Source organism: Scytonema sp. PRP1, assembly GCF_036697665.2.
In the GTDB taxonomy this organism is placed as follows: Bacteria; Cyanobacteriota; Cyanobacteriia; order Cyanobacteriales; family Nostocaceae; genus Kalymmatonema; species Kalymmatonema gypsitolerans.
This window is the reverse complement of record NZ_JBAHYJ020000030.1, coordinates 1-115,343: the sequence shown is the minus strand read 5'-3', so window position 1 is coordinate 115,343 and position 115,343 is coordinate 1. Positions and strand designations below refer to the sequence as shown.

Genomic DNA, 115,343 nt, shown 5'->3' with positions numbered 1-115,343 from the left:
TATTAAATTAAAATAAAGATTAATTAAACTTTCTGCATACATAGAGAGATTGGGCGAATCACCTACTGAATCTGCCTAAAACCTCTTGAAGCGAAAACACCAACAAACTATGAACTCTAGAACTAAACAACGCATCGCCTTAATTTCAGTACATGGCGATCCGGCCGTTGAAATCGGGAAAGAAGAAGCTGGAGGACAAAATGTATACGTGCGCCAAGTTGGAGAAGCACTAGCTAAACTTGGGTGGCAAGTTGAAATGTTTACCCGCAAAGTGAGTGCGGAACAAGAAACAATAGTTCAACACAGCCCAAACTGTCGAACCATCCGGTTAGAAGCTGGTGCGGTTGAATTTGTGCCACGAGACAATTTGTTTGGATACTTGCCAGAATTTATAGATAATTTCCTTAAATTCCAGCAAGAAAATGGCTTTGTATATCCTTTGGTTCATACAAATTACTGGCTTTCTAGCTGGGTAGGAATGCAGTTGAAGGAAATCCAAGGGAGCAAGCAGGTTCACACGTACCACTCCTTAGGAGCAGTTAAGTACAACACGATTAATACGATTCCTCTGATTGCTACTACCCGGCTAGCAGTGGAAAAACAGGTGTTGGAGACAGCTGAACGAATTGTGGCGACAAGTCCGCAGGAACAAGAACATATGCGATCGCTTGTTTCCACAAAAGGAAGTATCGACATTATTCCTTGCGGTACTGATATTGGGCAGTTTGGTTGTGTAGACAGACAAACTGCAAGAGCTGAGTTGGGAATCGACCCAGAAGCAAAACTCGTGTTGTATGTAGGACGTTTTGATCCACGCAAAGGTATAGAAACACTCGTGCGTGCTGTGGCAGAGTCGAAATTGCGATCTGAAAAACTCCAGTTAATTATTGGGGGTGGTAGTCGTCCAGGTCACAGCGACGGAATGGAACGCTCGCGCATTGAAAATATTGTCGCCGAATTAGGGATGAGCGACTTTACAACCTTCCCTGGTCGTTTGAGTCAGCAAATTCTGCCATATTACTACGCAGCTGCTGATGTTAGTGTTGTTCCCAGTCATTACGAACCTTTTGGGCTGGTAGCAATTGAAGCGATGGCAAGTCACACACCAGTTGTAGCAAGTGATGTCGGCGGACTTCAGTTTACAGTCGTCCCTGAAGAAACTGGTTTATTGGCACCACCACAAGATGTTGGTGCTTTCTCTGCTGCGATCGACCGAATTCTCGCTAATCCCCAATGGCGAGACCAGTTAGGTCAAGCTGCTAGAAAGCGGGTTGAAACAAAGTTTAGTTGGGAAGGAGTCGCATCTGAGCTAGCTGAACTTTACACCCAATTGTTACAACAGAAAGTTGAAGAAATACCACAAGAAACCCACAAAGAAGCGATATTGGCGAGTTAACAGTACCGACTTACTGGACATAAGTCGTGAATAGTCAAGACTCTATAGGTTAAACCTAACTCTGAGTGGTTATAACTTTTGACTATATCCCGATTGTCCATTATGCATGACCGACAAACAACTCACTCAATACGGTTGAAAATCTTAACATAGAGGATTTCATAGAAGACTTCGTAAAGAAGTCTTTTTATTTGTTGAGAATTTTTATTTGAGAAAAATTTATGTTTTACAACTTAAAACAGATTGTCTGTGTCTGTTTTCGAGAATGTGCCCAAAAAACAAGGAAATTTTATATTTAGTCAAATTTTCTGTAAAATACAGTGCTTTTTCTCGCCATTGTACGAACTCATGTCTTAACCTCTAAAGATAGAAGTGATATCAGGTTCGGTTGATTGCTTATCATTCCTGAAGAACCCCACCCCTTTATCCCCTCCCCGCCAGCGGGGAGGGGAGCCTAAGCGCAGCTTTGGCGGGGTGAGGTGCAGTCAACGTGGAAATCATAACTAATTAGCCGAACATGATATGATTGCTTGCTTCACTACTTAAGTTACAACCAAAGCCAACCGAAACAGGAATCAGTAGTTTGATGAATCTACACTTGTTTATTTCATACAGCAGCAATATTGGCGTCAGTCGTCAGAAGTAGAATTTGCTCGATATCTGGCTGTTGAGTTGAAAAAGTGTACCTCAATAAAGATGCAAACTGTTGTATGTGTTGGAGTAATATTTTTGATTTATTAGGTGCAATCTATTAAATTTAGTAGCAATTTGGGTGTGCAATCAGTTTCGCTGCGCCCGAAAGCAACACAGAGATGTTAAGAAATCAGCCATTCAAAGGGAAAACTATGCTTCGTGTACGCAAGTCTATCAATTACAGCAAGTCACTGATTATTTTGGGGTTAGCTACGCTGGGTTTATTTGTAGCACCTCATTCTGCCAAAGCCTTGACACTCGTCAATCAAACAGGTTTTACTGACACAGACTTTGAAAACCTGATAAATCAGGGTCAATTTAACGAATTGTTTGTTGCCGAAGGTCGCATTGGCGATTTGAGTGGTACTGCAACTTATGAACTCAGTATAAATGACGATGTTAAGAAAGGTGCTAATCCCCTAGAACAACAGCAGTATGCTTGGGAGAATAATAAGCCGGTAGACTTCAGCTTGGAATACACAGGAAGTACCGTTAACTATACAGTTGATGGCAAGCTCCTCAGCAGCAACGCTTTTAATGGTCCGGTGAATGACATTTTCATCCGTACCTTTGCCTCGAATAACAGTGCTGTATCTCTGACTAACTTGGCGTTTAACGGTGAAGGAATTGGAGATTTGGGTTCTTCTTCTCTAGGTATTGGCTCAGACGTAGATTATCTGCGAATTCGTGAAATCAGCGATCCATTCGTGATCACTGGTAAAACATCGTTGTTCTGGGCTGCAACCCCACCAAGAAATTCTCAATTGGCATACCAAATTAAGGTTGGCGGCAGTTCCTCAAGCACAAGCGTACCTGAACCAGGAACAGTTGGTGCAATCTTCTTGGCGACAGTGGCAGGTATAGGTTATGGCAGAAGAAAAAAAGTCAAAGTAGCTAGCTAATATAGCGCTTCTCGTTTGGATGAAGTAATTATTTATCTGTGTCCATCTGTACGGCAGTTGCTATCTCCTGCGGAGACGCTGCTTTGAACAACGGGGGGAACCCCAACGCCAGTCACCTGCACTGGCTTCTCCGTCTGAGCGTGCTGGCTCCGCAACGCACGCAAGAGTCCATCTGTGGTTCTTATTTCTTGATGTATTGCACTCAACACAAAGTAACTAGCTAATAGGCTCAAAAACTAGTCAAAAAAGCAGCGGTCAGCATGATATTTGAAAAAATCAGTACAGCTGACCGCTTTTTGCTTGCCCCACTTTATGCTGAATTAGAGAAAATGGAATTATACTGACAATCGATACTCAAACAACAACGGCCAATCGTCGTGCAAACATTTGACTTCACAACGCTTAGCGCTGTTTGTAGCGACATCCGCGCTCACTGGCTACCATCACGCATAGAACAAGTTTATCAGCGCAATAGCTACACCATTGCCATAGCACTCCGCACTCTCAAACCACGGGGTTGGCTGGAAATTTCTTGGCATCCCCAAACAGCTCGCCTTCATATCGGCGATCCACCACCAAGAACACCAGATACTTTTACCTTTAGCCAACAACTACTGCACCAATTAGGTGGTTTGGCGTTGGTGGGGCTGGAGACAATAGCTCCTTGGGAACGTGTCGTTGATTTGCAATTTGCCGGTCGTCCGGGAGAAAGCGCTTTGTATCACCTGTACGTTGAAATCATGGGCAAGTACAGCAACGTTATTCTCACCGATGCCAATAACAGCATTATCACCGTTGCCCATCAAGTCAGCCAACAAAAATCCAGCGTCCGCCCGATTCTTACAGGACAGCCTTATGAAACACCACCGAGTCTGACTGCTGCTATACCTAGTTTGGGCGAATCTCAAGAACGTTGGCAAGAACGAGTCAGCTTAGTCCCAGGAGCTATCAAACGTCAGTTGCTCAAAACATATCGCGGTGTCTCACCTTCACTGATACAGTCAATGCTGCTGGTATCAGACATAGATCCAGAAAGTTCAACAGACACTTTAAAACCTGATGACTGGCAACGGCTGTTTCACCATTGGCAAGAATGGCTGCTGATGTTGGAAACCCAGAAGTTTGAACCTGGTTGGACAAAAGAAGGATACACTGTACTTGGTTGGGGTGCGATCGAGAGCGCGAAAAATATCCAAGAGTTACTCAACCGTTACTACACTGACCAGAGCAATCAACAAACATTTTCCCAACTGCGCCATCAGTTGAGCCAGAAACTGAATAATATTCTGGAAAAATTACGACTGAAAGCTGCTAATTTTGAGCAACGCTTGCAGCAGTCTGAGAACGCGGATGAGTATCGACAAAAAGCTGATTTGTTGATGGCGCATCTGCATGAGTGGCAAGTGGGAATGAAGGAAATTATTCTGGCTGATTTTGAAACTGGTAAACCGACAAAAATCGCTTTAGAGCCAGATAAAAATGCTGTGCAAAATGCTCAAAGTCTTTATAAACAGCATCAAAAACTCAAACGTGCTCGGACTGCTGTAGAACCGTTATTGGCTGAAGTCAAGGCTGAAATTGAGTATTTAGAGCAAGTGGAAGCGGCGATTTCTCAGATAGAGAATTACACAACAGCAGAAGATTTACAAGCTCTAGAAGAAATCCGCGAGGAACTTATTGGGCAGCGGTATTTAGAAGACTCAGGATACCGTCGTCGCAGTTCAACTGAAGCCGCTAGCACTAACTTTTATCGTTACCGCACCCCCAGTGGTTTTGAAGTCTTAATTGGTCGCAACAATCGCCAAAATGACCAATTAACCTTTCGTGTAGCCAACGATTACGATTTATGGTTCCACGCTCAAGAAATTCCTGGAAGCCATGTGCTGCTTCGTCTAGAACCAGGTACTCCTCCAGAAGAAGCCGATTTGCAATATACTGCTAACTTAGCAGCATACTATAGTCGTGGTCGTCAGAGTGAGCAAGTGCCAGTGGTTTACACTCAGCCAAAACACGTCTACAAACCCAAAGGAGCCAAACCAGGAATTGCTATTTACAAGCAGGAGCGGATTATTTGGGGACAACCGCAGTTAGTTGAAATAACTAAAAAGTAAAAAGTAAAAAGTAAAAAGTAAAAATTAATTAGTTTTACTTTTTCTTGCCAGATGCTTGAATTCTTCTTAAAGATAGAGGCTATTTTCCTTCCTCAACATCTTTTTTTGATAAATATCCATAAAAAGTCTGTGCTGGCTGTTACAATATTGTTAAGAAAAGTTTCTCGTTACGTTTTGAGAACGTGCTACTTGGGTTTGACCCTCTTGAGAAGACAACGCAAAGAAAAATTTTAATAGACCAGCTGTGGTAGGCTGGTCTTTTTGTACTAATTAGAAACTGAGTTTAGAAACTCAGTGTAGTTCTGACCGCACCAATTACAACATCATCGTTGTCATTATTATGATCCGGCGCTGTTAGCCAGATGACTCCAGGAGTAATGGTGATATTGTCAGTGACTTTGTATTGGTAGAACGCCTCAACGTGATAGGAAGTGTCTCTGTCTCTAGAAATTTCATTAATGCTAGAACCTGTGACCTTAGGCTCCATACCAAAGATGATGCCTGCTAAGTTGCCTTCTTTACCAAGATCACGCAATCCAAGAGTCACAGCCCAGTTCCATATTTCTAACTCTCCACGGTCAACTCTTCCTCCTTCGGTGGATAAGTTGCGAGCGTTAGTGTATCCAACCCAACCCCCTAAAACAAATTTCTCACTCAAACCAAGGGATGCTTGTATACCGTAGGAATTGCTAGCAAATGGTACAGTCACCGGGTCAGGCTCTCCAGTCACATCAGGCGGAGCAGCAAGCTCAGAGCCAAGGAAGGATATAGGATTTGCCCGTAGGCTACCAGTACGCAATTCTTGATTATAGGCGTTGATGTAGGTCAAGCCAATAGTAAAGCGATCGCTCGGTTTAATGGTTAGCTGTGCCATAGCACCGTATGGACCATTGAACAATCCATTCTTAGAAGACGGGTCATTGGGTGAATTCGCCAAATACCCCAGACTGAGTGAAACTGCATCACCAAACTGTTGAGTAACTCCCAACCCCGCACCATCCATGTTGTAATAAATTGGGTTGCGCGTGCCAAAGCTGGACAAAGCACCAAACGCGCCGTCCCCATCAAAGATATTTACTGTATCGGTAATGTCGTCCGCTGCACCCGCATTGGCAAGAGCGATCACTTCTGTACTTTTGGTCAGGGGAAATTTGTAGTACAGCGCATCGATCACAGCATCTGTAGTACCGTCTTCATCGGCAAAGAACAGATTGCCCTCCGATGTACCAATGTCAGGACCAAGAATATTATTAGCCTGGATTCTGGTGAAAAGTTCATCTTCTCCGGTGAAGCTGGTTACAAACTCCACACGCGCCCGCACCCCAAATGTTGTATTGTTGTCCTTGACATCTACATCGTTGACTCTATCGCCTCCTAAAACATCGGTGATTGCAGCGACAACTTGCCCTTGTAGTTTTGTCGTAGTAGAAAATTGATTTGCCTCTAGTTCTGCTGATTTTGCTTCCAAAACATCTACACGACCTCGTAGTGTCGCGAGTTCTGCTGTAAATTCCTCTTGCAGTCTTTGTAATGTGACTAAATCTTGTTTCGTAACCAAATCTGCTGTAGCGGTGGCAATAAGTTCGTTAACCCGGTTGAGACACGCATTTAAACCAGCAGCAAACTCATACCGTGTCATCGCCCGATTACCCCGATAAGTCCCATTCGGGTATCCTGCAATACAACCGTACCGCTCCACCAGGGATTGCAGTGCTTGAAATGCCCAATCTGTGGGTTGTACATCCGATAGCTGAGACACCGAAGTGACTTGTGCCATTGTTTTGTTTTGAGGGATTTTCTCAGCTTCTTTGTCCAAATTGCTAAGTGTTTCCCCTGCAATTGCGCTAGCACTCATCACTAACATTGTGCCGAAAACCGCTGGACTTACCAGCAGGGATTTCCAGAGTTTTGTCATTTTTTCCTCACACCCATTCTCAATGAACACCCACACTGTGCTTTGTCAAAGCTTATTGTTATTAGAAGGTAGTCTCATTAATTTATCAATAATCAGCAAATTGTTTAATCATAAATTTCAAAAAATATCAATAAACGTATGTGCGAATCAAGGTAGCACTCTTAGAGGACAAACCCTAAGAACTGAGTGTAGATAAATCCATTCAGTCAAGCAAGTGTGCAGACAGCAGAACTTTTGCTTGCTGAAAAATTTTTGTTGCTACTAACACTCAATCGCAGACCTTTTACCTGAGAATGAGAATAATTATACTATTAAGATGTAAAATTAAGTCTCATTGTCAACAGAAATTTCAACCAAGGCAAAGCAAACAGCTTCCAGCAAGGAGAGAAAACAGTGCTCTGGACTAATGAAGGACGTAGAACAAAAAGACACAGAAGCGGTATCATACCTTTGATTGCTCTGCTTATGTTATCACTGAGTGCTGGCTGTACTGAATCTAACACCAATCAGGCAATAGTTCCTGAACAGTCACCGCAGGCACGAGAAGCTGCGTCCACTCCATCACCGCAGCCAGGAAAAATCAAAGTGGTGACGACATTTTTACCGATGTATTTGTTTACCAAAGCCGTAGCTGGGAATACAGCAGATGTGGAAATTTTAGTGCCACCGGGAACAGAAGTACATGAGTACCAATCTACACCAGAGAATGTAAAGGCGATCGCCACGGCAAATGTGTTGGTAAAAAATGGCTTGGGTTTGGAAGAATTTTTAGAAAACACAGTTAAAAATGCCCAAAATCCCAAATTGTCTGAAATTGATGCCAGTAAAGGTATTCAACCATTAAATGAAATTTCACCTGTTGAGAAAACTAATAAAAAAGAGGAAGAACACGACCACGAACACGCTAAGGGAAACCCGCATGTTTGGTTAGACCCAGTGTTAGCAAAACAACAAGTTGCTAATATTAGAGATGGTTTGATTGCTGCTGACCCTGGGAATAAAGCGACCTATGAATCAAATACAGCAGCATACATTAAGCAACTGGAAAGCTTAGATAGCGATTTTAAGCAAACTTTGCAGAAGACTCCCAATTGTACCTTTATCACCTTTCATGATGCCTTTCCATACTTAGCTAAACAATATAACCTCAAGCAAGTCGCAGTCGTGGAAATTCCAGAAGACCAACTTGCCCCAACAGATGTGCAAAATGCTATTAATGCAGTGAAAAAGTATAAAGTAAAAGCTTTATTTAGTGAATCAGGAGTAGATAACAAATTGTTAACAAGCCTTTCTAAGGACTTGAATTTAACTTTGCGTTCCCTGGATTCTTTAGAAACTGGCGAGAAAGATCCGCAGCATTATTTCCAAGCAATGCGAAATAATTTGCAAACCTTAGAATCAGCGTGCAAATAATTTTTTAATTTGTCATTTGCACTTTATAGGAAGGATCCTTCGGGTATCTCCTGCGGAGAGGCTGCGCCAACGCCAGTCGCCCTGACAGAAGGAAACACTCCTTGGCTGCGCTGGCTGACAAATGACAGGTGAATAATGACTCATGACCAATGACCGATGAAGAATGATTAATAACTTTCCTACGTTAAAAGTAGAGGGATTGACTGTCTATCAAGGCAGCTACCTAGCTGTTCGTGATGTTTCGTTTGAATTATTTTCAGGAACAAATACAGCCATAGTTGGTCCTAATGGTGCGGGTAAAAGTACCCTGGTGCAAGCAGTTTTAGATTTGATTCCACGAAGTGCTGGCACAATTGAAATATTAGGTCGCCCAATAACACGCCTGGAGAATTTACGTCACCAGTTGGGCTACATGCCACAAAATTTTATCTTTGACCGCAGCTTTCCCATTTCTGTAAGTGAATTGGTAGGGTTGGGATGGGTTTATTCATCTCCTTCTAATTCTGTAACAAGCGGAGGTGAGACAAGAAAAAGTTTTCTTTTGCAGGTTTGAGGGGATGGCGCAGAGCGCCCGCTGAGTCCTCCGGACACGCTACGCGAACGCGAACGAGTCGGCAAAAATCAGCAGCAATCGCTGAAGCTTTGCGGCGAACCGATGCTTACCATCTACGAAATCAGGCAATTGGAACTCTCAGTGGTGGTCAACTTAAGCGGGTATTGCTAGCATACTGTTTGGTCATGCCTCGGAAACTTTTGGTGTTAGATGAGGCGTTTGCTGGAGTAGATGTGCAAGGTGCAGCAGATTTTTATACCTTGCTGAATGAACTTAAGCAGGAAGAAGGATGGACAGTGTTGCAGGTTTGCCATGATATTGATATGGTGAGCCGTTATTGCGATCGCGTCATTTGCTTGAATCAAACCATCGTTTGCACTGGGGCTCCAGAAGTTGCCCTTTCGCCGCAAAATCTTTTAGCGACTTACGGTCCTGCCTTTAGTCGCTATCAACATAATCATTAACGCGGGTTATGAAAAAGAAAGAAGAAAGAACAATTTCTTCATTCTTACTCTTAATTTTTCATTCTTCACTTTTATTCATCTAGGTGTTCGGCAACAGCCTGATAAAGATGCAAAACATGGCTGTCGTGGAGGCGATAGAAGACATTACGACCTTGCTTGCGGTAACTGACCAAACGCATCGCCCGTAAGTTTCTTAGTTGGTGGGAGACAGCAGATTCACTCATATTCAGTGCTGCTGCCAAATCACTAACACAAAGTTCTTGTTCCGCTAACAGTGAGAGAATTCGTAGACGATTAGCATCTCCTAAAAAGCTGAAAAATTCCGCCATCCGCTGGGCTTTTTCACTGCTGAGAATCTCATGTGACAGAGGTTCAAGATTATCGTTCTCTATCTGGCGTATTTGATTATATGTATTAATTTCTTTTTGGGGAAGAGAATTGGTGAGATGAACTGACATAATTATTATTTGTTAGTAAAAAACAAATCTTATACACTCAAAATACTTTCAAATTTTGTCAAAAAAATAACATATGTTTTTATTTGATCATTGCCAAATAGCTTGGCTTGCTGTCACTAATGTCAATGACCTGGTGAACTTGTTACAGTTTCCCTTTATGCAACGTGCTATTGCAGGTGCTGTTTTGATGGGAACACTTGGTGGTTTACTAGGCAGTTTTGTCACCTTGCGCCAGTTGTCTTTTTTTAGCCATGCTGTTGGTCATGCTGCTTTAGTGGGTGTGGCGTTAGGTGTGCTGCTACAGTTAAATCCCACCTGGATGCTGCTACCATTTACACTCATTTTTGGGTTGGTTGTCCTCTACTTTATAGAGAAAACTGATTTAGGTAGCGACAGCGTTCTAAGCATTGTCTTGTCAGGTGCCTTAGCAGTAGGTGTGATTCTTAGCAGCTTAATTAAAGGATATCGCGGCAACCTAATGGGCGTGCTATTTGGCGATATTCTCGCTATTGACATGACAGATTTGATTTTGACCCTGCTTGTGCTTGTTGGAGGCAGCCTATTCTTATTATCAACCCTTAGGCAGCAAATTTTGTTAACACTTAACCCTGCTGTGGCAAAGGTTCAAGGCATTCCAGTTCAGTTGTATCGGTATGGGTTTGTGGTACTGCTGTCATTAGCTGTTGCTGTGGCAATTAAAGCTGTTGGCGTTTTACTCGTCAACGCCTTTTTAGTTATTCCCGCCTCTTGTGCCAAACTGATGAGTCACCACTTTAACCGCTTCCTGCTGTTGTCGGTGATTGTCGGTTCCATAAGTAGCTTTGCTGGCATCATCGTATCGGGTCTTTTGAACTTTGCCTCTGGCCCTAGTATTGTTCTTGTTCAGTTTGTGGTATTTTTGACAGTTTTCGGCTGGGTGAAGTTGAGGACAAAAGCTGCATAATTTTTTTTCTGTTAGGACTTGCCAAATGATTATGAGTTTGCTAAATTAAGTAATCGTGGCAAAGAAAAAAAACCACGCCGGGATAGCTCAGTTGGTAGAGCAGAGGACTGAAAATCCTCGTGTCACCAGTTCAAATCTGGTTCCTGGCATTTAGATAACAAAGTAAAGATAAAGTCGCTCTGTCTAAGGGTTGTATATCTTGTCAGAAGGATTAATTGACAGTAATCCGTTTGGTGCGATGAAAATTCAAGTACCAAAGGGTGCAATAGAGGAACAGGATATCAGTCCCTTTAGTAAAGAAGAGAGAGATTTAATCATCAGTACTTTTGAGTGCGATCGCACTTTATAACAGCGATTGCCCTCCGCGCATTGCAATCATGCAATCGCAATTACCTAAGCCAAGTTGCTAGTTATTGATTCAGGCGATTGCCCAAGGGCCACCGCGCTGGGCGCAATCGCTTTGTGCAATAAAATCCCCTCCAGCAAGAAAAACGGAGGCGAATATGCCTTTAGGAAATAATTACGGTCTATGCTATTACTCCTACTCCCTTCCCGGTACAAGATTACTTATCTTTTCCTTGGCGTTCTTGGCGACGCCAGTCGCCTACGGAGGGAAACCCTCCTGCAGCGCTGGCTCGTCTTGGCGGTTCGTTAATAGGTAATCTTCGAGCGTGACAGGAGTAGTTGTCTGTTACCTCAGCAGCTAATAGATATCTCCGCAAATTCATCTGAAACCGCTTGTAATAGATGGACTGAAATCTAATTTCTGGAGAGGTCTAATATGCAGCAAGGTTGCTTTCACAGACAATTATTGGTATGCGACACTACCTAAAGCAATTGACAAGCGATCGCAAAATTCTCCAATGTCAATCCTAAATGCCTTAAATTTTAGGTGATAAAAATTCCCTAACCACAGCTATTTATTCTGTAAGCAAGATATCTACCAGAGGAATCATAATGTTATGTGTAGCGTTGTGAGCATTTACTACCTATGGCAAAAGCAATCTGGAATGGCGCTGTGTTAGCCGAAAGCGATAACACAGTAGTTGTGGAAAACAATCATTACTTTCCCCCTGACTCAGTTAACAAGCAGTACTTCAAGGAAAGCGACACTCACACAACTTGTCCTTGGAAAGGTCTCGCCAGTTACTACACTATTGAAGTAGATGGACAAGCTAACAAGGACGCTGCTTGGTACTATCCTGATGCAAAGGAGAAGGCAAAGCAGATTGAAGGCTATGTCGCCTTCTGGAGAGGTGTAAAGGTCGAAGCGTAGTAAAAGTTTGATCATTCAAAATACCTCACCCCTAACCTCTGTCCCAAGTTGGGAGAGGAGTTAGGGGTGAGGGCTTTTGTAGAATTTGTAGTAAAGACCAACTATAGTGGTTAAACTTTCTTAACGTTTGATAACTTTGACTTAACTTTTCTCTACTCCTTAGCAATAACAATATCGTTGGACTTGATCACTGCGTAAGCTTCTGTACCCTCAGACAAACCTAGTTCGTCTGCTGACACTCGGGTAATGATTGAGGTTAGTTCAACTTTATGAACAATCTCCAGCGTGATTTCAGTATTAACGGCTCCTGTAACAACTCGTTTGACGATTCCCTTAAGAATATTACGAGAGCTAACTTTGAGTCGTTTCTTCGGACTAAAAACTTCTATCTCAGGAGTTCTACTCTCCTCTGTTTCATACTGTTGAGTTGGTCGTGATGGCGGTTGAGGAGACTGGTTGTTTAGGCTACGCACGAGTTCCCGCAAAATTTCTGTTTTGGTGCGCTGAGACTGCTTTGAGATGTGTTCCAGAATTTTTCGCTCCTCCTCAGAGGTTTGAAAAGTGATCCATCCTTGTTCTTTTCTTGGCATAATTATACCAATTTAGTTGGTAATTAAGAGCTTTTCCTGGTACGATCCTACCAAGCGTCAATCCTTAAAAAATAAAAGTCTGTTGAGCCGTTTTCCAATCAAAAGAAGATGACTTCTTACTTTCCTTGGTACAGCATTTGTCAGTTAGCCTTTGGTAGTTAGCTTGGCATTGTTTGATCTGTTCCCAGTTGTAGCACAAGTGACATCCTCGCACACAATAATCTTTGATTATCATATAAAAATAAAAATATCAAGACAATAGCAAGTTGCTATTAAAGGTAGTACTCCCCCAGTCTCCGGAGTTCCTTAAGCAATGGTGTGCGAGTCTTAGTCAGCTTCGCCAAACAGGTCTTATTACCCAACCTACTTTATGTAGTTATCCTGGTTGTTGGAAGTAGGGAAGGCGTTTTAGAAAGAAACGCCTTGAGAATATACCGATGAGCGTCCATGTGATAATAGGCGCAACCATGTGTTAAAACACGTCTTCTTCATCGGGGGTTTCATCTATCCCCATTTCCCACGGTATACCCTTCTCAGATGGAGGACAAAAACGGATTTTGGCAGTATTAGAAAATAGCTTTAAGCTATCAACCATTTGGGGAATAGCTTTCGCTATATGCGAGTAACTGTCTATGTCATAGCTGATAATAACGAGTATCAAAGTACCAGCGTTTATTTGGAAATACCAGTGACAACTAGACAACAAAGCCCGAGTTATGGAATTGCAAGCCTTGAAAAACTGTTTGCCGATAGCCTCTTCTAGTTGTCTTAGTAGTAACCCATCAAGTAGTGTTGCCTTTGGAGGCAAATCATCTGGAGAAAGAGGAGGAAGAAAATGTTTACTCATGGCACAAAACCTTTCTATCGACCGGATAGCTTATACATAAATTTGCACGGCTTGATGAGAACACGCCAAATTCTCTATATTTTTTTCCAAATTAAAATAAAAAAATTAATATAATGCGGGCATAAATTGCATAAACGTTCGAGTGGAGGTCAAAACAATTCAAAATTCAAAAATCAAACATAATACCCCATGACCGCATCCACGGGCTTGAAGCAAGGATGCTGCGCTTTTTTCTTGTTTTCCATGTCGCGCATCCTCCTGTCTTGTATCCCAACTGTCAATTCAAAATTTTTTCTTAAATTTTAAACTAAGAATATCGCGAATTTTGAATTCAAAAAAGTCCTTGACTGTTGAGTGTTAATACTTAAGGCTCAACAGCCCAATCCTTGATGTTGCATTCATTAAAAAGAAGCACCCCCTAATACCGTTTCACTTTAAGGTTGATACAATTAGACAGATCAAGAGCCGGGGAGCTCAAGAGCCGGGGAGAAAAAATTTGTATCACCAATTTCGTGAAATGGTATAAGAGTCCCCCGCAAGCTTCGGAAAGTAATAAAAATCTTGTTCCCTCCCTGTTTACGGGGAGGGTTAGGGTGGGGTTCTAGGGACTTATGCAATCTTGTTTAATGTACAAGTTTATTTGTATAACAACTTAATACCAATTCATAATAAAATTTGTACAAATTTCATGAGTTACGAGTATAAAACTCATAACTCATAACTCATCACTTTCAACATTATCCTTTGGAGGCTTCTGCTAAAGGAAAAATGATTTCATCCAAAGTTTTCAGTAATTCTTGCTCGTTGTAAGGTTTGGAAAAGTAAGCTCTCGCACCCAATTGTATTGCCAGTTGACGATGTTTATCGCTACTACGAGAGGTGAGCATAGCAATCGGTAAATCTTTAAAATCATTATTTGATTTGATACGACCTAAAAAGCCGTATCCATCAACACGAGGCATTTCAATATCACAAATGACAGCTTGAACTCTCAAACCATTTTGAAGTTTATCTAGCGCATCTTGACCATCTTTAGCTTGTTCGACTTGATACCCTCCTTTTTCTAAAGTTAAAGCTAAGAAGCGCCGGACATTAATTGAGTCGTCTACAATCAAAATTGTGCCTTTCTGATTCATTGACACGACTGTGTCGTCAGCTGGCGTCAGGAAAACGTTCTTTAACCTTGCTGATGGTAGTTGATTGGTTCTAGGCGTGCGCTCATTGGTAGTAATCCAATAAAGTAACTCGTTGGCATTCACCAGTGGTACGACCCGACCATCACCTAAAATCGTACAGTTGCTAAAACCACTAGGCAAAGGTATGTTTCCTTCAACTCGGCGGATAGCAACTTCTTGTTCACCCCAACAACGGTCTACCTGTACCGCCATGACTTGATTGCCTTGGTTGATTATGATTACGCTTGTAGCATTGATTGCGGGGGGCTTTCTTGGTTCGGGTTATCGTAGCGGGGGCAATTAAACTCCAAATGCCGACCGAGGCGAACCAGCGGTAGCATCGTTCCTTGCCAATTCAGGACTTCGCTGGTAGCCATTGGGAACACTTGTTCGTTATCAAGCAAGAATATTTCCGAAACCACATCTGTGGGAAATGCGAGAAGCATTCGATTGCTTTCTATCAGAAGGACTCTTGCAACTGAGAGTGTAAATGGTACTGACAGCGTATAAGTCGTACCCTTTCCGGCTACGGTATCGACTTTGACATCTCCCCGCACTTGTTTCAAGTTGCTACGAACCACATCCATACCGACACCGCGACCGGATAATGCTGTCACTTGGTCAGAGGTGGTAAATCCTGGTTCAAAAATCAGCGATAGCAATTCTTCATTGGTAGCTTGGGCTATCAGAGTTGGTTCTAACCCCATAGCTATAGCACGGGCGCGGATTTTGTCTAACGCAATTCCGCGTCCATCATCTTTGAGGGTAATAATCGTGCGATTACCTTGATGCGTGGCTTTAATTTCAATCAATCCTTGCTCTGGCTTACCGCAGGCTTGGCGTGTTGCTGGGTCTTCAATTCCGTGGTCGAAGGCATTTCGCAACATATGCATCAAAGGCTCATTTAAAGCCTCCAAAATGCTACGTTCAACTAAGATACCAGCACCCTCAATTTTCAGTTGCACATTTTTGCCGTACTCTACAGACAGGTCGCGCAAAGCCCTTGGAAAGCGGTCAACAATATCGGACAGTGGACGCATCCGTACTTGAGTCAGCTTTCTTTGCAACTGCTTGGATGTTTTGGTGAGTTTGCGGGCAAATTGGTCAGTATCGTCAATACTCAGTTGAATGTCAGTGGTAACTTCTTGCACCTGAACGATAGTTTCCATGACTTCCTGAGAGAGCAAGTTTAATTCGTTATAGCTATCCATTTCTAACGAATCAAACCTGCCTTGTGTCTGGTTGCCATCGTCAAATGCTATAATATGTTCCACTTTGTCGCTCGGTGGCAACGCTAGCAATGGAACACCGGTTGGCTGTACGCCATTAGTTGCTATTCTGTCGTAAGCTGTCCGTAATTGCTGATTTTCTCGATCCAGACTTTGCACTCGCTGGTTCAAATTGCGAATAAGTTTGCGTAACCTCTCAAGTTGCAAATTTAATCCGTTTCGCTGAATAATGAGTTCCCCAAACAAATCATTAATTTGCTCGAGTTGCTTACTAGGAACTCGGACTGTATTTTCCTGAGGTTCGCTCTTATTGCTACCAACAGTTTGTTCGACTTTACGTTCAACAAATTTGTAATTTGTTGTCGGAATTTCTTTCTCAACGACTGTTTCTGGTTGCACTTCAACTTCAGCGTTACTCTCCTCAGCAAAAGCTGCCTCTAAAGCTTCAAAGTCAGCGGCAATGATTTCACGATCCAGCCAAGTTTCTTCAGTTTCTTCTGGTAGCAGAATTTCTGGTGCAACTTCTGTTTCTGGATCTAGCGTGGGTGCTGCTTGTGCTTCGGACAGTTGTATTGGAGTATATGCTGCGGCTTCATGTGCCAAATCCTCGAGTTCGATCGCTGTTGGTAATCTATCGACTTGATGTGTGATCACCAAAGCCTGCGATCGCCGCCATGCTTCCAATGCAGCACGGGCAATTGTTTCTATCTGCGAGGGATCACCAGCTTCCAAGTGGTTTGCCACTGATTCGCAAAGTTGGGTAAAAGCTGGCAACTGCAGCATTTCACCCAAACCACCCAACTCAGCTGCCATAATCGCAACTTCTTCTTTCAAACAAGGCTGCGCACTATCTGCCAACACAGATTCTAGGCGTTGCAAACACCCTTCTACCTCTGTTTCAAACAGCAAAGGGATGATGTCTTGCCCATCTTCTGGAGACAGCATACTAGCTGCATCTTCAGGGGATGGATCGCCCAAACGCGCATGGAGTTCTTCAAAAACGGGATAACAGAAAGTCGATAACCACTCTTCGTCTACACTATTGCCTTCTGATAGCAATTCCACTATCTGACGTAGCCAATCGACTCCAGATAGCAATAAACTTTGCAATTCTGTATCAATTTCTAAAGAATTTTTTCTAGTTTTTAATACTTTAAACGAATCTTCTAAACGGTGAGCCAAATCACTTAGGGCGCGAAACCCCATCATCCCTGCGCCACCTTTAATTGAGTGGGCAGCTCGCAGTGCGGCGTTGATTTTTTCTAGAGAGATGCGATTGTTAGTGTTAAGTTCCAGCAATACCCCTTCCAGGGTATTGAGGTAATCAGTCGCTTCCTCCAGAAACTGCATCTGGATTTCTAATTCTTTGTCGTGTGACATAATCTTTGCTATCAGTCAGTCATGAGTCATTAGTCATTAGTCATTAGTCATTGGTCATTGGTCACCGAGAATGACAAAGAACAAACGATCAAGAACTAATTCACCTTGAATGTACCGACAGTCGCTTGCAATTGCTGCGAAATCTCCACAGTTTGTTGCAAAGACTCGGAAACCTTCTTAGAAGAATCGCTGGTGCGCTGCGAGGAAGCAGCAATGTCTTTCATTAAAGAACTGACTGTTTGCGATGTTTGAGCCTGCGATGCTGTGGCGATTGAAATCGACTGCACCAACAAGTCAATTTGGCGCGAAATCTCTAAAATCTGACCAAGATTTTGCTTGGCGTCTTCCACAATCCGCGTTCCTTCCACAACCTGAGTGGTTCCTAGTTCCATAGCTTGCACAACTTCTGTTGTTTCGCGTTGGATGTTTTCCACAATTTGTTCAATTTCTTTCGTCGCCGCCGCACTTCGGGCTGCGAGTTCCCCGACTTCCTCCGCGACGACAGCAAAACCTTGACCTTCCTCACCTGCACGCGCAGCTTCAATTCCAGCGTTGATGGCGAGTAAGTTGGTTTGCATAGAAATTTGATTAATCAATGCCACGACACGCGAAATTTGTTGCGTCGATTCTCCTAAACGCTTGACTTTCTTGGCGGTTTCGCCGACAGTTTCTCGCAAATGCAAAATATTTTGCACTGTCATATCCATTGCCATGCCACTTTTTTTAGCAGTTTGGGCGGCGGTATTGGCAACTGAGGCTGCTTGCTGGGCGCTGACGGCGACTTGTTGGATTGATTTCGCCATGTCGTCAACTGCATCAAGAGTGCTGGTGATTTCTGCAGCTTGAGCCAGTGCTGATTCTGTGAGTTCACGGATCGCGCCTTCGTTGGAACCTATAGCCTCATTCACAGAAGTTGCAGTTTCCTTAACTTGAGTGACGATATCGCGCAAACTTTCAATAATCGAGTTGAAAAAGTCAGCTACTGTGCCAATTTCTCCCGCAGTCACTTCTGCACGCACTGTTAAGTCACCAGCTGCTGCGCCTTCTACCTCAGAAAGGAGTTCCAAAAGTTGCATTTGTAGGGCTTCTTTCTGTTGGCGTTCGTCTTGTGAGACTTTTTCAGCGATCGCCCTTGCTTTTTCGACCTCTTCAAGAAGCTGTGCTTGTTCTAGGGCATACCCGACTTGAATGGCGAGTTGTCTAAATAAATCTATTTCAGGTTGTTGCCAATTGCGAGGACTGTCACAATGATGAGCAATCATCAGCCCCACCAGTTCCCCATCGATAATAATTGGTGCTACCAAATTTGCTTTGACGGCAAATTTCTCCAACATTTTGATGTAACAACCTGCATTGCTGAGATTCGGATCTTCATAGATGTTGGATATTGCCCGTACTCGACCATCTTTATAACTTTCTACATGGCGTTCTCGAAAACAGGGATCATCGATTTGCACTCCTAACATCCTTGGTAGCCCAGCCGTAACTGATTCAGCAACGACATTTCCATCCAAGGTTTCGGGATTGAAATTATAAATGACAACCCTGTCTGTTTTCATCGCCTGACGAACTTCTCTAACGGCTGTTTTATAGATGTCTTCGACTTTCAGGCTTCTACGAGTTTGCAGGGTAATATCTGCGAGTAACTTTGCCCTTTGCGTGTCCAGTTCTTGTTGTTGAACTAGGGTTTGGAGTTGCGACGCCATTTGGTTGATGTTGGCACTCAAAACACCAAACTCGTCTTCTGAGTACACCTCCAGACGAGTATCGAGTTCTCCCTTGCCAAGTTTTGCTACTGCTGCTGTCGCTTTTGCAATTGGTTCTGTGGTACGTTTCGCTAACCATACTGCAATCAAAGCCACAATTAATGCTGTTAATCCTGCACCGAAGGCGACTGTTAGCAACACTTGTCTTCGAGGTTCAAATGCGATCGCTGTATCTGTAGCCAGAATCGATTGCCAGTTTAAAGAAGGTAATCCTTCTGGGGCTATGGATGTGTAGCTGACAAGTTGCTCTTGTTTTTCAGTTTGATTAACACTAATAAAGGTATCGTCTTTTGTTTTTGCTTGCTGTTGAGCTAAACCAGGAAAATCTCGTCTCGCATTTCTACCTATATGTTTTCTGTCCGTCGCCAAGAAAAATTTTCCCGACCCATCAATCAAATAGTATTTATGCCCTGATTCTGTATAATTCTTGAGTACCTGGTCTAGACTTTTTGCGGGCATCCTAGCTCTAACTATTGCAAGCGTCTCTCCGGCGTTGTTTTTGACAGGCGCTGCAATATGAATGCTATGAGTTCCTGTATTACTTATTACCTCTGGTTGACTGATGTAAGGGCGATCGCCCTGCTTAACTTTTTGAAAATAATTACTATTGCTTTGATTAGAAATTGCATCTCCTTGGGATTGGGCTACGACATCGCCGTTTAAGTTGAGTACTGCAATGCTGTCATATACTTTATAAGTATCAACAAACTTATTGAGCAATGCCTGCTTTTCCTTTTGAGAAGAAGCGTCACTTTGCGAATTTCTGATAATTGGTAGACTAGATATGACTTGAATATCGTTGTACCGTTCTATCATGAAACGGTTTACTTTGTCTGCCAGACCTTTGGCTTCGGCTTGTTGAAGTTGGGAAACTTTATTGGTTAAGGAATTACTAGCAACTAAGTACGCAAGTATTCCAATTGTTAAAACTGGAAGTGTCCCCAGAGCGATCGCGACTAATGTGGCTTTGGTACTTAACTTGAGTCGCTTCAAAGTTCTAGATGCACGATTCGCCTGATTATTAGGAACAGTGTCAGTACTCGCCTCGTCAGGCAGTTTTACGACATTATTTGTGAATTCAGATAGAGATGATCCATTTTGCTCATCAATACTTTTAGCAGGATCAGTTTTATTAAACATAAAGGCATTCTCCTGAGGTGGTGAATGAAAACACGAAAAATAAGTTTTTCTTTGGAGTACACCCTAATCACTGCGGAGAATAGAAGACTGCACAATCGCTTGTGCATCTAATACAAGCAATATTTCTTTTCGTTGAACAACGCAACCGCGTAGATAGGGGACTAAACTGGATGCGACTTGTCCCACAGGAGAGCGAATATCCTCAGGCATAAACTTAGTCGTACCTTGTATCTCTTGTACAACTAAGCCTAGAAGTATTGAATCCACCCGAATAATGATAACGTTATACTGGCGTTGCCTACTATCTAGATATTCAAGATTCAACATCTTTGGCAAATCGACTGCCCAAACGATACGGCTCCGCCAGTTCATCAACCCCAGGATACAACCGGGCATATTGGGCATGGATGATATAGTCTCAACAGGCACAACAACAGCTTCTTGCGTGTGCCTCATTGGTAAGGTGGCAGATGTGTGTCTATTGAGTTGAAACTTGAGATAACCATCCCCCAAGCTATTTTGATTTTGTTTTAAAGACGTCAGTTTTGAACTATTCATTCGATTCAAATCACCACTGATTTAATAGCTCGTAGGAGCTGATCGCGGGTGTAAGGCTTGGTAACATATGCATCAGCGCCTTGTCTCATTGCCCACAAGCGATCAATCTCCTGGTTTTTAGAACTGCAAATCACTATCGGCACTTTTTGAGTCGCCGGATTTCTCTTGAGAGAACGACATAGCTCAAAACCGCTCATTCCTGGCATAACCACATCAGTTACAATCACATCTGGGTTTTGTGATTGTGCTTTTTCTAAAGCTTCCTTTGCCCCAGTTGCTTGAATAACGTTATAACCACTTTCTTCGAGATAATGGCTCATCAGTTGCAATTCACTGGGAGAATCTTCAACAATCAGAATTGTGCCAACCAAAGTAATACTCACCCCTGCATCTCCTATATAACCAAATGTACTTTATTCAACTGCGTTCTTTGTTCTTTTCTTCTTTCCCTCAATTTCCAATATGTTTAAACACCATTTTCAACAAGTCCGATTGGGAAAAAGGCTTGGTCAAATAGCCTGAGGCTCTAACCATTTTTGCCTTTGCCCTATCTATAAATCCTGTTCTGCCAGTGACCATAATAATCGGGATATTCTTAAAAGCTGAATGTCTCCGTAGCAAAGAACATAGCTCATACCCATCTAAATTGGGCATTTCTACGTCTAGTAAAATAACATCTGGCTTGCTGCGGAGAATTTGCATCAAAGCTTTTACCGGATCGTTGATCATCACAACTGAAAATGTGCTTTCATCCAAAAAGTGTTTGATAGAATTCAACACTGTTGGACTGTCATCTATGCAGGCAACTGTATATGTGTTTTTACTAACGCTTTGCTGGAGACCTTTGTTACTGTTAAGATGAGAGGTATCAAAATTATTCGGTCTTGGCAATTGTTCGCCTAATTTGACTTGAGAATTCTGCTGCGTTGACGAAACCTTGGTGGTTGGCATAAATTGGGGGTAACTTGCGGATCAACCGTTGATTCGGTCTGTTGCCGATTCCGTAACTGCTTTTGACAATGTTCTACAAGTAATCGCAAGTCCAAACGACAGAATTTTGGTAGTTCATCTAAGGGAGTTTCACTCTTAAATTCATAACTTCCTTGTTTGATTGCAAGAAATGACTCCAGCACTTCTTTAGCTAATTCATCTATAACGACTGCTGCTTGCGCAGGCGTAATGTATTCTTCATTCACTAACCAGCAAATAGCTTGATAATCTAGTTGTGGTATTGACTGATTCTCTCGGTTTTGCTCAAATATCAGTCTTACCTGCATAAGAACTGTACTGTTGAGTGTCTGTGTTTCCTGACTTAAGCGCCCTAAGACATTCTCAAGCCGTTCAAACATTTTATCCGAAGAGGCATAAACTAGTTTACCGTCCTCTAGATAGATTGACCAAGAAACCTGCTCTGTAAATACTTGTAAGCAGCCTGTAGCACGCCGACTGGTTAATTGTGCTAGTAGAGATAGCGGGTGTAGTTTCTGGAAAAACTTGTAGCTACCTATAGGAGTTGTGCTCATTTTGCTTTTACTTAGGCTAAATTCTTGCTAGTGTGAGCTAAATTTCTGTAAAGCTTTTCCACAAGTCCTATGAAACTCATCAGAGCTTTTGTTGCAAAAAATACAAAAGTCTAACTTTAAGGTTTGAGGTAAAAGCCAGCGGTAGCACCCTTCTCTTCAGACGAAAAATCTCAGTTAATTCGTTAATTCAAGTTCAATTTACTAACTCATACTGAGATTAGCAGACATCTTTACACGACAAGTCAAAAAAATGTAAAGACTAGATGAAGCCACTTACCTTAGAGTAAACCTTGTATGATGGCAACCGAGACAATACTGCTTTGACAGGCAAGTTCAACCCTGCTATTTTCAGTACTCGTACTTCAGTATAATACGGTTTTTGGGCTCGGGGAAATCTAAGGTAAAGTTTGCTAGAACATCAGTATTATTACTTGTCGATTATGTAAAGTTAACATAAAAACTTCCTGATGACAGAATAGTTCCACTGTCTGTTATATACCTTACAAGCTAAATCTGCCAGTTATGTTATTAATGCAATCTTTGAAAGTTAGAAAGTTCAGGTTTATACCAAATAAATTTTAACATTATTAATGGCAATAGAATTTCGACTGCCGTTGCATTTATATACATACTGTATCAATTGTCTTCTTAGTAACTTGTCTTTATTGAGATCATCCTGCAGGAAAAATCGATATTACTGAAAGTAGTGCCTTTTAAAATCATGTCCGGATGAACACTTGTAAAAAACGAAAAACCTCACCCGCCTTCCCAACCCTCTCCTTTGTAAGGAGAGGGTTGGGGTGAGGTAAAGCAGGAATTATAAGTAATTAAGCGGATATAATATAAGACAGGCTTATACAAGGAACACATCACACTAATCAGGATTGCTCCAGTTAATTTACTACTTAATAATTAAGTCGATTATGATTCTATGCCAACAGTACAAAAAGGCAACTACAAGCTATTACATTTTCAATTTATCAAAAATTATAGTTAGTTTATTTCTACAAAAAAAACGTTATATTTGTCTGTCTCACTTGGTAAATTCAAAAAAAGATGAATTGTTCTTAGCTGGTAGCCTATACGTTTCTCAGTTTTTTATACAAATTCGCTTTCTATGACGGAAAAGATTAGTAAATGTTCTGAAAAACCTACTCAAACGTACTTAAAACAGTGATAACTGAATCCAGGCTGGTTTAACGTTTACCAGTTTGCAAGAAAAGACTCCATATGCAAACTCTGGTGTCTCTTCATATGATATATAAAAGTGCGGATGAAAGGACTTGAACCTTCACACCTTGCGGTACTAGAACCTAAATCTAGCGCGTCTGCCAATTCCGCCACATCCGCATCAGTTTCTTATCGTACCATAATAAAGTTATTTCTTGCAATATCTAACGGTTAGTTCTTAGTGGTCAGTTGTTTGAGTACCTACTAACCACCAACCCCAAACCGATACCAGTTTTGACTAAGGTACAGCAACACGAGGCAAGCGGTGCTTGAACCCGCAGAGAATTTCCCAAGAAATTGTATTTAATTGATTTGCCCAATCTTCAGCAGAGATTTGTTCTTTTCCCTCTGTTCCAAGTAAGGTGACGACTTCACCTTCTCGTACATCTGGTAATGCACTCACATCTAACATCAACTGATCCATTGTAATTGCGCCAATCTGTGGTACCCGTTGACCGCGAATTAACACTTGCATTTTATTGGAAAGATTGCGAGGAACTCCATCTGCGTAACCAATTCCTACCACGGCAAGGCGGAGTTCATGCTTTGCAATAAATTGATGACCGTAGCTGACGCCAGTTCCAGGGGCGATGGTTTTTACTTGCGTGACTCGCGCTTTTACTTGCAGAACTGGTCTCAGGTCAATGCATGAACGCAAATGATCTGCTGGGTAGAGTCCGTATACAGCTAAACCTACACGCGCCATATCATAGTGTAATGCTTTGTCGGTAAGTGTAGCGGCTGAATTTGCCAAGTGCAGACAAGGCGGTTCTATACCAATTGTCCTAAGTTGGGCAATTGCTTGCTCAAACCGTTGTTGCTGTTGTTTCATGATTGTGGAATCGGGACTATCTGCCGTTGCCAAGTGAGAATATATACTAGCAATGGCAAGATGAGGTAAGCGTTGCACAAGCTGAACGAACTCAGCCGCTTCCTGAAAATTAGTTCCTAACCTGGACATCCCCGTATCTAATTTGATGTGTACAGGTACGTCCATCTTGTTATTGATAGTTAAGAGCGTGTCAGAAAATACGAGGGCTTGCTTGGGGCTTGTAATTGTTGGCTGAAGTTTCCATTGGGCGATCGCCTGAATTTGCTCGATCGTCTGGCTTGCACCTAAAATCAAAATTGGAGCTTTTATTCCGGCTTCTCGCAATTGGATTGCTTCTGGAACTGTAGCGACTCCCAGCCAACTTGCTCCTGATTCTAACACTGTTTGGGCAACTGTAACTGCTCCATGTCCATAGGCATCTGCTTTGACCACCGCCATCAGTTGAGTGCGCGGTGACAGTATCTTTAAAAGCTGCTTGACATTGTACGACAATGCTGATAAATCAATTTCTACCCAAGCACGTTGGGATAACCAAGCGTAGGTGTCACACTGCCCATTAAAGCTGACACGGTCAGTTTGCTCTTGGCTCAACATCTTGACTTACTCCTATCACACCACTCTTTTTCCTTCTAGGTCATCTAAATTATTCGCATGGCTAGAAGCCTAATCTTGATTAATCTGGAAGTTTACATTTCATTCTAAAATCGGCACAAGATGATTAGGAAGGAGTGGAGACCAAAACAGCAGGAGAGAATAACTCATGAAGTGTTGAGTCTTAAGTTTTGACTCTTTCTATTTCTAACTATTGCAAGATGTATAATTTTTTTTCATCACCAAAGATGAATGTAATTGTGTTAATATATGTAAAATTAATAGCTTGAGCGCTAATCAATGGGGAAGGTTTTAGTTCTAAACGCCTCTTACGAACCGCTCAATATCACGAGCTGGCGGCGAGCTGTGGTCTTACTGATCAAAGGCAAAGCTGAGCGAGTAGAGTTCAATAATAAGCAACTCTACTCGGACTTTCCGCTTCCGACTGTTATTAGGTTGCGCCACTACGTGCGCGTTCCCTATAAAGAGATTCCTCTGACTCGTCGGAATCTTTTGCATCGTGATGGTCACACTTGCCAGTATTGCGGTTACACAGGAGATGATTTAACTTTGGATCATGTGTTTCCGCGATCGCGTGGTGGGGGCGATACTTGGGAAAACATCGTTACAGCCTGTGTCCGCTGTAATGTGAAGAAGGGAAATCGCACGCCTAGTGAAGCTCACATGATGTTGCGTCATCCTCCACGCCGACCTTACAGCAGTTTATACTTTGAGGTCAGCAAACATCTCAAGAGTGGTATGCATCAAGAGTGGCAAAAATATGTTATTGGACTCTGACAATTTCAGCGTTGTTTGAAAAAGCCTCGCAGTTGTCAGTTTTTTGCGTTCTTGCCTTTGCTTGGTGATTTTCGCTGGTCTACGGCTTACCTAGGACTTAATTGGAAGCTGATAGAACCGGAGAAAATGCATACCCGCTTGGAGCAACTTCGCTAATATAGCACAAATCAACGCCAAAACAAGCAGGGTGCATTTAAATCTGCCAAAAAAATCCGGGGTCAATGCTAAAGGGGTTTTCCTTACCAGTCATTGATCATAGATTCTTGACAAAAAATAGACTGGCAGATATAGAGCCAAGATCTGAAATTTTTGCGAAGATCATAAAGTGTGGCTGAAGTAGTGAATGACAAGCAGGTAGTCTTTCTGAACAAAAAAGGAGCCTCACACTTATAAAAACGTTTCGTATGCACTTTAATTCTTCCCTTACTCAGATTGAGAGTTTGCCGTTGATAGGTGACCCAGTTCCAGACGATGCAGAAATAGACAAAGATTCAGTTGAAGTTCCACTCACTAAGCAGTCAGGCACAGGATTGGCTGGTGAACCGGGCAATTCTCTGAGTCAGCGTAACAATTCATTGGTAAATCACAAATCAGAAGAGCTGCGCAATACGTTTCTTGCACACAGACAAGAACGCCAGTTGTTAATTCTTCAAGATTTTCCTGACCCTGATGCCTTATCCTCTGCTTGGGCTTACCAGTTAATTGCTCAGCAATACGATATAAAATGTGACATCGTTTACGCTGGTGCATTGAGTCACCAAGAAAATATTGCATTAGTAAAGCTGACTGGCTTACCCGTCCAGCGTTGGACACTACAAACACTGAAAAGCAAGGACTTATCATCCTACCAAGGTTTCGTACTGATTGATAACCAAGGAACCACTTCTCAGTTATTACCTGTAGTGCAACAGGCAAAAATACCATTAGTGGCGGTGATCGACCACCACAGTTTACAAACTGACCTGAAATCGGAATTTTTTGATGTCCGTCCCTTTGTACGGGCGACAGCAACGATTTTTACCCCAATACCTACAAGCGGGGTTACTCACTCTAGATAGCAGTATAAATCAACACGTCAAATGCGCGACTGCCTTGATGCACGGCTTGCGATCGGATACTAATAGACTGATGCAAGCACAGGAAGAAGACTTTATGGCAGCAGCGTATCTGAGCAGATTTTATGATGCCCAGTTGCTGAACGCGGTACTGCAAGCGAATCGTTCTAAGCGAGTCATGGACGTTATAGAGCGATCGCTCAAAAACCGCATCGTGCAAAATAACTTTTCGATTGCTGGTGTAGGTTACTTACGCTATGACGACCGCGATGCCATCCCCAAGCGGCAGATTTTCTAAGTGACAGAAGAAAACGTTCACACTGCTGTGGTGTACGACATTGTTCACGATGAAGATGAAGAACTAGAAGTGGTCATTGGTTCTTTAAGAACCACCAAACTCACCCTTGACCCGGATGAGTTCATCAAAGAAGCCTTTTTTGGACAAAATAGCCAAGGACACTTTTCGGTGGTGGAAGAACAAAGCGCAGGTGGATTTGAAATTCCAATGGGTTTCTTCTGGGGGTAATGAAAATTCTGGTTATGCGAAAATGAAATGGGAAGTTTTCGATTCTCAGATTAAGCAGAAGCTGCTGAGATTGGTGAATCCGAGAGATAACCCGATACAGCCGGAGTAGAGAAGAACAACACAAGGGGGACAAGGGGGGACAAGGGGGACAAGGGAGATAAGGGAGATAAGGGAGATAAGAGGGAAAATAACTTTGACTTCCGGACTCTTAGTTAGAACTCAGGACTTAGGACTCAAATTGTGGAACTTTATTTAATTCGTCATGGTATTGCTGAAGAAAGGCGACCAGATATCAAAGATGAAGAGCGATCGCTCACGAAAGAAGGGCGGCAAAAAACAGAGAAAGTTGCCCAACGACTGAAAAAGTTGGGTTTGAATTTCGATTTGATTGCCACAAGTCCTTTGGTTCGCGCTCGGCAAACAGCAGAAATCCTCATAGCTGCTGGATTGAGTTCTAAACTAGAGGAATGTACCTACCTTGCTCCTGATGGTCGTATTGATAGTTGGGTTGTAGACTGGTTGGAAGCAAGAAATTATTCACCCCAAACCCAACTTGCCCTAGTAGGACATGAACCAGATTTGAGTGCTTGGGCAGAAATTCTCCTATGGGGACAAGCGAAAGCAACGTTAGTCCTGAAAAAAGCGGGTATGATTGGGGTAAAACTACCAGAAAAAGGCTCTCCTCTGGGTCGTAGTCAGATGTATTGGTTGACACCACCCAAGTACTTGCTTTAACAGTAGTGTAACGTTTTTGAAAGAATTTCAAAGGAAACGGTTACTGTTATGGCAACAAGAATTTCTGGTAAGTTAGCCTGAAAAAATCTTTCACAAAAAAGCAGATGGTGTTGCCATGATGGTGTGCGAATTCAAGCCTGGATTGGATGGCATCCCCGCCGCCCAATCCAGTATTAGCAATGTTGACGGGCAAAAGGGAATACTAGAATATCGTGGCATCCAAATTGAGGAATTGGCTTCAAAAAGTACATTTCTGGAAACTGCTTATCTTCTCATTTGGGGTGAGTTGCCCACAGCGGAAGAACTGGCAGCATTTGAGTATGAAGTTTGTGAACACAGGCGGATAAAATATCGCATCAGCGATATGATGAAATGCTTTCCCGAAAGCGGTCACCCAATGGATGCTTTGCAAGCCTCTGCGGCTGCGTTGGGTTTGTTTTATTCGCGCCGTGACTTGGATAACCCTATTTACATTCGGGATGCAGTTGTTCGCCTGATAGCAAAGATTCCGACAATGGTGGCGGCGTTCCAGTTGATGCGAAATGGTAACGATGCAGTACGTCCCCGTGATGACTTGGACTATTCCGCCAACTTTCTGTACATGCTCAATGAGAAAGAACCTGATGCACTGGCGGCGCGGATTTTTGATATCTGCTTGATACTTCATGCTGAACATACGATGAACGCCTCCACCTTCAGTGCCAGGGTAACGGCGTCTACACTAACTGACCCATACGCAGTGGTAGCGAGTGCTGTGGGAACGTTAGGAGGACCGCTGCATGGTGGAGCCAACGAAGAAGTGATTCAGATGTTGGAAGAAATTGGCTCTGTGGAAAATGTGCGTCCTTACATTGAGGACTGTCTGGAACGCAAATCCAAAATTATGGGCTTTGGACATCGTGTTTACAAAGTGAAAGACCCACGCGCTACAATTTTGCAGGACTTAGCGGAACAACTGTTTGCCAAATTTGGGCATGACAAGTACTATGACATTGCCCTAGAAATGGAAAGGGTAGTGGAGGAAAAACTGGGTCACAAAGGAATTTATCCTAATGTTGACTTTTACTCGGGTTTGGTGTATAGAAAATTGGGAATTCCTACAGACTTGTTTACACCAATATTTGCGATCGCCCGTGTTGCCGGTTGGTTAGCACATTGGAAAGAACAGCTCGAAGAAAACCGAATTTTCCGTCCTACCCAGGTTTACGACGGTAAGCATGCCGTTCCTTACATTCCCATCGAGCAGCGTTAGAGGGATAGGGGATTAGGGATTAGGGATAGGGGATTAGGGATAGGGGATAGGGAATTTCCCAGTCCCCAATTGCTAGTGCCCAGGAACCGATTGGCACTGGAACGCGAAGAAATTCAAGGGATAGGGAATTTCCCAGTCCCCAATCGCCAGTCCCAGTCCCCAATCGCCAGTCCCAGTCCCTTTATTAGGGAATTCTAATCCTTACTATAGGTAGAAATTCTCGTCTAGCTAAAGGGGCAAAAACCATGCAACGATATACTAGGCATGGGAATTGCAAAAAATCTTAAATTTTGTCCCGTGCCGTCATGGCTCGGGTTTCCACACTTCCCCCAAGGTTTTATGAGCAAATTTACAGTTATTAACAAGCGTGGATAGTTGTAAATGACAATGTTCTGATGACTTGAAGAGCAAAAGCACATGAATTCAGGAATTGATCTGCAAGGAACTTTTATTGAATCCCTTAGGGATTTAGGATTGAGCGCTGGCATAGCCAAAGCGATTTGGATGCCACTGCCAATGATTTTGATGATTATTGGTGCCACTGTGGGCGTGCTGACCTGTGTTTGGTTAGAACGGAAGATCTCGGCAGCAGCACAGCAGCGGATTGGTCCTGAATATATTGGTCCTTTGGGTTTGCTGGCTCCTGTGGCGGATGGTCTCAAGCTCGTTTTTAAAGAAGATGTGGTGCCAGCTCAGTCTGATCGGTGGCTGTTTACCCTTGGTCCAATCATCGTGACGATTCCAGTATTTCTGTCATATTTGATTGTGCCCTTTGGGCAGAATCTGGTGATTACAGATGTTGGGATGGGGGTCTTCTTGTGGATTGCCTTGTCTAGCGTTGCACCGATTGGCTTGTTGATGGCTGGTTACGCATCTAACAACAAATACTCTCTCTTAGGAGGGTTGCGGGCAGCAGCACAGTCGATTAGCTATGAAATTCCTTTGGCACTAGCGGTGCTGGCGATCGCCTTGATGTCGAATAGCCTCAGCACGGTTGACATTGTCAATCAGCAATCTGGCTACGGCATTATTGGCTGGAACGTATGGCGTCAACCAGTCGGTTTCATTATCTTTTGGATAGCCGCCCTTGCTGAATGCGAACGATTGCCCTTCGACTTGCCCGAAGCTGAAGAGGAACTGGTTGCTGGTTATCAGACAGAGTACTCTGGCATGAAATTCGCTCTGTTCTACCTGAGTTCCTACGTTAACCTAGTACTTTCTGCCCTGCTGGTATCAGTTTTATACCTAGGCGGTTGGGATTTTCCAATTCCCATTAACTTGATAGCTGGTTGGTTGGGAGTCAGCGAAATAAATCCTGTTTTGCAGATTGTCACCGCCGGTTTGGGAATCACCATGACCGTACTCAAAGCATACTTCCTCGTCTTTCTGGCAATCCTGTTGCGTTGGACAGTGCCACGGGTTCGGATTGACCAATTGCTAGATTTAGGATGGAAGTTCTTACTGCCTGTTGGTTTGGTTAACTTGCTACTCACTGCAGCCCTGAAACTTGCGTTTCCCGTTGCCTTCGGAGGGTAATAGGGGCTGGGGACTGGGCAATGGGGACTAGGGACTGGGGACCACTCCTTCGGGGAAGTCAAAATTCAAAATTCAAAATTCAAAAAAAGAATTTTACTTTTGACTTTTGACTTTTGACTTTTGAATTGTTTGGTCCCCAATCCCGAATCACCTATTACATAAAAAGAGAGAGAGACACGAAAAAAAAATGTTAAAGTTCCTCAAACAAGTTGGTGATTACGCCAAAGAAGCGGTGCAAGCTGGTCGTTACATTGGTCAGGGATTATCTGTTACCTTCGACCATATGCAGCGGCGTCCAGTCACCGTGCAGTATCCTTACGAGAAACTGATTCCTAGTGAGCGGTTTCGCGGTAGGATTCACTTTGAGTTTGATAAGTGCATTGCCTGCGAAGTTTGTGTTCGGGTTTGTCCGATCAACCTGCCTGTAGTGGATTGGGAATTCGACAAGGCAAGCAAAAAGAAAAAGCTCAATCACTATAGCATCGACTTTGGAGTTTGTATCTTCTGCGGTAACTGCGTGGAATACTGCCCAACTAACTGTTTATCGATGACAGAAGATTACGAGCTTTCCACCTACGATCGCCATGAATTGAACTATGACAGCGTGGCGCTTGGTCGTTTGCCTTATAAGGTCACTAACGATCCAATGGTCACACCGTTGCGCGAACTCGTTTACCTACCCAAAGGCGTCATGGATCCCCACGGCGTACCTGGTGATGCACCTCGCGCGGGTGCGCGTCCAGAAGACCTTGTGGAACAGGAAAAGTAAATGGTAGTAGTTAGTGGTGAGTTGTTAGTAGAAAACAAGAGCGACTCACCACTAAATGCCAATAATTAACAAATGTACAGACGCGTTATGGCGCGAATGTACAGACGCTTCAAACAGCGCGTCTCTACAATTAACAAATGACTGAGGATAAAAAACAGTGAATCTAGCGGAAGGAGTACAGGTTGTTTCTTTTGCCATACTGGCAGTGATGTTGATTGCAACAGCGCTGGGTGTGGTACTGTTTGACAACGTCGTCTATTCTGCCTTTACGCTGGCAGGCGTATTTGCTAGCATTTCTGGGCTGTACCTGTTGCTAAATGCTGACTTTGTAGCAGCAGCGCAATTGCTCATTTATGTTGGTGCAGTGAACGTATTAATTTTGTTTGCCATTATGTTGGTAAACAAGCGGCAAGCTTTTACGCCCTTCCCCACCGCTTGGGTACGCAAAGCACTCACGGGTGTAGTCAGTCTGGGATTGTTTGCTCTTTTGAGTACGATGGTGTTAACAACTCCTTGGTCACTGTCTACTGCTACGCCTCCAGGCAACACGATTGTTTTAATTGGTCAACATTTCTTCAGTGACTTTTTACTGCCTTTTGAACTAGCTTCGGTTTTGCTGTTGATGGCGATGGTGGGCGCGATCATTTTGGCACGTCGCGAGTATCTGCCTGAACAGGTCATTTCTGGAGAAAAACAGCAAGTTTTGACCTTACCAGAACGCCCCAGAGAACTGGTATCAATCGGTGAATCGAGCCGCAATATTCAGTAAACAGTTATCAGTAAACAGCGCAAAATGATAATTGGTAACTGATAACTGATAACTAATAACTGATAACTGACAAGGGGGACAGCAAGATTCATGCCAATTCAGTACTTTTTATTACTTGCAGCAGCTTTATTTTGCATCGGCATCTATGGCTTAATTACCAGCCGCAATGCCGTAAGAGTGCTGATGTCGATTGAGTTGCTGCTCAATGCCGTTAATCTGAATTTAATGGCGTTTTCTAACTTTCTCGACTCAACAGAAATTAAGGGTCAGGTATTCACCGTATTCGTGATCACCGTAGCAGCAGCTGAGGCGGCGGTAGGTTTGGCGATCGTACTTGCCATCTATCGCAACCGCGATACTGTTGATATGGAGCAGTTTAATCTCCTGAAGTGGTAATTCTGTGGATCTCAAGCAAGTCATTATTGCTTACAAAGCACGAGATTCCCAAAGTAAACGCTGGGCAGAAATCTGTGCTAAGCAACTAGAACATCGCCAATGCCACGTTTTGATGGGACCAAGTGGACCAAAAGATAACCCATATCCGGTCTTTTTGGCTTCAGCAGGACAACCCATTGATCTCGCTTTGGTACTTGGCGGTGATGGTACTGTTTTAACTGGAGCAAGACACCTAGCCCCAGCTGGCATCCCAATACTAGCAGTGAACGTGGGAGGTCATCTGGGGTTTTTAACTGAGTCTGTAGAAGAGTTTCAAGATACTGAACGAGTTTGGGATCGGCTGTTTGAAGACCGTTATGCTATTCAGCGGCGGATGATGTTGCAAGCCGCAGTGTTCGAGGGAAGTAGCACAAATTTGGAACCAGTTTCTGAACGTTACCTCGCTTTAAATGAAATGTCTGTCAGACCCGCTTCTGCTGACCGCATGATTACCTCAGTCCTAGAAATGGAAATTGATGGTGAGGTGGTCGATCAATATCAGGGAGACGGGTTGATTATTTCTACTCCCACTGGTTCCACAGGTTACACCGTGTCTGCAAATGGTCCGATAATACATGATGGTATGGAAGCGATTACCATCACTCCCATTTGTCCGATGAGTCTTTCGAGTCGTCCCTTGGTCTTACCCCCTGGTTCTGTTGTCAGTATTTGGCCTTTGGGGGATTACGATTTGAGTACCAAGTTGTGGATGGATGGGGTCTTGGCGACTTCCATTTGGCCCGGACACCGTGTTGATGTGCGGATGGCAGATTGTCGGGCTAAGTTTATTGTTTTACGAGAAAACAACTCGTATTATCAGACGCTGCGAGAGAAGTTGCTGTGGGCAGGAACAAGGATTCGCTACAGTAGTGCCAGTCATGCTAATTGAATCATAGATCCGCATGACCCCACCACGCCAGTCGCCTGCGGAGGGAAACCCTCCTGCAGCGCTGGCTCCCTAACCCCTCCCCGCAAGCGAGGAGGGGATAGAAACAGAACATGCGTGTCAACAATCACGCTCAAACACTCAATTTCCGCGTCGTTTTAGATCCCCGAACAGAGTTAAAAAGGGGGCTAAAATTTTATTTCCCCCCTTAAAAAGGGGGGATTAAGGGGGGATCGAAAATCTAGATGGTATAGCAGGGGACTAGGGACTAGGGACTGGGGACTGGGTGAAAAGCCTTTTTGTGTCTAGGTTTTATCATCTGTTGATGTCCTAACCACCTTGGCTGTTGCTATACATCAAAAATGTTCAAACGCTTGTCAATAATGACTTTTGGCTTAAGTTGACACCAATGCAAACAGAAGCGCTACACGTCGGCACAAACTGCATCTGCTTCTACCTCTATCAACATCGCCGGATTTATTAGGGATTTGACTTCCACCATTGTTGTAGCAGGCGGATTTTCACCAAAAAATTCTTGATGCGCCTGTCCAAATTCAGCCCAACGGCTAATATCTGTAACAAACATCCGAGTCCGCACCACACAGCTTGTGTCTGCGCCTAAGTCTTGCAAAGCCTTGTGGATAATTTCAAAACACCGTTTTGCTTGCGCGTAGGCATCGCCAGGAGCAAACACTCCTCCCGCTTCATCAACTGGTGCTGTACCAGAAACATAAATTTGGTTTCCGGCTCTTACGGCTCGACAATAACCTACTTTTGATTCCCAGGAAGCACCGGAAAAAGTTCGCATGACTGGCATGATACTATCCTAAAGCTAAACCAGAAGAAATTTTACCTGTAATAGCTTCTCAATCTACATTCGTACTTCGGGTTTGGAAGCAAGATAAGTAGTACGATCGCTTTTAATCTCTGAGCCTCCGTAGCAAGCTCGCTATCTAATTGTGTTGTATAGTTGCTCACCCGTAATTTCACTAGCAAAGTACAAAGACACAAAGAGACACACTATCAAGCCTTGCTAAATATTTTTGTGTCAGAATTAACGCAAGCGCTGGTTGTTGTCAACAATGGCTTTGAATACTGGGCAAAAGTTGAAGGGTGGCAAGTACACTATCGAGACTGACTTAGGGCGGGGACGCTTTGGCATTACCTACCTGGCTAGGGATAGAAATGGCAATGGTCATGTAATCAAAACTCTCAACGAGCAGGTGCTAAATGATCCCTCAGAGTTCGAGAGGTGGCAGCGCAATTTTGCCGAAGAAGCCTTCAAACTAGCTATGTGTAAACATCCCCACATAGTTGAGGTTGAGGAGCCTTTTCAAGAGGCAGGGCTGTGGTGCATTGCGATGGAGTACATTGAGGGGACGAATCTAGCTCACCGCGCCCAAGCTAAATTGCCAGAGGCAGAGGCGCTGCGCTATATCCAGCAAATAGGCGAGGCGTTGAGCGTAGTTCACAGTAATAATTTAGTGCATCGGGATGTTAGACCAGAAAATATTATGGTGCGAACCGCTAAATCAGAAGCGGTGTTGATTGATTTTGGGCTAGCACGGGAATTTGACCACGATCTAACTATGACCCGTGCTGGTGATGCCGCTGAGGGTTTTGCCCCACCTGAATTGTACTTACGCAACGGCAAACGAGGAGCGTTTACGGATGTTTATTCTCTGGCGGCGACGCTGTATGTTCTCTTGACGGGACAATTGCCTACAAGTGCTAAAGAGCGCAAGTTTGCCAATGCTGGTTTAGTTCCACCTAAGGAAATGAATCCTCAGATTAGCGATCGCACCAATCGAGCCATTCTTGCAGGAATGGAGCTAGAAGCCAAAGACCGCCCTCAGACGGTGCGGGAATGGCTGGATTTATTAGGATTGACAATTATTGCTCCTAGCCAACCGCCACTTCCAGTTGCAAAGATGTGGAAATGGGATGCAATGACTTTTTGGACGGCATTGGCAGCGTTAGCAGGACTGTTGGCTGCAATCATGGCTTTGATAACTTACTTGAAACCTCCCTCTCCGCCTTCTTCCAATCCAACACCAGCCGCTACGCCACAAGTACCAACAAAACCAACAAAACGGTAGCTCTTTCTTTATAAAAGCAGGGTCATACCATAAAATCAGTTATTTAAACAAATTTGGTTATGGAATGGGTAGAAGGTAAGCGGTTGCAAGGAGGTCAGTACATAATTGAAAAGGTTCTAGGAAGGGGCGGCTTTGGCATTACCTATCTAGCCAGAACTAGCAGCAGGCAGTTGGTTGCTATCAAAACCGTGAACAAAATGGTGCAAGATAGCATTGACTTTGCCAGATGCCAAAAAGAATTTGAAAATGAGGCGCGAAGGCTCCAGCAATGTAAGCATCCCCATATTGTATCGGTTCACGACTTATTCCTAGAGGGGCTGTTGTGGTGCATGGTGATGGAGTACATCTCTGGGGAAACTTTAGCAAGTTACGTTGACAAGCAGGGTGTTTTGTCGGAAGCCGATGCATTACATTACATTAGGCAGATTGGTGAAGCGCTGATTGAGGTTCACAAGAATGGCTTGTTGCATCGGGATGTGAAACCACGCAACATTATGCTGCGCTCTAATAGCTCTGAAGCTGTCTTAATCGATTTCGGCGCTGCACGGGAGTTTACCCATAACCACACACAAACTCATACAGAAGTGGTATCTCAGGGCTTTGCGCCCTATGAGCAGCATTTCAAACGCCATAAACGGGGAAAATATTCGGATGTTTATGCTACAGCGGCAACGCTGTATTTTATGGTAACTAAAAAAGTGCCTCCAAATGCCTTAGAAAGAAAAGAAGGCGAGCGATTAGTACCACCAAAGCAGCTTAATCGGCGGATCAGCAATCGCGTAAATGAGGCAATTCTCCAAGGGATGTCACTTGAGGCAAGCGATCGCCCTCAGTCAATGCAGGAGTGGCTGAAGTTGTTAGAACCGCCTAGCGAACCCGATACCCGAAGCACAAGAATTATCCCTTGGAAGTCGCTAATAACAGTATTCATTCCCTACGTAGTAATAGGCTTGCTCTTAGCCTATAACTCTGCCCCCCTTTGGGTTTTGGCTGTGAGTGGATATGTGGCTATGGGTGTGGCTGTGGCTGGGGCTGTGAGTGGATATGTGGCTATGGGTGTGGCTGTGGCTGTGGCTATGGGTGGGGCTGTGGCTGTGGCTATGGCTGTGGCTATGGGTGGGGCTGTGGCTAACGCTGTGGTTACCGCTGTGGCTGGGGCTGTGGTTGGGGCTAGTAGGGATTTGGCTGAGGCTAGGAAGAGGTTACTAAAGTCCTTCAGCCGATTTCACACCTTTCTAATTTTGGCTGCAACTTTTGAGTTAGGTTTGGGGGTGGGGTGGTTGGGGTGGTTGGTGTATCTGATGATATTTCCAAAACGTTGAGCCTGCATTAGTTGCAGGCTGACAATCCCCAAAGAAAGCACGGACAAACTCAAAAGGATTGCGTATGGCACACTTGTTTTGGTCAACTGGGGTAGAATGCGATCGCGCTTTTGTGTGACACTCAGCATTAATGCGATTGATCGCCCTAGCCTGTGTTTTAAAATCAAGCATGAGAAACCAAAGCGAGGAAATTTGCCGCGCTGACGATCGCGATATCCTGATAACTGCCTAAGGATAGCAGATGGCGATAGCGAAGCGCTGCGGCGAAGCGCCGATCGCACTTATTTTGGTCAAATGGAGTAAACTGCGACGGCGCTCTTAAATTAAATAAAGATAAGATGTTCTTCGCCAAAGTACTAAATCAGGTTACTGTCAAACTACGCTTGGCGATTGTCAGCAAAGCTCTTCCAGTTCGTTCATCTAACTGGGTGATTTTAACAACTTATTTAGAAACCAAATTATGCGCCATATCAAACTCGCTCCAAATTGGTTGCGGTTTCTAATTGTCGTGGTGTTGGTGCTAGGTGTCTTTTTTCGCTTCTTCAACGTTGACGGCAAAGTTTATGGACACGATGAAACTTACACTTCATTGCGGATTTCTGGTTATACAACGACAGAAGTCAGGCGGCAAATCTTTAATGGTCGTGTCGTTAATAAGGAAGCTTTTGCTAAGTTCCAGCGTATTAATCCTGATAAAAATTTAGGTGATACAGTTAAATCTTTAGCAATAGAAGACCCTCACCATCCACCGCTTTATTACGTTATAGCACGATTGTGGGCGCAAATCTTTGGCACTTCGGTAACAGCTATCAGAAGTTTGTCTGTCATTATTAGCTTGTTAGTATTTCCCTGCTTTTATTGGCTGTGTCGAGAATTATTTAACGTGCCGTTCTCAGTACCATTTGTGGCGATCGCACTTATAGCAATTTCCCCCATTCATCTCATCTACGCCCAACAAGCACGGGAATATATTCTTTGGATCGTCACGATATTACTTTCCAGCGCTTCTTTGCTGCGAGCTTTGCGACTAGAATCAGAACAGCGATTACCAGATCGCACCTTGGCATGGGGAATTTATACACTCACTTTAGCACTCAGTCTTTATACATCTTTGTTAAGTGGATTCGTAGCGGTTGCTCATGGAATTTATGTCATGGCAACTACAGAATTTCGCTGGACTAAAAAAGTCGAAATTTACACATTAGCATCACTTACAGGTTTTTTAGCCTTTACTCCGTGGATTTTAGTGATTCTTACCAACCTGTTGCAATTTCATCGTAAAACAGCAGGAACAACAGGAAAATTATCACCATTGGCTTTAATTCAATCTTGGCTAATTAACTTAAGCCGTATTTTTTTTGATTTAAACTTTGGCTTAGAAAATCCCCTCAGCTATCCAATTTCCTATATTTTTTTAATCTTACTGGGATACTCACTTTATATTCTTTGTCGTACAACCCACCCAAAAATATGGTTATTTATCGTGTTATTAATTACTGTACCAGCAATACCTTTAATGCTGCCAGATTTTATTTTTGGAGGGACGCGCTCAACAGCAGAGCAGTATTTAATACCTTCTTTTTTAGGTATTCAACTAGCAGTCACTTATCTGTTCGCTTATCAGCTATATGATGGGATTATTTTACTCCGGAGAATTTGGCAGACGGTATTAGTGGTGGTGATTATGGGTGGTGTAGTTTCTTGTGCAGTGAGTTCCCAAGCAGAAACTTGGTCAAGTAAGGGTGTTAGTTCTGGAAACCCACAAGTTGCCACAATCGTCAATCAGGCTTCTCGCCCACTGTTGATTAGTGATTCTTTTGGCATTAATTATGGAAATGTATTTTCTCTTAGTTACCTTGTCGAGCCAAAAGTGCGGTTTTTGTTGGTGAAGGACAAAAATATTCCCACAATTCCCAAAGGTTTCACGGATGTTTTTTTACTGAACCCTTCAAGTACTTTACGTAAAGGAATTGAAAAGAAGTATAAGTTTAAAATCAATAGAGCTTACGGTGACAAATATTACTCACTATGGAAAGTAGCCAAACTTTCATTCAGTAAAAAATATGCCTAAAAAATTTGATAGTGGTGTGTTTCATTACATTAACACACCCTACGTATTTAAAATTTTATTTATAAATCTAGTTTTCATGGTAACATAATCCTTCAAATCCATATTTATCAATAATAAACCTCTTGTAAAAGTCAAGAACATAAAAATGAAACTACAGATAAACCTTGCCCTCGAGCGAAGCGTAGACGCTCTCTGGACGGCATCCCGCAGGGTAGGGACAGATGGACGCAGATAATTCATCTGTGTTTATCTGTGGTGTGGTTCTAAATACTAAATATAGACTTTGGTAAGAGATATCGTGAACTACAGCTAAGGGATTTCCAAGAAATAAATTATCCATCTTGTGGGGGAGCCAGCGCGAATGACGGCTTTCCGGACAGAGGCGACTGGCGTTGGGCGTCCCCGCCCGCCCAGTTTATAGGACGGGCTGTCCGGCCCATCCCACAAGAAAAAGTTGGATATTTTTTTATTTATTTGGAAGTCCCTAAATATGAGATATAGCGCTTCTGGTTTAGATGAAGTAATTATTTATCTGTGTCCGTCTGTGTCCATCTGTGGTTCTCCTAACTTGATGTATTGCACTCAACTCCCGAACCGCTATAGACTTATATCTTTCGAGTCTGGTTACTAGATTAACTTGATTTCTGATTATGTAATTTTAAAAAACTTTTGGAGAACCTTTTGATGAAGTATTCGATACTCACTTCAAGATGGTTACGGTTTATCATTATCTTCCTATTGGTGGTGAGTGGATTCTTTCACTTCTTTAATCTTGATAAAAAAGTTTACTGGCACGATGAAGTCTATACATCGATGCGAGCAGCAGGCTTCACACGTGACGAAATAGACCAAGAACTTTTTCAAAATCGCATAGTTCCAGCACCACAGTTACAGAAATATCAGCAGATAAAACCAGGGAGTACTCCAGCAGACACAATCAAATCTCTAGCAATAGAAGATCCACAGCATCCACCTTTGTACTTTTTGATAGCAAGGTTCTGGATGCAAGCTTTCGGCAGTTCTCTGGCTGCATCGCGTGCTTTGCCAGTGTTATTTAGCTTGTTGGCATTGCCCTTGATGTATGGTTTGGCACAAGAACTTTTTGCCTCACGTATAGTAGCAACACTAGCAACAGCGTTATTAGCTATATCTCCCTTTGATATCCTGTTTGCTCAAACAGCAAGGCAGTATAGTTTGTTAACTGCTGCTGTGATTGGCAGTAGTTTTTTGCTACTTCGGGCTTTACGTTTACCAACATGGCAAAATTGGGCGTTGTTTACCTTGGCAAACACGATAGGTTGGTATACTCATCCCTTTTTTGGTTTAACAGTAGTTGGTGAGGGAGTCTATGTCCTGCTGTTACTAATTACAGGAAAAAAGCAAGAAGCACCAAAAGCTTTGCAAGCAGTTATCAAATTTTTTCTGGCAGTTTTCTGTTCGCTTCTGTTGTATCTTCCCTGGATAATTGTACTGTTTACTAATTACCAACGTGCATCTGCCACAACAGATTGGACTAGAGTCAATGTGGAATTCATCTACCTTGTAAAGTTGTGGATTCTCAGCTTTAGTTCCCTGTTTTTAGACTTAGACTTTGGCTTTGACAGTGTCTGGACTTATCTGCTGCGATTGACAGTTATCCTAGTTATAGGAATCGCAATATATACATTATGCCGTCGCACGAGTCGAGGAACCTGGCTATTTATCCTGACTTCAATTTTTGTGCCTTTTTTCATGTTGGTGTTACCAGACTTGCTGTTAGGAGGAAAACGTTCTGCAGTTAGCCGCTACCTGATATCCTGCTACCCAGGAATACAACTAGCTGTTGCTTACTTATTGGCAACTAAAATTCTGGATGGACGCCGAGTCTGGCGCGGTGTTATGATGCTGCTTATGAGTGGAGCGATCGCATCCTGCACAGTCAGCGCTTTCTCCGATTCTTGGTGGAACAGAGATTTAAGTTACTTCAATGCTGAAGTTGTTCGGCGCATAAATGCCACTTCATCTGCAATAGTCATTAGTGAAATTGGTGATGACTATACAAACACAGGCGATTTGATTTCCATGAGTTACCTGCTGCATGACGATGTCTCACTGTTGCTGCTGAGTCAACCTCCGCAATTAGAAAATGTCAAATCTTTATTACCAGATAGCATAGAACCTTTTGTGTTTCGACCCTCTAAAAAATTTGTTGAAAGTCTGAAGCCAGAACAAGGACAGCTTGTCCAAGTCTTTCCAGAGGCGAGACTTTGGCAGATTAAGAAGCAATACAGTTCAGTTAAGGATTGATCCTCCCTAGCCCTCCTTAAAAAGCAGGGAACTAAGCCCCCTTTTTAAGGGGGTTGGGGGATCTTAACAAAACTAAACACCACTAACTGAACCGTATTGGATTAAGAAGTGATATAGCAATCTTAAACTATTCGTGAACAACAAGATTCCCGACTTCTTCAAGAAGTCGGGAATCTGAAACCATCCTCAAATCTGTGGACGTGTTTAAACCTGAGAAACAGCAACTGCACTCACATCTACCTTTCTATTAAAGAGAATTCGCGGCTTCAGCAAAATTCTGAATATCAACAATAACGAACTAAATTCTCCTGGTGTCTTGTTGCGCTTCCACTGTCCCGGACGACAAAATAACATTTCCACAAGACGACGATGTTGATTCAAACTGACTGATTCAAACTTCACTCGCACTGTCGGAAATTGATCTTTAAAACCAGTACGGACAATGTTTGCCTCAAGCTGTAAATTCTCCTCTACAATTTCTAGTTTAATAGGCGTATTTTTTGATAAATGAGTAGGAGGGTTCTGCGTAACAGCAACTTCAGCACCTACCTCAGAAATCATTGTAGTTACTCCCCAAAAACTTTGCTTGCCAATACTTAAGCGCACCACTCGCCGCAAGTCAAACCATTCATAAACATCTGGTTTAGGAGCATCCAGAAAAATCAGCATAGCTATGCCAATCATAATCAAATTATAGGCACTCCATAACCAACCTAGGCTGATACCTTTAATTTGTAGAGCAGCTTCTGAAGAGACTGTGGAAGACCATGCACCTTTGTCGATGCACATTCCCACATTCTCCCATAAACTCAAGGCATTAGCGATGAACAAAATTATCAGAGGTAAGGCAAGGTTCCAGTTGAAAGAAAATCGGTTACTTGCTGTTCCTTTCGGTGTCACCTTAAACCCTTTATAAAAAGGATTTACCATGACTTGTATGACAGTCAATGCTGTAGGAACACACAGCAAGATAGAATAAATATCAGATAAAAAAGCTGAGCGTGATTGGTAATTTAACCAAGCAAATACAGTGAAATTTACGAGGTAGTAAGGCAGGAAGAAATACAACAACTCTGCTACGTTTGACCGAACAGGAATCACGCCTAAAAATGAATAAGCTAAAGGCATGAGGAGAAAAGAAACACGGGAAATAGCGCCAAACCAATGCAGCAATCCTTCTAAATGAGCCAATCTTTGAATTAGGCTTAGTCCAGGAATTGTTAAAGGATTGGATTTGATAAAAAATGCTTGAAGTGTGCCTTGTCCCCATCGTAATCTTTGAGTTGCATAAGCAGCAATATTGTCTGCTGCTAAACCAGCGCTGAGTTTTTCATTAAGATAAATCAAACGATAACCTTTGGCAGACAACCGAATTCCAGTAAAGTAATCCTCACTCAGAGACTCGGTAACAAAACCTCCTGCTGATAAGAGTGCGCTGCGTCGAACAACGAAGGAAGTCCCACAACAAACCATACTGCCTGCCGCATCTTTAATAGCTTGAGTTTGGCGATAAAACACTTCTTCGTCTGGGGTAAGAATATTTTCTAAGCCAAGGTTACGTGCTACGGGATCAGCATTGTAAAAGCTTTGGGGTGTTTGTACAAGTGCTACTTTTTCATCTTGAAAGAAACCAACTGTACGACTTAGAAAGTTTTTAGTAGGAACAAAATCAGCATCGAAAACAACAATGAATTCTCCATGAGTTTTGGCAATAGCATGATTTAAATTTCCTGCTTTGGCATGACTGTTGTCTGGTCGCGTTACATACTCACATCCCAACTCAAAAGCCAATTTTTTGATTTCTGGACGCCTTGTATCATCGAGAAGAAAAATTCTCTTATTGGCATATTCTAAGGCTTGGCAACCGATAATTGTGCGTCTGAGAATAAAAGCAGGTTCATTGTATGTTGGTATCAAGATATCAACAGATGGAACGAAATCACCATTGATAACAGCAACGGATTTCTCATCTGCTTCGCGGCGACGGTCTTTGATATTTAACATCAAAAATAGCTGGATAGTGCCACCGAAGAGCATTAACATTTCCAGCAAGAATAAACTTAGACTAAAAACGCCATTGAGGGGATTGACAAGATTTAAGGTAGAGAGCGATCGCCACAAAATATACCTTAAAGTTAGGATAATTAAAATTCCGACAACGAGCCGTTGTGACCAAACACGAGGCTGAGGAGAGACTTTCATAACCAGTAACACAGTTAGCAACAGTGCTACCGTGGGTGCTAGTAAATATTTTCCCCTCACCATTGGCACTTCTAGCCAGATTGGTGGGTTTTCTTGGAACAGATGAATCTGAGCAAAAATTCCACTAATTGTGTCTTCACCAGCAAACCATGCACCTACAATAATGCTGAATAAAAAAACGATGCTCAATAGAAACAGTGTTGCTTTTCGTAATTGAAGCCAAGATCTAGAACGGAGTTTCTTGACCAAACGCCGTTGGCGAAGACGGCTTACATTTTTTTTCAACTGTGTAATGGTCATTTTTATACTCCTTTAAAACCACACCTAGCATTCATGATTTTTCATTCTTGCCTGTATTGCCTAAGGCTTGACAGTTGCATGGTTTATCAAAAACAACATTCAACAATGGAAAGTTAGCGAAGTTTACAAGTTTACACAACTACTTATATCAAATTGTTAAGATTTGGTAAATAGTGTTTCGCCTTTAGAATTAAGGTTAAACGCAAATTGTGCTTGGAAGATGAAAATCGGATTAAAAATTTGCGTTGGCACAGCGCCAGTTTTTAAGAAATTCTCAGCCTAAATTCATTTAGCTTCACCGAAAGACGGTTTAAATTGTCCTTAGGGATTTCCAAATAAAAAAGTATCCAAAAATCTCTTGTGGAACAGGCGTCTCGCCCGTTCAGATCGAGGGCGGGCGGGGACGCCCACCCCACAAGATGGATAATTTATTTCTTGGAAATCCCTTAAAGATGGATGTGAGGATTCCAAACCGATGAAGTTGAAGTATTTGGCACTGCCTGGTATTGTCGCTATGTTGACCTTACGCTGTCCCACAGATGTAACATCGGCAGTATGCGGTATAAAAGAGAAAGATTACGTAAGTATTGCTTGCTTACAAAAAACCAGAGGTACTCAACGTTATGTCATACCTCAAAATGTGAAACTGGCAGATTTTAAGTCTGTAGAGATTTTTAAGTCTGTAGCGATATGGTGTCGTGCGTTCAATGCTACGTTTGGCTACGCAAAGTTGAGTCTTTGATGATAATTTTTTCGGTTTTGTATTTCTGTAAAAACGCAGAAATTCTTTGAGTCAAACCAGGTTTGTGCAAACAGGTGTTTTATGGAACTTGCAGATTTTCTTGGTCTTATCCATCCAGCGATCGCAGTCTTTTTTGTCTTTCCCCTGATTGGAATGGTGGTTAATTTTGCTTGGTCTACACGCCAGCGTCGCCTGCAAACCTTAGATTCTGGAAAAAGTAAAATTCCCGCCGTTGTGGGGGTAGAACACAGGCGATTAGGAAATTGGCTAACGGGTGCAGTTGTCGGATTGGCTTTAGTAGGGTTATCCTACCCAATTGGCAAAAATATTATCAAAAATCAATTGTGGAATAAAGAGATTTTCCAAGTCATTTTTATTCTTTTGATGTTTGCTGCCACTATTGCCTCTTTAGTATTACTTTATCGAGCTAAGGAGGCACTGTGGCGGGGAGTTTTTGCCACTTTAACGGGTGCAGGTTTAGTGATTCTCGGCTGTCAGGATGGAGTATTTCGCCGCACAAATGAGTGGTATTGGTCGCATTATTACTTTGGCATTGCCGCAGCCTTGCTGATGGTTTTTTCCCTAGCAATTGTTCCTGATATTTATAAAGATAGGTCGAATCGCTGGCGCATCGTCCACACAATTTTAAATAGCATTGCCTTGTTACTATTTATCGGACAAGGAATGACCGGAACGAGAGATTTACTAGAAATTCCTCTGAGTTGGCAGGAACCTTACATTTATCAGTGTGATTTTGTTAAGAAAGCTTGTCCTACACCAAATCCTCAACCTAAATAAAGAGTTATGAGTTACGAGTGCTGAGTAATGAGTAAAAAATTTTCTTCACTCTTCACTCTTCACTCTTCACTCTTCACTCTTCACTGTTCCCAGGTGGGTGCATTGGTAGTCTCACCGTAATGGTTGTTCCCACTCCCTCTTTACTTTTTATTCGGATCTCACCTCCATGAAGATCCACGCATTTTCTTAGAATTACAAGCCCTAATACACATAAATTTGTTAAATAAATTTTATGAATTTTTCTACAGTGAAGGTTCGTACTGACGTGGTCCTTTAGTACCCAACTTCCCCGCGCGACTGCTCCGCCACACAACCGCCACACCACCTTACAACCACACCGGACAACAAAAGCCCCACAAGAAACGCGTGTTGTGGGGCATGACTACAAAAGGGGTTTGGGCAAGTGTGTGGATCAGGGAACCCCGCCCAAGGATAACGGGGTACGTGCTATCTCTTGTTCGTTAGGGGTAGCTTAACTGGTTTATGCATTTTTATTGTGGTGGCTACGGCTGCGGTTAGGTGGTGGTTAGTGATTGAGGGGCTACAGCGCATGAATGCAAGCCCTCAAGCCTGCTTGCGCCTTTTGAGTACAGAAAATTTACATACAGCAAAAATATCTGGAGAATGATCCGGAACACCGGGACTGGTGTTTGTAGTTAAAAGTGTTCCCAAAAAAGAGAACAAAAAACCAGACACAACTGCATAAGATAGTCAAACCGACCCTAAGAAATACATAGAAACAGGTTCAAACCTAACAAACAAAAACCAAATTTGAAATTTTCCATGAAGAGGTAAGTAATTATGACTAGCTTTACTCAAATCCGGACACAAAACAACCTACTCCACCCGATTCGTCAATGGTTGGACTCGATAGAAATTCATAACCCCAAATTAGCTCATTCCTTGTGCAAGCTGATCCCCGCACAGTGTCCTTTCGAGCGTGATATTACAATGTTTGGTCGCAAGCTATTTCACATTCCACCTATGTGTAAGTTAAATCCTTTGTATGAAGAAGTGGTGAGTCTGCGTTTCAGAGCTTTGTGTTATCTTGCTGACGAATGCGGTGAAGACGTCACAGCTTATTGCTAGTAGTTAAGTGTAGTAGTGATATCATACTGCAATCATAGGCAGCAATTATAGGTAATGGCACGCTCAGCGTAGTACCTTTCATAAAATTTGATTTTATCAAAAGCATTCCACCATGAACTTGCACAATCCGTTTCATAAGCACAAGTTCTAACCCAGTTCCAGAAGATTTTGTAGAGTAAAAGGGCTGGGTTAGCTTGGGTCAAAGGAGTATTTACTCGTCCATCCCGGACAACTCATGACACACTACTGGATTTTAAGCTGTTGTGCCTTTAATTTGCACAATTTGGGCGGGCAGGATGCCCACCCCACAAGAATTTCATTGAAATATGGTATGCAAATTAGACGATTTTCAGCTTAAAACAAGCTTGGGGTTACGGCTTTATAAGCGACTCCAATATTATTAAGGTTTAGATTAAGATTTAGATTCGCTACTTACACCTCAAACTAGAGGCGAATCATTAAATCACCCATCTGGTATTCAATCACTCATTTAGTTACCGCTACACTTAAAAACCGTAGACAACTTCAGGAGTGCGATGAGTTATCTCGAGACAGCGGCGCAGTTTTACAGTGAAGTCGCCCAAACACCCCAAGTAGGACTTTGTTGTGTGCAAAGCACACCCCTGCAATTACCAGGGTTGAACATTCCGTGTAAGATGCAGGAAATGAATTATGGTTGCGGTACCACCGTTCACCCCACCGAACTTGGAAATCAACCCACAGTGCTGTACGTTGGAGTTGGTGGTGGATTAGAAGCTTTGCAATTTGCCTACTTTTCTCGACGTCCCGGTGCTGTGATTGCTGTTGACCCAGTGCTTGAAATGCGTCAAGCCGCTGCACGTAACTTGGAAATTGCTGCCAAAGAAAACCCTTGGTTTGATACCAGCTTTGTAGAAATTCGGGAAGGCGATGCTTTTAACTTACCTGTTCCTGATGATTCTGTTGATATCGTGGCGCAAAATTGCCTTTTCAATATCTTTGAACCAGAAGATTTAACTCGTGCTTTGCAAGAAGCTTATCGGGTGTTAAAACCAGGGGAAGATTGCAGATGAGTGATCCAATTGCGACTCGTCCCATTCCAGAACATCTGCGAAAAGATGAGCAGTTGCGAGCAATGTGTTTATCAGGCGCACTCACTTATGAAGAGTATATTCAGCGTATCATAAGTGCAGGATTTGGTCAAGTAGAAATTCGCGATCGCCGTCCTTACCGTTTGCTCGATTCCCAGACTTACAACTTAGAAGAAAATCTACTTTTAGAAAGTCTAGATTCTGTGGCTTTCAAAGTTCCAATTCCTGAAGATGGTGCTTGTGTATTCACAGGAAAAACAGCCATTTATGCTGGGTCTGAACCATTTTTTGATGATGAAGCAGGTCATTTTCTTCCCCGTGGAATTCCAGCATCAGTGTGTGATAAAACGGCTGCAAAACTTGCAGATTCCATGCCAGATAAAATCATGATCACTGATTCAACCTGGCACTACAACGGCGGCGGTTGTTGTTAACCTTGTAGCGTGCGTTACACTGCGTTAAATCAGATGTTGCACCCAACAAGAGCCAGAGGCTCTAACAGGATGTTTGAGAAGTATCAAATATTTTACTTGATCCCCCCTGCCCCCTTAAAAAAGGGGGGTAAAAGTCCCTTTCAAGGGTAGGTTTTTTGAAATCTCGAAGATAGTTGAGAATTTTCTCAACTATTTAACGTGGTTTGGTCGTTTCAGGATTTTTAAATTGGCTGAAATAGTCAAAAAATGACCAAATACAAAATACCTACCTTTGTAAGGGTAAAAGTCCCCCTTCTTAAGGGGGATTTAGGGGAGCATCGATAAATTTTGGTACAATACGGCACTTTCCAAACATCCTCTAATATCTCGTTACCAGGTTGAACCTGGTAACGAGGGTTTGGAGGCTTCGCCTCCTCCAATGTGTGCTAAACAGACCTTATAATTTGCATTTTCACAAGTTAGATAATGATTCAAACAGCGCTCACGCCTTTCCAACAAAAACTTGCGTCTCCTTTAACAAAAAAAGGAATCACTGTTTTACAAATTAATTTAGGTAAGCGCTGTAACCTTGCGTGTAGCCATTGCCATGTAGAAGCGGGACCAAAACGCACAGAAGAACTTTCTCCAGAAATTTGCCAACAATTGATTGAGATAATTCAGAGATTCCCAGAAATTAAGATTGTTGATTTGACTGGCGGCGCACCTGAAATGAATTATGGTTTCAAGCCATTGGTAGAAGCAGCAAGAGCAAATGATAAACAGGTGATTGTGCGGTCTAATTTGACCATCTTTTTTGAAGAAGGATTTGGCGACTTACCAGAATACTTCGCTAAACACAAGGTTCGGGTTGTTGCTTCTCTGCCGTGCTATTTAGAAGATAATGTAGATAAAATGCGTGGTACAGGCGTATATGATGGTTCCATCAAAGCGCTGCAATGGCTGAATCAACTGGGTTATGGCAAAGAGCCAGATTTAATTGTGGATTTAGTCTATAATCCACAATTGCCTACAACTGAGAAATTTTCCCAAACGCCAGACCAAATTAAGCTGGAAAGAGATTACAAACAGTACTTGAAAGAAAGTTTTGATATTAGTTTTAACAACCTCTTCACCATCACCAACATACCAGTTGGAAGAACAAAACTGTATTTAGAAAGGAAAAAATTGTATGCTCCTTATTTGCAGTTTTTAGAGTCTCATTTCAATACGGGAACAGTTGAACATTTGATGTGTCGGGATGAGATTTCAATTGATTATCTGGGTAATGTGTATGACTGCGACTTCAACCAAATGATGAATTTACCTGCGAAAACTCGCGGCGGGGAAAACATCACTGTTGCCAAATTGCTGGAAGCTGATCGTTTGGACTTGATAGGTGAGGTACAAACAGCAGCTTATTGTTATGGTTGTACGGCTGGTAGTGGTTCCAGTTGTGGTGGCGCTTTGGTGTGAAGTCCTAGAACATCAATTCAGTAATCTTTGGAAGAACCTCTCCCCTAACCCCTCCCCTACGAGGGGAGGGGAATTTGGCTCCCCCTTCCCTTATAGGGAAGGGGGCTGGGGGGTTAGGTTTATGATTAGTGAATCGATGTTCTAGTATAATTGCTTAGGAAAGGCGTTCACCAACTCACTTGTGCTCGTTCACAATAATGTCGTTACCAAAACTGTTACCGGCGCTTTACTAACGCTCGTATAGGTTTATGATGAATCAAAGTTAAGTCTCCTCACACCACACCTATAACCGTGGACTCAATTGAGCTTCCACGGTTTTTTATTTTTTCATCAAATGTCAACAGATACTAGCAAGCCTAGGGAACTTACGCAAAGGCGCTAGTCTGCTATACGAGAGGAAGCGCGTGAATACGCCCAAAAAATTTTTGTTACCAAAATTGTTACGAGCGTGTTTATACTGGTTAGTTACCGTTATGATGATATTTAGTTAAGCTCCTCACACCACATCAATAGCCGTGAAACTTTTTGTTTCACGGCTTTTATTTTTGGAACTGATGCAGGGGCGCAGTACAGGTGGCAAGGGGTGCGATATCGGTGAAGAGGGGTAAACAATGCGATCGCACACTTTCATTTGCCACTGACAATTGTGCCTCTGCTCAAAAGCAAATATTGCCTTGATTAACTTTTCCTTGAAGTCTTTGCTTAACTGCTACGGTAAATTTTAGGTCAGATGCTAATTCATCCAGATTTAGATATATCTTTCTTTGTCTGCGGGTTATAAGCTTATCAATAGTTTGTTCTTTTACTCTTGTACCCTGAAAAGCAGCAATTAGTGAAGCTTTGTCCGCTGTATTGATATTGACAGCAGGTGACTGTAACTGTGATGTTGAACCTTCTTCTGCAGATTTGGTAACTTTATCAGCTTGGATAAATTGAATATTTTTAAGCTCTAGCTTTCTTTGCAAAAGAGATGGGCATGAAGGAGCAATCATAAAAGCTATATCAGGTGGGTTCCCATTAGAGCGGGATGGATTAAATTTAACATCGTTTAACCATTCCTCAAACGTTTGTAAGTGTTCGCTCAAAAGCTCATAGTTCTTAGCTTCGCCAAAGGCTCTTGCTACAGAAATACCGTTGTGTAACAATTCCACATAGGAGTCAAACGCATGACCTTCAAGCACGGTTGTAGTTGAAACTGCTGACAACTTATATGCAGCCTGTTTCAAATATTTTCCCCACAGTTGTTTACATTCCGCTTCTACTAACTCGCGGGCATTTCCTTCAAAGACTTGCTCGGGGGCTTCCTTAAAATACTTTTCATGTATTTCCAGCACTTCGGTAGCATATTCCCGGCAAAACTCCCTCAATGTATTAGTAGGGTTTAATCGTATATTTTGAATTTCTTGCCATGCTTGGTCAAAATATTTATATCCCTTATAAGCTCCTTGAATCCGTTCCTCAATTTTTGCTCTTATCAGGTCGAACTCATTGCTATAACCCTTGTTTAAATTGATAACTAATTCCCCTACAAGGCTCTCTATTACAGAATCCCCAGCAATAAAACTTCCTACATTCCCTGATGTCCCAACTAAATATATTAACAAGCGAATTTTTGATTTAAATTGTTGAAATGCCCTTCTAATCAGTTGTTTAAAAAGTAGCCTTGTTTCCTGGATTTCGTTAGGAAATTTTTCTAGAGCATCTAACTCATCTGTAAGATAAACAAAACTAAACTTTGGATCAACGTCAGATACTTCAGAAATAACATAAAAGAAAAACTCTTCAAACCCATCTACACCTTTGGTGATATAATTTTTAAACTTACTACGAAATGGCATCAATTTAGTTGCTGCTTTCAGTTGAGCAACATCAGTATTTTCTAAAAAATCGCTCAAAATGCGTTCAGAAACATTTCTAATCAAAGCTAAATTTGGATTGTGTAGTAGCTCCCAGAATGTATCGGCTAGGATATGGCAGTAAAGTTTGTCGATAAAGCTCTGACTACCACTTCCCATCGGTATGTCAGAAAGTTGGAACTGAACGACTATAGAATGATTCTGATAAGTGGGCTGAGTTTTGGTTAACTCATGCAAGTAAGTCAGTAAGGAAGTCTTACCACTACCAACCAGAGCAGCAACAAATCTAAATGTGAAGTAGCCATCATCAAAGGTATGTCTTAGATCATCTTCAAGCATCTGGGTTATATTGGATATCTGTCGTCCAGACAGACTTCGAGCAGTAGACCCTTCGCCATCTGATCCTGGATATCTAACAACTCGCTCAATTCTAATATCGTCAATGAATCCAGCGCCTGACCTTACTTGTTGAAGAAAGTCTTTGATAAACCTTTTCTTTCCTGCATCTTCTGGCATAAATTATTCTACCCACTGAATCAATTCCTCGTCTTTTTCGGTAACGGCAAATATTTGACCAGTTGATTTAAGCTGAGCAAAATATTTATCCCATAGTGATTTAGAGATAGAGTTATGTTCCATAAACTTTTTACAAATTTCTACACTCCGAATAGCAACAACTCCACGCAATTCTTGTTGCTTTCTTTCTGCAAAATATAGTTTCTTAAACTTTTCTACGAATGTTTCAAAGTCCATGTCTTCAACAGGCGAAGAAACATAGTCTTTGTCAGCTGTCAATTTCAGGCAATGTAGAACAGTGTTTAGAACTTTAGGTCCTTTCTGAGATTCAAATTTGTAATCAGTAGTTTGCAAATTAGCAACTAGGGCTTTCATCCCCTGCTCTGTCACAGACAATCGACCTTTTTGGGGAGATTATCGCAAATCATGTTTGTGTAAAAAGTCATATATAACATTCGCATTGTTCTTAAGTTCTTTGGGTAAGCTGCCCCTTAAATCACTTTTAGTCACTGTACCCTCTGGTGAGTAGGCAACAGCATAAAGCAAGTAAAGCATTTGCTCCGTAGCGAGCTTGGTCATAAATTCCTCTTTGATAAATTTACTTGTACTCCTACTTTTGTAACTATACATTACAAAATTTATGTAACAATTAATACTTAAAAACTAGTAAATTTGTTACATAACTTTAGCTTACTGGTGGTACGCAGCACAAAAGTATTTCTGTTGAAGATACAGATAACCTTACCAAAAGCAATATCCTTTTACTACCAGCAATGCGAACGCTTGTTACTTCCATAATCTCTCTAGAAGTGCGTAAGAATCGCCTTTATCATGCAATACCGTTCAGTTAAGGGTTTTTTATGATAGTGTATCCCTTCCCTTGATGAGACGCTTTGCGACTTTGGGCGGGCACGAAGTGTCCACCCTTGTACACCTGTAGAGACGTTCCATACAACGTCTCTACCGCAAAGGTTATCGTTTTTGCAAATTCTCTTATCGGCAAGCGTATTGCTTTATCATGTAACATCACAGTGATGCCTCTTTCCTCTCTTCGTTGGTGTTCTTGGCGTCTTGGCGTCTTGGCGGTTCAAAAAAAGCAGGGGGACAGTGCTTTACGCGATCGCCCTCTTGTTTACGGTAAAGTTTAAATGCAATTACCAAGCTGAATTCACACCAGGAGGAAGTCATGAAAGCAGTCTTAATGACAGCAGCAGGTAGTCCCGAAGTTCTGCAAGTGCAGGATGTGCAAAGCCCTGGCGTTCCTCTAGGAGAAACTGAACTTTTGGTACAGCTACGCGCAGCAGGCATTAATCCGATTGACACCAAACTTCGTCAACGTGGCACTTTCTACCCCGACAAAATGCCCGCGATTTTTAGGATGTGATGGTGCAGGTGTTGTCGAGGCGGTGGGTGCAGCCGTACAGCAATTTCGCGTAGGTGATGAAGTGTATTTTTGTCACGGTGGCTTAGGCGCACACCAAGGCAATTATGCTGAATATACCACTATTGACGAGCGGTTTGTTGCCCGTAAACCTGCGTCTGTATCCTTTGCAGAAGCAGCAGCAGCGCCTTTAGTCTTAATTACCGCTTGGGAAGCTTTATACGAACGGGGACGCTTGGAACCTGCGGAACGAGTTCTCATTCATGCAGGTGCTGGTGGCGTCGGTCATGTAGCAATTCAACTGGCGAAGCTCAAAGGTGCTGATGTCTGCACAACCGTCAGTACTCGGGAGAAAGCGGAGTTCGTCCAAAAACTGGGTGCTGACCATGTCATCTATTATAAAGAAACAGACTTTGTGCAAGCAGCACTCGATTGGACTGGTGGGGAAGGTGTAGACTTAGCTTTTGACACCGTAGGCGGAGAGACTTTTCATAAAACTTTCCCAGCAGTGCGAGTCTATGGCGACATAGTGACGATATTGGAACCAGACGCTAACACCATTTGGAAAGCTGCTAGATTGCGTAATCTCCGCATTGGCTTGGAATTAATGCTGACACCAATGTTGCAAGGAATTGTGGAAGCGCAACAGCATCACGCAGAAATTTTAGAACAGTGTGCTAAGTGGATTGATGCAGGGAAGTTGAAAATTCAAGTTAGCGAGACATTCCCACTAGAAGAAGCAGCGAAAGCTCATCATTTGCTTGGAACTGGGTCAGTGACGGGTAAAATTGTTCTGCTAATGGGAGATAAGTGATACGAAAACTATTTTGGTAAATTATGACCCCACCCCTTACCCCTCCTCCGCAGTCGCCTCAACGGGGGGAACCCCCGCACGGCGCTGCTCTCCGCAAGCGAGGAGGGGAAAAAATACCTCCCCCTCTCTGCAAGCGAGGAGGGAAAAAAATACCTCTCCCTCTATGGTTGCACACAGAGGAAAAAATACCTCCCCCTCTCTGCTTGCGGAGAGGGGGTTGGGGGGTGAGGTTTTTTCATCTTGGGTAGGGTGCTTAAAACAAGCTGGTTTATTGATTATCTTATGTGCGCTGTTCTTTTTTTCACAACCCCTAGCCGCATGGGGCGCACCTGCACAAATAGAACGTACTCCTTTAACTCTAGAATTATTACAAGAGCGACTCCATACGCCCATCCTTCGTGAAGGCAATGTCGTAGTAGATTTGCGAGAGATGGTGATAGATTTACAACCGGAAAATGCGAGCTTTCGCGATGCTTTCTATCAAATTCTGGGAAAAGAACTGCAAAAAGCAGGCTCAAAACCTTTAGGTTTAGACTTGAGTTATTCTCTCATTCAAGGAAATTTTTTTGGCAGCGATTTGGGTTTGAGAACACCTCTGTATGCTCAAGCGATCGCCCCTATTTTCACCTCAACTGAACAAGAACAACTGGAACGTCTACGCCAGGTTTGCTTGCAGTCACTTGCTGTAGCATTACCTAGTTCTAAAGACTGTAAATCGCTTTTAGCAAAGTCAACTACATCCACCGAAATTAGTGTTTTCCGTGGTTCGTTGACGCTGGTAGAAACTCGCTTCAATGGGACTGTGCAGTTTTCCAATACGTTTTTTCTTCAGCCTGTGGATGCTCAAGGTGCTATTTTTACTCAACAGGCAAATTGGACTGAAACAAGATTCAGCCGTGCAAGCAGCTTTGCCAGTGCGACTTTTAAGAAAGAAAGCCAGTTTCTAGGCAGTATCTTCTTTGATAAAGCTAATTTTAAACAAACGCAATTTCAGGAAAGCACATATTTCCAAGACAGCACTTTTGGAGATACAGCCAATTTCACTCAAGCAATTTTTAAGAAGTTGGCTAAATTTACTCGCGTGCAGTGGCAAGGAAATGCTGATTTCTCTAATGTACATTTTTCCGAGCAAGCACAGTTTACTAAAGGTATTTTCAATCAGTTTCTCTTCCTTACAGAAGCGACATTTGAGCAAGCTGTAACTTTGCGGGAAGCACAGTTTAACCAACTTGTGAATCTGCAAAGCGCTAGCATTGTCAATTCTGCAGATTTTAGCGATGCTGGATTTGCAAAGGACGCTTATTTGAATGTCTCTGGTCTAATTTTTAACTCTAACCAAGCAAAAATTTTAGGCAATCCAGGTCAAATTGGTAAAATGCTTGTGGTGTCTGGGTTCCAAGGCAATCAAAGCGTTTTGCGGAATTTAGGGCAAAATTTCCGTCTGTTGCAGCAAATTGGCGATGCGAATCAGTTGGAGTACACAAAGCAGCGGCTGCGACTGCAGGATTTAAGCCGTCATCTGGTTGGTACGAATTTGAATAGTGCTTCTCAAGAAGGTTTGGTAAAGCTGGGTTTTTCGGTAATTCAAGCAGAAGCGATCGCCCGTCGCCGTCTTCAACAATTATTTCGCAATAAAACTGAGCTACTTACTTTACCGTATATAGATTATGAAACATACACCCAACTAAGCTCGCACTTATTTGTCAGCGAACCCCTCTCACCATTTGGGTGGTTATTGCAAGCATGGAATTGGTTGGCATTGAGTTTACTGCTTCTGCTTTCTGGCTATGGGACGAATTTTTGCTTAGTGATTGGTGTGGGGTTGATTGCGATCGCCTTCTTCGGTTTGCTGTTTTGGCTTGTTGATCGTTTCCGTCGCCTGCTTCCAGTACCAATTATTCCCACAGCATACGAAACCACTTGGATGCTGACGAGTTTTAGCCTGTTAACACTGTTTGGCTTATTTGCTATTTTTCGGACAGGAGAACAGCCTTGGCTAACACTAGCGTGTCTTTTCGTTATTATCTTCCCGTTGGCGATCGCATTATTATTCCGACTTTACCAACAAGGGCGCTATCACAACTTGATGGACGTTTCCTACTTCACGGAAGATGGGACTTTGCGGCAGTTACGATTACTTATTGGGCGTTTGCCAGTGATACCCAGGTATCAAATGTTTCGTGAGCGATATTTGCCTCTGTTGTGGAACAGCGGCTGGAACTGGCTCAATTATTACGACTTTAGCCTCAACAACCTATTAAGATTAGGCTTTAATGACATTCGCTTACGAGACGAACACCTTCCTGGTATCATCACCACACTTGCCTGGTATCAGTGGATTTTGGGTATACTTTACATCACGCTACTTTTGTGGACTCTCTCTCGCACAATTCCCGGATTAAACTTGCTGATTTATCTGAAGTAATACTTTGTTGAGTAAATTGTTGTCGAGTTTTGATACTAGCGCTAACGTTAAAGATATTAACCCACGCTATTAACATTTTTATCAGATTTTATAACTTTATCAATGCTTGAGTCCTGCCCATTTTTAACCGCTGACGAGCAGCCTATTTCTCTTGAGCAAGCCTTAAGATACCTTGAGTCTGCTGGAAAACTTGAGTCTGTTCTTTGGGCGATTATGCGTCAGCACGTCTTAGAAAAGGAACTACAAGCCTTAGACGATACTGATATTAATTCTGATTTAATCGAACAAGTCGTGATTGATTTTCGATTAAATAATCAACTTACTGACTCTGCAAGTTTCCAAGAATGGCTAGCTCAAGAAGGTTTAGATTACCCTACTTTTCGCAGCCAAATAGCTTCTAGTCTCAAATTGGAAAAACTGAAAACTCAAGTTAGTGAGCAAAATATACAGGAATATTTTATTGAACGCAAGATATTTTTGGATCGGGTAGTGCTGTCGCGCCTAGTCGTAGAAGAACAAGCACTTGCTGAAGAGTTAAAAAGTCAAATTATCGAAGATGGGGCAATATTTGAGCAACTAGTCCAGGAATATTCTATAGCAGATGACCAGATTTTTAATGGCATGATGGGAGCAATTAGTAAAGGTACATTGCCAGATGCACTTAGGGCTGCTATTAATTTAGCAAATCCTGGAGACTTGATAGGACCAGTGGAAGTTGAGGGGCTGTGGTATTTAATTCGCGTTGAAAAATTCCTAGATGCTTCGTTAGAAGAACAGTTAAAACAAGAACTAGAAGATGAGCTTTTTGAGCAATGGTTAGAAGAGAAAATTCAAAATATTAATGTCAAGCTTCAGGTGAATTTTTAGTGATAAATCATGAACTTACGCTGGGAAGAGTTGCCTTTTTGCTTGCTAACTCCTGAGCAGCAAATCCAGTTGAGAAATCAAGCAGAAAGTCGTCGTTATCAGACTGGAAATATAATTTGGTCTACAGATGAACCCGGAAGCCAATTTTTAATTACCTCGGGAAATGTCCGTCTTAGAGAAGAGGGAAACCCTAAGTCATCAACTTTAAAAGCAGGAGATTCGTTTGGGGATTTACTAGAGCTTTCTGGACATTTTAAAGCTGTGGCATCTAGCAAAGATGTGGAGGTGGTACGCTGGAATGCAGGACTGTGGCAGCAAGCTTCTTCTTTAGAATTAAAGAGCTTTTGGCAGCAAGAGCGATCGCGCTATCAACCAATAGAGGCTAGTCTCCCGCAACCAGTATCAGGTTATCCATTTATCTTAAGTCCCAACACGGCGGCTGCTTGCTTAACAATGGCAGCTCAATATCTACAAAATCCCATCCAGTTGGAGTTTGTACAGCGTCAACTCCGGGGACAAAACCCCCATAATGTGATGGAAGCTGCTGAAAAACTCGGACTGCAACTGCGACAGCTACAAGTGACTTGGAATGATTTGCGCTCATTATCCTTTCCTGCTTTGCTGTGGCAGCATGACTGGATTGTTGTGTATGGCATGAGGGGTAATCGCTTAATTATCGCCAATCCCACCAACCTCAATCAAACTTGCGAAAGCGTTCCCCAAAAGATGCTTGAGGAAAATTGGAATGGGCAACTTTGGCAAGTCGAACCAATTCAAAAGCAGGAGAAATTCAACCTCAGTTGGTTTGTCCCTGCGATTTGGCGCTACCGCAAGTTACTGGGAGAAGTCTTGTTACTTTCTTTTGCGCTGCAATTGTTGGGGTTAGCAACGCCAATTATCACTCAGTTTATCATCGACAGAGCATTGGTGTACGGCAACCGTGGCACTCTGGATGTGATGGCGATCGCTCTCCTTATTGTTGCTCTTTTTGAGGCAATTTTGGGCATTTTACGGCTATTCATCTTTACCCATACTGCCAACCGTCTCGATTTGAGTTTATCCTCTCAGTTGTTTCGTCAACTGATGCGCCTACCCTTAACTTATTTTGAATCACGGCGGGTAGGTGATACCGTTGCCAGGGCGCAGGAATTAGAAAATATTCGTCAGTTTATGACAGGTACAGCCTTAACTGTCATTTTGGACAGTATTTTCTCAGTGGTGTATCTGGCATTAATGTTTTCTTACAGTATTACCCTCACATGGGTGGCTTTGGCTGTGATTCCTCTATTTGCTGCTTTAACTTTAGTGGTAACGCCGATACTACGCCGTTGGCTGAATGAAACTTTTGATCGCGGTGCTGATAGTCAATCTTTTTTAGTAGAGACAGTCACGGGAATTCATGCTGTAAAAGCCCATGCTGCTGAACGCAAATCCCGCCGACGTTGGGAAGGCTTGTTTGCCCGTTACATCCGCACCAGTTTTAAAGCTTCTACCACTTCTAATATAGGTAGTAACATCGGTGACTTTTTGACGAATTTTTCCTACTTAATTATTCTTTGGTTTGGAGCCGGACTCGTCATCGAACAAAAGCTGACAATTGGTGCATTAGTTGCTTTTCAAATGTTAGCTTCTAGGGTGACAGATCCACTGCTGCGGTTAGTGCAGCTTTGGCAGGAATTCCAGCAAGTTTTGCTATCTGTGGATCGGCTGGGGGATATTCTTAATTTTGCCCCAGAAGCTGAACCCGGTTCTGGTGTCGTTTTACCACCGTTAAAGGGTAATGTACATTTTGATAAAGTGTTTTTTCGCTATCAAGAAGACCAAGAAGAACCTGTTTTGAAAGGTATTTCTTTCACTGTGCAACCAGGAATGTTTGTGGGAATTGTGGGACGCAGCGGTTCTGGTAAAAGTACCCTTTCTAAACTTTTGCAACGACTTTACCAACCACAATCCGGCTCAATCTTGATTGATGATTTTGATATAAAAACTGCTGATATTGGCTCTTTGCGCCAACAAATTAGCGTCGTCCTCCAAGAAGATTTCCTCTTCGACGGTACCATTTCCGAAAACATCACCTTCGGCGATGTAGATATTACAGCAGAACAAGTAAAACAAGCAGCACGACTAGCGGTTGCTCATGATTTTATCAACAAACTGCCCCACGGCTACGAAACAAAAATTGGCGAGCGGGGAACCTCCCTATCTGGCGGACAAAGGCAACGCATTGCTCTATCGCGTTTATTCCTTTCCCAAGCCCCGATTTTAATCTTAGACGAAGCGACAAGTGGCTTAGATAGTGAGACAGAACAAAAAGTATTGCAGAACTTGCAGGAAGTAAAGGGGGAGCGTACGGTATTTATGATTGCTCATAGATTTGGAGCGTTGAAACGAGCAGACTTGATTTTAGTATTAGAAAAAGGAGAGATTGTGGAACGAGGCAATCATGAGGAGTTGCTGGAGAAAAGAGGCGTGTACTTTGCTTTGTATCAACGGCAGATTGCTAGTGTGTAAATGATTAAGATTGGTAAGAATTTATTGACACAGTTAAGGTTCAAAGAAGGAACTAGAGGTCAAAATTCTATATTTTCACGGTTGTTTTCAGCCCTTTTTGGCTGTAAAGAGAGAGGTTAAAATTTACAGCTAGGGGTTTACTCAATTTCTAGCTCTTGCAAAAGCTAGAAGCCAACAAAAGTCAAAACTTAAGATTGGAGTTTGATAGCTATGCTTCCAGAAGAAGACAGGCAGGCACTTAAAAACAACGGCTATAAAATTTCTCCCAAGGGGGTAATTTCACCAATTGCTCACCCTCTCCAGACTCATAATCGAAAATCTTCTAGCAGTGCAGCGCAACTCGGACGGCAGCAGGAGCGGGATTCGCTCAACAATTCTCGCCCGATTCAACCCAAGCCTACGCCGACCCCCACAGCTTCAAATAATCGGCGTTACGGTTCAGCCGATGCTGCCGAACGTTGGACTTCAGGCGCAAGTCCTAAACCCAAGCCTATGCCAAATCTACGTGGGATGTCCCCTGATGCTGCCGAACGTTGGACTTCAGGCGCAAGTCCTAAACCCAAGCCTACGCCAAATCTACGTGGGATGTCCCCTGATGCTGCCGAACGTTGGACTTCAGGCGCAAGTCCTAAACCCAAGCCTACGCCAAATCTACGTGGAATGTCCCCTGATGCTGCCGAACGTTGGAGCAAAAGCTCAACTCCTCAACCCAAGCCTACGCCAAATCTACGTGGGATGTCCCCTGATGCTGCCGAACGTTGGAATGGTGGCTCAGCGATCGCTCCTTTGGGACAGCAGCCCGCGAAAGACCCTCCTCTTCCTCCTCCCCCAGCTTCTGAGCCGCCAAAGCCAGAGCCTGAAAAGAGTTGGTGGAATAAGGCGAGGGATTTTGTCAAGGAAAAGACAACTGACGCATGGGATAAAACAAAGAGCGCAGGTACCTTCGTCAAAGACCATGCTGAAGATTTTGGTCACGGGGCTTTAGATGCAGCAGGTTTTATTCCACTGGCGGGTGCAGCATTTGATGGTGTTCATGCAGCTTGGTACTTAGCCAAAGGAGATAAGGTAAACGCTGCTCTCTCAGCTGCCTCTGCTATTCCATTTGCTGGTGATGCTTTTGCAGCAGGTAAGCTTGCCACTAAAGGCGTGATTGCTGCTAAAGGTTTAAAGAGCGTTAGCGAAGCTAAAAATCTTGCTAATGTTACTGAAGAGGTTCTCAATACTGCCAAGGTTGGAGGTAGAGGTCCTAGGATTAAGAAAAACAAGGGTGTTGGTAACTTGACTGAGGATTTGTGGAATGGACACTTGAATGCAGAAGTAAAAGCAGGCAACCTTGAGGTACACATCCCTCAGACAACCCTAAAAAATCCTACTACAAATAAAACTATGCAATTGAATGGTAAGAGGCGTGTGTTAGACAACTATGTTAAGGAAACAAGTAGTGGACAAGGAATTGCTCTAGAGATTAAAGCAACACCTAGAGCAGCCCAAAGTGCTAAGGCAAAAGCTCAATCGAGCCGAACTCAAGCTGGTATAAATAGAGGCGCAGTTGCTGGTAATAAGGAGGATGGTTATCACAAAGTTGACGCTCAAGTCACCAAGGTAGGGCTACCCATCTTAGGATCTGGAGGCAACACTGGTCCCCATCTCCTAGACCCACCGTTAGATTTGCCCCATCTCCTATAAAAGTTAACCTCAAGGGTGTCAACACCGTCAAATCAGGGAGCTAAAGTAGCAGGAAAAGAGAGGAAACTAGCTCACCGGAAGCTATAGCAACCTTATCAATTTTTTATTCCCATTGATAGGAAAAACTAACTTTGTAAGCCAGCGTCAAAAATCTCTTGTACGGTTAAATTCAATTCAGGAAATGTTGGTGAAACAATACGTTCCCCTTTCCTAAACTGGCTAACTTGGTATTCGCCTTCCACTAGTTGATAAATTGAAATAGTTGGTTGTTTCGGGTTACCGATAAACCGCCTTCCACCCAAGCCAAGATAATCGACAATCCAATATTCGGGAATACCAATTTCCTCATAATCGCCAGCTTTATCAAGATAATCATCGCGCCAATTAGTACTCACAACTTCTATTACTAATGGAATTGATTCACCGTAACTAACTGTTGATTGATTTTTCCATCTCGGTTCTGTTGCTAAATTAGGACGGTTTAACAACAGTACATCTGGCGAGTAACCTGTTTCACTTTCAGGTGGTTTGACTAACACTGTTTTGGGGATACCGTATGGCAAATTAAGGCGAGTATATTCTAAAGTAAATTTCTCAACCAAAAATGCGATAATCTCTTCATGGTCGCCTAATGGTTGTGATATTTCAACAATTGTCCCATTATGGAGTTCATACCGACCGTTGTCTGGTTTCCAATTTGCAAATTCTTCAAAGCTTACTAGTTTGGGTAAAGCTTGAGTCATATATACCTCAGATAACTCTTCTTCAGAACCCCGACTTCTTAGAGAAGTCGGGGTTCTTATTTCGACGATTCACTTAACAGAAAACACCTCATCAAACTTCCGCGTCACTGGCTCAATTAACAAGCTCAAAATCGTCTTCTGCCGCATTACAATTTCCCCAGTAGCCTGCATCCCAGGAGTTAACGGCTTATCTTGACCCCGCGCCTTAATTATGAATTTATGCAGTTTAATCCTAGTCGGATAAACCTCTTTGCCCGAATTCTTATCTTTCACAACTGCGTAGGGACTAACAGAAACAACAGTGCCTTCAATCACACCATATTCTTGATAAGGAAAAGCTTCTATCTTCACCTTTGCATTCATCTGTTCATCAACAAATCCCCGATATTGATTTGGCAAATCAACTTCTAGCAAAGGTTGTTTCCCTTCTGGTAAAATTGACAATAACTCCTCACCAGGTTGCACTATACCTTGACTTGGGTTTACTTTAATGTTATACACTCTGCCAGTAATTGGAGCTGTAATAGTTTGATTCTGCCGCTGATTTTTAGCTTGAGCTAGTTGCCTTTCAACTGTCTGCAATTCTTCGCGGCGCTTGCTTAGTTCAGAAAGGGGTCCAGTTTTATAATTTTGCTTGAGTTGCTGGATATTTTGCTCTTTGGCAGCAATACTTTTTTCTAAGTCTCTGACTTTGTCTTGAGCATATAGATAATCTTGTCGCGGGATAGCACCAACTAGACTACGCAATCTATTGACATCCCGTTGAGCGGCTTTGAGATTAAGTCGCAAACCGGAAAGTTCAATTTCTGCCTGCTTAATGCTTGCTTTCTGGCTTTCTTCTGCTGCTTTGCTACGAGTCTGGATGTCTTGCTTAATCAATTGGGCTTGATTGTTTAGCCTTTGAATATCAGCTTGGGAGGATTCTGAGTCAAGTGCTACTAGAATGTCACCCTTTTGTACGGGCTGACCTTCTTTGATCCTTGTTTCGTTGATATATTTAATTTTGCCACTACTAGGCGATCGCACTGGCTGCACGTCTTGCTCACCGGGAATCAACTTACCCGGAGCCACAGCCACTTCATCAACTTTACTCAAACCAGCCCAGGCGATCGCCCCAAATACTGCCAAACTTAAAGTTACCCCCACCAATCTTGTATAAAGCGGGGGTAGCTCTTGCACTGCTTTACCTAATTCATAATCTAAATAAGCGTCTGGATTAGCAAATTGCTCTTTTGTTTGCCGAGCTTGAGCTGGAGACGAAGCTAAGGGCAGCTTCATAGTTTTGGCAGTTTATTGTACAGTTCTCGCAGATTTATCTATACTATCACTTTGCTAATAAGTGTAAGATGGATAGCCTCATTAGACCTCTCCAAAAAACAATGTAGAGACGTGACGCCAGAGCCGGCACGAGGGAGACCCTCCTGCATAGCGCTGGCTCGCTATGGCACGTCTCTACAAAGGTTGTAGACTTGCTACTAAACTTTAGCTTGCAAAGACTTGAGCAATTCAGTATTCACACCAGACTCACGCGTTAACGCAATCTTGCCAGTGCGAGCTATTTCTCTGAGACCAAATTTTTGCAGCACTTGTACAATTGCCACCATTTTACCTGGATCTCCCACAACTTCCAGAGTCAGAGAATCTTCTGCCACGTCCACAACTCTGGCGCGGAAAATTTGAGAAATTTCGACAATTTCTGAACGGGTACTGCTGGTTGCATTCACCTTGAGTAACATCAATTCTCGCTCTACGCAAGGAGTTTCCGTCACGTCCTGCACTTTCAAAACGTTGATCAGCTTGTATAATTGCTTAGTGAGTTGTTCAATAACGCGGTCATCACCAGGGACAACCATTGTAATCCGAGAAATTCCTGGTTGCTCAGCAGGACCAACCGCAAGGCTTTCGATGTTGAAGCCGCGACGGGCAAATAAGCTAGAAATACGGGAAAGAACTCCCGCTTCATCTTCTACAAGCACTGATAAGGTATGTTTCATCGTCGCCAACACAGGCTAGAGGGAGGAAGTTATGAATAACAGAGATAAGCTAATGTATTTTTAACTTGTATGCAAACGGGCGGGCAAGATGCCTACCCCACAAGACATCTGTCTAAATGCAATATGCAAATTAAATGTTTGTTAGCTTATGGTAGCCGTGCTACACGTACTGTTGCACAAGATTGCAATTTAACCCCTTATTGTAGCCGATCTGGTAATTGGAATCGAAATAAGTCGTCTTGGGTATTACAGTTAAAAAGCATTTCTGGATCTGGCAAAGGTAATGCTTGCACGCGATGTTGCTTCAGCCACTCCTGAAATGACTGCCCCCCTTGGTTGATATACTGCATCAAACTTGGTAAACAGCGACGGCGGTAGAAACCACACAGCGGTTCCCATCCTTTAGTATGATGAACTAGAGCAGCGATCGCCTCATCTTCCACACTATCCAGCGCCGCCGCCCATTCTTGCAACACCTCAATGCGCAACTTTGGTAAATCGCAAGCAAGCAGCAACACCCAATCTGTTTGCACATACGCCAGTGTTTGGGCAAATCCAATAACTGGTCCGTGCGGTAATGATTCGCCGCTCGTTTCGTCAGACAAAGGCAGTTCGCGGATAAACTGAACTGTGGGTGATAGCAAGTGTTGATAACGTTCTTGCCAGGGAGTGACTACATAAACAGTATCAGCACAACTTGCCGCAATTTGACAAACCAACTGCAACAGCGGTACGCCTTGAATGGGAATCAATGCTTTATCCCTTCCCATGCGAGAACTCTTTCCGCCTGCTAAGACTATGGCAGTTAAGTGATTAGTCATGAGTCATAAGTTTAATGAACCTCACCCTGCCCTGTCGGCATTCCTCTCCTTACTAAGGAGAGGGAAAATATGTTAGCGCAGAAAAATTTTGAGTAGTGTAGGGTGGGCACTGCCAGTCAGATCCTGCCTATTATATTCGGGTTTTAGTGGCAGTGCCCAGCTAGGTGTGTTTCTGGTAACTGATAACTGGTAACTGTGAATTGAAAATCCTCTAAATTATATCAGGATCAATGTTTAATTCTCGCAATTTAGCAGCTAATCTTTCAGCTTTACTAAGTGCTAATTCTTTTTGTTGACGTTCAAATTCAGCTTCTTGTTTTGCTAATTCTTTTTGTTGACGTTCAGACTCAGCCTCTTCTTCTGGTGTTGGAACTAACTGTCCTGATAGTGTGAAAAATCGCAATAAACCTTGATGAATTCCTAGATATAAATCTAGTTGCTGACTCCACAAAAACCCTTGATTATTTGCTTCTAAAGGTTCATACTTGCCATCTACTAAATGAAAACCAACAAATTCTAATGTATATGGATCGAACCAAAAGTAATCAGGGGTACGGAAGGTGTTTTGATAAAGTTTTTTCTTAAGTTCTTTATCTGTATTAGCAGTTGATTCTGAAAGAATTTCGAGAATAAAATTAGGATATTTACCTTCTTCTTCCCACACTACCCAACTTTTGCGGGTTTTGCGTTCTGTGTCTAGCACGACGAAAAAATCTGGTCCCCGGAAGTCTTCTGATCTGCGTTTGCTGAGACTGTAATAAATAGTAAGATTGCCAGCAGCGTAAAAATCAGTCCTATCTCGCCACAACCATTCCAAGCATTTGAAAAGTAGGATTATTTGCCGTAAATGTAGTTCAGTTTCCAAGGGAGGTTCGTCACTGTATAAATCACTTGGGGGGAAGGATAACATCTTCTGGGATGTCTTGAGGAAAGTCTATTTCTTTGGCGAGGGACATGGGTTGTATGGTATCAGGTATTTATGGGTTTATTTTAACGTTGTCATGATGGGGTGTTTTTAATTGCCGTTGCCCCAATTTTGTGGAATCAGTAAAAATAAAATTTTTGTAGGGTGTGTTAGGCGCACCCTTTCGATATGATTTGTTACGAAAACATAACGGAAGCGCCTAACGCACCGCCATATAACATGGTGCGCCCTTGCTAAAGCCGTAACGCACCCTACTTAAAATTTACTGTCAATTGTTATCGCCCCAATTTTGTCGAATCAATTGTGTTAAATGGTTACGAACTAGCCTTTCAAACTCACCCTTGTTTTTGTAGTTCCAAGATAAGCCTTCTTGCGGAAATTTCTTCTTGAAAGCAAGAACTTTGCCCCACTGCTGTGTTTCTTCCTCAGATTGAGGTGTATGAGCTTTCTTACAAAAGTAGAACATAATCTGAGGACTACTATTCTTTTTCCAAGAATCATAAGCACATTGGAATTCATGTTCTGTGCCAGATTGACGATCTTTGGTTGGTGTCCCAAATCGCTTCCAAAAAATTCCTATCAGGATGTCACAATTTGCAATATCTAATATAGGGTCAATCAAACCTTGTGGTCCCTCTGGATGAAATCCTGGGTAAGTATCTGTCTCCCACCGGGAGAGTTCTAGGATTAAACGCTTGTCTGCGGCAATACCACGATTTAATTCATCAATTATAGTGGGTAGAATATCTCTTTCAGGCTTCACCGAAAGACGGCATGTTGCCCCATCTCTTCGGTGAGTGGGGAGGAATTGCCGCCTTGCCGCCTTAGTCATTAGTCATTGGTCAATAGTCATTAGTAAAAAAAAGCACGGCTCCCAAAGTGAAAAATGTACTAATGACTGACGACTAAGGACTAGTCACCACCAACGCCCAAATTCCGTGTAGTGAATATCATTTGTGTTTGGGGGTTGTTGCGTCCAAGGACATCTGTGAAGGTGTAGACTTGCCACCACTTGTCGTAAGCTTGGCAAACTGAGTTGAGATAGCCACTCCAATCGACCATGTTGAGCTTGAGGTAAGGAGGGTGTTATTTTAGCTGTGAGAGACTTTCCTCTATCTTAATCTCGGTAATTTGCTCGTGGGTGAGAATTGACAACTTGGCGTTGAGTGTTTATATGTCGTTGGCGAGTATTGGAATCTCATCATTGAGTTTCAGAAGCTTGTTGTCGAGTATCAGTTTTCTGTAGTGTGGCGCATTGCCTACTATAGCGGTTCTCAATTGGAAAGAACATAGTTCTTGATTCTTGTGGGATGGGCATCTTGCCCGTCCTATATCCGGGGGGACTAGAAGTCATTGGTTTCAACAATCACGTTCAAACGTTTATCCCACGTTGATTTACCCCACCCCTTACCCCTCCCCGCAAGCGGGGAGGGGAGGTTTTGGCGCAAGACAAAACCGGGGTGGGGTGAAGCGACAATCGCGGCCAAATATAAGGGCATGAGGCAACAACAAACGCAGCAACGCACCAATCAATGCGATGCGTTACGGCAAGTTCTCACTTTCTCAAAGTTTCAAATCCTTACATAGCCGTAACACATCCTACTTATACAATCATCCCCTGAGCTGACTCTGCTGCACTTGCTGCAACAACTGCTCTAAATTCGCAGCTGCTGGAAGACACTTCAACGCTTGGCAAACTAAGCCAACACTTCCCTGTGGTAATTTAGCTACTGCAACCAAGCCAGTACTAGGTAGATACTTTGGGATGAGAGACTGTATCTGCTCTGTGGTGGTGCGGATTAAGGTACAGTTACGATACCAATCCAATGCTATAAACAAGCTGGGACAAGCTTGGGGAGCGCGGCTCATCACACTTCTAAATGCTTTTAACCCTTGCTCGGCTAAATCTAAGTAATCAAGATTGTCGGTTAAAAGAGCGATACGGACAAGGTTGGCGATCGCAACTCCATTAGCCGAAGGTGTGGCATTATCTGCATAGCTTCGCTCTCGCACAATTAAATCTTGACTTGCGTCAATAGATGTGTTATAATATCCACCTAGTTCGACGCTCCAAAGATGTTCGTGGAATTCCTCAAGGATTGCGATCGCTCTTTCGAGCCACAAGGAAGATGAGTTGTCAGTCAGTGAAACTTGGTGTAAATCCAGTAGCGCTTTAATAAAAAAAGCGTAATCTTCAGACTGAGCGAGTACTGTAGCTTCACCTTCGTAATTCAATCGATGGAACCGCCCATCGACAAACTGATGATCCAAGATAAAGTTCGCTGCTTTTGCTGCTAGTTCCAGATACTCTGGTTGTTGAAAGACTCCATACGCCCTTGCTAAACCGGAAATCATCAAGCTATTCCAGGCGACAATCATCTTTGTATCTGTCACCGCCGGAATGCGTCCTTTCCAGTTTTCCGTTTTCGCTTCCTGGTTGTTGCGGGCGGGAAAGTCTCTACTGACTCAGGTGCTGCACCGTAGCGAACAGCAAACAGTTTTGCGAGTGCGCTTTCCAAGGTTGCACTCAGTTGTCCTGGACTACGCCTTTGCAACACATTCTTACCTTCAAAGTTACCATTAGGTGTAACTGTAAACTGCTGTTGCAATTCTGTTAGTTCTTCAGAAGTGAGCAGTTGCTGCAATTCGCTGTAACTCCAGACGTAAAACGCGCCTTCCTCTGGTTCTGCTTCTGTGGGAGTGGTGAAACTATCTGCATCTTGGGCTGCATAGAAGTAGCCAGTTGGCGCAGTCATTTCTCGCTTCAGCCATTCGACTGTTTTGGCGATCGCCCGTTCAAAAGCTGGCTCTTGGACTCCTGCGTTCCACAAATTAGCCAGATACTCTACAATCTGACCGTTGTCGTAGAGCATCTTTTCAAAGTGCGGTACTGTCCAAGTGTGGTCTACAGTGTAGCGGTGAAAGCCACCTGCCACATGATCATAAATCCCGCCCAGTGCGAGATCTAGTCCCCGCTGGGTACAAACTTGCTTGCCATCATACCGCGATTCAAAATCAAACCTGGTTCCCCTTAATGCAAGTTCTGCGTAAGGAATCATCGGGAAGCTGTTACCGGTTTGATTGGGTGTGATGATACCTGTAGAAGTTTCCCAACCTTTGTGCAACAATTCTCTATCTTGAGATTCTGTGACTCCATCGGGTTGCAACACTGCGGAGGTGAGGAGTGACTCAAGAATGACTGCTTTGCGATCGCGTAAATCTTCTTTTTCTGTATCGTAGTAGTGACGAATTGCTTGTAGGACTTGCAAAAAGCCAGGACGACCGTAGCGTGGTTCAACTGGGAAGTAGGTACCAGCGTAGAATGGTACTAAATCATCTGGGGTGAGAAAAACGTTTAAAGGCCAACCCCCTTGACCGCTCATCATTTGCAAAGCTTGCATATAAATGCTATCAAGGTCTGGTCTTTCTTCCCTATCTACTTTTATAGGAAGAAAGTTGGCGTTCATGTACTGGGCAATAGCCGCATCGGAAAAAGCCTCTCCTTCCATAACAGTACACCAGTGGCAACTGGAGTAGCCAATGGAAAGAAATATTGGTTTATTCTGTGCCTTTGCCGTTGCGAGTGCTTCGTCACACCAAGACCACCAATCAATAGGGTTTTCGGCGTGTTTGCGGAGGTAGAGACTTTGAGCTTGAGCCAGACGATTAGTCATGATAAGATGCCTGTGGACAGACTTCTTTGCCCAGTCTAGCTTGTTATGGAGATATTGACTTCATAGCCTTTCAGAGAAGAAACTACTCAGAACCCAGAACTCCGAAATCACAAGGTTAAGCACATTCTTCCTTGCATGAACTAAGAGGTATGTTGCGCTCATCTTGGTCTCAAGAAAGCGGATTCCTCCTTTGGAGACGGGGAAAGTCTTTCCTTATTAAATCCCTGCTCCTTGTATCTGTGGAGATATTCTGACTACTATGTTCTGTGTTCTTCTTAAAACTCTATGCTTTGGTGAATCGCATAAACATGCTGATGATTCCCAAACCCTATCGCTTTGGTGAAATAATATTATTCAACTGAATTGAGCACTGCTCTTGCAATTGGAGCTGACATTGCACCTGAAGTTGGTGTTGCCTCTGTCTTGATTGTCGTTGGGCTAAGACCTGCTATCAGGTGGAGTAAGAAGGTGATGATGGCGGCTTGCACAAGTTTTTCGGTCATGGCAACTTCCTCTAACTTTAGGTGGGTGACATCTTGAGTACAATTTGTTAATTCGATTGCTCCCTGTATTATTTATCTACCCAACGAAGCGTTTCTATTCCGGAAAAGACCTAGTAAAAATGCTGACAAATTTACACAAACGTAACAAGACGCAAGTTTTCTGACAAAAGTAGTCAAGTTCAATAGAAATAACTAGTACCGCTTTGGCGAATTCACGCCTTCAAAAACCCTTGTGTTATATAGCTTTTGACATTGTGTGAGATGGTATGTTTATTTCCGGCATAACCTACTACACAGGTATAAACAGACAAAAAAGTAGAATTTCTGAGCATAAAAGCCTTCAGTTCGCAGTTACTTCAAATGCTGCTAACTTCTTGCACGAATTTTTTTTCCAAGATTGGGTTCGGGCTTCAGGAAAACAATCAGCCGTTGCAATCGATAAAATGTATGTAAATTAGTTACAAACAGTCTGCATGATTCCTATCGTTATTGAACAATCAGGTCGTGGCGAACGCGCTTTTGATATTTACTCACGGCTGTTGCGTGAGCGCATCCTTTTTTTGGGACAGCCGATTGATAACAACGTAGCTAACTTGATTGTTGCCCAGCTGCTGTTCTTGGATGCAGAAGACTCGGAGAAAGACATTTATATGTACATAAACTCTCCTGGTGGTTCGGTAACAGCAGGTATGGGGATATTCGACACTATGAGGCACATCCGCCCAAACATCTGTACAATATGTACCGGTTTGGCAGCAAGTATGGGTGCTTTCCTCCTCACTGCTGGTACCAAGGGTAAGCGGATGAGTTTACCCCATTCTCGGATTATGATTCACCAACCATTGGGTGGCGCTCAAGGACAAGCGACTGATATCGAAATTCAGGCACGGGAAATCCTTTACCATAAGCAGCAGCTCAATCAATATTTAGCCGAGAACACTGGTCAGCCATATGAAAAAATTGCTGAGGATACAGAAAGAGACTTCTTTATGTCGCCTGAGGAAGCAAAGGATTATGGCTTAATCGACCTAGTGATTGACCGTCACGCTGCTGGTAGCCGTCCAATGGCTGTGGTGTAGTCAGTTATCAGTGAACAGTTATCAGTTATCAATTATTCATTCTTGACTGATGACTGTTCACTGTTTCAAAATCCTGCTAATGGATCTAGGGGTGTAGGTTGAGATTCTAAGTATCTCAGGAAATCGTGCAATTCGTCGTCACTCAGTAAATGACGCGATCGCTTGCCATAGGTTTTTATCAGATAATCTCGCCCCTGGTCTGTTGTCCAACCTAGACGCTGCATTTCGACCCCGATTTTAGCGATATCATCCGACTGATCAACAGGTTCGCTCTTCTTCTTTTTCTTTGTTGTTGCTGTTTGGGTTCCGAGATCTTCTAGTGAACTGCTGTAACTGCGTGACCCAAAAGGTGTCACATTACTTGGAGAAATCTCAGGTATCGTGTTATTTTCTTGGTTACCAGAGATCATTCCCAAGTTTTCCAATGGGGTGTCGAATTGGGTTTCCTGCTTGTCATGAGTAGGAAAGCGTTCAATAAACTCTTGGTTTTTACTATCGTTTATCCCGATGACAGATGAAACTGCTGGGGGGGTTGGAGTGACTTCTGTTTGAGGAAAACTGTTGACAGGGGAATATGTATCGTTGACTTGGTTTATTGTCAAAGTAGGGGTTGGCTTTACCTGGTTAGCAGGTTCTCCTGAAACAACTACTGACTCCTGTGGCGAACTGGTGATTCCTAAAACTACCAGCGCCCGATTTCTAGCTTGGTCTTCTGCTTCTTCGAGTGTTTCTGCTGCAGCCATTCCAGTGGCGCGGGTAACACCATCAATTTGTACGCTTGCCCGAACAATATATTTACCGTGATAAATTTGCACTAATTCAGAAATCAGATTGCCTTCGGGATATTTGCTCCGAAATTGAGCCAACATAATACTGCCACCAATCGAAAGTCTGTTGAATAAAGGGTTTGCTGCTAAGAAGTGTGTCCAAGCTTGGACTCGTTGTTGGGTTATGTACAACATACTCTCACTTCATGAGTGCCAACGAAGAATGCTTGAACAATTAGCAGTTACCAATGACCAGTTATCAGTTTCATCCGCCTGTTCACTGATCACTGATGATCCTTCGGATTCGCCAGTCGCCTAGGTCGGGAGACCCTCCAAAGGGCGCTGGCTCACTGATGACTGATTTAATCCGTGTCCTGATTGTAGCACGAGGTTTTTCGGGCAAATTTTTGGCTACTGCTTGTTGACCAAAGGTGATTTCGTTGTCCTTGCTATACTAATTACCTAATTAGTAATGTAGAACTATTTTCTGTAAGTGCGCTCTGTATCTACAATAATGAAGGAATGGTTCTTCCTCACAGCTTGTTTGCTGCTGATCTAATTGTTTCCGATCCTACATATGGGTCAATTAGATTTGTCGGCAGTTTCTCCTAGTTAAAAATCAGAGTGACATGGCGTAAAAGTACCTTAAAACCAGACAATCGAACACCTGCGATTTCCCTAAAGAGTGCTTTTGGGCAGCGTGGAGACTTCTCCAACGTACGTAACTCAAACACCCGTTGCGTAATTACCGAGGGGGCAAAATCTCAAACGGGCGTACTTTGAAAGATTGTCTAAGAGAAGGAACTTGAACGTATTGACGCTCTGAGATGTTCGTGCAGTGCCCAAAGATTGTTGGGCAATTCGTTTCCCGAAGAGTGTCTGTAGTCGTGAGGGTACACAGCACAGAACCAGATTCAAAAAAAAATGATGTTTTGACCAAAGGCCGGTTCACTGCATGGAATTTTCAATCGCTACACTTCTGGCAAATTTCACTGATGATAAATTAGTGGCTCGTAAACTTTTGGAAAAGAAACTTGGTTGCGAAGATGAAGCCAGTTTACAAAAGCTTCATATCGCTTTGGAAATACTGGAAAGAATCGGAGTTTTAGTCAAAGAACGTGGCAAGTATCGTCGAGTCACAGAAGAAGGGCTGATTGAAGCAAAACTCCGTTGTTCCAGTAAAGGCTTTTGCTTTGCAATTCAAGATGTGGAAGGAGCTGAAGATATTTATATCCGGGAAAGCCATCTGAGTAATGCTTGGAATGGCGATCGCGTTTTAGTTAGAGTTCTTAAAGAAGGTAGTCGTCGCCGCTCCCCAGAAGGAGAAGTTAAGTTAATCTTAGAACGCTCGAATCACACCTTACTAGCGCGGATTAAGCAAGTAGAAAGTGGATATCGTGCCGTTCCCTTAGACGATAGGCTACTGTTTGAACTCAAAGTGCAAGCAGAAGGCATTAAGTTGGAACAAGCAGTTGACCACCTCGCTCATGTGGAAATTTTGCGTTACCCATTAGCACAATATCCACCATTGGGTCGGGTTGTGCAAATCCTTGGGAGCGACGCAGAAGCGGCGGCGGATATAGATTTAGTCACCTGCAAGCACGACCTTTCGCGGACTTTTCCAGAAGCCGTACAAGAAGCAGCCTCAAAATTGCCCAAAAAGCTACTCAAGGCAGATTTCAAAAATCGGCTGGATTTGCGGCACTTATTAACGTTGGCAATTATTGGCAACAACAATGACTCGAAGGTAATAGAAAATGCTTTCACCTTAGAGAAAACAAGCGCGGGAAATTGGCGGTTAGGTTTTCATATTGCTGATATTTGTCACCTGATTCAACCAGACGAAGCCCTTGATCGAGAAGCACTCAAGCGCGGGCGCTCAGTGTATCTGGGAGAATTGGTGTTGTCGATGTTACCAGAGGTAGTTGCAGAACGCTGTGGTTTATTGCCCGGAAGCGATCGCTTGGCTCTATCTTTTTTAATAACAGTTGATTCAAACTCGGGAGAAGTCCTGGAGTGGGAAATTCAACCCAGCGTCGTCAAAGTAGATGTCGCACTGAGCGAACAACAAACAGAGGCAATTCTGAGCAACCAATCTACCGAAAACTCAGCGCAAATTGTAGAGATAGTCCAACAACTCACTAGTTTACAGCAGTTGTTAAGACAGGTACGCTTGGGTCGTGGCTGCTTGCAGTTAAATCTGCCACCAAACCAAAATCCATACTATGATGAGGGCGCTTTGGGGTGTGTGATAACCAATGATTTACCTGTACACTCGCTGTTAACTGAGTTTGTGCTACTGGTTAACCAACTTACGGCGACCCATTTGAATGCCCTGGGTATCCCTGCCATTTGGCGAATCCAAGGCGCACCCGATACCGAAGATGTTCAAGAGATGCTGAAATTAGCAATCAATCTCGGCATTGAACTGACCCTAGAGCCGGAAATAGATATTCAACCCCTAGATTATCAACAATTGACCAGAGTTTTTGCAGAATCAGCATCCGAACAAGTCCTTACCTACTTGTTGCAAGACACACTCAAGCCAGCTACGTACAGTATAACCAAAGGATCTCACTTTGGCTTGGCATTACCAGAATATACGCAATTTACAGCCCCGTTGCGGCGTTATCCGGATTTGCTGATGCAAAGGGTATTTTATACGTTACTTGAACACGGACGCGATCGCCGCAATACCCGTGTCAAAGAACGTGTCAACCTGCGCCACTCCTCCAGCCACGGTGAAATTAACTGGAACGTCCTGCCGCCTGAATTGCAACAAGAACTTCAAAGCGATTTAATGAGAGTGATTGTCCAGCTCAACGATAGAGAAAAAGAAGTTCAAGAAGCAGAAGCCGACTTGGCAGGATTGCAAAGAGCCTCACTGATGAAACAGCGTATTGGCGAAGTTTTCACTGGTGTGATCACAGGAGTCCAATCCTACGGGTTCTTTGTAGAAATCGAAGTTCCACCAGCCGAGTCAAACACAGTTGGCAATCCTCGCGTACCACTGCGGGTAGAAGGACTGGTACACGTCAGTTCTCTCAAAGACGATTGGTATGAGTATCGCGCCAGACAACAAGCATTGTTTGGTCGCAAAAACCGCGCTTCCTATAGACTAGGCGATCGCGTCGCTGTGCAAGTTAAGAGTGTTGATTATTACCGCCAGCAAATCGATTTAGTCACTGTTGGTAGCGATGGCGCTGTTTTTGGTAAGGATATCAGCATTCCCAATCGCGATGACTCAGACTTGTACTTAGCACACGACGAGGATATGGAACCGGATGACTTAGAACAGTATGCTGAGGATGAATGAAGCAATTAGAAACTGGGGATTGAGGAAAGAGGATACACCAGACACCCCAGACGCGGGGACGCGGGGAAATTTCCTCTCTCCGCGTCCCCGCACCTCCCCACGCTAGTTGCCACGCTTGAGGAAGCGGCTTCTGTCCCTCGTCTTCCTCGCAATTTTTCATCTCCAATTCCTGGTAATTTCCACATATAATAGCGTGCCCGATAACACAAAACCGCTCATTTTAGGCGTATCAGGTGCCTCTGGTCTGATTTACGCCGTTCGCGCTCTCAAATTTCTGCTAGAAGCCAACTATGAAATTGAATTGGTTGCTTCCAAGTCAACTTACATGGTTTGGCAATCTGAGCAGAATATTCGTATGCCAGTAGAGCCCACTCAACAAGAGCAATTTTGGCGACAGCAAGCAGTCGTTGAAGAAGCGGGTAAGCTACGCTGTCATCCTTGGAGTGATGTCGGGGCAAATATTGCCAGTGGTTCCTTTCGCACCTTAGGGATGATTGTTATTCCATGCAGTATGAGTACTGTAGCCAAGTTAGCAGCTGGTTTAAGTTCCGACTTACTGGAACGTGCGGCGGATGTCCAGCTCAAAGAAGGGCGAAAGCTGGTTGTGGTTCCCCGTGAAACTCCCTTTAGCTTGATTCACCTTCGCAACTTAACCACGCTAGCCGAAGCCGGAGTCAGAGTTGTTCCCGCCATTACCGCTTGGTATCACAATCCCAAAACCATTGAGGACTTAGTTGATTTTGTGGTAGCCCGTGCGTTGGATCAACTCGATATTGATTGTATACCAATTCAAAGATGGCAAGGTCGTCAAGATTAGTCACAATAGGGGAGATGGGGAAATGAGGAGCAGGGGAGTTCAAGAGCCGGGGAGAATAATTTTTGACTAATGACTAATAACTAATAACTAATGACTAACAACTAATGACTAATGACTAATGACTAACAACTAATGACTAACAACTATGGCTGTATTTCGGTTAATTTTGTTAGTGGCAGTGTTGGGAGGACTAACGCTTTTGCTAGCCCAGAACTGGTCTCCTGAACTCCCGCTTGTATTTTTGGGGATGAAATCCAAACCAATTCCACTGGCGATTTGGATTTTGTTCAGTACTGCTGCTGGTGGTTTGACAACTGTATTCGTCACAAGCTTATTCAATTTGTCTAATTATTTTGCAGGACAACGTCGAACCCCGCTTAGGGAGCGTGCAAGTACAAGGCGTACAAGTCAAAGCCAAACTCGTAGGGAAGAACCAACCCCCCCTCCTTCTGGCTCATCATCAGGTAGCAAAACTGAGTCAACGCGAAGCAGTGATACTTCTGATGATGACTGGGAAACAAATAGCAGCACAGATGATTGGGACTTTGAAGAAAAAGAAGAAGCGCCTATACCTAATCCTCAAAATACACAAGTCAGAGACTCTAACACTTACGAACGTCAACAAGAACCCAAAAGCAGCTCTAAATCTGATTCAGTTTACTCCTACAGGTACCGCGAACCGAAAAATTCTGGAGTGGGGAAAACTGAATCCGTTTACGATGCTGACTATCGAGTGATTATCCCCCCTTATCAACCACCGACGACTAGTCAACCCGAAACCAATCAAGCTGAAAATGATGATTGGGGGTTTCTGGATGACGATTTTGAGGATGAGGATAAGCGCCCTCGTCGTTGAGTGTTTTCGACTAAATTCCACAACGTTCACGGGACTCCTGCTTGACTTTTCCAGTCATGGCAGCTTCCTGCAAGTTCATGAAAGCATTTAAGTCCTCCATATCATACCGGGTTGTCAGCAACACTCGCAGTTGATTTTCTGCTTCAACAGTTAAATAGCCAGTTGCTAAAGCTTTTTGCACAACATCTCGAATCCGAGTCATGGTTGAAACCTCAAACGACCACACTTAGAGCACACTTATATTTATTTAATCGGGCTGTTTTAGATAAAATATGCATTGGCTTTGTGCCTCAACCGCTGAGTTGGCAAAGCTTTTTTGCACCTTTCCTGATAACGAGTCATCTTTTACACCTTGAACGAAAACACTGGCTTGTTGACTACAGCTTACTGGAACTCATTACTGGGGCACCAACATAGTGCTGGTAGAAACACAGTGTTGTCTAATAGATAGAATTGCCCCAGCAAATAGTAAGTTACGCTTGTTTATATTGACCGACATCGTCAGGATAAAGTTTCAATCAAGTTTTATTAAGTTTCTGTTAAGCCTAAAGATACCTAACCCAGAACAGATAAATCACCTAACAAATGTTATGAAATTCGTTAGAAATTCATAGTGTATTTAATTTGACTTCATATAAAAATAGGTATGATATTGCCTTGGGTTATTCTAAATAAATAATGGTAATGACGGCATCTGATTCAAATAAGGTAGAAGAGGAATTTACAGAAGCTAAAAATAATTGGGAGCTAGAAAAATTATACGTTGATTTAAGTTCTGCAAAAGGAAAAGGCCTCACACCTGTTGAAAAAAAATTCCTGCGAGGTTTACTTTGCGGGTTTAGTCCAGCGGAAATTGCCAATCTAGTTTATCAAAGTCGTAGTAGCAGTACGGTCAGAGTCTATCTTTCTAATGGATTGTATAAATATATAGAAGAAATGTTGAGTAACCAAGCAGGATACTCAATTAAAGTGAAAAATTGGAGTCGGGTAACTCATTTACTAGAAAAAGCAGGTTATAAAAAAGTTTTGCTGGAAATAGAGCCAATCAGCAACCAAATCAACCAAATAAAAACAAATAATATCAAACAGACCGATTTTACTGCTATGAAATCAGTCAAAACGCAAGATTGGGGTGAAGCCGTTGATGTTAGTATTTTCCAGGGAAGGACGACAGAATTAGCTCAGACAACAGAATGGATTGTCCAAGAACACTGTCGGCTTGTTGTCCTTTTAGGTATGGGAGGAATTGGCAAAACCGCTTTGTCAGTCAAGCTAGCAGAACAAATCAAGGATAAGTTTGAGTATGTGATTTGGCGAGCGCTACACCTTGCTCCTCCTCCAAATATCTTCTTGAATGAACTCATAAAAATTTTGTCACCTACACAACAGACAAAAGATTTAGAAGTTGTAGGTGGTAGTATATCGCAACTCATTGATTGTTTACGTTCTTCACGTTGTCTCATTGTATTAGATAATTTTGATGCAATTTTAAGCAGCGAATATACTAGCGAGTCAGACATATATCCTACCTCTAGTGCTTCTCACTCAAACATCAACAATTCTTCTGTATTTTATCTCCCTCAAATTCGTTATCGTCCAGGATATGAAGGTTATGGAGAATTGATTAGACGAGTGGGCGACTCTCAACATCAAAGCTGCTTAGTTTTAACGAGTCGGGAAAAACCTCCCGAAATTCCTGCTTTGCAAGGAGAAAAGCTACCTGTTCGTTGTTTAAAAATAACTGGTTTAAGTAATGCCGAAAGCATGGAGATTCTTAAACTTAAAGGGCTTCCTTGTTTACCAGAAGAATGCAAAATATTAATAGATTTCTATGCAGGTAATCCCTTATTTCTTAAATTAATTGCTACCGCTATTCAAGAATTATTTGGAGGCAATATTTATGAATTTTTAGAGCAAGGTACCAGGGTTTTTGGCGACATTCGAGCGATTTTAGACCAACAGTTTAGTCGATTATCTAGCTTAGAAAAGCTAATTATGTACTGGTTGTCTCTAAATCAAGATTTGGGTTCAATGCGTAAATTGCAGACAGAGATTATACCACGAGTGCCGCAAAGATTAATATTAGAGGCAATAGAATTATTGCAAAGGCGCTCTCTGATGGAGCGGCAAGCATCTCGCTTTCGTCAAATCCCTGTCTTGATAGAGTACGTTGCAGAACGATTAATTGAGGATAATTTTAAATTAATGCAAGAAAAACCAAGCTCATTAGTGATGAGCTATTCAATTTTTGAAGCACAAATGAAAAATTACATTAGAGATATACGTTTAGGCACCGAGATTTGAAGTAAATTGGTTATTGGTTCGTAGTGGTGCTTAAGCCTTACTACAAGACTAATGACTCATAACTAATGACTAATGACTAATGACTTGTTAAAAGGAGTCAACCTGTACTTAATTGGCATGATGGGCGTTGGCAAGACGACTGTAGGGCGCTTGTTAGCACAACATTTGGGCTACGGGTTCGTTGATACTGATACCGTAATTGAGAAAGCTGCGGGTGATAAACCGATAACCCAACTGTTTAGTGAACAAGGGGAAGCAGCGTTTCGCCAGTTGGAAAGTCAGGTACTGTCACAAGTGTGTGCTTTCACCAAACTTGTCATTGCAACGGGTGGGGGTATTATCGTACGGCGAGAAAACTGGAGTTACCTGCACCACGGCTTGATTGTCTGGCTGGATGTACCCGTGGAAATACTGTACAGCCGACTAGCAGAGGATACGACAAGACCACTGCTGCAAGATACTGATCTTGAAGCCAAGCTGCGATCGCTCCTCGATGTGCGACAACCTCTTTATGCACAAGCGGATCTGCGAATCACTATTAGTGAAGGAGAAACACCAGAACAAGTTGCCACACGGATTATTGACGAGATTCCCAGCGTCCTGAAACCAAAAGTTTCTCATCCTGAACTTTCTTAACAAAAGATTAACAATTAAGAGTAAAAACTAAAAATTTCCAGTTTGTACGTGGAAGAAATTTGCACTACCGAGAAGATTTTATGAGTTTTTAGTTCCTTAAAGGGATTATTAATATAGATATCCACTTTTTTGCCCTAAGGTTAAGTCCTAAGTGGCATTTGTTACATAATACACTTTTTCTTTCCCGTAATTGTCATTGATCCAGACGAAAACACAAGATATCTATCAATAGCTCCTCATGATGGTCAGCGAAACTGAGTACATAAGGCAAGATGCCGCCAGCCGCGTACAAGTGCTAAGCGAAGCACTACCGTACATTCAACAATTTACTGGTCGAACCATTGTTGTCAAATACGGTGGTGCGGCAATGAAAGATAGCAATCTCAAAGATAAAGTCATCCGCGACATCGTATTTTTATCATGCGTCGGCTTACGACCAATTGTGGTGCATGGCGGTGGACCGGAAATTAATAGTTGGTTGGATAAACTGGGAATTGAACCGCAATTTAAAAATGGTTTACGAGTGACTGATGCCCCCACAATGGATGTGGTGGAAATGGTGTTAGTTGGTCGAGTCAATAAAGAAATAGTCGCCTTGATTAACCAAGCCGGTGGTTCAGCAGTGGGACTTTGCGGCATAGATGGTAACTTAATTACAGCTCGTCCTCAAGGTGAAGAAGGCATCGGCTTTGTGGGGGAAGTTAGCAGTGTTGATATCAAAATTTTGGAGACACTCGTCAACAATGGCTACATTCCCGTAGTTTCCAGCGTTGCAGCAGACGAGTCAGGACAATCATACAACATTAACGCCGACACCGTAGCTGGAGAAATAGCAGCAGCAATCGGAGCAGAAAAATTGATTTTGCTGACTGACACCAGGGGAATTCTCAAAGACTACAAAGACCCTTCTACCCTGATTCCCAGAGTAGACATTCAAGAAGCCCGCGAATTGATTACGACAGGTATAGTCAGTGGTGGGATGATCCCCAAGGTGAATTGTTGCGTGCGATCGCTTGCTCAAGGAGTTCGTGCAGCTCATATCGTCGATGGTCGCATCCCGCATGCACTGCTGTTGGAAATCTTTACTGATATTGGTATCGGTACAATGCTCGTTGGCTCGCAGTTTACACTCTAGTAGGGGAAGTGGAGGAGTGGAGGAAGTAAGGGGAGATAGGGAAGCAAATACCTCCTCATCCCCTTCATCCCCCTCATCTCCCTCATCTCCCCTTTACCGATTGTCAAAGGTTTTGTATTATGCACGGAACCCGGTCTTTTTGTTGGGTTAAATCGTGTGCCAGCAGCTAGGAAGCAGATGAAGAAGGGTTTTGCCCCTTCTTTAATTACACTGTGGCAGAGCAGGGCTGCCCCAAGCTTGGGGAATAACTTTTTCTAGACGAGATTTTTCAAAACGACTGATAGCAAACAAATCCTTTGACTGACCTGCAAACATCTCAGTTGGAGTACCAAATGCAATTGCTGCCAAATATCCGGAAGACGCAACTATTTTCTTTACCCTGGAATCATAGTTACCGTAAGGATAAGTAAAATAAATAATAGGACGATTTAATTTAGCCTCAAGTATCTTCTTAGATTCTACAACTTCTTTATAAAGCTGTTTATTTGATATTTTTGTGAGGGCAGGATGAGTTTTACTGTGGGAAGATATTGTAATTAGTGGGTCACTAGCCATGATTCTTAATTGTTCCCAAGTAACATGAGTACGACCAGCATTAACTCCTACACCGCTCGTATGAATAGCAAAAACAGCCGGATAATTGTATTTTTTCAACAGAGGATAAGCATATTCATAGTGTCCACCATAACCATCATCAAAAGTCAGCAAGATAGGTTTTTCTGGTAATGGGCTTCCTGTCCGCAAGTGAGCAATCAGCCGATTTAAACTAATAGGAGTCATCTGATTCGATTTAATTAGTTCAAAATGTTTCTTTAACTCTTGGGGTGTTAAATCATAAATTACTTCCTTTTTTAAGATAATATCGTGATACATAATGACAGGAACTCTAGCTTTAAAAGCAGCTTGGTGTATTGTTGGTACTCGCTCGGCGGGCAAAGATAACACTTTGTCATCCGCAACCGTCTTAAATAATATTTCGGATCTAGATAATACTTGATTGCTTGTAGGCTCCAGTTCCCTACCTATATTTTTATATTTGCTACATAGAAGTTGATTATTAGACTGTTTTAGGGAAACTATTATAGGAATTGATGTATTTAAATAAAAACTTTGCAATTCAGTTGCAATCACCCTGTATGAACCAAAAATCCAAAAACAAGCTGTGGATAAAAACGCAATTTTTATGAAATGAAACTTTCTTTTATTTTTTGGCAGCATTTTTTCTTCTCTTAGTCAGAATCCTTTGTTACTCACACCCCCAATTAGATGCGTTTGCCCTGAGCTAAACCCCTAATACTAGCAAAGGGTGCAAAGGTCTGGTGTGGTGTGGTGTTTAGAAGCGCAACTAACGATCATCAATTACGGAAATTGTTTCCCGAATTCATCCCCTGCAATAACTGTTGTCTGGAACGTGTACTTATTATTTCTCTGATAGCGCTTATCCTACTTGAGAAAAGCGAGAACTTAAATAGGTGGCAATACTAAAGTACGACTAAAGAGTAGTCGCAGTAATATGCCTCAGAAACTGGTTTGACGGGCCGAATTGAATTTGGTAATTGCTTCAGACTTCAATAAGCGGAAGTAGATATTTTGTTATATCGCCCCTTGACTTTACTACTCAAGTAAAAAATTCCAAAAATATTGCTACTAATGGTAGCGGCTGTTGGCAAAATAAAGACAGTGCTGATTTTTGTGCAAACCGTGAGTTCAGAAAGTCTAGAAATTGCCAAAGCTAAATACCAAACTGGGAAAGTTGCCTTTGAAAACGGGCAGTACCGAGAAGCTGTTGAAGAACTGGAAAAGGCAAGTGCCCTCTTGGCTCGTAATTCTCGCCTTGGTGGGGAGGTACAAATTTGGTTGGTCACAGCTTATGAAGCAGCAGGGCGCACAGAAGATGCTCTTGCCCTGTGTGAACAACTCAAGCGCCATCCCCATCTAGAAGTTAGTAAGCAAGCAAGGGAGGTGCATTACATCCTTAAAGCACCCAGGTTGAACCGACCAAAGGAATGGATGACCGAAATTCCTGATTTAGGCGCAGTACCTGATAATGAAGCTAAAATTCGTTTGAGTGCAAATAATCCCAAATCTTCAGGGCGGCAGATGCCTCCTGAGCCGGAATTTGTTGACCTCAACCAGGTAAATACCAGAGATAATCGATTTATTTGGATGGCATTGATTGTCATTGGTTTAACGGTGGCTAGCTTGGTTTGGTTTAGTTTTTAAACCGCACCGCTGAAGACGCAGGTAAGGAAAAAACAGAGATGAGTTGACTTTTATGGGGTTTTATAGTAATGATTTTATCGGGTTTGTTAAATTCTGTGCTTGGGAAATTTAATCGCGTTTTTCCAATCCGAAATCCTATTTTGTGGGTTGTGCTGTTAACGTCTCTGCTGCTATCTGGTTGTGTCAACTATAATGTAGGCGTTAATTTTGGCAATGCGAATGGCGGCGAGTTTGTCCAGCACATTAAGTTGGAAGAAAAACTCACCAGTTTTAGTGGCGATTCTGTATATGAATGGTTGAATAGTATCGAACGTCGCGCCCGTAAATTGGAAGGCAAAACACGACGGCTTTCTCAACAAGAACTTATTGTTTCGATTCCCTTCAGTAGCGGTCGAGAATTACAAACGAAGTTTAACGAATTTTTCCACCCTAATGGCAATCAAACATCTAAGCCCGTCGAGAGTGAATCTAACTCAGAACTGCCGAGAATTGATTCTAACTTACTGGTGTTTCAGAATAATTTCTTACTTTTAGTGCGGAATCGATTGATTTATGACTTGGATTTGCGATCGCTCGCTCTGATTTCCAGCAATGGAAATGTTTTGGCTAATCCTGGTTCAATTCTCGATTTAGACTTTAGCTTGAACACTGCTTGGGGCGCACGGAGTATGGAAAATACCGAAAATGCCATCCTTCCAGAAAAGAATGGACATCAGTTGATATGGAAGCTCAAGCCGGGAGAGTTAAATCATATAGAAGTGGTTTTCTGCCTCCCTAGTCCTTTGGGTATCGGTACTTTGTTGATTATTCTGTTTGTCTGGGCTGGGTTTTACCTGAGATACACTTTTATGCCTGATCCCAGGGTTCAGTTTGCTCCACAACCAGCAGTCACAGAACAGTCCTGAGTTCTAAGTCAATACGGTTCAGTTAACGATTTTTTGTGGAGATTTCATGCGTGTAGAGACGTGCCATGGCACGTCTCTACAAGGGTTATGGGTTATTGTTGAAGAAATTTTCTTATCTGAAGCGTATTGAGTTCTAAGTAGGGATTGCCCAGAAGACGCAGAGAGTTTTTCAACTCTTACTCGCCGCGTCCTCCTTGTCTCCCTTATCTCCCAATACGGTTCGGATAAGCCTTTTTTTTCTCCCTGCATCCCCTGCACCCCTTGCTCCCCTTACTTACCCTCAACAGATTATTTTCCCTAACCGAACCGTATTGCCTTAGGGACTTCCAAATAAAAAAATATCCAACTTTTTCTTGTGGGATGGACCGGACAGCCCGTCCTATAAATTGGGCGGGCGGGGAGCCCAACGCCCTTCGGGTTCGCCAGTTCCCTACGGCGGGAGACCCGCCTTCAGGACTGGACTCACCAGTCGCCTGCTGTCGGGAAACCCTACCAAGAGCGCTGGCTCCCCCACAAGATGGATAATTTATTTCTTGGAAATCCCTTATCTCCTACTCCTCCTGCCTCAAAAATTTCCTTATCGCACCCGTACATTAAGCTGTTGATCCCAACGCAGTGGTTTATTTGCTTTTTGCAGAGGAGATTCTGGGATTTGACCCACCGACACACCATATTTCCAGTCGGGTGGACAGATAGCAATATAGCGTGCATAACCTCCTAAGCCACCTTTAAACTTAGGATAACCAATTGCCACCAGTGCGCCTGTTTCTGGTACTTGATCTAAATTCGCGACACCTTCTGCTTGGGCATATCCGTTGTTCAATAGCCAAGCTTCTCCTTCCAAAGTTGGGGTGCTATCCGTATCAAGAGGTTCGTGTCCGTGGAAGAGAATCTGGCGCTGCAAGTGCAAAAACTGGAGGGCTTGCAGCGATACCCCAGGAAACTTTTTTCTTTTAGCGAGTTCGGGGTTGGGCCATTCCTTAGACCAGTCTGAGCGGACAAACACAACTGAGCCTTCAGGAATCCTACCATGCCGACTTTCCCAATCCTGAATATCTTGAACAGTGAGGTGATAGTTGGGATCACGAGCGACTTTGTCTTGGATCGGAATCACCACCAAGGGACGAACAGCAAAGGTTGCAGGTAACTCATCAATAGCTGGATAGTCAGGGTTCCAGTGAGCAGGTGGATCTAACTGAGTTCCAAGCTGATCAGTAGACAAGTCGTAATGAGTTGTTTCAAAGCCATCCTTTTGGTAGGTGTATGGCTTCCCCGTCTTTGGGTTGACGCTGGGTTCAAACTTGGACGGACCAAACCCTGACCAGACAGGAATTGAAGGAGCGATGGTATGCGTGAGGTCAACGTATTTAGCTTTTTTGAGTGACTGTTGATAAATCTGCCATAAGGGAGGGACAGGGCGCGGCTGTGCTGCGTTGATGGACAGGCAAACAACAACGCTCAAAAAGGTGACTAAACACAAAAGTGCGAGTTTTTTCATTTCCTATTGACTAGGGGGACAAACGCACAATTTTCCAACTACCATCGTCTAAGCGAGTGTAAAGCAAGCGATCGTGCAGGCGGTTGGAACGCCCTTGCCAAAATTCGATTTCTGTCGGGATCACTCGCAAGCCGCCCCAGTGCGGCGGTCGCTGAACATCTTGATTTTGATATTTAATTTGGAGTTCCTGCATCCGTTGCTCAAGCACTTCTCGGCTTTCTATCACCTCGCTTTGATTAGAAGCCCACGCACCCAGGCGACTGTTTAGAGGACGGCTATAAAAATACTCATCAGACTCGCTTTCTGAAACTTTTTCGACACGTCCACAAATGCGGACTTGGCGTTCTAGTTCCGCCCACCAAAAAACTAGGGATGCTTGGGGATTTTGTGCTAACTCTTGTCCTTTTTGACTGTTATAGTTGGTGTAGAATACAAAGCCCCGCTCGTCGAAACCTTTGAGCAGCACCATTCTTGCCCTTGGCTTACCATCGGGTGTGACCGTGGCAATAGTCATGGCATTCGGTTCAGGAAGTTGGGCGGATAATGCCTGGTCGAACCATTGTTTAAACTGTATAAAAGGATTGGGGTTAACATCCGAGACGCTAAGACCCTGCAAGGTGTAGTCTTTGCGAAGGTCGGCTATAGTTTTGTCCATTGTCGTTTGCTTCCTTGTTATCAAGTACATCTATGGGTGTCTTTGTTAAAAATATTTATTTATTATGGTGTCATCAGCCCCAACCAAGTTGTACTTCATGCGTCAAGGCGCTTCTAAAAGAGATAACATAAGATGCACCGTTCAGCGTCAGTTCAACGTCTGTTAATATACGGTCTGGGCGGTCCGATTATCGCTCTCAATCTCTGGTTGCTGTATCTGCTTTTTCGCTTATTCCTGCACCCAATCACTATTGTGAGCATTGCAGCAATTCTGGCTTTTTTACTCAACTACCCAGTGAAGTTCTTTGAACGTGTTACCTTGACGCGTCCTCGGGCAGTTATCATCGTTTTGCTAGTGACTCTGACGCTTTTGGTCATTCTTGGCGTGACGCTAGTGCCAATAGTGATTGACCAAACGATACAACTTTTGAATAAAATTCCGGATTGGCTAGCCACCAGTCAAGCAAATTTGGAACATATTGAAGCTTTAGCTCAGAAGCGGCGTTTACCCTTAGATTTGAGGGTGGTGAGCAATCAAATCAATGCCAACATTCAAAGTTTGGTGCAACAGCTGGCTTCTGCTGCTGTGGGATTTGCAGGGACGGTGCTGTCAGGCGTACTTGATGTGATATTAGTGGTTGTGCTGGCATTTTATATGCTTTTGTATGGCGATCGCGTATGGTCTGGCATATTCAACCTCCTCCCACCTTATATTCGATTCCCCTTGAGCACCTCTTTGCGTCTCAATTTCCACTACTTTTTCCTCAGCCAGATTTTGCTGGCGTTGTTCATGGTGGTCAGCCTTACGCCTGTTTTCTTAATTCTTAAGGTACCTTTTGCCCTGTTATTTGCCATACTCATAGGCATATCCCAACTTATTCCCTTCATTGGGGCAACTCTAGGTATTGGTTTGGTGACTTTTTTGATTTTGCTGCAAAATTGGTGGTTGGCAACTCAAGTAGCTGTCGCTGCCATTATCATCCAGCAAATCAAAGATAACCTCTTAGGTCCCAAGTTACTTGGCGATTTTATTGGCGTTAATCCCATCTGGATTTTTGTGGCTATTCTCATGGGATTCGAGATTGCTGGTTTATTAGGAACACTGGTTGCTGTCCCGATTGCAGGTACTATAAAGGGTACCTTCGATGCTATCAAAAGCGGTAATACCGCAAACAATGTCACTTAGTAGAAGTATGCTTGAATGATTGAGCAAAAAATTAATATATAAACATTATTTATATAACTATTTCTAAATTTTTATTTGTATAAAATATTATCTAACACTATACAAAATAGATTTCTTTTTATACCATTTTATCCTAGATGTGCAACTTGATTGTTTTCAAATTCCTGAAATCAAAAGTTGCATAATCCCGAAATACCATTCACAATGGTATGAGTTATGATTTTCAGGGAAGCATTGGGCAAAAACAATTACCTAGTATTTAGTTTCCAATGAGACAAGTCAACTTTGTAATAATTTTTATCTTTTGTTTAGCACTGGCTTTATTTAGCCTTGAAAATACCCAACCTGGAACAATCAATGTCGTTCCAGACTTGCAAGTGCAAGCACCAATTGCAGTTGAGTTGGTTTTGGCAAGCGGTATAGGAGCGGTTTTTGCTTGGTTATATAGTATTTGGACACATTGGCAGAGACTGCTAGTTTCAGGTCAACAAGTGCGACAGAAAAATGTCCAAATTAAGGAACTAGAAAACAAGGTTGAACAGTACCAAGCAGAAGTTCAATCATTGAAACTTGCTCTTCCACCAGCAAATGATTCCTTAGCAAAAGAAGCACAAGCTATTACCCAATAAAGGAAGTTGTTAGTGGTTAGGTGGTAGTTGTTAGTGGAACAACTAACAATCAACAACTAACCAATAACAACGCTCCAAATGCACAGACGCGCTCTCATAAAAGCGTCTCTAAGAATTCCCAATCCAAAATCCAAAGAATTAATGGATGCTTCCGAGCTATTAGAAAAAATTACACTCCTTATTCATCAGGCGGAGCTTGGGGAAATAGACCCTTGGGATGTCAAGGTGATTGAGGTGATTGACCGTTATTTAGAACTAATGGCACCGGAGGCAACCACGAGGGGTTATGAAGCCGACTTATCTCAATCAGGGCAGGCTTTTTTGTCGGCATCCAAGCTTGTGTTATTTAAAGCAAACACTTTGATGCAATTGCAATTATCAGCAGAACAAGAAGCTGTGGAAGATGATGCATTGCCAGAGAGTGAAGACGGGGTGAACTCTCATGCTCAACGCTTACCATTAGAGCGGCACTTGCGTCGTCGTCTAGCAGCAATGCCACCACCAAAGCGTCGCGTGACTCTGCAAGAACTGATTGAGCAATTGCAAGTCATGGCGCAACAATTGAAACTGGTAGAAAAAGTTAATAAACCTGCCCGTCCTAGACGCCAACCTAGTTTGCAAAGTATGCGTGCTGCATTAGAGTTGGCTCACCAGGAAAATCTTACAGAGGTGGCAATTGAGCTGGAGCAGGTGTTGCAAAGTGTCGCAACAGATCTGAGTTTACAGAAAAATTGGCTGAATCTGGAACAGCTAGTCGAGTTGTGGACTCAGACAAAGCAACCAGAACAGAATAGTACACACACATCAAGGCACAGCCATCTAGTTGTTAGCGTTTTCTGGGCGCTCCTACTGCTTTGTGCTCAATCAAAGGTAGAGCTATTTCAAGAGGAGTTTTACCAAGACATCAAAATTAGGTTACTTACAGATTCAGCCAACAACAACAAATCCATAGATAGTCCTATGAATCAAGAGTGTATAACATAGGAATCTTCATGATTTTCAGACTTTGGCTTCAGTAAACTCGAAATTCCGATTAAATTGAAGACATAACCAATCAAAAGATGTAGACGCCCTCTGGGTAGCTTCCCACAGGGTTAGGGGCGCAGCCGTTAGGTACGGTAGGATAAAAGATGATGCAAAGCATAAAGTATTAAAGCTAAAGTACCAAAATTTCATACTTTACGCTTCCTATTTTATACTTTCTTCATAAGTTGTCCTTCACATATTACACTGGCTATGCCTATGGTTGCACCAAGTCCTCTTAATTTCTGTTATCCGTGCTTTTAGGGATGACTTAGAGCGGAAATAAACTGATGATGAAGTACCAATTGATAACAGTAAACTGGCTTGTGGTTGAGGAATAAAGACATATGAAGGCGATGATTCTCGCGGCTGGTAAAGGTACTCGCGTACGTCCGATTACCTACACAACGCCCAAACCGATGATGCCCATCCTGCAAAAGCCAGTAATGGAATTTTTACTAGAGCTTTTACGCCAGCATGGGTTTGACCAAATTATGGTTAATGTTAGCCATTTAGCAGAGGAAATTGAAAGTTATTTCCGTGATGGTCAACGGTTTGGCGTGCAGATTGCCTATTCTTTTGAAGGTCGCATTGTTGATGGTACCCTCGTGGGAGAAGCCGTTGGCTCTGCGGGAGGAATGCGGAAAATCCAAGACTTTTATCCGTTTTTTGACGATACCTTTGTGGTATTGTGCGGTGATGCCTTGATTGACCTAGATTTGACGGCAGCTGTGAAGTGGCATAAATCTAAAGGATCTATAGCCACTATTATCATGAAATCTGTTCCCCTAGAAGAAGTTCCGAGCTATGGTGTAGTCGTCACTGACGAAGATGGTCGCGTGAAAGCTTTTCAAGAAAAACCCAAAGTCGAGGAAGCTTTAAGCACCAATATCAACACAGGTATTTATATTTTTGAACCAGAAGTTTTTAATTACATCCCCTCTGGGGTAGAGTATGACATTGGTGGTCAGCTGTTCCCCAAACTGGTGGAAATTGGTGCGCCCTTCTACGCTATCCCAATGGACTTTGAATGGGTGGATATTGGTAAAGTCCCAGACTACTGGCGGGCTATTCGCGGTGTCCTTTCAGGGGAAATTAAAAATGTGCAAATCCCAGGTCAACAAGTCGCGCCTGGTATCTACACTGGCATGAACGTTGCCGTCAATTGGGACAAAGTCGATATCACAGGTCCAGTCTACATCGGTGGCATGACCAAGATTGAAGACGGAGCCAAAATCGTTGGTCCCACGATGATAGGTCCAAATTGTTGGGTATGTAGTGGCGCAACTGTAGAAAACAGCGTGATTTTTGAATGGTCACGACTGGGTCCGGGAGTACGACTTGTTGACAAGTTAGTATTTGGTCGTCACTGCGTAGACAAGACAGGAGCAACAATAGATGTCCAAGCCGCGGCTTTAGACTGGCTGATTACTGATGCTCGTCAAGATCCACCGTCCCATACCCCAGCTGAACGACAAGCGATAGCCGAATTGCTAGGAACAAACGCTAGTTAGTCAAAAGTCATTAGTCATTAGTGAGTCCAGTCCTGCAGGCGGGTCTCCCGCCGTAGGGAACTGGCGTGCCTCCTTCGGAGGAGCTTCGCTAACACCGAAGGTGTGCCGAAGGCATACCCGTAAGGGTGATTAATTAATGACTAATGACCAATCACTTTTAACTATTCTTTTAACTATTAAGGTAAGTGTAGCGCCGCAAACTCTGCTCGTAGGTTTGCATCAGTCTTTGAGATTCCGCTAACGTAATGCGATTTTCTGCTAAAGCATTTTCGCAGCGCTGGCGGATACTTTCCACCATGTCCTCAGAGTCATACTGCACATAGCTCACCACTTCGCTCATAGTATCGCCTTTGACGACATGTTCAATTTGGTAGCCTTTTGGCGTCAATTGGATGTGAACTGCGTTGGTGTCACCAAAAAGGTTGTGCAAATTGCCCATGATTTCTTGGTAAGCTCCATTCAGGAACATCCCTAGATAATAGGGTTCTCCTGGTTTTAAGGTGTGCAGTTCCAAAACTGATTTTACATCCCGCAGGTCGATAAATCGGTCGATTTTACCATCACTATCGCACGTTAAATCTGCCAAAATCCCTCGCCGTGTTGGTTCTTCTCCCAAACGGTGGATTGGCATGATGGGGAAGAGTTGGTCAATAGCCCAACAATCAGGTGCGGATTGAAAGACAGAAAGATTGACGTAGTAGATGGAAGCCATGATTTTTTCTAGGTCTTCCAGCTCGTCGGGTACGTATTCCTGCTTTCTGGTGATCTCAACAATTTTTTGACAACAAGCCCAGTAAAGCCTTTCCGCTTTAGCGCGTTCTGTGAGACTTAAAATCCCTAAGTTAAAGCGACTGATCGCTTCTTCTTTGAATTGAGTCGCATCGTGGTAGAACTCTTGGTAATTCTCTTGGTTGATACATTGGTAAGTTTCCCACAGATAAGTAATAATTGGGGATTCTGCCTCTTGTGGCAGTTCTGGCGCCTCCAGAGGGACACTGCTGGTACTAAGTACATCAAAAATCAACACCGACTGATGGGAGGCGATCGCCCGTCCGCTTTCGCTTATCAGTGTTGGTACGGTCATATTACGCTCTGCACAGGTATCTTTTAACTCTGCCACGATGTCGTTGGCATAGTTCTGCATATTGTAGTTTTTCGAGGCGTAGAAGTTGGTTTGCGAACCGTCATAATCTACGCCCAAGCCGCCACCAACATCGAGATACTTCATGTTTGCCCCCAACGCCGCTAACTCGACATAGATACGACTAGCTTCTTGGATGGCATCTTTTATCACATTGATAGCAGAGATTTGCGAGCCGATGTGGAAGTGTAACAGCTGTAACGAACCCAAAAGATTAGCTTCGCGTAACTTGTCAACTGCCTCAATAATTTCGGGAATGGTCAGACCAAACTTCGCGCGATCGCCTGTTGAGGTTCCCCAGCGTCCCATGCCTTGAGTACTGAGTTTCGCTCTCACACCGACAATTGGATCAATCCCCAATTGTTGGCTGACTTCGATCACCAAATCAACTTCTTCAATTTGTTCTAAAACGATCACCGGCGTTTGCCCGAGTCTTTGTGCCAGCATCGCCGTTTCAATGTATTCTCGGTCTTTGTAGCCGTTGCAAATGAGCATTGCTCCTGGTGTATCTAGCAATGCGAGGGCAATCATTAATTCTGGCTTGGAACCGGCTTCTAAGCCAAATTGATGGGGTTTGCCGAACCGTACCAAGTCCTCAATTAAGTGCCGCTGCTGATTGCATTTGACAGGAAAGACACCACGGTACGTGCCAGGGTAGTTGTAGCGGGCGATCGCTTTGGCAAAACAAGCGTTTAACCGCTCAATCCTGTCTTCTAAAATATCCGAGAAACGAATTAACATGGGTAGCCCCAAGTTACGCTGCTTCAGGGCGTTGACAAGTTCATACAAATCCAAAGAACCACCGCGATCGCCCTTAGGAGAAACAGTGATATGACCGGCAGCGTTAATCGAAAAGTAAGGTTGTCCCCAACCTTCGATCCGGTAAAGTTCTTCGCTATCCTCTATTTTCCACAGGCGCGACATATCTGGAGACGACGCTGGTGGCAGCAGCTTTTTTTGTTTGTGATTTTTCAATTCAGTTTTGTGTCCGTTAGACGGCGGTTTCACCACCTCTTCTGATGCATCTGTTGACTCAGCACGCATTTCTTCCTGACCTCTATGTTACACCCACGAAATAACAATTTAGCGCATTCATCTTTCAGCGCATATGCATTTTAGAGATACTTTCTTTTGATATTCTCAGATTGGTCATTTGTGATTGCTCATTTGTCATTGACTCTTGACAAACGACAAAAGACACTTGACAAAGGACAAAGTTGTTAAATTTGAGGAGATAGCTTTGGAACGCACATTCTTAGCAATTAAGCCTGATGGCGTGCAGCGTGGATTGGTTGGTGAAATTATCCGTCGCTATGAAGAAAAAGGCTTTACCCTCGTTGGTTTGAAATTTCTGAAAGTCACTCGGGAATTGGCTGAACAGCACTATGATGTTCACCGGGAAAGACCTTTTTTTAGTGGGCTGGTAGAGTTTATCACTTCTGGTCCTGTGGTAGCGATGGTTTGGGAAGGCGAAGGCGTTGTCGCCGCCGCCAGAAAAATCATTGGTGCAACGAACCCGCTTTCCGCAGAACCAGGCACAATTCGAGGCGATTTTGGCATCAATATTGGTCGTAACCTGATCCATGGTTCCGATGCTATCGAAACAGCGCAACGGGAAGTTGCGCTGTGGTTTAAGGAAGAAGAATTGGTTTCTTGGCAACCAACCTTAACACCTTGGTTACACGAGTAACTTAGGCATTCGGTAGTTCCAAATGTAGAGACGCGACGCCAGTCGCCTGCGGAGGGAAACCCTCCTGCAGCGCTGGCTCGCCATGGCGCGTCTCTACAACGGTTCCACTAACAATTTCTACTCCCTACTGCCTTCTACAAGTTCAGTCTTTTCTGGTTCTTCTATGATTTTTTCGCTTTCAGTGCGCTTGGAAAATCCCCATGCCAGAATGAGGGCGATCGCCGTAATCATGAACCATTGTGGCGGTACCAAAGAATCGTTCACCACTTTAAGGAGCAAGCGCAAGCCCACTAATGCCACAGTGATATAGCCTGCGTCTTCCAAGTAGACATATTCATCTAACCATTGGATAAACAAACCCGCCATAAAGCGCAGGGTGACAACACCAATAGTCGTACCCGTAATCACCAGCCACGTTTCATTAGAAACGGCTATTGCAGTGGTGACGCTATCGAGAGAAAATGCTAAATCCGTGAAAGCAAGAACAGGTATGGCTTGCAACACTGAGGTAAAACGAGGACCGTGGTGTTGATTGTCTTCGCCTTCTTCGGAAGTAAAATGTTGGAATACGAGCCACAGTAGGTAAGCTGCACCTAGTAACTCAAACTGCCAGAACTGTTGCACCCAGGTAGCTGTCAGAAGTAAGGTGATTCGCAAAACGTAAGCAACTACCAAACCAATGTTGAGTGCCTCACGTTCGAGCTTTTTGTCTTCCAGTCCTTGAGCGATCGCAGCGAGGGCGATCGCGTTGTCAGCCGACAGCACCGCCTCTAGAAAAATCAGGATGAGCAGGACTATGGAGGTTTCAATGCTGAAGTGAAAGTGAAGATAATCAAAAATTTGGTCTAGCATTCCAGGTTTCTCAAGCTGCAAAACTTAAAAATGAACAGTATTAGCGAATTTATTATAGAAGGCGCAATAAAAAGCTACTTTTATAAAGCTTAACCTGTCAGGGCTAATTTCTGAAGACTGGCAACCTGACCCTGTGACCCACTAATGCGAGATAACAGTCAAGCTGCAAGTAGGGTGCCTTATGTTACACTAAGGCGCTATGATGCCAAGATTTTCTTTACAGCTTTGTGTGAGTTTTTCATACTCTAAATCAGCAACGCGAAGGGTTGAACTTCTCCAGCGTAGCTGCAAAACCACCACCCAAGGTAAAAAAATATGCGTTCAAAGCCAGAAATAACGCAGGAGAGGCAAGAAGCTGCGGAAGCAGAACTGCGGGAAAAGCAAAAGCCGGTTGACTACGACACAAAAGAATATCCCATCGAAATTCTGGTTCAGAAGTACATGGATGGAATAGAGGAGGATGCGAATGAACTGTTTATACCAGATTACCAACGGGAAATGGCTTGGGATGAAGACAGGCAATCGAAATTTATTGAGTCTGTACTTTTAGGCTTGCCGATACCCTACATTTTTGTTGCTGATGTCTGTGGTGATGAACATGATGAAGCACGTTTAGAAATTATAGACGGTTCACAACGCATTCGTACTTTAGCAAAATTCCTGAGCAATGAACTGACTCTAGATAAGTTAGAGAAATTAAAAAAGCTTAACGGCTTTACCTTTGAGGACTTACCACTAGCCCGTCAGAGACGCTTCAAACGAAGCACACTTCGTATGATTCAACTGAGTGAAGAAGCAGATGAAGAAGTGCGAAGGGATTTGTTTGAAAGAATTAATACAGGTAGCGTTGAACTTAACGAGATGGAAAAGCGCAGAGGAATCTTGCGTGGACCATTCCTAGATCTGATTGAGGAATTATCGAAAAATCCTAAATTCCGTCATTTATGCTTCTTTTCTAAGGAGGCTATTAATAGCCGTGACCCTCAAGAATATGTTTTGCGTTTCTTTGCATTTTTGAATAACTATCAAAATTATGGGCGTGAGGTGAATCCATTTCTCAATCAATCTCTAGAAAAATATAACAAAGATCAAACTCTGAATCAAGAAAATATGCGAATGGAATTTCAAGTGATGATAAATTTTGTGGAAAAATATTTTCCAAATGGATTTCGACAAGGGAAAAAACTGGATAGAACTACCACTCGTATTAAATTTGAATCTCTTGCTGCGGGTACTGCTCTAGCATTAAGAGAAAAAAAGGATTTAAAACCACAATCAACAGAATGGATAAATTCCGAAGAGTTTAGAAAATACACAAGTTCTGACGCTAGTAGCTCCAGAAATAAAGTAATTAGGCGTATAGAATATGTGCGCGAACAACTACTAGGCAAATCATGAATACTGTACTCTTAGACTTTAAAACTCGTGTCGAAGAAGTGGACTGTTACTTCATTTTTTTAGAAAACTTAATTAAAGAAAAAACAAAGTTATCTTTCCTCAATAGTAATGGTGAATACCAATTAAAAAGCCTTGAGCCAGAGTTAGTAAAAACTCTTAAAGCCAATGGTTTTTTGTTGCTTTATAACTTAGTTGAATCTACTATGCGAAACGGTATTGAAGCAATATACGATGAATTTCGTAGTACAGGAGTTTGTTTCGATAAAATAAAACCTAACATCAAAATAACTATACTTCAAAATTTGCAAAATTGTTTTAAAAATTCTTCTGCTAAAAATATTCATTCCAAAATAACTCAAATCTCTATCGACATAATCACAGCTACATTTGAACGGGAAAAAATTTTTTCAGGTAATGTTGATGCTAAGGTGATTAGAGACATAGCAGATAAATATGGTTTTTCACATTGTACTGACTGCTCTAAAACTAAGAACGGGCAAAACCTTTTAGTGGTGAGAGAAACCAGAAATGATTTAGCACATGGAATTAAGTCATTTGAGGAAGTAGGACGGGACAAGACTATAGACGAACTCTTAGAAATTAAGGAAGAGGTTATAGAGTATTTACGCCAAATTTTACAAAACATCCAAGAATATCTAGATAATAAAGAATATCTAGATTGATTAAATTAATTTTAATCATCTTGAAAATTCTCTAACTGACAAATCGCTTTCATAACCTGCAACAACCGAATTGATTCCTCAGTATCAATCAGACTCAGTTCTGGCATGATCTGATAAGTTGGGGGACTACCTTGTCTCAAATGCACAAACAGATAACTACGTCCATTCGTCACTAGCCCCCACACAGATGATTGCTGCTCTAAACTCTTAAAAGCGTAAGTGAGCAATTGTGGTAAACCCTCAAATACATCTACCGCACTGTTTTTCGTCTCAATCACTAAAATCCAAAAAGGTGGCGCAGTGGTCGCTTGAGCGTTGTTGACTGCTAAAATATCCATGCGTCCTCTAATGCTTGTCTCCTCATCTTCAATGGCGATCGCTATCACATCCTCCATCGTCAGGAGAATAGGCACATCATATAAGCCAGCCGTCCGCATCAAGGGTGCAAGCGTCAAAAATTTAACCAACCCTTCAGAAATTTTACCTGCCGCGAGATAATGCCAGAAGTCATTCCTAATTTTCAATAAATCCTCTTGTTCAAATTCAATTAGAGAGTTTAAAGTTAGGAAGTCTGTGAATGAACCAATAGGCTCTTCTTGCAGTTTCAGCAGGCGATGAACGTCGTTGAGGGATAAGCTGCTGGGTTCTACAGTGATTGGCATGGCTACTGGCAGTGTTTTTGGGTACTACCTACATCTTGCAATATGAAAATCAAAAATAGGTTTCTCAACGCCCACTCCTTAGGGCTATGTATAAATTAACTTTGTAATACTGGCGCATCTTAACGAAAATCAAAACACTTTCTGGTAAATCTGCGTACACAATAGTGTTCAGTCACATCGCCAATTGCACAAACAATCATGTCCCAACCCACGATAGAATCAATCCTTCAAGAAAAGCGTCTATTCCACCCCAGCGAAGAATTCTCTCAAAAAGCCCAGATCAAAAGTTTTGAAGAATACCAGCGCCTCTACGACAAAGCTAAAGCTGATCCCCAAAAATTCTGGGCGGAATTGGCAGAACAAGAGTTGCACTGGTTCCAGAAATGGGACACAATTCTGGATTGGCAACCGCCGTTTGTTAAGTGGTTTGTCAATGGCAAAATTAATATTTCTTACAACTGTCTTGACAGACATCTCACCACTTGGCGCAAGAATAAAGCTGCCATTATTTGGGAAGGAGAACCAGGCGACTCGCGCACCCTCACCTACGCCCAACTGCATCGCGAAGTTTGTCAGTTTGCTAATGTGCTGAAGCAACTGGGTGTGAAAAAGGGCGATCGCGTCGGCATTTATATGCCAATGATTCCGGAAGCGGCGATCGCCATGCTAGCATGTGCGAGAATTGGCGCACCCCACAGTGTTGTTTTTGGTGGTTTTAGTGCGGAAGCTTTGCGAGATAGACTGATCGATGCTCAAGCAAAACTCGTAGTTACCGCTGATGGTGGTTGGCGTAAGGATGCAATTGTACCTCTCAAGGAGCAAGTAGACAAAGCTTTAGCCAATGGCGCTGTTCCCTCACTAGAAAATGTTGTGGTTGTCAAGCGTACCGGACAAGATACGAATATGACTTCGGGACGCGACCAATGGTGGCATGATTTACAAAAAGGTGTCTCTGCAGATTGTCCCGCTGAACCGATGGACAGCGAAGATATGCTGTTCATCCTCTACACTTCCGGTAGCACTGGCAAACCGAAAGGCGTTGTACATACAACTGGTGGTTATAACTTATATACCCACATGACCACCAAATGGATTTTTGACTTACAAGAAACAGATGTATATTGGTGTACTGCTGACGTAGGCTGGATTACGGGTCATAGCTACATCGTCTACGGTCCCCTTTCCAACGGTGCAACAACGGTGATGTACGAAGGTGCGCCTCGTCCCTCTAACCCTGGCTGTACCTGGGACATTATCGAGAAACTCGGCGTTACCGTATTTTATACCGCACCTACTGCCATTCGTGCCTTTATCAAGATGGGCGAACACCTACCCAACGCACGAAACCTGTCTTCCCTACGCTTGCTGGGAACGGTGGGTGAACCAATTAACCCAGAAGCTTGGATGTGGTATCAGAAAGTGATTGGAGGCGATCGCTGTCCAATTGTCGATACCTGGTGGCAAACGGAAACTGGCGGTATCATGATTACACCCCTTCCCGGGGCAATTCCGACCAAACCAGGTTCCGCGACTCGTCCCTTCCCTGGCATCTTAGCCGATGTCGTGGATTTAGAAGGCAACCCTGTAGGCGACAACGAAGGCGGTTACTTAGTCGTACGGCATCCTTGGCCCGGTATGCTGCGAACAGTATACGGCGATCCAGAACGCTTCCGTCGAACTTACTGGGAACACATCCCCCCGAAAGATGGGCAGTATGTCTACTTTGCCGGAGATGGCGCAAGACGCGATGAAGACGGTTACTTCTGGGTAATGGGACGCGTTGATGATGTCATAAATGTATCAGGGCATAGACTGGGAACAATGGAAATTGAATCAGCTTTAGTTTCTCACCCCACCGTAGCTGAAGCCGCCGTGGTAGGCAAACCTGATGAACTCAAAGGCGAAGAGATAGTTGCTTTTGTAACTTTAGAAGGTGGTAATAACCCCAGTGAAGAACTGAGTAAAGAACTGAAAAAACACGTTGTGCAGGAAATTGGGGCGATCGCCCGTCCGGGAGAAATTCGCTTTACGGATGCGTTGCCCAAAACTCGTTCTGGTAAGATTATGCGGCGCTTGCTGCGGAATCTTGCTGCGGGGCAAGAAGTTTCTGGCGATACCTCCACCCTAGAAGATAGAGGTGTGTTGGATAAGCTGCGCGAAGGTGCTTAAGCAATAGATTTCTGGCAAAGATCCTTAAAACCCCCCTCACTCCCCCCGCAAGCGCAGGGAGGATTTAGTTCCCTCCTCGCTACCTCGACCCTAGAAGATAGAGGTGTGTTGGATAAGCTGCGCGAAGGTGCTTAAGCAATAGATTTCTGGCAAAGATCCTTAAAACCCCCCTCAGTCCCGCCGCAAGCGGAGGGATGATTTAGTTCCCTCCTCGCTTGCGGGGAGGGTTAGGGTGGGGTGCTAGATATTCGTGCAAGATATCTATCGACTCAACAACTTCCTTCGCAGATTGTCCAACGCCGTACACGCACTCACATGACGAATTAAAGAACGACCCCGCGCAGCACCAAAACGATATTCAAAACTTTCCACTTCCCCATTTGGTCCAGCTAAGCCAATGTAAACTAAACCCACAGGCTTAGTCTCTGTACCACCATTTGGTCCAGCGATACCAGTGATACTCACTCCCCAACTCGTCGAAAGACGCGATCGCACTCCCACAGCCATTTGTTCTGCCACAATAGAACTGACCGCCCCGTGCTTTGCCAAGTCTTCTGAGTTCACCCCCAAAAGCCTTTCTTTTACCGAGTTGTCGTAAGAAATCACCCCACCCCAAAAGTAATCAGAACTCCCAGAAATATCCGTCAACATTTGCCCTAGTCCACCACCCGTGCAAGATTCTGCCACAGAAAGGGTTTCCCCAGCACTCCGCAACAATTCACCCACAACTGAGGCAAGGGTGTCATCATCGGCACCATAATAATCTAATCCAGCAATTTCTTTAATTTGTTTCTCAACAGGTGCAATCAAATCCTGTGCTTGTTCTTCGGAAGCAGCTTTCGCAGAAACTCGTAACTTGACTTCCCCTCTACTCGAATAAGGTGCGACTGTTGGGTTGGGTAAGTTGAGATAAGAAGCAACCTTTTCCGCCAAAGCAGATTCCGCAACACCCCAAAACTTTAACATCCGACTGTAAATAATTTCTTTTCCCCAACCTTGACTTTTAAGATAGGGAACCGCAGTTTCTTCCCACATTCGGTGCATTTCACTTGGTACACCAGGAAAGGTAAAAATCGTTAATCCCGGACGGGGTTGCCAAATAATACCGGGTGCTGTTCCTGTGGGGTTTGGTAAAATTTCTGCGCCTTGGGTATCAAAGCTTGTTTCCGGTTGCTGGGGCTCATAACCCGACTGCGCTGGGTGTATTTCTTGGTAATATCTTCAATAATATCTGGACGTTCTACCAAAGCAGCGCCAAAAAAATCAGCGATCGTTTCACAGGTCAAATCATCGGGTGTGGGACCAAGACCTCCTGTGAAAATTAAAATTTGCGCTCTTTTACTCGCAATTTCTATAACCTGTTTTAACCTTCCTGGATTATCTCCGACTACAGTTTGATAGTAGTGGGGAATCCCCAGCTTGGCTAACTGCTGCGCCAAATACTGGGCATTGCTGTTAAGAATATCTCCTAACAGCAGTTCAGTACCAACACAAATAATTTCTGCACTCATAAAATAGGATATTGTTAGTTGTTAGTTGTTGGTCGTCAAAATATATCACTAACTACTACAGCAATCCTAAATAGGTTATCAACCTTGCTAATTTATCTCTTGGCGTTCTTGGTGTCTTGGCGGTTTATATAATCTTCACGACCTATTTGGTATTGCTGTAACTACTAACCACTCACCATTAACCACCTAGGATTGCCGCGAGTGTTTCCAAACTTTCCAGCCAGTGTAGCTTAGCAAAGAAGTGGCAGCACAAGCATAAGCAATACCACTGGGTATACCAGCTATAGCCAATGCTAAACTCCCAACCCATAGAGTTAAAGAGTAAATGAACAAAACGGTTAATCTGTGAGACAAACCGGCTCGTAGCAGTCTATGGTGCAGATGGCTCTTATCTGCAACAAAAGGCGATTTGCCACGGCGCAGTCGTGCCAAAATCACTGCTGACATATCTACAATTGGTACTGCCAGAATGAGGAAAGGCAATAACACCGCAGTGACAGCAGCAGTTTTGACTAAACCAACGACACCAACTGCTGCGAGGGTGAACCCCATAAAATAAGACCCGCCATCTCCCATAAAGATTTGCGCGGGGTTAAAATTATAACGCAGAAATCCTAGTGAAGCACCAGCAAGCGCTGCGGCAATTAGGGCTGCTGCGGGCTGCTGCATAAACAACGCCGCAACTAGCATCACCACAGCCGCAATTCCAGACACGCCAGCAGCTAAGCCGTCTAAACCGTCAATCCAGTTAATTGCATTCACCATTCCTACCAACCACACAACTGTGATCGGCAAACTCCACCAACCAAGTTGAATTATTCCGCCTGTGGGAATGCTTAAGAAATCTATACTGACACCTACTTTCCAAGCAAGTGCTGCAATAATAATTTGCATAACAAGGCGTGTTATGGCAGACAAGTTTAACAAATCGTCTGCTAAGCCGATGAGAAAAAAGCCAATACCTCCTAAGGTGATTCCCCAAATTTGCCATTCTTTTTCTGGCGGCAAAATTCCAAATCCGCCTAACCACCAAACAATGAGCAGGGAGATGAGAGTACCTGTAAAGATAGAAACTCCTCCCAGGCGCACCATCGGGCGCTGATGAACTTTTCGGTCATTAGGTTTATCTAGGCGTCCACTTTTGATGCCAATATTTCTTACATCAGGCGTAGTCCAAAGAACGACTACGGCGGCAAAGAGGAAGGCAATCAGATGATATATCTGAGGAGGCATCTGTATATTCAATAAGTTAGGTTAGAAGACAAAAATCTGCCGAGGACTTGTCTACCTATATTTACTACAATTGAGATTTTAATCAGCAGGGGATTTTTACATTTTGGATTTTAAATCTAAGATTGCTGACTGGAAACCTGAAAAAATTATGAGTTAGGAATTATTAATTAATAACTCCTAACCCATAACTACTAACTATAATTTCACGCTAACACTGGTACCGGAATCTCTATGTGAGGGTACAAGGGGAAGCGATCGCACAACGCTTTGACCCGTCGCCGACAATCTTGGGTAATGTCTGCTGAATCTGGATTTAACAGGCGATCGGCAATAATATTGCCAATTTCCGTAAATTCTTCCACTCCCAAACCCCGCGTTGTCATGGCTGGGGAACCCAACCTTAAACCGCTCGTCACAAATGGTGACTCTGGATCGAAGGGAACTGTGTTCTTGTTGGCGGTGATATTGACACCACTCACCAACTGATCTGCTTGCTTACCTGTCAAGCTGATAGACCGCAGATCAACTAGCATTAAATGGTTCTCAGTGCCATTTGACACTAGCTTTAAGCCTCGGTTTTGGAGTTGGGTAGCCAAAGCGCGGGCATTTTCAATCACTTGGGCAGAATAGACTTTAAACTCTGGCTTTAGGGCTTCGCCAAAAGCGACTGCTTTACCAGCGATGACGTGTTCCAAAGGTCCACCTTGATTACCAGGGAAAACTGATTTATCCAGTTTTTTACCTAGTTCCGGGTCGCGGGTCAAGATTAAGCCACCCCGAGGACCGCGTAGAGTTTTGTGTGTCGTTGTGGTCACAACATCACAATAGGGAATAGGGTTGGGGTGATGACCAGTTGCAACCAAACCGGCAATATGGGCAATATCTGCCAGTAAGTATGCGCCAACTTCATCGGCGATACTGCGAAACTTTTCAAAGTCGATGATGCGGGGATATGCCGAATAACCACAAATCAAAAGCTTTGGACGCTCCCTAAGCGCCAGCTGTCGAATTTGCTCGTAGTCGAGTTGTTCTGTTTGTTGATTAACGCCGTAGTGGCTAGCTTGGAACCACTTACCTGATACATTCACAGGCGAACCGTGGGTCAAATGTCCTCCATGAGACAAATCCATTCCGAGGAATTTATCTCCTGGTTCTAGCAGCGTCAAAAACACTGCAAAATTCGCCTGTGCGCCAGAATGGGGTTGGACATTGGCATGAGCAGCACCAAACAATTGTTTGGCACGGTCAATTGCCACTTGCTCTATTTTATCTACAAACTCACAACCGCCATAGTAGCGTTTACCAGGTAATCCTTCTGCATATTTATTTGTCAGTACGGAACCCTGAGCTGCTAGTACAGCGGCAGAGGTAAAGTTTTCACTAGCAATCAACTCCAAGTGGTCGCGTTGGCGTTGCAGCTCTTGGTTGATTAACTCCGCCACAGCAGGGTCGGAGGAGGCAAGAAAATCTGAGTTAGTCAGAGTCACTTCAGCTATCCTTATGGAAATTTGCAAAACAGTCGGTAAGTGTCCAAAGTCTATGGTCTATAGTCCATATAGTTGTTAACTCATGACTAACGACTCATGACATTTATTTACCCCGACTTACTTAATTATTGGATGCTAGACCAATAAATGCGTTAATAATCATAACGCTCTTTCCTCGTATCTTGTATGAACCATAGCTGCTTGCCACTATGGTGCATAAATTAATTTATGTATTACTTTTTACTACAAAGTCAAATAGCCAACATACAATCTAATTAAAACAGTGAATAGTACCAGCCGCAGTGACGCCAGCGGGCATTTTAATTGGTTTGTACTTAGCGGCATTCTTCTTGCATTGAGCATGGAAGGTTGGGCAACGGATGACATACAAGAATGTAACAGATGTGACAATCGAGCAAATGACGCGTGTAACGGATAACTTGTTTTTGGGACTGACAGATCAACCATCCGCTACAACATCCACTGCTACCCTAACCAGCGTTCCCCCCAGGACATATATAGGTAATAATTCAGAATTGACAGGAGGGATTGGATGCTAGTGATTCTCATGGACGATCAAATTTTTGCTCCTCAACAGGTATGCCAATCTTGCTTACTCGCTGACGGAAGCGGTCAACCCCGGTGGCGTCAAGGTAAACTGTACTGCGGTCATATGATTCGCAAGCTTACTGAACAGCAGCCAGACCAGTATGAGTGTCTCATGGGTTTCCGCATCGTTAACATTGAATAATCTGATGTTCTACCAGCAATACCAAGTAACTGCGTTATTGTAGGGTCAAGTGACTATTAAATTGTAACTACAGGAGAACGCAAGATGAGTTGGCGCGGGTCTACCACGGTTTCTGATCGGATTTTTGCTTGTTTACCTTATTTGCTTCCTTTAGTCGAGGTTTTTAGATTCGGCATATTTTTGTTCAGACAGTTTCCACCTCTGGGATTGCTGTTTCTACCGCTTCAGCCATTGATCGCAATTTACTTTGGCGTCCCTTTTGCGGGACTAATTATTTTCTTTGCTTTATTTCTTTTGGTAGTTAGGAAAGAAAATATTAGTCACTTTATTCGTTTCAATACCTTGCAGGCAATTCTTTTGGACATTGTCATCTTTTTGTTTAGCATCTTAACTCAACTTATTGGGATAATTCCAGCTGGTGGTTTTGCAATTCAAACTCTATACACCACGATTTTTCTGGGCACGATCGCAGCAGTTGTATTTTCTGTTATACAGTCCCTGATGGGACGTTACGCAGAAATTCCCGCCATTTCCGAAGCAGCCTATATGCAATTGCGCTAGCGGTTAACGGGCGATCACAGTGTTTTCTAAGCGACCAATTCCTTCAATTTCCACACGCACGCGATCGCCTGGGTGCAACGGACCCACCCCCAACGGGGTACCCGTTAGAACCACGTCCCCAGGTAGCAGCGTCATCACTTGACTAATATAGGAGACAAGAAAATCTGGGGGAAATACCATCTGGTCGATATAGGCAGATTGTACAGGAGTTGCCTCCTCATTCAAAAAAGTCTGCAATTTAGCTCCTGGGCTGACTTCTCGAACAATCCACGGTCCTAAGGGGCAAAACGTATCAAAACCCTTGGCTCGTGTCCATTGACTATCTCGTTTTTGTAAATCCCGCGCTGTCACATCATTGGCAATGGTGTAACCCCAAATCTTTGTTTGAGCCTCCTCTGGCGTACACAAGAAAGTGCGATCGCCAATGATCAGCGCCAATTCTCCTTCGTAGTCCACCCGCTGCGACTGTGGTGGATACTCAATTTCTGCACCAGAGGCGACGATAGACGTGGATGGCTTGAAAAAGAGCAGAGGCTCACTAGGTACTTCTGTTCCCATCTCTGCCGCATGCTCTGCATAATTCTTGCCAACTGCCACAATTTTTGAAGGAGCGCAGGGAGCCAAAATTTGATAATTTTCTGGTTCCAAAATTAAATCAGTAGGTTGCCCTTGTAGCCAGGGTGGAGCATCCAGTACATGCACCTTGAGAGAAAGCTGTAGCAAGCCATAGTAAATTTGTCCTTCTGGATTTTGAACTCGCACATACCGCTGCGCCATAACGTTTATGAGTAACCTCTTGTGCAATCAAACCGTCACTATGTAATACTAGATGAGCAAATTGGCTAAGCATTAAAATTAAAAACTGGTAAGATTATAAAACCTGACGGGAAAGTGCAAAAATCAATATTTTTTTACCGAAACATTGTCAACACGCATACTTAGGAAAACGTGATACAATTGTAACGGTAGAAATGTCTAAAATGCGTTGTAAAAATCTTGGCAGAAAAAGTGCCTAAGCCTGCAACCCCGAAAGACGACTAAAGTTAGTTGTAACAACGACTTTAAGAGTACCTAGCCACTCCTAACGGATTGTGTGTGATCACTAAAAGATTTTTGGGAACCACTTGACCGTAGGATGACTAGACAAAGGAAGTTCAGCTTAAGAATTTCCCAATTGATAATTCAAAGAACTCACAAAGTTCCTTGTTGCTTGAGATGTTGATTGGTGTTGGGGTAGTCAATGACGATACCTATGCATTCTTGACCTCAGCAGCCATGTAGTCCATAAGGAAAGAAAACAAAATGCAAATCGTTTACGAAACAATGTACATCCTCCGTCCCGACCTGAATGATGAACAGGTAGAGCAAGCGATCGCCAAATACGAGAACTTGGTACGGGAACAGGGAGGCGAGAATATCCAGATTCAAAATCGAGGAAAGCGGCGTCTGGCTTATGAAATTAATAGGCAAAGAGATGGCATCTACATACAGATGAATTACACTGGGCCTGGCAAGATCATTGCTCCTTTAGAACGCGCTATGCGTTTGAGCGAGGAAGTGATTCGCTACATGACGATTAAGCAAGAAGTCAAAGAGGTAAGCTCAGAGGAAACAGCAAGCGCTGCCTAAAGGCTATTGGTGAATTGAGATTGGTGCGGCTGTGTTGCCCTTAACTTTTATTAAGTTGTGGGCATGAGCCGCAAAAATGTATAGAACCTGTATAAAATATTTTGTTAAACATAAGATACAATAGGGAGCGCCAAAGACACCGTACAGGCAAATCATCTCCCTAGTTTTACTGACAGGGATATGTCAATTGACAAACGCATGACTGCCGCAGTAGTACATCACAAAGGAAAAGATTCTTAATCGGAGCTGTAAGCCACTGTGAGCCAAACTGATACCTCTACTATCCAAGCTCTCTCCGCAGAAGTCTCGAAGCTACGCCAAGAGTTGCAGCTTCGAGATCAACTGGTGCAACAGCTGTCTCAAGAACTCTTCCGACTGGTTAAGGGCAACAGTAATTTTATGTCCCAACCAGAAGTGTCTGAGCGTCATCTGACTCAGTTGCAAGAACTACGAGAACAACTGCAAGCTGTGGAACAGCAGGTGACATTTTACCAAGAGCAAATTTCAGCGCGCGACGCTGAGATTTATCAATCGCGTCAGTCAGTGCAAGAACTGACAGATCGCAGCCGAATGCTGGAGCAAGTTGTACAGGAGTTGCCTCAAATCTATCGTCGCAAGTTCGAGGAGCGCATGACTCCAGTTAGAGAAAAAGTAGCAATGCTACAACGCGAAAATCGCCAACTCCAGGCAGAACTCCAAAGTGTAAGTTACCGTCTGGCGCTGAGAACTCGTACTTCGTCTCACAGTGGTATAGATTTGCCGAATTTCCCGCGCGTCGCATCTCCCGAAAATAATATTTCCACACAAAATGCCTAAAGTGTTCATTGTGGTTGAGTCAGATGGGAGAGAAATCATAGACTCTCCCACCGTTAGAAGGATGTTATCAGCAATAGAGAAGGCAATTACTGAAGATGCCACGCAAGCAACCTCTGTGGAAGTAGTTGCCGCAAATGATTTAACATCTAAAGAAGAAATTTTGGGATTTCAACCCTCAGATGGGGATAATTTTTCCCAATTGCCGGAGATGCTTTTTTGCCCCTTAACCCTCTCATTGCCTGAGCATTTGGGACTGCCATTTCAAGCAATCATTAAAGCTTGCGCAGATGTTCCTGGGTTACGTCAACAATTGGCACAGGAAATGCAAGTCGCCATTGGTGATGGTTGCTTTTGGTTACCAGTGGTACTCACTGCTAAAGGACCGCTCTACGGTGAGGTCATTGCTCTAGCTGAGGAATTCTATGAAAAAAAGTTACCACAGAATTTATTGCTCTGTGACATAACTTATTATCAGCCTTTTCATTTGTCAGATGCCTTGCGTCAACCTCTGTATCACATGGCATACAATCTCTTGCAATCTTTATCAGCACCACCCGCTACATACCTGGTGCAGTTTGGATTGCAAAAAAGTGAAATTTGTTTTGACCGTCTTTGGCCATTTCCAACTGCACCAGCTTTGGCTAGCGTCGGCGTCCAACAGCCAGATTTATTTACTTGCCATTGGTACTGCTTAACAGCAAAGCCAATACTCGACTTGACTATCATTCCCCTTGTCCAATAGAATGTCAGTCTACTGTGACTAAGCTTCTTTCTTCAACAACGGTGAAAATGTCTTCGTAAGCGTTGAATATCTCAAACACTGAATCTAATTGGGTAAGTTCTAAAACTAACCTGACAGGAGCTTGAACATTGCAAAGAACCAACCGGCAACCACTTTGACGCGCCGACTTCAAGCCTTTGACTAGGGAAACCAACCCGGAACTATCCATGAAATCAACTTTTGCTAAATCAATAACCCACAGTTGATTACGTTCAGGAACTACGGCAGCCATCCTTTCGCTCAGAACCGTACCACCTGCTAAATCTATGCGTCCTTCGGGTTTAAACAAAACTACTTGACATTTTGGTGTGATAGTCATGAATCTAACTGAGTAATTGAAACACTTTACAAAAATGCAGAAAACAGACACAGATACTCATTCGCTTTCAACCGTAAAAAATGCTGCTTCACCCAGTTATCTGGGAACTCGCAGCAATGCGGTTAAGACTGATAATGTCAGTATCCATGCCGTATAATATGTCCTAACTTTCACCAATATAGGCATAAGCATAGGGTAATTTCGGTATCAACCGTATCTTTTACGAAATTTTTACAATGTCAGGGCTATTTCATAAATTTTTTATAAAAAAAATATATTTTGTTTAGGTAGGCGTAGGGTTGTGGTATATGGAGAATAAATAGTCAAAAGTCAATAGTTACGATGACTTTTGACTATGAATTTTGGAGTTTGGCAAACGACTCAATTGACACTTGGCTCAAAAAAGAGTCAACATAGAGTAAAAGTAAAAATTTGTGAAGAGGGCGGTGCTGGATGTCTCTTGAGTTTATATCACTAGAAAACATCCAGAAAGTTGCTCATGAATATGGATATTGGGCAATTTTTTTGGGAATATTGTTAGAGAATCTAGGCATTCCTCTTCCAGGTGAAACCGTTACCTTAGTAGGCGGGTTTCTAGCAGGTAGCAAAGAGCTGAATTACTGGCTGGTTCTCACTGATGCGATCGCAGGTGCTGTTATTGGAGGCATCTGCGGTTATTGGATTGGTAGAATTGGCGGTTGGTCTTTGCTTGTGCGCCTGGGTAACTTGTTTAGAATTTCAGAAGCCAGACTTTTGAGTATCAAAGAGCAGTTTAGTGAAAATGCCGGAAAAGCCGTGTTTTTTGGGCGCTTTTTTGCTTTGCTGCGAATTTTTTCCGCGCCACTTGCTGGCATAGTTGAAATGTCCTTCGGAAAATTCCTGATATACAACGTCGTAGGAGCTATTACCTGGGGGAGTGTCATGGTGACACTCGCTTTTTTTGCTGGAAGACTTGTTTCCCTAGAACAATTGGTTGCTTGGGTGACTCAGTTTGCACTCTTGGCGCTGCTGATTCTAGTTGCGGTGATTGCCATCCCCATATGGTTGGAGTCCCGGGGAAAGGAAGGGGAGGAGATAGGCAGATGAGGGACCATCCTTCGTATCCCCCTTGTCCCCTTTTCCTTTTTTGATTTAGAGAACAATTTAGAATTTAGAAAAAATTCAGCATCACACAGAACTAAGTTCTGGTTTTTGACCTGTTGAGTTGAGAATTTTCATTTACAATTGTCGAATTTCTGGTTTTTCATTAAGTAAGAGCCAATATAAATTCAGTGCTTGCACCACCTGTACTAGAGCAGCAAGACCGATAGGTTTAACGAGATAGGAATTAGCCCCTAAGTCGTAAGCTTGATCAACATCAGATCTCTGGTTAGAGGAAGTCAAGACAACCACGAGTAAGCGTTTGAGTTCCGGTTGCTGCCTTAACCATCTTAAGATTTCATGACCGGAACGACGCGGGAGTTTTAAATCTAACAATACTACCACGGGTAAGGGATAGTGATCCCGGTCTGCATATTCTCCTACACCACTGAGGTAGGCAACAGCAGTATCTCCGTCAGTCACAACTTGCAGCGAAGCATTAGTTAAATTCGCTTTGCGAAAAGCACGTTGTGTAAGGAGAATGTCATTAGGATCATCTTCTACTAGCAATATTGTGTGTGCTGCTGTCATCCGGACTCCTTAAGTCAATCCAAAACCTGCTTCCCTGTCCCAACTGGGATTCTACCCCTACTTGCCCCTGCATACGCTCAACACCTTTACGCACAATAGCTAATCCTATCCCGGTACCAGGGTAAGTTTCCTGCCCATGCAAACGTTCAAAAACCCGAAAAATACGTTCTTGATGTTCGGGGGCAATGCCAATGCCATTATCAACAACCCACAAGCGTACCCAATCGTCATGTCTTTCGGCAAACACCTGCACCTGTGCTGGTACACTGGTTTGCACAAATTTCATCGCATTTAGCAACAAATTTGTGATAACTTGAACTAACGTTGGACGATGACCAATAACTTGTGGTAGCGGTGATTGAATTTTAATTTCTGCTTTCTTTTGTTTTATCTCAGGTTGGATTTCGTTCATCAGATCTGACATAAGCTGTGTCAAATCTATGGCTTTTAGTGACAATTCCGCACGGTTGAGGTGACTGTAGGCAAGTAAGTCCTGTATCAAATCTTCTAATCGCATCGCAGAAAGAATGATACGTCGGGCATACTCTTTACCAAGTTCGTCAACTACATCGCCGTAGTCTTCTAGCAAAGCTTCCGCAAACCCGTGCATTGCCCGTAAAGGAGCTTGCAAATCGTGAGAAACTGTATAACCAAAGGCTTCAAGATCGTCGTTGGCTGCTTGCAATTTCTGGGTACGTTCAAAGACTCGCTTTTCTAAGGTTGCCTTTTCCTCCTCGCTTTGAAGGTGGTTACGCCTAAATAAGTAGTAGACTAAAGCTAGCAGTGCCAAATTCACGCCAGTAGCCAGAGAAAATGTGAGTAGGGTTTGCTGAATGCTTGCTTGTGATTCTTTTGCCCGTTGCTGCAAAAGACTGTATTCTACAGCTTTCATCTCAGCAATTTGCTGACGTATATTATCCATGAGCTGCTTACCACTATTCGTGCGAACAACTCGCACAGCAGCATCAAACCCCTGTTCGCGACGTAATTTGATGGTTTGTTCGAGTTCTGCTAGTTTAGCTGTAATCCTTTGTTGTAAGATGTAAAGCGGTTGTTCGTAATTGGGATTATCTGCTGTTAGTTTTGTCAAAGAGTCAATGGAAGTTGAAATTTGGGCGATCGCCCGTTGATACGGTTGCAGATAAATTTCATTGCCAGTGAGCAAATAACCGCGCTGTCCAGTTTCTGCGTCCTTTAAGGTTGAAAGTGTTCGTTCGAGTTCAGTTAACACCTGGTGGGTATGAGTGACCCAACGCTGATTTTCAATCAGCCTGCGGATATTGCGGTAAGATACTAGCGAATTGATGAATAACAACACCAACGCTAACACCAGCCCCACTTTAACTTGTTGTGCAAGCGATCTTCTCATTTTACGTCGGCAAGGCAAACTTCTACCGATAAGCTCATAAAAAGCACCTACACTTTAGCCTCAAAATTTAGCACTGTACAACAATTTTAAGTGACGTTGAAAAATCTTTGTGTCAGGGGAATTGCTTAATCTTTAACAAGAGTTCTTTAAAATCAGTATAGGGTCAATAAGGCGTTACCCATGAGGAGTTACGTCTCATTAAAACTTTCTGATGACCAAAAGCATAATCTCGTTTACGGATAAGTTTGAGATAGGTTTACTCAAACTTATGGGAAGAAGATAGGTAAATTCAACATGGATATCAAAAACGGCTTTGTAGGTAGCGTAGGTCATACACCACTGATTCGTTTAAACAGCTTCAGTGAAGAAACTGGATGCGAAATCCTTGCTAAAGCAGAATTTCTCAACCCTGGTGGTTCTGTTAAAGATCGGGCAGCACTTTACATTATCCAAGATGCCGAAGAAAAAGGCTTACTTAAACCTGGTGGTACCGTCGTAGAAGGAACGGCTGGTAATACTGGTATTGGGCTGGCACATATTTGCAACGCCAAAGGCTATAAATGCCTGATTATTATTCCCAACACTCAGTCTCAAGAAAAGATGGATGCCTTGAGGGCATTAGGCGCAGAAGTTCGCCCTGTCCCTGCTGTACCTTATAAAGACCCCAACAACTACGTCAAACTCTCTGGCAGAATCGCTAGCGAGATGGAAAATGCCATTTGGGCAAATCAGTTTGATAACTTAGCAAACCGCCACGCCCATTACGAAACCACAGGACCAGAAATTTGGACACAGACAGATGGTAAAGTTGATGCTTGGGTAACTTCAACAGGAACTGGTGGCACTTTTGCAGGTGTCGCAATGTACTTAAAAGAGAAAAATCCAGCTATCAAATGCGTTCTTGCCGACCCAATGGGCAGCGGGCTTTACAGCTATGTAAAAACAGGCGAAATCAAGATTCAAGGCAATTCTATTACCGAAGGTATCGGTAACAGTCGCATCACCGCCAATATGGAAGGCGCACCTGCTGATGACGCCATCCAGATTGATGACACGGAAGCTATACGGGTCGTGTATCAATTACTGCGGAAAGATGGGTTATTTATGGGTGGTTCCACTGGTATAAATGTCGCCGCCGCCGTTGCTTTAGCAAAACAAATGGGACCAGGACACACCATCGTCACCATTTTGTGCGATAGCGGTTCGCGTTACCAGTCACGTATATTCAACCATGAATGGCTACAATCAAAAGGTCTTTTACCAGATTAGTCATAAGTCTTTTGTCATGAACTCATTAGACAAGATTGCATCTGTTTGATTCCATCTGTGTCCATCTGTGGTTCATTATTCTTTTTTTTTTCGACTTTTGCAAGAAGTCTATTTTGTTTAGGACTTACGCAAATTAATGAAAAAACGAACCGCCAAGACGCCAAGGACACGAAGGGATAAGAGTTTCAGAGAGTTTTTGCGTAAGTCCTGTTGTTGAAAAGCAAAGGACAGATCTTACTTTTCACGGAATCGGTCAAACCTCGCTTCCATTCCTCTCTCCTTGTAGGAGAGAGGCTTTAAATTCTCCCCCTGACAACAAAAAAAGTTTTTCCGCTTCCCTCTCCTTTTAGGAGAGGGTTAGGGAGAGGTGGGAAGGGGGCTGGGGGGTTAGGTTCGTTTGTTGGTTTTTCCACATGACGTGAAAAGTCAGAGAACAGATGATTCATGACAAAAGACAAAGAACAATTGACAAATGGACAATATATCTCAATCATCTAACTCCCCAGCAACACCCCCACCCGAATCTGCTAAATGCGTTCGGGTGTGCCAAAATCGTACTTGCCGCAAGCAAGGTGCAGCAAAGGTACTAGCGGCTTTTGAGGCGCAACCAGTTCCTGAAGTGACTGTGAGTGGTTGCGGCTGTTTAGGACAATGCGGCAATGGACCTATAGTGCTGATACTACCAGATAGGGTCTGGTATAGTGGCGTTCATCCTAGTGAAGTAGCTCTATTGGTAGAACAGCATTTACGCGGTGGTTAAAGAGTGACACAGATGCTCTATTATCGGTTTCATCCACAGGGTAATGGTTCATTATTAACAATTTATAGATTATAGAGGTCTGCACTCTTTTTGACTGAAGCGGGACATTTCATGATGAATATTCAGCAGCTACGTCATTCTTTGAAACTTAAGTGGGTGAGTTACTATGACAACAACCGTTCGTGGCTGGAAAAAATGCGAGTTTGGGGAACTTACGATGGTCAGCGTCGCCCTTGCTCTAGTTTTATTTTGGCAACTGTGTCTGTTTTAGAGCCACAACTTGAAGAAATTTTTCCTTTCATTTTGGAACTGAACAACGATCCAGATCAGATTGTTGCAGCTTTAGGTCTTAACTTTAATCCTGAGGAGCATTTAGATTTAGTAGAATCAGCTCATTCTCTGGTTGAAAACGAGGTTAAGAATGAGTCTTGGCACCAGACGTTGCCTAAGTATCAACCTTTAACGCCCAATGTAGTTGACACAGAAGTGGAAAATTCACGGGTGGAGAACCTCTCTCCAAACCTCTCTCCTACAAGGAGAGAGGCTTTAAATTCTCCCCATTTCCTCGTAGGGAAGGGGGTTGGAGGGTTAGGTTTGACGTTGTTTCCGCATGGCGTCAAAAGTCAAGTATCATCTGTTGCACGGACTGGCGAAGTTCCTCCCCAAACGCAAACCGAGAGTCAACCTTCGACTTTTAGTGAAATTGTCAGTGAAGTGGAAAACAACGGTAAATCTGTAGAATCTGTTGCAGTTGTTAGCACTGAGGTGGAAAGCAAAACCAACTCTCTTGGTTCAATAACTACAACTACAATCAAGCCGCAAAGCAAAAGTCAGTCCATACCTTTGGCTGCATTTTTTTGTGACAACATGGAAAGCAAAAGTCAAACCATGGCATCTGTTAGCCATACTATACGGGTGGACAGAAAAAACAAACCCAGATCATTGCTTGCAGTTGATACTTCTGATGGGGAAAGTAAAAGTCAACCTATGGGATTGGCTGCGTTCATTGCTAGCGAGGTGGATAGCAAATCTGTTTCATCTGTTGCCTTTGCTACACAAGTGGAAAGAAAAGGTAGGCTTATGACCACTCCACAAAAAAATGCTCATAACCAAATGAATCCACCACCTGCTAGTACGAGTCATTTGGCTAATTGGATAGATGACTTTTGTCAGGGTGTGGGATGCGATCAAGAAGAAACACCTTTTATTCGATCAAACCACTGATTACAACTGATTACAATTGTGGGTAATCCTGAGAAACAAACGGGATTTCTGTGACTTCGCCTTCAACTTCTCCTACATAAACTTTCAAACCTACACCACCAGCCTTGCTACGAATGTAGCCAAGCCCAAAGTGACCATCAAGGGTTTTTGTGTAACTGGTCAGTTTGCCAACTTTTTCATCTCCGATGGTAATTGGACTTCCCGGTTCGGCTGGAGCATTTAGGTGAATGCCCCAAAGGTGCTGCTTTACACCTTTGTAAGTGTTTAAACGGGCGATGGTTTCTTGTCCAATGTAGCAACCTTTATTAAAGGAAATAGTTTGCCATAAACCCACTTCCAAGGGATTGTAATCCTCAGTAAGTTCCTGGTTTGGAGTCGGGCGTCCCTGTAATATTCGCAACGTCTCCCAAGAGCGATCGCCTATGGGTACCGCCCCAGCTTCAACAATTTTGCTCCAAAGTTGTTCTTTGTCAGCAGCAGGTAAAATCAGGGTGTATC

General features: G+C 43.2%; 95 protein-coding genes, 2 tRNA genes and 11 pseudogenes. 60 read left to right on the top strand and 48 right to left on the bottom strand.

Going from position 1 to position 115,343, the window contains the following annotated elements; genetic code table 11:
- Positions 1-109 precede the first annotated feature (109 nt).
- The gene (locus V5G28_RS05790; RefSeq protein ID WP_332993833.1) at positions 110-1,396 is read left to right on the top strand and encodes a glycosyltransferase family 4 protein; all 1,287 of its coding nucleotides are present in this window, start codon (positions 110-112) and stop codon (positions 1,394-1,396) included.
- 845 nt (positions 1,397-2,241) lie between these two features.
- Positions 2,242-2,991, top strand: coding sequence for a choice-of-anchor W domain-containing protein (locus tag V5G28_RS05785; RefSeq protein ID WP_332993831.1), 750 nt, complete (start codon positions 2,242-2,244; stop codon positions 2,989-2,991).
- A 32-nt stretch (positions 2,992-3,023) separates the two neighbouring features.
- On the opposite strand, the gene V5G28_RS05780 is transcribed toward V5G28_RS05785, so the two are convergent.
- Positions 3,024-3,224: a hypothetical protein gene (locus tag V5G28_RS05780; RefSeq protein WP_336229830.1), complete on the bottom strand. Its 201-nt coding sequence runs from the start codon at positions 3,222-3,224 to the stop codon at positions 3,024-3,026.
- Positions 3,225-3,368: 144 nt separating this feature from the next.
- Here V5G28_RS05780 and V5G28_RS05775 point away from each other — a divergent pair, with 144 nt between their 5' ends.
- Complete coding sequence (locus tag V5G28_RS05775; protein ID WP_332993827.1) at positions 3,369-5,102, top strand: Rqc2 family fibronectin-binding protein; 1,734 nt, start codon at positions 3,369-3,371, stop codon at positions 5,100-5,102.
- Positions 5,103-5,385: 283 nt separating this feature from the next.
- Here the strand turns inward: V5G28_RS05775 and V5G28_RS05770 are convergent, their stop codons facing one another.
- Positions 5,386-7,017, bottom strand: coding sequence for an iron uptake porin (locus V5G28_RS05770; protein WP_332993824.1), 1,632 nt, complete (start codon positions 7,015-7,017; stop codon positions 5,386-5,388).
- Positions 7,018-7,482: 465 nt separating this feature from the next.
- Here V5G28_RS05770 and V5G28_RS05765 point away from each other — a divergent pair, with 465 nt between their 5' ends.
- Positions 7,483-8,430 carry a metal ABC transporter substrate-binding protein gene (locus V5G28_RS05765; RefSeq protein WP_332994040.1) on the top strand — a complete coding sequence of 316 codons (948 nt, stop codon included), beginning with the start codon at positions 7,483-7,485 and terminating at the stop codon, positions 8,428-8,430.
- A 163-nt stretch (positions 8,431-8,593) separates the two neighbouring features.
- A pseudogene (locus V5G28_RS05760) lies at positions 8,594-9,447 on the top strand (metal ABC transporter ATP-binding protein).
- A gap of 71 nt (positions 9,448-9,518) precedes the next feature.
- On the opposite strand, the gene V5G28_RS05755 reads toward V5G28_RS05760, so the two are convergent.
- Entirely contained in the window at positions 9,519-9,905 is a 387-nt protein-coding gene (locus tag V5G28_RS05755) for an ArsR/SmtB family transcription factor (RefSeq protein ID WP_332993818.1), read from the bottom strand.
- A gap of 73 nt (positions 9,906-9,978) precedes the next feature.
- On the opposite strand from V5G28_RS05755, the gene V5G28_RS05750 reads away from it, so the two are divergent.
- The 3 genes from V5G28_RS05750 (at position 9,979) to V5G28_RS05740 (ending at position 11,197) form a co-directional block, all read left to right on the top strand.
- On the top strand, positions 9,979-10,848 hold the full coding sequence (locus V5G28_RS05750; RefSeq protein WP_332993815.1) for a metal ABC transporter permease: 870 nt from the start codon (positions 9,979-9,981) through the stop codon (positions 10,846-10,848).
- Positions 10,849-10,924: 76 nt separating this feature from the next.
- A tRNA-Phe gene (locus V5G28_RS05745) sits at positions 10,925-10,997 on the top strand.
- A 50-nt stretch (positions 10,998-11,047) separates the two neighbouring features.
- Positions 11,048-11,197 carry a hypothetical protein gene (locus tag V5G28_RS05740; protein WP_332993812.1) on the top strand — a complete coding sequence of 50 codons (150 nt, stop codon included), beginning with the start codon at positions 11,048-11,050 and terminating at the stop codon, positions 11,195-11,197.
- A gap of 214 nt (positions 11,198-11,411) precedes the next feature.
- On the opposite strand, the gene V5G28_RS05735 is transcribed toward V5G28_RS05740, so the two are convergent.
- The gene (locus V5G28_RS05735) at positions 11,412-11,576 is read right to left on the bottom strand and encodes a hypothetical protein (protein WP_332993810.1); all 165 of its coding nucleotides are present in this window, start codon (positions 11,574-11,576) and stop codon (positions 11,412-11,414) included.
- Positions 11,577-11,839: 263 nt separating this feature from the next.
- On the opposite strand from V5G28_RS05735, the gene V5G28_RS05730 reads away from it, so the two are divergent.
- Complete coding sequence (locus tag V5G28_RS05730; RefSeq protein ID WP_332993808.1) at positions 11,840-12,124, top strand: DUF427 domain-containing protein; 285 nt, start codon at positions 11,840-11,842, stop codon at positions 12,122-12,124.
- Positions 12,125-12,276: 152 nt separating this feature from the next.
- Here V5G28_RS05730 and V5G28_RS05725 read toward each other — a convergent pair whose 3' ends face one another.
- The 10 genes and pseudogenes from V5G28_RS05725 to alr all read right to left on the bottom strand — a co-directional run bounded on the left by V5G28_RS05725 (position 12,277) and on the right by alr (position 24,988).
- Positions 12,277-12,714, bottom strand: coding sequence for a TOBE domain-containing protein (locus tag V5G28_RS05725; protein ID WP_332993805.1), 438 nt, complete (start codon positions 12,712-12,714; stop codon positions 12,277-12,279).
- A 472-nt stretch (positions 12,715-13,186) separates the two neighbouring features.
- Entirely contained in the window at positions 13,187-13,561 is a 375-nt protein-coding gene (locus tag V5G28_RS05720) for a hypothetical protein (protein WP_332993802.1), read from the bottom strand.
- A 737-nt stretch (positions 13,562-14,298) separates the two neighbouring features.
- Complete coding sequence (locus tag V5G28_RS36590; protein WP_442994224.1) at positions 14,299-14,949, bottom strand: response regulator; 651 nt, start codon at positions 14,947-14,949, stop codon at positions 14,299-14,301.
- 26 nt (positions 14,950-14,975) lie between these two features.
- Positions 14,976-17,345 (bottom strand): chemotaxis protein CheA, encoded by a 2,370-nt coding sequence (locus tag V5G28_RS05715; protein ID WP_442994223.1) that lies wholly within the window; start codon positions 17,343-17,345, stop codon positions 14,976-14,978.
- Positions 17,346-17,440: 95 nt separating this feature from the next.
- Entirely contained in the window at positions 17,441-20,251 is a 2,811-nt protein-coding gene (locus V5G28_RS05710) for a methyl-accepting chemotaxis protein (RefSeq protein WP_332993800.1), read from the bottom strand.
- A 63-nt stretch (positions 20,252-20,314) separates the two neighbouring features.
- Complete coding sequence (locus V5G28_RS05705) at positions 20,315-20,809, bottom strand: chemotaxis protein CheW (RefSeq protein WP_332993797.1); 495 nt, start codon at positions 20,807-20,809, stop codon at positions 20,315-20,317.
- Between the two features lie 5 nt (positions 20,810-20,814).
- Positions 20,815-21,192, bottom strand: coding sequence for a response regulator transcription factor (locus tag V5G28_RS05700; protein WP_073629720.1), 378 nt, complete (start codon positions 21,190-21,192; stop codon positions 20,815-20,817).
- Positions 21,193-21,259: 67 nt separating this feature from the next.
- Positions 21,260-22,332: pseudogene (locus tag V5G28_RS05695) on the bottom strand (response regulator).
- A gap of 1,268 nt (positions 22,333-23,600) precedes the next feature.
- Positions 23,601-23,682, bottom strand: a tRNA-Leu gene (locus V5G28_RS05690).
- 118 nt (positions 23,683-23,800) lie between these two features.
- Entirely contained in the window at positions 23,801-24,988 is a 1,188-nt protein-coding gene (alr, locus tag V5G28_RS05685) for an alanine racemase (protein ID WP_332993795.1), read from the bottom strand.
- 297 nt (positions 24,989-25,285) lie between these two features.
- Between alr and V5G28_RS05680 the strand changes: the two genes are divergently transcribed.
- From V5G28_RS05680 to V5G28_RS05640, 9 genes and pseudogenes are all read left to right on the top strand, one after another.
- Positions 25,286-25,783 carry an HNH endonuclease gene (locus V5G28_RS05680; RefSeq protein ID WP_041040927.1) on the top strand — a complete coding sequence of 166 codons (498 nt, stop codon included), beginning with the start codon at positions 25,286-25,288 and terminating at the stop codon, positions 25,781-25,783.
- A gap of 404 nt (positions 25,784-26,187) precedes the next feature.
- A pseudogene (locus V5G28_RS05675) lies at positions 26,188-27,473 on the top strand (DHH family phosphoesterase).
- A 131-nt stretch (positions 27,474-27,604) separates the two neighbouring features.
- On the top strand, positions 27,605-28,099 hold the full coding sequence (gene sixA, locus V5G28_RS05670; protein WP_096566072.1) for a phosphohistidine phosphatase SixA: 495 nt from the start codon (positions 27,605-27,607) through the stop codon (positions 28,097-28,099).
- Positions 28,100-28,214: 115 nt separating this feature from the next.
- Complete coding sequence (locus tag V5G28_RS05665; RefSeq protein ID WP_332993790.1) at positions 28,215-29,351, top strand: citrate synthase; 1,137 nt, start codon at positions 28,215-28,217, stop codon at positions 29,349-29,351.
- Between the two features lie 417 nt (positions 29,352-29,768).
- On the top strand, positions 29,769-30,887 hold the full coding sequence (gene nuoH, locus V5G28_RS05660; RefSeq protein ID WP_332993788.1) for an NADH-quinone oxidoreductase subunit NuoH: 1,119 nt from the start codon (positions 29,769-29,771) through the stop codon (positions 30,885-30,887).
- Positions 30,888-31,074: 187 nt separating this feature from the next.
- Complete coding sequence (gene ndhI, locus V5G28_RS05655) at positions 31,075-31,656, top strand: NAD(P)H-quinone oxidoreductase subunit I (RefSeq protein WP_332993785.1); 582 nt, start codon at positions 31,075-31,077, stop codon at positions 31,654-31,656.
- A gap of 157 nt (positions 31,657-31,813) precedes the next feature.
- Positions 31,814-32,425 (top strand): NADH-quinone oxidoreductase subunit J, encoded by a 612-nt coding sequence (locus V5G28_RS05650; RefSeq protein WP_332993783.1) that lies wholly within the window; start codon positions 31,814-31,816, stop codon positions 32,423-32,425.
- Between the two features lie 90 nt (positions 32,426-32,515).
- Entirely contained in the window at positions 32,516-32,821 is a 306-nt protein-coding gene (gene nuoK, locus V5G28_RS05645; protein WP_096566082.1) for an NADH-quinone oxidoreductase subunit NuoK, read from the top strand.
- A gap of 4 nt (positions 32,822-32,825) precedes the next feature.
- Positions 32,826-33,749, top strand: coding sequence for an NAD(+) kinase (locus V5G28_RS05640; RefSeq protein ID WP_096566084.1), 924 nt, complete (start codon positions 32,826-32,828; stop codon positions 33,747-33,749).
- Between the two features lie 421 nt (positions 33,750-34,170).
- On the opposite strand, the gene V5G28_RS05635 is transcribed toward V5G28_RS05640, so the two are convergent.
- Positions 34,171-34,563, bottom strand: a complete 393-nt coding sequence (locus V5G28_RS05635; protein ID WP_332993776.1) for a RidA family protein — start codon at positions 34,561-34,563, stop codon at positions 34,171-34,173.
- A gap of 265 nt (positions 34,564-34,828) precedes the next feature.
- Here V5G28_RS05635 and V5G28_RS05630 point away from each other — a divergent pair, with 265 nt between their 5' ends.
- Together V5G28_RS05630 and V5G28_RS05625 are read left to right on the top strand one after the other, a co-directional pair.
- Entirely contained in the window at positions 34,829-35,845 is a 1,017-nt protein-coding gene (locus V5G28_RS05630; protein ID WP_332993774.1) for a serine/threonine-protein kinase, read from the top strand.
- Between the two features lie 59 nt (positions 35,846-35,904).
- Entirely contained in the window at positions 35,905-37,167 is a 1,263-nt protein-coding gene (locus V5G28_RS05625) for a serine/threonine protein kinase (protein ID WP_332993772.1), read from the top strand.
- 163 nt (positions 37,168-37,330) lie between these two features.
- On the opposite strand, the gene V5G28_RS05620 is transcribed toward V5G28_RS05625, so the two are convergent.
- A complete protein-coding gene (locus V5G28_RS05620) occupies positions 37,331-37,519 on the bottom strand; it encodes a hypothetical protein (protein WP_332993769.1) in 189 nt (62 codons plus the stop codon).
- A 108-nt stretch (positions 37,520-37,627) separates the two neighbouring features.
- Between V5G28_RS05620 and V5G28_RS05615 the strand changes: the two genes are divergently transcribed.
- Together V5G28_RS05615 and V5G28_RS05610 are read left to right on the top strand one after the other, a co-directional pair.
- A complete protein-coding gene (locus V5G28_RS05615; protein WP_332993767.1) occupies positions 37,628-39,238 on the top strand; it encodes a glycosyltransferase family 39 protein in 1,611 nt (536 codons plus the stop codon).
- Between the two features lie 684 nt (positions 39,239-39,922).
- Complete coding sequence (locus V5G28_RS05610) at positions 39,923-41,524, top strand: glycosyltransferase family 39 protein (RefSeq protein WP_332993765.1); 1,602 nt, start codon at positions 39,923-39,925, stop codon at positions 41,522-41,524.
- 204 nt (positions 41,525-41,728) lie between these two features.
- Here the strand turns inward: V5G28_RS05610 and V5G28_RS05605 are convergent, their stop codons facing one another.
- Positions 41,729-44,026 carry a glycosyltransferase family 2 protein gene (locus tag V5G28_RS05605; protein WP_332993762.1) on the bottom strand — a complete coding sequence of 766 codons (2,298 nt, stop codon included), beginning with the start codon at positions 44,024-44,026 and terminating at the stop codon, positions 41,729-41,731.
- A 544-nt stretch (positions 44,027-44,570) separates the two neighbouring features.
- Here V5G28_RS05605 and V5G28_RS05600 point away from each other — a divergent pair.
- Positions 44,571-44,768 (top strand): annotated as a pseudogene (locus tag V5G28_RS05600) (DM13 domain-containing protein); the annotation flags it as partial.
- Positions 44,769-44,849: 81 nt separating this feature from the next.
- Positions 44,850-45,566: a DUF4079 domain-containing protein gene (locus tag V5G28_RS05595; RefSeq protein WP_332993758.1), complete on the top strand. Its 717-nt coding sequence runs from the start codon at positions 44,850-44,852 to the stop codon at positions 45,564-45,566.
- Positions 45,567-45,639: 73 nt separating this feature from the next.
- Here the strand turns inward: V5G28_RS05595 and V5G28_RS05590 are convergent, their stop codons facing one another.
- Positions 45,640-45,888, bottom strand: coding sequence for an ATP-binding protein (locus V5G28_RS05590; protein ID WP_332994037.1), 249 nt, complete (start codon positions 45,886-45,888; stop codon positions 45,640-45,642).
- Between the two features lie 479 nt (positions 45,889-46,367).
- On the opposite strand from V5G28_RS05590, the gene V5G28_RS05585 reads away from it, so the two are divergent.
- Positions 46,368-46,655: a Mo-dependent nitrogenase C-terminal domain-containing protein gene (locus V5G28_RS05585; RefSeq protein WP_096566102.1), complete on the top strand. Its 288-nt coding sequence runs from the start codon at positions 46,368-46,370 to the stop codon at positions 46,653-46,655.
- Here the strand turns inward: V5G28_RS05585 and V5G28_RS05580 are convergent.
- A pseudogene (locus V5G28_RS05580) lies at positions 46,639-46,839 on the bottom strand (hypothetical protein); the annotation flags it as partial. The gene V5G28_RS05585 and the pseudogene V5G28_RS05580 overlap by 17 nt on opposite strands.
- Before the next feature lie 352 nt (positions 46,840-47,191).
- Here V5G28_RS05580 and arsM point away from each other — a divergent pair.
- Positions 47,192-48,159: pseudogene (gene arsM, locus V5G28_RS05575) on the top strand (arsenosugar biosynthesis arsenite methyltransferase ArsM).
- 465 nt (positions 48,160-48,624) lie between these two features.
- The gene (gene arsS, locus V5G28_RS05570) at positions 48,625-49,611 is read left to right on the top strand and encodes an arsenosugar biosynthesis radical SAM (seleno)protein ArsS (RefSeq protein WP_332993754.1); all 987 of its coding nucleotides are present in this window, start codon (positions 48,625-48,627) and stop codon (positions 49,609-49,611) included.
- 656 nt (positions 49,612-50,267) lie between these two features.
- On the opposite strand, the gene V5G28_RS05565 is transcribed toward arsS, so the two are convergent.
- The 4 genes from V5G28_RS05565 to V5G28_RS05550 form a co-directional block, all read right to left on the bottom strand.
- Positions 50,268-51,983 carry a hypothetical protein gene (locus tag V5G28_RS05565; RefSeq protein WP_332993752.1) on the bottom strand — a complete coding sequence of 572 codons (1,716 nt, stop codon included), beginning with the start codon at positions 51,981-51,983 and terminating at the stop codon, positions 50,268-50,270.
- A gap of 3 nt (positions 51,984-51,986) precedes the next feature.
- A complete protein-coding gene (locus tag V5G28_RS05560; protein WP_332993750.1) occupies positions 51,987-52,373 on the bottom strand; it encodes a hypothetical protein in 387 nt (128 codons plus the stop codon).
- Positions 52,374-52,397: 24 nt separating this feature from the next.
- The gene (locus tag V5G28_RS05555) at positions 52,398-52,562 is read right to left on the bottom strand and encodes a hypothetical protein (RefSeq protein WP_336229825.1); all 165 of its coding nucleotides are present in this window, start codon (positions 52,560-52,562) and stop codon (positions 52,398-52,400) included.
- Between the two features lie 447 nt (positions 52,563-53,009).
- The gene (locus tag V5G28_RS05550) at positions 53,010-53,171 is read right to left on the bottom strand and encodes a hypothetical protein (RefSeq protein WP_336229823.1); all 162 of its coding nucleotides are present in this window, start codon (positions 53,169-53,171) and stop codon (positions 53,010-53,012) included.
- Here V5G28_RS05550 and V5G28_RS05545 point away from each other — a divergent pair.
- The 5 genes and pseudogenes from V5G28_RS05545 (at position 53,170) to V5G28_RS05525 (ending at position 61,667) form a co-directional block, all read left to right on the top strand.
- Positions 53,170-54,178 (top strand): annotated as a pseudogene (locus V5G28_RS05545) (zinc-dependent alcohol dehydrogenase family protein). The gene V5G28_RS05550 and the pseudogene V5G28_RS05545 overlap by 2 nt on opposite strands.
- A gap of 163 nt (positions 54,179-54,341) precedes the next feature.
- A complete protein-coding gene (locus V5G28_RS05540; protein WP_336229821.1) occupies positions 54,342-56,603 on the top strand; it encodes a pentapeptide repeat-containing protein in 2,262 nt (753 codons plus the stop codon).
- 102 nt (positions 56,604-56,705) lie between these two features.
- Entirely contained in the window at positions 56,706-57,470 is a 765-nt protein-coding gene (locus tag V5G28_RS05535) for a peptidylprolyl isomerase (protein WP_332993739.1), read from the top strand.
- Between the two features lie 9 nt (positions 57,471-57,479).
- Positions 57,480-59,981 (top strand): type I secretion system permease/ATPase, encoded by a 2,502-nt coding sequence (locus V5G28_RS05530; RefSeq protein WP_332993737.1) that lies wholly within the window; start codon positions 57,480-57,482, stop codon positions 59,979-59,981.
- A 210-nt stretch (positions 59,982-60,191) separates the two neighbouring features.
- Complete coding sequence (locus V5G28_RS05525) at positions 60,192-61,667, top strand: hypothetical protein (RefSeq protein ID WP_332993733.1); 1,476 nt, start codon at positions 60,192-60,194, stop codon at positions 61,665-61,667.
- A gap of 125 nt (positions 61,668-61,792) precedes the next feature.
- Here V5G28_RS05525 and V5G28_RS05520 read toward each other — a convergent pair whose 3' ends face one another.
- The 9 genes and pseudogenes from V5G28_RS05520 to V5G28_RS05480 form a co-directional block, all read right to left on the bottom strand.
- Positions 61,793-62,410, bottom strand: a complete 618-nt coding sequence (locus V5G28_RS05520) for a Uma2 family endonuclease (RefSeq protein ID WP_332993731.1) — start codon at positions 62,408-62,410, stop codon at positions 61,793-61,795.
- A 69-nt stretch (positions 62,411-62,479) separates the two neighbouring features.
- Positions 62,480-63,688 (bottom strand): HlyD family efflux transporter periplasmic adaptor subunit, encoded by a 1,209-nt coding sequence (locus tag V5G28_RS05515; protein WP_332993729.1) that lies wholly within the window; start codon positions 63,686-63,688, stop codon positions 62,480-62,482.
- Positions 63,689-63,885: 197 nt separating this feature from the next.
- The gene (ilvN, locus tag V5G28_RS05510) at positions 63,886-64,404 is read right to left on the bottom strand and encodes an acetolactate synthase small subunit (RefSeq protein ID WP_332993726.1); all 519 of its coding nucleotides are present in this window, start codon (positions 64,402-64,404) and stop codon (positions 63,886-63,888) included.
- A 197-nt stretch (positions 64,405-64,601) separates the two neighbouring features.
- Entirely contained in the window at positions 64,602-65,225 is a 624-nt protein-coding gene (locus V5G28_RS05505; protein ID WP_332993724.1) for a molybdenum cofactor guanylyltransferase, read from the bottom strand.
- A gap of 211 nt (positions 65,226-65,436) precedes the next feature.
- Positions 65,437-66,181 (bottom strand): annotated as a pseudogene (locus V5G28_RS05500) (Uma2 family endonuclease).
- Between the two features lie 237 nt (positions 66,182-66,418).
- Positions 66,419-66,982, bottom strand: coding sequence for a DUF4062 domain-containing protein (locus V5G28_RS05495; RefSeq protein WP_332993722.1), 564 nt, complete (start codon positions 66,980-66,982; stop codon positions 66,419-66,421).
- An 80-nt stretch (positions 66,983-67,062) separates the two neighbouring features.
- The gene (locus V5G28_RS05490; RefSeq protein WP_332993719.1) at positions 67,063-67,212 is read right to left on the bottom strand and encodes a hypothetical protein; all 150 of its coding nucleotides are present in this window, start codon (positions 67,210-67,212) and stop codon (positions 67,063-67,065) included.
- 549 nt (positions 67,213-67,761) lie between these two features.
- Positions 67,762-69,824: pseudogene (locus V5G28_RS05485) on the bottom strand (thioredoxin domain-containing protein).
- A gap of 350 nt (positions 69,825-70,174) precedes the next feature.
- Entirely contained in the window at positions 70,175-70,327 is a 153-nt protein-coding gene (locus tag V5G28_RS05480; protein WP_332993717.1) for a hypothetical protein, read from the bottom strand.
- Positions 70,328-70,800: 473 nt separating this feature from the next.
- Between V5G28_RS05480 and clpP the strand changes: the two genes are divergently transcribed.
- Positions 70,801-71,406, top strand: coding sequence for an ATP-dependent Clp endopeptidase proteolytic subunit ClpP (gene clpP, locus V5G28_RS05475; RefSeq protein ID WP_073629776.1), 606 nt, complete (start codon positions 70,801-70,803; stop codon positions 71,404-71,406).
- A 65-nt stretch (positions 71,407-71,471) separates the two neighbouring features.
- Here clpP and V5G28_RS05470 read toward each other — a convergent pair whose 3' ends face one another.
- A complete protein-coding gene (locus V5G28_RS05470) occupies positions 71,472-72,275 on the bottom strand; it encodes a hypothetical protein (RefSeq protein WP_332994035.1) in 804 nt (267 codons plus the stop codon).
- 853 nt (positions 72,276-73,128) lie between these two features.
- Between V5G28_RS05470 and V5G28_RS05465 the strand changes: the two genes are divergently transcribed.
- The 3 genes from V5G28_RS05465 (at position 73,129) to V5G28_RS05455 (ending at position 77,162) form a co-directional block, all read left to right on the top strand.
- The gene (locus tag V5G28_RS05465) at positions 73,129-75,489 is read left to right on the top strand and encodes a ribonuclease R family protein (protein WP_332993714.1); all 2,361 of its coding nucleotides are present in this window, start codon (positions 73,129-73,131) and stop codon (positions 75,487-75,489) included.
- A 193-nt stretch (positions 75,490-75,682) separates the two neighbouring features.
- Positions 75,683-76,306, top strand: coding sequence for a flavin prenyltransferase UbiX (locus V5G28_RS05460; protein WP_096566178.1), 624 nt, complete (start codon positions 75,683-75,685; stop codon positions 76,304-76,306).
- A gap of 145 nt (positions 76,307-76,451) precedes the next feature.
- Positions 76,452-77,162 carry a LapA family protein gene (locus V5G28_RS05455; protein ID WP_332993712.1) on the top strand — a complete coding sequence of 237 codons (711 nt, stop codon included), beginning with the start codon at positions 76,452-76,454 and terminating at the stop codon, positions 77,160-77,162.
- 10 nt (positions 77,163-77,172) lie between these two features.
- Here V5G28_RS05455 and V5G28_RS05450 read toward each other — a convergent pair whose 3' ends face one another.
- Positions 77,173-77,364 (bottom strand): hypothetical protein, encoded by a 192-nt coding sequence (locus V5G28_RS05450; RefSeq protein ID WP_041040868.1) that lies wholly within the window; start codon positions 77,362-77,364, stop codon positions 77,173-77,175.
- A gap of 482 nt (positions 77,365-77,846) precedes the next feature.
- On the opposite strand from V5G28_RS05450, the gene V5G28_RS05445 reads away from it, so the two are divergent.
- From V5G28_RS05445 to argB, 3 genes are all read left to right on the top strand, one after another.
- The gene (locus tag V5G28_RS05445) at positions 77,847-79,466 is read left to right on the top strand and encodes an NB-ARC domain-containing protein (protein WP_332993707.1); all 1,620 of its coding nucleotides are present in this window, start codon (positions 77,847-77,849) and stop codon (positions 79,464-79,466) included.
- Between the two features lie 72 nt (positions 79,467-79,538).
- Positions 79,539-80,102, top strand: a complete 564-nt coding sequence (locus V5G28_RS05440; protein WP_332993705.1) for a shikimate kinase — start codon at positions 79,539-79,541, stop codon at positions 80,100-80,102.
- A 238-nt stretch (positions 80,103-80,340) separates the two neighbouring features.
- On the top strand, positions 80,341-81,237 hold the full coding sequence (gene argB, locus V5G28_RS05435) for an acetylglutamate kinase (protein WP_332993703.1): 897 nt from the start codon (positions 80,341-80,343) through the stop codon (positions 81,235-81,237).
- Positions 81,238-81,438: 201 nt separating this feature from the next.
- Here argB and V5G28_RS05430 read toward each other — a convergent pair whose 3' ends face one another.
- Entirely contained in the window at positions 81,439-82,455 is a 1,017-nt protein-coding gene (locus V5G28_RS05430; protein WP_332993701.1) for a polysaccharide deacetylase family protein, read from the bottom strand.
- 432 nt (positions 82,456-82,887) lie between these two features.
- Here V5G28_RS05430 and V5G28_RS05425 point away from each other — a divergent pair, with 432 nt between their 5' ends.
- Both V5G28_RS05425 and V5G28_RS05420 read left to right on the top strand, forming a co-directional pair.
- Complete coding sequence (locus V5G28_RS05425) at positions 82,888-83,460, top strand: tetratricopeptide repeat protein (RefSeq protein ID WP_332993699.1); 573 nt, start codon at positions 82,888-82,890, stop codon at positions 83,458-83,460.
- 68 nt (positions 83,461-83,528) lie between these two features.
- Positions 83,529-84,365, top strand: coding sequence for a DUF3153 domain-containing protein (locus V5G28_RS05420; protein ID WP_332993696.1), 837 nt, complete (start codon positions 83,529-83,531; stop codon positions 84,363-84,365).
- A gap of 577 nt (positions 84,366-84,942) precedes the next feature.
- Here V5G28_RS05420 and V5G28_RS05415 read toward each other — a convergent pair.
- Together V5G28_RS05415 and pdxH are read right to left on the bottom strand one after the other, a co-directional pair.
- Positions 84,943-85,863, bottom strand: coding sequence for a cyclase family protein (locus tag V5G28_RS05415; RefSeq protein ID WP_096566187.1), 921 nt, complete (start codon positions 85,861-85,863; stop codon positions 84,943-84,945).
- 10 nt (positions 85,864-85,873) lie between these two features.
- Positions 85,874-86,518, bottom strand: a complete 645-nt coding sequence (gene pdxH / locus V5G28_RS05410; RefSeq protein ID WP_332993692.1) for a pyridoxamine 5'-phosphate oxidase — start codon at positions 86,516-86,518, stop codon at positions 85,874-85,876.
- A 132-nt stretch (positions 86,519-86,650) separates the two neighbouring features.
- Between pdxH and V5G28_RS05405 the strand changes: the two genes are divergently transcribed.
- The 4 genes from V5G28_RS05405 to V5G28_RS05390 all read left to right on the top strand — a co-directional run bounded on the left by V5G28_RS05405 (position 86,651) and on the right by V5G28_RS05390 (position 90,869).
- Positions 86,651-87,703, top strand: coding sequence for an AI-2E family transporter (locus V5G28_RS05405; RefSeq protein ID WP_332993691.1), 1,053 nt, complete (start codon positions 86,651-86,653; stop codon positions 87,701-87,703).
- A gap of 269 nt (positions 87,704-87,972) precedes the next feature.
- Complete coding sequence (locus tag V5G28_RS05400; RefSeq protein ID WP_096566194.1) at positions 87,973-88,332, top strand: lipopolysaccharide assembly protein LapA domain-containing protein; 360 nt, start codon at positions 87,973-87,975, stop codon at positions 88,330-88,332.
- A 141-nt stretch (positions 88,333-88,473) separates the two neighbouring features.
- Complete coding sequence (locus tag V5G28_RS05395) at positions 88,474-89,316, top strand: ScpA family protein (protein ID WP_332994033.1); 843 nt, start codon at positions 88,474-88,476, stop codon at positions 89,314-89,316.
- Positions 89,317-89,702: 386 nt separating this feature from the next.
- Positions 89,703-90,869, top strand: a complete 1,167-nt coding sequence (locus V5G28_RS05390; RefSeq protein WP_332993687.1) for an NDP-sugar synthase — start codon at positions 89,703-89,705, stop codon at positions 90,867-90,869.
- 169 nt (positions 90,870-91,038) lie between these two features.
- On the opposite strand, the gene speA is transcribed toward V5G28_RS05390, so the two are convergent.
- Positions 91,039-93,054: a biosynthetic arginine decarboxylase gene (gene speA / locus V5G28_RS05385; protein ID WP_332993684.1), complete on the bottom strand. Its 2,016-nt coding sequence runs from the start codon at positions 93,052-93,054 to the stop codon at positions 91,039-91,041.
- Positions 93,055-93,250: 196 nt separating this feature from the next.
- Here speA and ndk point away from each other — a divergent pair, with 196 nt between their 5' ends.
- A complete protein-coding gene (ndk, locus tag V5G28_RS05380) occupies positions 93,251-93,700 on the top strand; it encodes a nucleoside-diphosphate kinase (protein ID WP_096566202.1) in 450 nt (149 codons plus the stop codon).
- Between the two features lie 117 nt (positions 93,701-93,817).
- Here ndk and V5G28_RS05375 read toward each other — a convergent pair whose 3' ends face one another.
- A complete protein-coding gene (locus V5G28_RS05375; protein ID WP_332993682.1) occupies positions 93,818-94,552 on the bottom strand; it encodes a TerC family protein in 735 nt (244 codons plus the stop codon).
- A 315-nt stretch (positions 94,553-94,867) separates the two neighbouring features.
- Here V5G28_RS05375 and V5G28_RS05370 point away from each other — a divergent pair, with 315 nt between their 5' ends.
- Both V5G28_RS05370 and V5G28_RS05365 read left to right on the top strand, forming a co-directional pair.
- Positions 94,868-95,950: a DUF262 domain-containing protein gene (locus V5G28_RS05370; protein ID WP_332993680.1), complete on the top strand. Its 1,083-nt coding sequence runs from the start codon at positions 94,868-94,870 to the stop codon at positions 95,948-95,950.
- Positions 95,947-96,633, top strand: coding sequence for an MAE_28990/MAE_18760 family HEPN-like nuclease (locus V5G28_RS05365; RefSeq protein WP_332993677.1), 687 nt, complete (start codon positions 95,947-95,949; stop codon positions 96,631-96,633). The genes V5G28_RS05370 and V5G28_RS05365 overlap by 4 nt, the downstream gene beginning before the upstream one ends.
- An 11-nt stretch (positions 96,634-96,644) precedes the next feature.
- On the opposite strand, the gene V5G28_RS05360 is transcribed toward V5G28_RS05365, so the two are convergent.
- Positions 96,645-97,295, bottom strand: coding sequence for a restriction endonuclease subunit R (locus tag V5G28_RS05360; RefSeq protein ID WP_332993674.1), 651 nt, complete (start codon positions 97,293-97,295; stop codon positions 96,645-96,647).
- Positions 97,296-97,493: 198 nt separating this feature from the next.
- Between V5G28_RS05360 and acs the strand changes: the two genes are divergently transcribed.
- Complete coding sequence (gene acs / locus V5G28_RS05355) at positions 97,494-99,464, top strand: acetate--CoA ligase (RefSeq protein WP_332993671.1); 1,971 nt, start codon at positions 97,494-97,496, stop codon at positions 99,462-99,464.
- Between the two features lie 261 nt (positions 99,465-99,725).
- Here acs and V5G28_RS05350 read toward each other — a convergent pair.
- The 3 genes and pseudogenes from V5G28_RS05350 to glyA all read right to left on the bottom strand — a co-directional run bounded on the left by V5G28_RS05350 (position 99,726) and on the right by glyA (position 103,695).
- Positions 99,726-100,975: pseudogene (locus V5G28_RS05350) on the bottom strand (competence/damage-inducible protein A).
- A 186-nt stretch (positions 100,976-101,161) separates the two neighbouring features.
- Positions 101,162-102,208, bottom strand: a complete 1,047-nt coding sequence (locus tag V5G28_RS05345; protein ID WP_332993669.1) for a glycosyltransferase family 4 protein — start codon at positions 102,206-102,208, stop codon at positions 101,162-101,164.
- Positions 102,209-102,411: 203 nt separating this feature from the next.
- A complete protein-coding gene (glyA, locus tag V5G28_RS05340; protein ID WP_332993668.1) occupies positions 102,412-103,695 on the bottom strand; it encodes a serine hydroxymethyltransferase in 1,284 nt (427 codons plus the stop codon).
- Between the two features lie 380 nt (positions 103,696-104,075).
- Here glyA and V5G28_RS05335 point away from each other — a divergent pair, with 380 nt between their 5' ends.
- From V5G28_RS05335 to V5G28_RS05325, 3 genes are all read left to right on the top strand, one after another.
- Entirely contained in the window at positions 104,076-104,255 is a 180-nt protein-coding gene (locus V5G28_RS05335) for a hypothetical protein (RefSeq protein WP_336229814.1), read from the top strand.
- Positions 104,249-104,446, top strand: coding sequence for a hypothetical protein (locus tag V5G28_RS05330; RefSeq protein ID WP_332993666.1), 198 nt, complete (start codon positions 104,249-104,251; stop codon positions 104,444-104,446). The genes V5G28_RS05335 and V5G28_RS05330 overlap by 7 nt, the downstream gene beginning before the upstream one ends.
- 84 nt (positions 104,447-104,530) lie before the next feature.
- Entirely contained in the window at positions 104,531-105,007 is a 477-nt protein-coding gene (locus tag V5G28_RS05325; RefSeq protein ID WP_332993663.1) for a Tic20 family protein, read from the top strand.
- Positions 105,008-105,010: 3 nt separating this feature from the next.
- On the opposite strand, the gene V5G28_RS05320 is transcribed toward V5G28_RS05325, so the two are convergent.
- Positions 105,011-105,784 carry a fumarylacetoacetate hydrolase family protein gene (locus V5G28_RS05320; protein ID WP_332993661.1) on the bottom strand — a complete coding sequence of 258 codons (774 nt, stop codon included), beginning with the start codon at positions 105,782-105,784 and terminating at the stop codon, positions 105,011-105,013.
- Positions 105,785-106,309: 525 nt separating this feature from the next.
- On the opposite strand from V5G28_RS05320, the gene rpsF reads away from it, so the two are divergent.
- The 3 genes from rpsF (at position 106,310) to V5G28_RS05305 (ending at position 108,194) form a co-directional block, all read left to right on the top strand.
- Positions 106,310-106,636, top strand: coding sequence for a 30S ribosomal protein S6 (gene rpsF, locus V5G28_RS05315; protein WP_096566228.1), 327 nt, complete (start codon positions 106,310-106,312; stop codon positions 106,634-106,636).
- Between the two features lie 258 nt (positions 106,637-106,894).
- Positions 106,895-107,452: an Npun_F5560 family protein gene (locus V5G28_RS05310; protein ID WP_332993655.1), complete on the top strand. Its 558-nt coding sequence runs from the start codon at positions 106,895-106,897 to the stop codon at positions 107,450-107,452.
- Positions 107,445-108,194 carry a hypothetical protein gene (locus V5G28_RS05305; protein ID WP_332993653.1) on the top strand — a complete coding sequence of 250 codons (750 nt, stop codon included), beginning with the start codon at positions 107,445-107,447 and terminating at the stop codon, positions 108,192-108,194. Before V5G28_RS05310 ends, V5G28_RS05305 begins: the two co-directional genes overlap by 8 nt.
- A gap of 4 nt (positions 108,195-108,198) precedes the next feature.
- On the opposite strand, the gene V5G28_RS05300 is transcribed toward V5G28_RS05305, so the two are convergent.
- Positions 108,199-108,552, bottom strand: a complete 354-nt coding sequence (locus tag V5G28_RS05300) for an STAS domain-containing protein (protein WP_332993651.1) — start codon at positions 108,550-108,552, stop codon at positions 108,199-108,201.
- A gap of 34 nt (positions 108,553-108,586) precedes the next feature.
- On the opposite strand from V5G28_RS05300, the gene V5G28_RS05295 reads away from it, so the two are divergent.
- Both V5G28_RS05295 and V5G28_RS05290 read left to right on the top strand, forming a co-directional pair.
- Positions 108,587-108,709 (top strand): hypothetical protein, encoded by a 123-nt coding sequence (locus V5G28_RS05295; protein WP_332993649.1) that lies wholly within the window; start codon positions 108,587-108,589, stop codon positions 108,707-108,709.
- Positions 108,710-109,005: 296 nt separating this feature from the next.
- Complete coding sequence (locus tag V5G28_RS05290) at positions 109,006-109,638, top strand: DedA family protein (RefSeq protein WP_332993646.1); 633 nt, start codon at positions 109,006-109,008, stop codon at positions 109,636-109,638.
- Between the two features lie 132 nt (positions 109,639-109,770).
- Here the strand turns inward: V5G28_RS05290 and V5G28_RS05285 are convergent, their stop codons facing one another.
- Entirely contained in the window at positions 109,771-110,223 is a 453-nt protein-coding gene (locus V5G28_RS05285; protein ID WP_332993643.1) for a response regulator, read from the bottom strand.
- Entirely contained in the window at positions 110,186-111,592 is a 1,407-nt protein-coding gene (locus tag V5G28_RS05280) for a sensor histidine kinase (protein WP_332993640.1), read from the bottom strand. The genes V5G28_RS05285 and V5G28_RS05280 overlap by 38 nt, the downstream gene beginning before the upstream one ends.
- Positions 111,593-111,886: 294 nt before the next feature.
- On the opposite strand from V5G28_RS05280, the gene V5G28_RS05275 reads away from it, so the two are divergent.
- The 3 genes and pseudogenes from V5G28_RS05275 to V5G28_RS05265 all read left to right on the top strand — a co-directional run.
- Positions 111,887-112,861: a cysteine synthase A gene (locus tag V5G28_RS05275; RefSeq protein ID WP_332993636.1), complete on the top strand. Its 975-nt coding sequence runs from the start codon at positions 111,887-111,889 to the stop codon at positions 112,859-112,861.
- A 472-nt stretch (positions 112,862-113,333) separates the two neighbouring features.
- Complete coding sequence (locus V5G28_RS05270) at positions 113,334-113,621, top strand: (2Fe-2S) ferredoxin domain-containing protein (protein WP_332993634.1); 288 nt, start codon at positions 113,334-113,336, stop codon at positions 113,619-113,621.
- 114 nt (positions 113,622-113,735) lie between these two features.
- Positions 113,736-114,008, top strand: a pseudogene (locus V5G28_RS05265) (DUF5331 domain-containing protein); the annotation flags it as partial.
- An 847-nt stretch (positions 114,009-114,855) separates the two neighbouring features.
- On the opposite strand, the gene ygfZ reads toward V5G28_RS05265, so the two are convergent.
- Positions 114,856-115,343: CAF17-like 4Fe-4S cluster assembly/insertion protein YgfZ (gene ygfZ / locus V5G28_RS05260; RefSeq protein ID WP_442994222.1), on the bottom strand; the 488-nt coding region annotated here is incomplete at its 5' end.

What these genes read in the sequence shown, in the direction of transcription:
- V5G28_RS05300 (WP_332993651.1), bottom strand. Translation starts at nt 108,552, where the DNA reads ATGACTATCACACCAAAATGTCAAGTAGTTTTGTTTAAACCCGAAGGA.
- V5G28_RS05415 (WP_096566187.1), bottom strand. Translation starts at nt 85,863, where the DNA reads ATGAAAAAACTCGCACTTTTGTGTTTAGTCACCTTTTTGAGCGTTGTT.
- V5G28_RS05345 (WP_332993669.1), bottom strand. Translation starts at nt 102,208, where the DNA reads ATGCCTCCTCAGATATATCATCTGATTGCCTTCCTCTTTGCCGCCGTA.
- V5G28_RS05390 (WP_332993687.1), top strand. Translation starts at nt 89,703, where the DNA reads ATGAAGGCGATGATTCTCGCGGCTGGTAAAGGTACTCGCGTACGTCCG.
- V5G28_RS05605 (WP_332993762.1), bottom strand. Translation starts at nt 44,026, where the DNA reads ATGACCATTACACAGTTGAAAAAAAATGTAAGCCGTCTTCGCCAACGG.
- V5G28_RS05720 (WP_332993802.1), bottom strand. Translation starts at nt 13,561, where the DNA reads ATGAGTAAACATTTTCTTCCTCCTCTTTCTCCAGATGATTTGCCTCCA.
- V5G28_RS05285 (WP_332993643.1), bottom strand. Translation starts at nt 110,223, where the DNA reads ATGACAGCAGCACACACAATATTGCTAGTAGAAGATGATCCTAATGAC.
- V5G28_RS05725 (WP_332993805.1), bottom strand. Translation starts at nt 12,714, where the DNA reads ATGCCAAGAAAAGAACAAGGATGGATCACTTTTCAAACCTCTGAGGAG.
- V5G28_RS05705 (WP_332993797.1), bottom strand. Translation starts at nt 20,809, where the DNA reads ATGAATAGTTCAAAACTGACGTCTTTAAAACAAAATCAAAATAGCTTG.
- V5G28_RS05565 (WP_332993752.1), bottom strand. Translation starts at nt 51,983, where the DNA reads ATGCCAGAAGATGCAGGAAAGAAAAGGTTTATCAAAGACTTTCTTCAA.
- V5G28_RS05325 (WP_332993663.1), top strand. Translation starts at nt 104,531, where the DNA reads ATGAGTTGGCGCGGGTCTACCACGGTTTCTGATCGGATTTTTGCTTGT.
- V5G28_RS05455 (WP_332993712.1), top strand. Translation starts at nt 76,452, where the DNA reads ATGGCTGTATTTCGGTTAATTTTGTTAGTGGCAGTGTTGGGAGGACTA.
- V5G28_RS05595 (WP_332993758.1), top strand. Translation starts at nt 44,850, where the DNA reads ATGGAACTTGCAGATTTTCTTGGTCTTATCCATCCAGCGATCGCAGTC.
- V5G28_RS05365 (WP_332993677.1), top strand. Translation starts at nt 95,947, where the DNA reads ATGAATACTGTACTCTTAGACTTTAAAACTCGTGTCGAAGAAGTGGAC.
- V5G28_RS05295 (WP_332993649.1), top strand. Translation starts at nt 108,587, where the DNA reads ATGCAGAAAACAGACACAGATACTCATTCGCTTTCAACCGTAAAAAAT.
- V5G28_RS05765 (WP_332994040.1), top strand. Translation starts at nt 7,483, where the DNA reads ATGTTATCACTGAGTGCTGGCTGTACTGAATCTAACACCAATCAGGCA.
- V5G28_RS05370 (WP_332993680.1), top strand. Translation starts at nt 94,868, where the DNA reads ATGCGTTCAAAGCCAGAAATAACGCAGGAGAGGCAAGAAGCTGCGGAA.
- ilvN (WP_332993726.1), bottom strand. Translation starts at nt 64,404, where the DNA reads ATGAAACATACCTTATCAGTGCTTGTAGAAGATGAAGCGGGAGTTCTT.
- V5G28_RS05320 (WP_332993661.1), bottom strand. Translation starts at nt 105,784, where the DNA reads ATGGCGCAGCGGTATGTGCGAGTTCAAAATCCAGAAGGACAAATTTAC.
- V5G28_RS05305 (WP_332993653.1), top strand. Translation starts at nt 107,445, where the DNA reads ATGCCTAAAGTGTTCATTGTGGTTGAGTCAGATGGGAGAGAAATCATA.
- V5G28_RS05515 (WP_332993729.1), bottom strand. Translation starts at nt 63,688, where the DNA reads ATGAAGCTGCCCTTAGCTTCGTCTCCAGCTCAAGCTCGGCAAACAAAA.
- nuoK (WP_096566082.1), top strand. Translation starts at nt 32,516, where the DNA reads ATGCCAATTCAGTACTTTTTATTACTTGCAGCAGCTTTATTTTGCATC.
- V5G28_RS05750 (WP_332993815.1), top strand. Translation starts at nt 9,979, where the DNA reads ATGTTTTTATTTGATCATTGCCAAATAGCTTGGCTTGCTGTCACTAAT.
- V5G28_RS05555 (WP_336229825.1), bottom strand. Translation starts at nt 52,562, where the DNA reads ATGACCAAGCTCGCTACGGAGCAAATGCTTTACTTGCTTTATGCTGTT.
- V5G28_RS05405 (WP_332993691.1), top strand. Translation starts at nt 86,651, where the DNA reads ATGCACCGTTCAGCGTCAGTTCAACGTCTGTTAATATACGGTCTGGGC.
- V5G28_RS05395 (WP_332994033.1), top strand. Translation starts at nt 88,474, where the DNA reads ATGGATGCTTCCGAGCTATTAGAAAAAATTACACTCCTTATTCATCAG.
- V5G28_RS05470 (WP_332994035.1), bottom strand. Translation starts at nt 72,275, where the DNA reads ATGTTGGCTCAATTTCGGAGCAAATATCCCGAAGGCAATCTGATTTCT.
- V5G28_RS05730 (WP_332993808.1), top strand. Translation starts at nt 11,840, where the DNA reads ATGGCAAAAGCAATCTGGAATGGCGCTGTGTTAGCCGAAAGCGATAAC.
- V5G28_RS05665 (WP_332993790.1), top strand. Translation starts at nt 28,215, where the DNA reads ATGATGGTGTGCGAATTCAAGCCTGGATTGGATGGCATCCCCGCCGCC.
- V5G28_RS05330 (WP_332993666.1), top strand. Translation starts at nt 104,249, where the DNA reads ATGCTAGTGATTCTCATGGACGATCAAATTTTTGCTCCTCAACAGGTA.
- V5G28_RS05535 (WP_332993739.1), top strand. Translation starts at nt 56,706, where the DNA reads ATGCTTGAGTCCTGCCCATTTTTAACCGCTGACGAGCAGCCTATTTCT.
- V5G28_RS05540 (WP_336229821.1), top strand. Translation starts at nt 54,342, where the DNA reads ATGGTTGCACACAGAGGAAAAAATACCTCCCCCTCTCTGCTTGCGGAG.
- V5G28_RS36590 (WP_442994224.1), bottom strand. Translation starts at nt 14,949, where the DNA reads ATGGCGGTACAGGTAGACCGTTGTTGGGGTGAACAAGAAGTTGCTATC.
- V5G28_RS05290 (WP_332993646.1), top strand. Translation starts at nt 109,006, where the DNA reads ATGTCTCTTGAGTTTATATCACTAGAAAACATCCAGAAAGTTGCTCAT.
- acs (WP_332993671.1), top strand. Translation starts at nt 97,494, where the DNA reads ATGTCCCAACCCACGATAGAATCAATCCTTCAAGAAAAGCGTCTATTC.
- V5G28_RS05755 (WP_332993818.1), bottom strand. Translation starts at nt 9,905, where the DNA reads ATGTCAGTTCATCTCACCAATTCTCTTCCCCAAAAAGAAATTAATACA.
- V5G28_RS05270 (WP_332993634.1), top strand. Translation starts at nt 113,334, where the DNA reads ATGGACAATATATCTCAATCATCTAACTCCCCAGCAACACCCCCACCC.
- V5G28_RS05430 (WP_332993701.1), bottom strand. Translation starts at nt 82,455, where the DNA reads ATGCTGCCAAAAAATAAAAGAAAGTTTCATTTCATAAAAATTGCGTTT.
- V5G28_RS05635 (WP_332993776.1), bottom strand. Translation starts at nt 34,563, where the DNA reads ATGCCAGTCATGCGAACTTTTTCCGGTGCTTCCTGGGAATCAAAAGTA.
- V5G28_RS05425 (WP_332993699.1), top strand. Translation starts at nt 82,888, where the DNA reads ATGGTAGCGGCTGTTGGCAAAATAAAGACAGTGCTGATTTTTGTGCAA.
- V5G28_RS05520 (WP_332993731.1), bottom strand. Translation starts at nt 62,410, where the DNA reads ATGACTCAAGCTTTACCCAAACTAGTAAGCTTTGAAGAATTTGCAAAT.
- V5G28_RS05420 (WP_332993696.1), top strand. Translation starts at nt 83,529, where the DNA reads ATGATTTTATCGGGTTTGTTAAATTCTGTGCTTGGGAAATTTAATCGC.
- V5G28_RS05785 (WP_332993831.1), top strand. Translation starts at nt 2,242, where the DNA reads ATGCTTCGTGTACGCAAGTCTATCAATTACAGCAAGTCACTGATTATT.
- pdxH (WP_332993692.1), bottom strand. Translation starts at nt 86,518, where the DNA reads ATGGACAAAACTATAGCCGACCTTCGCAAAGACTACACCTTGCAGGGT.
- V5G28_RS05585 (WP_096566102.1), top strand. Translation starts at nt 46,368, where the DNA reads ATGACTAGCTTTACTCAAATCCGGACACAAAACAACCTACTCCACCCG.
- V5G28_RS05280 (WP_332993640.1), bottom strand. Translation starts at nt 111,592, where the DNA reads ATGAGAAGATCGCTTGCACAACAAGTTAAAGTGGGGCTGGTGTTAGCG.
- V5G28_RS05495 (WP_332993722.1), bottom strand. Translation starts at nt 66,982, where the DNA reads ATGACTAAGGCGGCAAGGCGGCAATTCCTCCCCACTCACCGAAGAGAT.
- clpP (WP_073629776.1), top strand. Translation starts at nt 70,801, where the DNA reads ATGATTCCTATCGTTATTGAACAATCAGGTCGTGGCGAACGCGCTTTT.
- V5G28_RS05525 (WP_332993733.1), top strand. Translation starts at nt 60,192, where the DNA reads ATGCTTCCAGAAGAAGACAGGCAGGCACTTAAAAACAACGGCTATAAA.
- alr (WP_332993795.1), bottom strand. Translation starts at nt 24,988, where the DNA reads ATGTTGAGCCAAGAGCAAACTGACCGTGTCAGCTTTAATGGGCAGTGT.
- V5G28_RS05790 (WP_332993833.1), top strand. Translation starts at nt 110, where the DNA reads ATGAACTCTAGAACTAAACAACGCATCGCCTTAATTTCAGTACATGGC.
- nuoH (WP_332993788.1), top strand. Translation starts at nt 29,769, where the DNA reads ATGAATTCAGGAATTGATCTGCAAGGAACTTTTATTGAATCCCTTAGG.
- V5G28_RS05275 (WP_332993636.1), top strand. Translation starts at nt 111,887, where the DNA reads ATGGATATCAAAAACGGCTTTGTAGGTAGCGTAGGTCATACACCACTG.
- V5G28_RS05680 (WP_041040927.1), top strand. Translation starts at nt 25,286, where the DNA reads ATGGGGAAGGTTTTAGTTCTAAACGCCTCTTACGAACCGCTCAATATC.
- V5G28_RS05480 (WP_332993717.1), bottom strand. Translation starts at nt 70,327, where the DNA reads ATGACCGAAAAACTTGTGCAAGCCGCCATCATCACCTTCTTACTCCAC.
- V5G28_RS05770 (WP_332993824.1), bottom strand. Translation starts at nt 7,017, where the DNA reads ATGACAAAACTCTGGAAATCCCTGCTGGTAAGTCCAGCGGTTTTCGGC.
- V5G28_RS05440 (WP_332993705.1), top strand. Translation starts at nt 79,539, where the DNA reads ATGACTAATGACTTGTTAAAAGGAGTCAACCTGTACTTAATTGGCATG.
- V5G28_RS05360 (WP_332993674.1), bottom strand. Translation starts at nt 97,295, where the DNA reads ATGCCAATCACTGTAGAACCCAGCAGCTTATCCCTCAACGACGTTCAT.
- V5G28_RS05710 (WP_332993800.1), bottom strand. Translation starts at nt 20,251, where the DNA reads ATGTTTAATAAAACTGATCCTGCTAAAAGTATTGATGAGCAAAATGGA.
- arsS (WP_332993754.1), top strand. Translation starts at nt 48,625, where the DNA reads ATGATTCAAACAGCGCTCACGCCTTTCCAACAAAAACTTGCGTCTCCT.
- V5G28_RS05445 (WP_332993707.1), top strand. Translation starts at nt 77,847, where the DNA reads ATGACGGCATCTGATTCAAATAAGGTAGAAGAGGAATTTACAGAAGCT.
- V5G28_RS05465 (WP_332993714.1), top strand. Translation starts at nt 73,129, where the DNA reads ATGGAATTTTCAATCGCTACACTTCTGGCAAATTTCACTGATGATAAA.
- V5G28_RS05505 (WP_332993724.1), bottom strand. Translation starts at nt 65,225, where the DNA reads ATGACTAATCACTTAACTGCCATAGTCTTAGCAGGCGGAAAGAGTTCT.
- V5G28_RS05335 (WP_336229814.1), top strand. Translation starts at nt 104,076, where the DNA reads ATGACATACAAGAATGTAACAGATGTGACAATCGAGCAAATGACGCGT.
- V5G28_RS05625 (WP_332993772.1), top strand. Translation starts at nt 35,905, where the DNA reads ATGGAATGGGTAGAAGGTAAGCGGTTGCAAGGAGGTCAGTACATAATT.
- V5G28_RS05450 (WP_041040868.1), bottom strand. Translation starts at nt 77,364, where the DNA reads ATGACTCGGATTCGAGATGTTGTGCAAAAAGCTTTAGCAACTGGCTAT.
- speA (WP_332993684.1), bottom strand. Translation starts at nt 93,054, where the DNA reads ATGCGTGCTGAGTCAACAGATGCATCAGAAGAGGTGGTGAAACCGCCG.
- V5G28_RS05530 (WP_332993737.1), top strand. Translation starts at nt 57,480, where the DNA reads ATGAACTTACGCTGGGAAGAGTTGCCTTTTTGCTTGCTAACTCCTGAG.
- V5G28_RS05615 (WP_332993767.1), top strand. Translation starts at nt 37,628, where the DNA reads ATGCGCCATATCAAACTCGCTCCAAATTGGTTGCGGTTTCTAATTGTC.
- V5G28_RS05550 (WP_336229823.1), bottom strand. Translation starts at nt 53,171, where the DNA reads ATGACTTCCTCCTGGTGTGAATTCAGCTTGGTAATTGCATTTAAACTT.
- V5G28_RS05630 (WP_332993774.1), top strand. Translation starts at nt 34,829, where the DNA reads ATGGCTTTGAATACTGGGCAAAAGTTGAAGGGTGGCAAGTACACTATC.
- ndhI (WP_332993785.1), top strand. Translation starts at nt 31,075, where the DNA reads ATGTTAAAGTTCCTCAAACAAGTTGGTGATTACGCCAAAGAAGCGGTG.
- V5G28_RS05375 (WP_332993682.1), bottom strand. Translation starts at nt 94,552, where the DNA reads ATGCTAGACCAAATTTTTGATTATCTTCACTTTCACTTCAGCATTGAA.
- rpsF (WP_096566228.1), top strand. Translation starts at nt 106,310, where the DNA reads ATGCAAATCGTTTACGAAACAATGTACATCCTCCGTCCCGACCTGAAT.
- V5G28_RS05400 (WP_096566194.1), top strand. Translation starts at nt 87,973, where the DNA reads ATGAGACAAGTCAACTTTGTAATAATTTTTATCTTTTGTTTAGCACTG.
- argB (WP_332993703.1), top strand. Translation starts at nt 80,341, where the DNA reads ATGATGGTCAGCGAAACTGAGTACATAAGGCAAGATGCCGCCAGCCGC.
- V5G28_RS05735 (WP_332993810.1), bottom strand. Translation starts at nt 11,576, where the DNA reads ATGAATTTGCGGAGATATCTATTAGCTGCTGAGGTAACAGACAACTAC.
- V5G28_RS05610 (WP_332993765.1), top strand. Translation starts at nt 39,923, where the DNA reads ATGAAGTATTCGATACTCACTTCAAGATGGTTACGGTTTATCATTATC.
- V5G28_RS05490 (WP_332993719.1), bottom strand. Translation starts at nt 67,212, where the DNA reads ATGGTCGATTGGAGTGGCTATCTCAACTCAGTTTGCCAAGCTTACGAC.
- V5G28_RS05715 (WP_442994223.1), bottom strand. Translation starts at nt 17,345, where the DNA reads ATGTCACACGACAAAGAATTAGAAATCCAGATGCAGTTTCTGGAGGAA.